Source organism: Paraplanobispora siamensis (assembly GCF_016863175.1).
Lineage (GTDB): Bacteria > Actinomycetota > Actinomycetes > Streptosporangiales > Streptosporangiaceae > Planobispora > Planobispora siamensis.
The window spans coordinates 1-113,082 of record NZ_BOOJ01000002.1; the positions used below are offsets into that span (position 1 = coordinate 1).

Genomic DNA, 113,082 nt, shown 5'->3' on the forward strand with positions numbered 1-113,082 from the left:
GGCGGGATCGGCGGAATCGGGGCGTCGTGCTGGGGCGCGGCCACGTGGCCCTGCGGCGGAATCAGGGCGTCGTGCTGGGGCGGCGCCGGGAGCGTCGAGGGCGTACCTGCCTGTACGGCGTGCGCGGTCCCCGGATCCTGCACGGGCGCGGTGCCCCGCGACTCAGGGCCGACCGACGTCGCCGGGCCGGTGGCCCGGACCCCGGGACCGGTGGAGGGAAGCGGGAGATCCGAGGCGTGCGGCCCGGGCCCCTGGCCGTACCCGTGCCCCGGGACCTGCTCGTGCCCATGTCCCTGCTCGGGCCCGTGGGCGTGGCCGGAGGCCGAGGGATCGGCGGGTGCGGAGGGCCGGGCGTCGGGAGGGAGGGGGACGCGGACCTTGACGGTGTCGACGTCGGTGTCGGCGTCATCGCCGGAATGCTGGGCGACGACATGCGGCGGCCAGACGGGGACGTCACCGGGCTCGCCGGGACGGAACGGCTCGTCATGGTCGGGCCACGAGGGCTCCCCGACCGGCTCACCCGTGGCGGCGGGCCACGGCGCGGCACCCGGCACACCCGAGGCGGGAGAAGGCCACACGTGCATGCCCGCGGCCGCGGCGGTGAAAGCCGGAGGCGGCTGCCAGGAAGGCTCCTCCGGGGCGGCGCCGGACCCGGGAAGCCCGTCGTCTTCTGCGATGCCGTCCGTCCGCGGCCCGTCCTGCGGTACGGAGACGGACGGGGCCGGGGCGGCACCGGGACCCGGCTCCGACGAAGAGGGGGCGGAGAGCGGCACGGTGCCGGAGTCCGGCGCCGGGAAGGAGCCGTGGTCCGGTGCGGGCGGCATGGGGCCGGGGCCCGGCATGTCGGACGGTGCGGCGCCGTAGTGCGGTGCCGGGGGCGGCACGGTGCCGGAGTCCGGTGACACGGGCGGCATGGGGGCGAGCAGGGGGTCGGGGTCGAGGAGGTCGCCCGGGGCGGCCAGCCAGTCGTAGGGGGCTTCGCCGTTGTCGGGGACCGTCCAGGGCTGCTCGGCCGTGGGCTGCGGCTGCGCCGCGGGGACGGAGGGCTGCTCGTCTGCTGTCTGATCGGTCCGTGAAGCGTGCGGCGAAGGCCTGCCGAAACTCGGCGGCGGCGTCGCCGGCATGGTCGAACCGTCGGTTTCGTGCTCGGACTCGGACCCGGATTCCTGGCCACGCATACCCGGAAGCGTAGCGACAGCTGGAGATCGCTACGTAGGTATGGGCTTTCCCGACGCTATCACCCACGGATTTTCCGGCGAAAACCGGCTGAAAAATCTTCGTTACGGAGCCCCGGAAAGGCTCACGGACGCCTGCCGGTCAGCGCCCGCGACTCCAGCGCGGGGGTGACGGTGGCGTCGGCGATGGCGAAGGCGGCGCCGTTGAGCTTCTTGGCCTCGCTCTTGCTCGGCTTGTGGCCGTCCTTGTACCTGAAGTAGACGAGGATCGCGTAGTGCCCGTGCCGCCATCCGCCGGCGACCGCCTCGCCCTGCACGCCGAGCCACTTGGTGATCTCGTCCTTGCCGGTGAGCACCTTGAGATAGTTGTCCAGCTGCTTGCCCCTGGTGGCCTTGACGACCTTCGCCGCCGACGAGGTGGTGTTCAGGTTGGCGACCCCCAGCGTCCCGATGATCTTCCCGGAGGCGTCCTTGAAGCTGGCGCGCAGCAGCTGGGTGCACTTGCCGGAGGCGAGCGCCTTCTGCAGGGTGCCGCCCACCGCGGCGTCCTTGCACTTCTTGTCGCTCCGCCGGACGGTCATCTGGTAGGTCTGGCCGCCGGCCCGGAACTTCTTCTTCTTGAACAGCTCGTTCAGCGTCAGCGCGTGCGGGTCGGTGGTGCGGGACTCGGTGAAGCCGTACTCGCCGCCGGGGTCGACCGGGGCGGCGTTGCTCGGCGCCGCGCTGGGGGAGCTCGCCGCGGCGGAGGGGGAATCCTCGGAGTTGGCGAGCATCGCCAGCCCGACGCCCCCGGCGACCAGGACGGCGAGCCCGCCGGCGGCGATGATGAGCGGGCGGCGCGAGCGGGGGCCCTCGTCGTAGGGGCTCCACATCTCCGTCCGGGGGCGTTCCGTGGGCGTGGGGAGCCCGGAGGCGACCGTGGGCTCCGCGCCCCGCTCGCCCGTGGACCGGGGATCCTGGCCGGGCGCCGGTGACTGCGGGGGCCTGCCGTACGGGGGCTCGGCGCCCCGGGCGGGCTGCTGCGGGTGGGGGGACCGGCCGTATCCCGGTTGCGGTGATTGGCCGTGTCCCGGCTGCGGGGCCTGGCCGTAACCCGGCGGCGGGGCGCCCCGGCCGTACCCGGGCGGCGGGGAGGCCTGACCCTGTGCCGAGGGGTTGAACCAGTTCTCGCCCTGGTCACCGCGGTTTCCGGCGGGCGGCGCGGACGACGCGTCAGGCTGGCCGTACGGCTGGCGGCGAGGGGAGTCCCCAGGAAAACCCATGCGCTGAGAGTAGCTCCGTCCTGAGGGCGGTCCGCTCACGAATATCCGAAATCCTGCGTCCACCACGGCCCGGCGGGGCCGTCGACGACGCCGACGCCCGTGACCGTCAGCGCACAGTTCAGGATGTTGCGCCGGTGGCCGCTGCTGGCCATCCAGCTCTGCACGGCGTCGGCGGCCGTGGTCGAGCCCCGGCCGATGTTCTCGGCGCCCCCGTCGCGGTAGCCGGCCGCCTCCATCCGGTCCCAGGGGGAGGAGCCGTCGGGGGACTCGTGCGACAGCCGGCCGGTGGCCGCCATCTCGGCCGAGTGGGTCCGGGCGGCCTGGACCAGCCGCGCGTCGACCCGGAAGGGCGCGCACCCGGCCCGCTTGCGCGCGGCGTTGATGAGCCGGACGGCCTCGCTCTCCAGCCCGCTCAGTGCCGGCGGGCCGGAGTCCTCATCGCCCTCCCCGCGCAGGATGTAGCGGGGCTCCTCGTCGCCGTTGGAGCCGTCGATGCTGTTGCGGGGGCTGACGGAGGGGCGCGGGGTGCGGCGGACCTGCGGCGTCCGGACGATCTCGCTCGGCCGGGCGACCCGTCCCAGCGGGACGCGCTGGTCGACGGATCCGGCGCGGCCGGCCTTGGGCGGCGCGGTGGGCGACGGGCTGCCGGGGGCGTCGTTCAGGAAGATCTGGTCGGCCACCTCCTGGCCGCGGCTCCCCCTGCCGAGGACGAATCCGATCAGCAGAACCGCCATCAGGCATGCAAACGCTCCCATACGGCGCAATCGGGCCCGCTGGGTATGCCTGGGGTAAGGGGAGTGCCACATACCGCTAACAAAGATAGAGATGTTGAGATAGTTGAAGAAGAGAATGTCGGGAACAATCTATGGAACGCGGGACGCCTCACCGGCGGAGCATCCTCTCTGCGCTCCCTCTCTGCGCCCCGGCGAACTCTCTGCGCCCCGGCGAAGCGCTCTCTCCGACGGCCGGGCCGAGCACTCACCCCTGCCGGTAGACTTGCGCCGGAGGCAGGCGGGAGACGTGTCTTTTTGACCCTCGTTCTCTCAGGCCTGTATCCTGCTTCGTTGTGTGCGAGTCGTTCTGCTGAAGAACGATGCGCGGCGCGTCCGGCGTCATCTCCTTCGACTTGGGAGACGGGAGGTCCGGGCTGTCGTGTGCCCGCACCTACCGACCAAGTCGCTGCCGCTCCCGGCAGCCCCGAAGACGCGAACAAAGAAGGCATACGACCGTGCGCACGTACACACCCAAGCCTGCTGAAGTCGAGCGTCAGTGGTATGTCATCGACGCCACCGACATCGTGCTCGGCCGGCTGGCCAGCCACGTCGCGATCCTGCTTCGCGGTAAGCACAAGCCGATCTTCGCCAACCACGTCGACACCGGTGACTTCGTGATCGTCATCAACGCCGACAAGATCGCGCTGACCGGCAACAAGCTCGAGCAGAAGAAGGCTTACCGCCACTCGGGTTACCCCGGCGGTCTGCGCTCCGTGACCTACGCCGAGCTCATGGACAAGCGTCCCGACCGCGCAGTCGAGAAGGCCGTGAAGGGCATGCTGCCCAAGAACGCCCTCGGCCGGAAGATGATCAAGAAGCTCAAGGTCTACTCCGGGTCCGAGCACCCGCACCAGGCGCAGCAGCCGGTGCCGTTCGAGATCACCCAGATCGCCCAGTAGTCGCCCGAGCTGCTGTCGCCAGCAGCGTTGGCCGATGGCCGACGCCGAGTAGGAAAGTTAGAGGAGAACCGTGGCTGAGCCCACCGGTGTCGAGACGCCCGTCGAGGGCGAGCTGGACGACTTCAACGCGGAGGAGTTCCCCTCCGAGTACACCAGCGAGTCCGCTGTCGGCGGCGAGGCCGCCGTCCGCAAGCCCATCACCCTGGGCAACTCGTACGGCACCGGCCGCCGCAAGGAGGCCGTCGCCCGCGTGCGCATCGTGCCGGGCACCGGCAAGTGGACGATCAACGGTCGCCCGCTTGACGTCTACTTCCCGAACAAGGTCCACCAGCAGATCGTCAACGAGCCCTTCGTGACGCTCGGCGCCGAGGACCAGTTCGACGTCATCGCCCGCATCGACGGCGGCGGCGTCACCGGCCAGGCCGGTGCCCTGCGCATGGGCCTGTCCCGCGCGCTGGCCGTCCTGGACGTCGAGGTCAACCGCCCGCCGCTGAAGAAGGCCGGCTTCCTGACCCGTGACGCCCGTGCCACCGAGCGCAAGAAGTACGGCCTCAAGAAGGCCCGTAAGGCCCCGCAGTACAGCAAGCGTTAAGTTGGGGCGCCTTTTCGGCACCGACGGGGTACGTGGGGTCGCTGGTCGCGACCTCACGGCCGAGCTCGCCATGGACCTGTCCGTGGCGGCGGCTCATGTCCTCGGCGATGCCGGGGCGTTCCATGCCAGCGGCGGGCGGCCCGGTTCACCGGACCGCCCGATCGCCGTCGTAGGCCGGGATCCCCGCGCTTCAGGAGAATTCCTGGAGGCCGCGGTGGTCGCCGGCCTTGCGTCGTCTGGCGTGGATGTGCTCCGGCTCGGCGTGCTGCCCACCCCGGCGGTCGCATATCTGACCACGGCTCTCGGAGCCGACATGGGCGTGATGATCTCCGCCTCCCACAACCCGGCCCCGGACAACGGGATCAAGTTCTTCCTGAAGGGCGGCTACAAGCTGCCCGACGCGGTGGAGGACGAGATCGAGCAGCGGCTCGGCGAGAAGTGGGACCGCCCGGTCGGATCCGCGGTCGGCCGCGTACGCGACGCGTACGGCGAGGCCGATCGTTACGTGTCCCACGTGCTGTCCACCGTGACGGGCCGCCTCGACGGCCTGAGCGTGGTCGTCGACTGCGCGCACGGCGCGGCCCACATCGTGGCGCCCGAGGCGCTGCTGCGGGCCGGCGCGAAGGTCGAGACCATCGGCGCGCGCCCGGACGGCCTGAACATCAACGCCGGAGTCGGCTCGACCCACCTGGACAAGCTCCAGCAGGTCGTGGTCTCCCGCGGCGCGGACGTCGGGATCGCCTACGACGGCGACGCCGACCGCTGCCTGGCGGTCGCGCACACCGGCGAGGTGATCGACGGCGACCAGATCATGGCCGTGCTGGCCATGGCCATGCACGCCGAGGGGAAGCTGGCCGGTGACACCGTGGTCGCCACGGTGATGTCCAACCTCGGCTTCAAGCTGGCGATGCAGAACGCCGGGATCAACGTGATCGAGACGGCGGTGGGCGACCGCTACGTCCTGGAGGCGATGAAGGCCGGCGGTCACAACCTCGGCGGCGAGCAGTCGGGACACGTCCTGATGCTCGACCACGCCACCACCGGGGACGGCCTGCTGACCTCGCTCCACCTGCTGTCGGCGGTGGTCCGCGAGGGCCGGTCGCTGGCCGAGCTCGCCTCGGTGATGACCCGGCTCCCGCAGGTCCTGATCAACGTCAAGGGCGTCGACCGGGCGAAGGCCTCGGTTCCGGAGTTGGCGGCGGCGGTCGCCGAGGCCGAGGCGGAGCTCGGCGAGACCGGCCGGGTGCTGCTGCGGCCGAGCGGCACCGAGCCCATGATCCGGGTGATGGTCGAGGCCGCCTCGGCGGAACAGGCCGAGCGGCTGGCCAACCGGCTGGCGGACGTCGTCCGCGAAGTCTGCGTCTGATTCGCCCGCGGTAGTTTGATTCGCCCGCCGTACGGCCCCGGCATCCTCCGCGGGCCGTACGGCCTGGGCATTCACCCGGGAGACCTTGCGGAACAGCGGTTTCCGGATATCCGGTCGGGATTCTTATCACATTGACGTTTCCAAGGGACATTCGAGATATTTACGAAATGATCTCTTTACGTCCCCTCGCGGGAGCGGCCGCCGCTTCCGCCCTCGCTTCCGCACTTCTCGTCGGCCCCGCCGTCGCGCCGGCCGCCGCCTCGACCCAGGAGACCGCAGTCTCCTGGGCCGACGCGGCCGCGCGGCCGGGCAACGGCCGGATCCTCTACGACCGCATCAGCGGTGGAAAAGGCGTCCTGAAGATCAAGAACGGCAACAGGACCGACGCCGTCATCACCATCGTCCGCGGCAAGACCAAGGCGATCAGCATCTACGTCCGGGCCCGGTCGACCGCCAAGATCAATGACGTCCGGGACGGCACCTACCGGATCTACTTCACCAGCGGCTACCGCTTCAGCGTCTCCAAGGGCCGCTTCACCAAGAGCGCGGTCTACCAGCGCTTCGACGACAAGCTGCGGTTCACCACGACCTCGACCAGCGCGACCATCTGGACGCTGACCCTCAACCGCGTCGTCGGCGGCAACGCCAAGACCAGCGGCGTCAACCCCAAGGACTTCCCCGCCTGACTCCGGCGCTCCCTCACCGGCTACTCGTCGCCGGTGAGGGAGAAGCTCCGCAGGCGCAGGCCCGCCCAGACCACGGCGCCCACGGTGACGACGAACAGCGCGGTGGCGGCGAAGCCCAGCGCGATCTCGGTCGACAGGAAGAACGACGAGGACACCTGGTCGGCGACGGTCTGGGCCCACTGCTGGACGGAGAAGCGCCGGGCGCCGGGCACGAGGTTGCCCACCAGCCCCTCCCAGATCACCGCGTAGGCGATGCCGATCGTGACCGCGTGCCGGGTGACCACGCCCAGCAGCATGAACACCGCCGCGTACGCGACGCCGCCGACCAGCGCGGCCAGGGCGAACCCGGAGGCGACCCCGGATTCGAGGCCGATCAGCAGGTAGGCCGCCAGGAAGGTCGGCACCGTGGCGAAGAGCGCGACGACCGAGGCGGCGACCAGGAACTTGGTCTGCGCGATCACCGGCCGGGAGATCGGCTTGGCCAGCAGGTGGATGACGGTCCCGTCGTCGATCTCGGGCGCGATCACCCCGGTCCCGGCGATCAGGCCCAGCAGCGGCAGCATGATGCCGATGGCGAAGGTCCGCATGAGCTCCACCGTGGCCCGTTCGCCGTCGGCGCCGATCACGCGGAGCAGGACGGCCAGGGCCAGCAGCACCACCGGCAGCAGGACGAGAAGCCAGATCCGCCGCCGGCCGAGCAGCGCCCGGTAGGAGATCCCGGCGATGACACCGTTCATGATCAGCCGCTCCTGTTGATCAGGTAGGAGAAGACGCTCTCCAGGTCTTCGTCGGCGGGGGAGACCTGCCAGACCCGCACGCCGGCGTCCCTGGCCACGCGGGGCAGCAGCCAGGTGAAGCGCCGGAAGTCCACCGCGCGCACCTCCAGTCCCGCCTCGGTGAGGGAGACCGAGCCCGAGGATGCGTCGGCGATCAGCGCCGAGGCCAGGCGGCGGTCGTCGCTGGAGCGGACCCGGAACAGGTGCGGCCGGTCGGTCATCCGGCGGCGGATCTCGCGGAAGTCGCCGGAGGCGGCGTGCCGGCCGGCGACCAGGACCTCGATCTGCTGGGCGACGCGCTCGACCTCCTCCAGGATGTGCGAGCTGAACAGGATGGTCTTGCCCGCCGTGCCCATCTCGCGGATGAGCTCCATCAGGTGCAGGCGCTGACGCGGGTCCATGCCGTTGAACGGCTCGTCCAGCAGCAGGACCTGCGGGTCGTGCACGAGGGCCGCGGCGACCTTCACCCGCTGGCGCATGCCCTTGGAGTAGGTCTCGATCCTGCGGTCCTTGGCGCCCTCCATCTCGACCATGGCCAGCGCCTTGCGGGCGGCGTCGTCGGGATTGGGCAGGCGGTGCAGGCGCGCGCTGGACAGCACGAACTGCCAGCCGGTGAGGAAGCCGTAGACGGCCTCGCGCTCGGGGACCAGGCCGATCGAGCGGTAGATCTCGTGGTTCTGCCAGATCCGGGTGCCGTCCAGGGTGACGGTCCCGCCCGAGGGCGCCAGGAAGCCGGCCATCATGTGCAGCAGCGTCGACTTGCCCGCCCCGTTGGGGCCGAGCAGTCCGGTGACGCCGGGACCGATGGTCATGGTGACGTCGTTGACGGCCACCACGTTGCCGTACCAGCGGGAGACCTGGGCCAGTTCGATGTTCATCGGGAGGCCGCCTTCCGGTAGCGCGCGATCAGGGCGATCACCGAGAGCGCGATCAGCGCGAGCATCAGCACGATGGCGGCGGCGACGCCGATCCCCGTCGGGTAGGCGCCGGGGGCGGCGGGCTCCGTGCCGAAGAGCCCGACCGGGATGGCCGCGTCCACCAGGAAGAACGGGTTGATCAGCCAGGCCCATCCGGCGGCGGTGTAGTCGTTGACCGACTCCATCACCGCGGCCACGACGGTCGAGACGCCCGAGGCCAGGAGATAGAGCGCGATGACCGAGGCCACGCCCAGCCCGCGCCGCGGGGTGAAGGAGGCGATCGCCACCCCCAGCGAGGCCAGCAGGACCGCGAGGCCGACCGCGCCGGCCATGGCCGCCAGGTACTCGGAGGTCTGCGGGGATCCGGGCATGTCGACGAGGAGCTCGCCGATGTACAGCACGGTCAGCGGGACCGCCAGCAGCGTGAACATCGCGACCGTCATCGCCGCGAGCTTGGCCCCCACGTAGTCCCACAGGCCCACCGGGCGCGACAGGTACAGCGGCAGCACCCGGAAGCGCAGGTCCGGCGCGACGGCGTACGGCGACTGCGAGGCCAGGAAGATCGCCAGCACGGGCTGCATGATGGTGGCGTACGGGGTGTACTCCATCGCCCGCTGCTGGACCATCGCCATGACCGCGATGGAGACCACGGCCGGGAGCATCATGATCCCGAAGAGCGCGAACGGGATGATCTTCGAGCGGGCCGGGCGGCCGAGCCCGAAGACGCCGCGCAGGGTGTGCACGGCCAGGGCGACGGTCGCGGAACCGCGGCCGAGCCGGGGCCCGTCGTAGTGGCGGTAGCCGATGTCGTGGATGACGCCCACCGGCCCGGCCGGGCCCTGCGGGCCGCCGTGCGGAACTGGAGGCACCGGGCCGTGCGGGCCGCCGGGAGGGGATGCGGGGATGTCAGACATCGGCGGGCTCCTTGAAGACGTCCTCGATGCGCTGGCGGCCCTGCTCGACGCGGATGAGGCACAGGTCCAGGTCGCACACGGCGTCGCGCAGGACGTCGTAGGTCTCCGGGGCGCGCACCCGCAGCAGGAGCGCCCTGCCCTCGGCGGTGACGGTCTCGCCCAGTTCGGTCAGGCGGGCCGCCAGCAGGTCCCGGCCGTCCTCGACCTCGACCGTGACGGTCTGGGTGGCCTGGGTGAACTCGCCGATGGCCGACGAGCGCAGCAGCCGGCCGCTGTCGATCACGATCACGTGGTCGCAGATCCGCTCCAGCTCGCCGAGCAGGTGCGAGGTGACCAGCACGCTGATCCCGAACTCGGTGCCGATCCTGCGGATCAGCGCGAGCATCTCGTCGCGGCCCTGCGGGTCGAGCCCGTTGGTGGGCTCGTCCAGGAAGACGACCCGGGGGTCGTGCACGAGAGCCTGCGCCAGCTTGACCCGCTGCTTCATGCCGGTGGAGTAGCCGCCCATCGGGCGGTAGCGCTCCTCGTAGAGCCCGACGTGGCGCAGCACGTCGGCGGCGCGCTCGCGGGCGGCGGTGCGCGGCAGGCCGGACATCCGGGCCATGTGCACCGTGAACTCGGTGGCTGAGAGGTCGGGCGGGAGGCAGTCGTGCTCGGGCATGTAGCCGACGACCCGGCGGATCTCGGCGCCCTGGGCCGTCACGTCCATGCCGAGCACCCGCGCGCCTCCGCCGGAGGGCGGCAGCAGGCCGAGCAGGATCTTGATCAGCGTGGACTTGCCCGCGCCGTTGGCGCCGACCAGGCCCGTCACGCCGGGCCCGACGGTGACGGTGAGCCGGTCGAGCGCCGTTACCCGGGGAAAGCTCCTGCTGAGCTCCTCGGTGGCGAGGATAGTCATGATCGGAGACTATCCACCGCAGGTCGCGCGCGCCTCCCTCACGGGAAGGACTCGCCCCTCATCCGATCGGGCAGGCGGCGCCCGCCCGCCTCGGCCGTTCGGACGGGATCACGGCGGCCGTGATCAGATGCGGCGCAGCCGTACGCGCTTGATCGAGTGGTCGGGGCCCTTGAGCAGGACCAGACCGGCGCGGCCCCGGGTCGGGGCGATGTTCTCGATGAGGTTGCGCTCGTTGATGTCGCGCCAGACGTCCTTGGCGAAGGCGGTGGCCTCCTCCTCCGACAGCTCGGTCAGGCGCCGGAAGTAGGACTTGGGATCCTCGAAGGCGGTACGGCGGAGCTTGTGGAAGCGGTCCACGTACCACTCGCGGATGTGCTCGGTCTTGGCGTCCACGTAGATGGAGAAGTCGAAGTAGTCGTTGACGGCCAGCGCCGCGGGCGGGGCCGGCTGCAGGACGTTGAGGCCCTCGACGATGAGGATGTCGGGCCGGCGCACGGTCTGCACCGCCCCGGGCACGATGTCGTACTCCAGGTGGCTGTAGACCGGGGCGCTCACCTCGGGCAGCCCGGCCTTGACGCCGGCCACGAACCTGACCAGGGCCCGCCGGTCGTAGCTCTCGGGGAAGCCCTTGCGGTGCATGATGTCGCGCTCGGTCAGGACCTCGTTCGGGTACAGGAAGCTGTCGGTGGTGATCAGATCCACCCGCGGGTGCTCGGGCCAGCGGGCCAGCAGCGTGTGCAGCAGCCGGGCCGTGGTGGACTTGCCGACCGCGACGCTGCCGGCGATGCCCAGGATGTACGGCGCAGGCCGCCCGTCGGTGCCGAGGAAGGTGGTGACCGCGGCGTTGCGCTGCCTGGCCCCGGTGAAGTGCAGGTTGAGCAGCCGGGTCAGCGGCAGGTAGACGTCGGTGACCTCGGCCAGGTCGATCGGGTCGTCGACGCCGCGCAGCTCCTCCAGTTCCTCCTCGGTGAGGGTGAGCGGAGTGTTCTTGCGCAGCTCGCTCCACTGGGACCTGTTCAGCTCGACGTACGGCGTCGCCGCCTCGTCCCACCCGTTGGCCATAGCCCGCAAGCCTACTGACCGGTCACCGGCGCGCCGGTGACGGGGTTCCCCTGCGGTTCCCCGGGCCGGGCGGGGTTCCGGACTCATTGATTGGCGATATATGCCATATAGCGGATTGGTGACCGCGGATTAACGTGTCGTGAACCCATCAGATCCCAGGGAGTGCACCATGGATCGTCGTCGTTTTCTCGCCGGGACCACGACACTGGCGGCCGTAGGGGTGGCCGGGCCGTTCGCCGGCGTCGCCAGCGCGGGGCGCAACGGGGAACTGCGGCCGGGGGGCGGGTACGGCCCCCTGGTCCCGATCGCCGACGAGCGGGACGGGGTCGTCCGGCTGCATCTGCCGAAGGGGTTCAGGTACCGCTCGTTCAACCCCGCCGGCGAGGCGTTCACCGACGGGAGCACCACCCCCGGCAGGCATGACGGGATGGCGGCGTTCCGGGGACCGCGCGGGAACGCGATCCTGGTGCGCAACCACGAGGTCAACGGCCCCGTCGGCGCGTTCGGGGACCCGGCCAAGGCCTACGACCCGGCGGCGGGCGGCGGTACGGCCACGCTCGAGGTCACCCGCTACGGCCGGGTCGTCAGGTCCGGGCCCAGCCTGAACGGCACCCAGATGAACTGCTCCGGCGGGCCGATGCCCTGGGGGTCATGGGTGACGTGCGAGGAGACCGTCAACGGGCCGGACGTCGGCAACGACTTCACCGGCCAGGACAACACCAAGCTCAAGGAGAAGCACGGCTACATCTTCGAGGTGCCGATCGACGGCCGGCCGAGCGGGCCGATCAGGAGCGCCGGGCGCTTCGCCCACGAGTCGGCCGCGTTCGACCCGATGAGCGGGGCGATCTATCTGACCGAGGACAACTTCGCCTTCCCCTCGGGCTTCTACCGCTACATACCGCCGAAGAACCCGCTCAAGGCGGGCCGGATCCTGGACGGCGGCAAGCTGCAGATGCTGGCCGTACGCGACCAGCCGGGCAAGGACCTGTCGGCAGGCCAGCCCGCCGGGGCCTCCTACCGCGTCACCTGGGTGGACATCGACGACCCCGACCCCGCCTTCACCGGCACGCCGAGCAACGACACGGCGATCCAGGCCGTCGGCAAGCAGGGACGGGACAAGGGCGCGGCGCTCTTCTCCCGCCTGGAGGGGGCGATCCACCACCACGGAACCGTCTACTTCGTCTCCACCCAGGGCGGCGCGACCGCCGCCGGCGACACCCCGCCCAGCGGTTTCGGCAAGGGACGCGGCCAGGTGTGGGCCTACGAGTCGTGGAGCGGCCGGCTGAAGCTCGTCTACGAGTCGCCCGGCGCGGTCACCCTCGACCTGCCCGACAACGTCACCACCAGCCCCCGCGGCACCCTCGTGCTGTGCGAGGACGGCGGCGGCGACAACTACCTGCGCGGTCTCACCCGGCGCGGCGAGATCTTCGACTTCTCCCGCCTGGTCCCCGTCGCCGGCGACTCCGGCGCCGAGTTCGCCGGCTCCACCTTCGGCCCCGGCGGCCACACCCTGTACGTCAACGTCCAGTCCAGCCAGGGGCTGAGCTTCGCGATCTGGGGACCCTGGCAGCGCGGGGGTTTCTAGCCGCGCCCGGCTCGGCCGTCGTCGGGGCGACCGCCGCGCGGCCGGCCGGGCGGCGGTCATAGGCGCCAGGCGCCGGGTTCCATGTTCCACGCACGGACGCCGGGCACCCGTTGTGGATTCCGGGTGCCCGCCGTCAACCTCGCACGGACTCCGCGGAGTGTCAGGGATGACTTCCACTGACGAGAGGAGGGCCGGGTGGACAGGGATTTCGTGGAGTTCGTACGGCGCCGCGGAGATCACCATCTGAGGACGGCGGTCCTGCTCACCGGGGACTGGCACGCGGCGGAGGACCTGACGCAGGCCAGCCTGGGCAAGCTGTACCGGGTGTGGCACCGGCTGGACACCAGCAGCGATCCGGACGCCTATCTGCGCCGCATCCTCGTCAACACCCACCGGTCCTGGTGGCGTTCCCGGTGGCGCCGCGAGGTCCCCCACGCCGACCTGCCCAGCCTGCCCGGCCCCGACGACATGGGGGAGACCCGGGCGGTGGCCGAGGACGTCCGCGCGGCGCTGGCGAAACTGCCGTCCAGGCAGCGCACGGCGCTGGTGCTGCGATTCTTCGCGGACCTGCCGGAGGCGCAGGTCGCCGGCCTGATGGGCTGCTCGGTGGGAGCGGTCAAGAGCCACACGCACCGCGGCCTGCGGGCGATGCGGCGGCTGCTCCCGTCCGACGCGCCGGTCGGCCGGGCCCGGGAGAGGACAACGCAGGAGACCACGCGGGAGACCCCGGACAGAAGGAGCGTGATCCGGTGAGCCACCGACACGAGGAACCGTCCATGAACGAGCACGAGATCCGCGCCCTGCTCGCCGTGGCGACCCTGGACCGGCCGGCGGGCATCGATCTGCTGCCGGTGCGGCCGCCGAAGCGCCGCCTGGCCGCGGTCCTGGTCCCGATCGCCTCACTGGGAGCCGCGGCCGCGCTGGGGGCGGTCCTGGTGATGTCGCCCGTCGGCCAGCCCTCGGCGCAGGCCCAGGTGGTGGCCGCGGTGGAGAACGTCAGCCAGGAGAGCCACCGCCTGCACTCCGTCTCAGGAACCAGGCGGTTCGACGGCGCCTTCGACCCCGTCCGGCGGGTGGGCGTCATCAGGGAGATCCCGCAGGGCGTCGAGACCCGTTTCGTCGGCGACCAGATGTACGTCAGGCCGCAGCCCGGCGCGAAGTGGCTGGTCTCCCCGCGCAACCAGGTCGAGCTGGAGAGCGCGCCGCAGGCCGTCGCCCTGGTCAAGCTCGCCCCGCTGGACCCGCAGGCGGCCCTGCAGCGGCTCCGTTCGGCCACCGACGTCCGCGAGGAGGGCGGCGCCTCGGGGCCGGGCTGGACGGGCAGGCGGTTCGCGTTCTCGCTGGAGGACGCGGGCGCGGGCGAGCCCGGCGGCGGGCAGAAGGCGCCGGTGAAGGCCGCGGGGACCGTGGACGTGGACGACCAGGAGAGGGTCCGGCGCCTGGAGGTCGTCTTCGGCGACGGTCACCGGGTCGTCATGACCATCGGCGACTTCGGCGCCCCGGTCTCCGTCGAGACCCCGCCCGCCGACCAGGTGGAGCCGCTCCCGTCCTCCGACAAGCCCGGGAAGTCAGGGGAGACGCCGGAGAAGACCGACAGGCTCGGAGACTCCGGCAGGACGGCCGCCCCCACCTCCTGACCGTCTTCGGGGACACCCTCGGCACGGCCGCCGTTCCCCCTCCGGCCGTCTTCGGGGCGGCACCCCGGCGCGGCCCGGACCGGACGGAACTCCGGTCCGGGCCTTTCAGCCGGCCGTCAGTCGTCCTGGCGGGCGGACAGGGTGTTGAGGGCTTCCTTGGGGTCGGGGATGCCGAAGGTCAGGTCCTTGTCGTCGATGACCTGATCGGCGGGCGGGGCGATGATGGACATCGGGGCGCCCCAGTTGGTGTAGCGGGTGTCGGTCGTGGTGACCTCCGACGACTTGCCCGCGCGCGTGGTCTCGGTGGTCCTCAGGCGCTGGGGCAGGCCCTTGTCGTCGGTCCAGAGCCGCCAGGAGACCGTCCTCTGGGCGAACTGCTTGCCGAGCTTGGGCAGGAGGGCGGCCTCGCCCCTGGCCTTCAGCAGTTCCGCGTAGGTCACGACGCCCTGGTACTGGGGGCCCCCGGCGGAGGGCTTGCCCGTGGAGGTCTTCAGCACCGTCTTCAGGACGGCCGGGTTGAAGACGTCGATTCCCTGGCTGCTGAGGTTGGGGGTCGGGACCTTCTCCTTGAGGCGCACCCAGGCCTTCCCCTCGGGGAGCCGGCCGTTGTAGGCCTCACCGGAGAAATACGCACGCTTGTCGGCGATCACCACCCGCTGGGGCGCGAACACGGCGGCCGTGAACGACTCGCCGTCCGTGCTCAGCTTGTCCAGCTGCTTCCTGGTCTTCGGGTCGAGGACCCAGGTCAGGGCGTAATCGGAGGCGACCGGGCCGGTGGAGCCGAACTGCAGGTCGCCGTTGAGCCGGATCCCCAGCGAGCTGTCCTTGTCGGTCAGGCGGGAGACCTCGTGGATCTCGACGCCGTGCCCGGCCTTGAACTGCCGCTTGACCGCCTGCACCGGGTCGGCGGCGGGAGCGGCCTGTGCGGCGGCGGGCAGCGCGATCGCGGCTGCGGACGCGACCACGGTCGTGGCCGCGAGGGCGAGCCATCGTTTCATGAAATATCTGTCCTTGGAGGAGAGGTGATCATGCGGAGAAGGATCATCTCAGACAAAGGTCAATATTTCGCCTCGATATGGTGCGTCACGTGGGGAGAATCACCGCCGATAACAAACCTAACGGCGGATCCGGGCGTCGATGATGTCGGCGGGCAGGACGGGCCTGCCGTCCACCGGTGGGGTGGGGCCGTCCGGGGTGGGCTGGATGCCGCCGGCGGCGATGCGGTCCAGGGCGGCGAGGCCGGCGGCGTCGACCGTACCGAAGATCGTGTAATTGGGGGCCAGTCCGGAGTCGCCGTAGACCATGAAGAACTGACTGCCGTTGGTGTCGGGGCCGGCGTTGGCCATGGCCAGCACGCCGCGCGCGTACGTCTTGCGCACGCCGGTGGGGTCGCCCGGCCACGGCGGCAGGTCGGCGGGCAGCTCGTCCCTGTACCGGTAGCCCGGACCGCCCTCGCCGGTGAAGCTCGGATCGCCGCACTGCAGCACCTTGAGCCGGTCGTAGGCGGTCAGCCGGTGGCAGGAGGTGGCGTCGTAGAACCCGTGCCGGATCAGGTGCAGGAAGCTCTGAACCGTGCAGGGCGCCTTGTCCGGGTGGAGGGTGAGCCCGATGCGGCCGTGGTTGGTCTTCAGGACCGCGGACACCGGCCGGGTGGGGGTGCGGCGCGGGTCCGGGGGCAGCGGGACCTTGCGCACGGCCGGCTCGTCCGGGGTCTCGGTGTAGCGGCACGGGCCCTTCGTCGTCCTGGGCGGCCTGTCCCCGGCCGGCTTCCCGGCCGCTTCCCCGATCGCCTCTCCGGCCGTCTTCGCGGCCGCCCCGGTCGACTCCGCGGCCGCCGGAGCGGGCACGACTCCGAAGGCGGCCAGCGAACCCGCCGTCACCGCGGCCATCGCGGCGTGCCGTACCAGTGTTCTGCCGGACATGACATCCTCCCCAGAAAATGATCGACGGGCTCTCTGCGGTCCTAACCGATCAAGCCGACGCCGTCAAGGGCGAGGAGTCAAGGGCGCGGTACGGCGGGCGGGTTCACCGGCCGCCCGGAGGGAACGCGGCCGGGTCAGACCCGGATCACTTGATCACTCCGCAGGCCACCCGTCCGCCGGCGTCGCCGGTCTTCAGGGTCATCTCGTCGGGGTCCGGGTCGTACCGCTCGGGGATGTTGGCCAGGTTGTCGGGCAGTGCGTGGATGATGACGGCGCTGCCGTCGTCGTCGGACAGGTGGCGCACCCGGAACCTGTCGGTGATCACGGAGGCCGTGGCGGTGCCGTCCTTGGCGGCCAGCAGCGGGGGCAGGTCGCCCGAGTGGTCGCCGTGGGCGCCCTTGCCCAGGTTGAAGTGGCCGCCCGCGGAGAAGAACGGCGTGACCTTGCCGGTGGCGGGGTCGACGGCCTTCGGGTCGCACGTGCCGGTGGCGTGGATGTGGAAGCCGTGGAAGCCCGGATCCAGGCCCTTCACCGTGACCGTCACTCTGGCCTTGCCGTACCCCGCGCGTTCGATGGTGAGCCGGCCGACGGCTTTGCCCTTGGTGTCGCGGATGGTGGCCGCCGCGGAGTCCTTGCCCTTTGCGGGCACGACGTCGGCCGCGGCGGAGACGGCGACGGCCCCGACCCCCGTGGCGAGTGTCGCTGCGATGGCCAGATGCGTCCAGCGGAGAATCATGGGTTGCCCTTCCCGGGAATCGATCATTCTGCCGAGAGGGTAAATCGGCACGCTTTCCCGGCGCTGAACACTCGCTGAATGATTTTCCCGGGCCCGCGCTGGCCTGGCGTTATGTCGCATTCCTTTGGATGTTCGGAGAATACCGGCCGCCCGGTAAACGCAGTTCGGGCCGTCCCCGATACCGGAGCGCCCGGCCGTACTCCACCGGGCGCCATCCGGAATTATCTGAAATCAGGGATTTTTCGCACTCATTTGTTCTCGCCGGACTTAACCGTGTAGTACAGGTGGGTCACGCCGGTCCCCTCGATCACCCGCGGGCCCTCCAGCTCGACCGGGGCGCAGGTGAGGCCCTCGAAGAAGGGGACGCCCCCGCCCAGGAGCACGGGCACCAGGTCCACCCGGATCTCGTCCAGCAGCCCCGCGTTGAGGCACTGCGAGGCGATCTTGGATCCGACGCCGATCCAGCCGTCGCCGGCGACCTTCTCGGCCTGGGCGACCGCGCTCTCGACTCCGTCGGTGACGAAGGTGAAGGGGGCGTCCTCGCGGGGCCAGCCGTCCGGGACGCTGTGGGTGACCACGAACACCGGCACGTCCATCGGGTGACGGCCGCCCCAGCCGCCGGTCATGTCGAACAGGCGGCGGCCGACGATCAGGGCCCCGACGTTGGCCATCCCGTCGCGCAGGTGGGCCGCGCTGGCCTCGGACACCTGGAAGGTCAGCTCCGGGACGGCGGTCGGGATGGCGACGTCGCCGTTCTCGTACCAGCCGAACAGGTGCTCCACCCCGTCGGAGGGGTCGGCGACGAAACCGTCGAGGGACATCGACATGTTGGCGATCACCTTGGCCATGGGAGTGCTCCGTTCTCGAAGTTCTCGAAGTTCTCGAGTGCTGCGGCCCGCGCGGGTGTTCCGTGCGGCGTCATCTGTTGAGACGCGCCCGGGCCGGAGAACTCATCGCTCCGCCGTACGGTCCCCGGCGGAACGCGGCGGGGACCTCACAACTTCAAGGGCAGGCCGAACGCGGGGAACAGGTGGGGCTCGAACGCCGTGATCTCCACGATCTTCCCGTCCTGGACGCGCAGCACGTCCAGCACCTGCGCCCGGTAGACCGCGGTGCCGGGCCGCCGCACGTATCCCGCGGCGGCCGGCTGGCCGTTCGCCCGAGTGGGCAGGTGCCGCCAGTCGCCGAAGTAGCTCGGGGAGGCCGGGTCGAGGGACGGCCTCAGGAACCCCACCATCGCCTCGCGGCCGACGAACCAGAACGGGTTCGGCGGCATGGTCAGCCGGATGTCCTCGCTGAGCAGGGCGGACACGGCGGCGATGTCGCAACGGTCGGTGGCCTCCATGTAGCGCCGCAGGATCTCGCGCTCCTCCTCGGTGGGCCCGGCCGGGCCCGTCCACTCCGTGCGCCGCTCCGGGAGATGTCCGCGCAGGGCGGGCCGGGCCCGCTGGAGCGCGCTGTTGACCGAGGCGAGGCTCATGTCCAGCAACGTCGCCGTCTCGGCGGCCGGCAGCCCGAGCGCGTCCCGCAGGATCAGCACCGCCCGCTGCCGGGGCGGCAGGTGCTGGATCGCCGTCAGATAGACCAGCTCCACCGTCTCCCTGGACACCGCCGCGGCCTCCGGCGAGGCCTCGCCCGAGGCCGTGCCCTCCAGGTCCTCCAGCAGGTGGTCGGGGTACGGCTGGAGCCAGGTGATCCGCGGCGGGGGATCCTGGCTGCCGTGGTCCATCCCCTCGACGGGCTCGTAGCGTGTCACCCGCCGGGTGGTGCGCCGCAGGAAGTCCAGGCAGGCGTTGGTGGCGATCCGGTACAGCCAGGCGCGCAGCGGGGAGCGCCCCTGGAACCCGTCCCGGCTGCGCCAGGCCCGCAGCAGGGTCTCCTGGACCAGGTCCTCGGAGTCGTCGTAGGAGCCGACCATCCGGTAGCAGTGCACCTGCAGCTCCCGCCGGTACGGCTCCACCAGCCCGGCGAAGGTCCACTCGTCCCCCGACCGCACGGCGTCCACGAGCGCGGCGTCCACGAGCGCGGCGTCCTGCCCGTCGCCCGCCCCGGAATCGGCCGGAATCTCCGCCCCGGGTTCCGTCCCGTGCCCGGTCGTCGATCTCGTCACCGGCGCCGGTGTGACGTTTTCCTCAACGTCCCGTGATTCCGCGGAATCGGGGGAGTCCGCGGTGACCTGGGCGGCGTCCAGGGCGGTGCGGGCCACGCGGCGCAACCTGCCGACCGAGGACGACAGGGCCGTCACGTCCTGGTAGAACACGCTGGGCCGCTGCGGGACCAGCCGCCTCACCCGGTGCTCGATGTCGGCGATCAGCTCGGTCACCACCTCGCCCGGCACCGGGTCGTGCCGGGACCGGTAGGCCTTCTGCCGGCACGCGGCCGAGCAGTAGACCGACGACCGTCCCCGCCTCCCCGTACGCCCCGGCAGAGCCCGGCCGCACACTTGGCAGCTGTCCTCCGGCATGGTCACGCCACCTCCAGAAAGACTTCCGGAAAAACGACACGCGGCACCCGCGTTACGCATTAAGCCACGCCTGCGCCGTCGTCCTCCACCCGATCGACGGGAGGATCCAGGGAGACGGTCACCTCCAGGCCGCCGTCCGGGAGCGCGCGGGCCTCCAGCTGGCCGTGGTGCGCCGAGACGACGGCAGCGACGATCGACAGCCCCAGGCCCAGCCCGTCGCCGACGGCCTTCCTGCCGGTCTCCAGACGCCGGAAGGGTTGCAGGAGTTCGGGGACCTGCTCGGGCGGGATCACCGGGCCGCTGTTGGCGACCCTGAGCGTCGGGCGGCCGGACCGCACGGCGGTCTCCACCTCCACCCAGCCGCCGGGCACGTTGTGCCGCGAGGCGTTGTCCAGCAGGTTCACGACCAGGCGTTCCAGCAGAGCGCGGTCGCCGGAGGCGGGCGCCGGACGGAGCGCGGAGGTGAGGCGGACCTCCGCCTCCCCCCGCCGGTCGAGGATCTGACCGGTGATCCCGGCCAGGTCGAGGGGCCGCCGGTGGTGCAGGCCCTGCTGGCTGCGGGCCAGGGTGAGCAGGGCCTCGATCAGCCGCTCCTGGTGCCGTCCGGCGGCCACCAGGCGTTCCAGCACGGCCCGCAGAGACGCGGCGTCGGCCTCCGGGTCGGCGAGCGCGACCTCGGCCATGGCCTGCTGCAGCGTCAGCGGGGTGCGCAGCTCGTGGGAGACGTTGGCGGCGAACCGCCGCTGCGCGGTGAACGCGGCCTCCAGCCGGTCCAGCAGCTCGTCGAAGGTGTCGGCCAGCTCCTTGAGCTCGTCGTCCGGCCCGGAGGAGGCCAGCCGCCGGTCGAGCCGGTCGGCCGTGATACGCCGTACGGTGGCCGTCATCTCACCCAGCGGGCGCAGCACGCGCCCCGCCATGAGCCAGCCCAGCGCCATCGAGGCGAATGCCATGAAGACCAGCGCGATCAGGGAGTTGACCAGCAACCGGCGCAGGTTCCCGTTCTGCTCCGGCGCTGCCGAGGGGGGCGTGACCGGCGGTTCGGGCCCGGCGGGCGGCGCGGGGGCGGCCGACGGCGCGGGGGCGGCCGACGGCGTGGAGGCGTCCGGCGGCGTCGGGGCGTCCGGCGGCGTGGGGAAGGGCGAGTGCTCGACCAGGAAATAGATGAGGGTCACCAGCAGCACCCCGGCCACCAGGAACAGGCCGCTGTAGAACAGGGTCAGGCGCAGCCGTACCGTCCACCTCATAACCGGTACCCGGCCTGCGGGACCGTCTCGATCAGCGGCGGGTCGCCGAGCTTGCGGCGCAACCGGCTGACCGTCACCTTCACGGTCTGCGTGAACGGGTCGGCGAACTCGTCCCAGCAGCGCTCCAGGAGCTGCTCGGCGGAGACCACGGCGCCCCCGGCGGTCATCAGCAGCTCCAGTACCGCGAACTCCTTGGGGCTCAGCGGCAGCCGCCGCCCGTCGCGGGTGGCGATCCGGGTGGCCGGGTCCAGGCGCAGGTCACTGTGGACGAGCACCGTCGGCAGGGCCTGGCCCGACCGCCTGGTCAGCGCGCGGATCCGGGCGACCAGCTCGGCGAAGGCGAACGGCTTGGGCAGGTAGTCGTCGGCGCCGATGCCCAGCCCGGTCACCCGGTCGTCGATCGTCCCGGCGGCGGTGAGCATCAGCACCCGCGCCGGGTGGCCCGAGCCGGCCAGCGCCCGGCACACCTCGTCACCGTGCAGGCCGGGCAGGTCGCGGTCGAGGACGACGACGTCGTAGTGGTTGACCGAAGTGCGATCGAGCGCCGCGACGCCGTCCAGCACCACGTCGACGGCCATCCCCTCGCGGCGCAGCCCCACGGCCACCGTCTGGGCCAGCTCTTCATGATCTTCGACGATCAGCACTCTCATGATCGGCCCAGGATGCCCCACCCCCGGTTACAACGGGGTAACCGCCGCCGTTCCCGCCCGGTAACCGCCCCTCGGCTTGGCTGATCCCACCGACGGACAACGGAGGAACCATCATGAACGGCGTAAAGATCAGGAACGTGCTCCTCGTCGCGGCTCTCGTCGTGGGAGGGGGAGGAATGGCCGCCTCGGCCGCGGCGGCCGGCGAGGACGACGGCAAGGCGTTCGCCGCGTGCATGCGCTCACACGGGCTGCCCGAGTTCCCCGAGGTCGCGTTCTCCTCGGATGGGACTGTCAACCTCACCGTCAAGGGCGAGCGCGTCGACCTGCTCTCCGCGGAGTACGGCTCGGCGGTGAGGGCATGCGAGTCGCTGCTGCCCGCCGGGACCCACCTCCCCGCCCCGCCGCAGGCCCCGAAGGCCCCGGAGCTGTCCACCGTGCCGGCGGCACTGATCACCGTACCCGTCGCGCCCGCCGCGCCCACCGCGCCCGTACCGCCCATCCCTCCTCTCGCGCCCGCCGTACTCGCCGTGCTCGGCGTACTCGTCGCGCTCGCCGCGCTCACCAGGGCGGGTTCGCAGCGGCAGCGGAACACTACGCTGGGCGGATGATCGTGGGGATCGGCGTGGACGTGGTGGACGTGGCCAGGTTCGAGGAGACGCTGGCCCGGAGGCCCGGGCTGCGGACGCGGCTGTTCACCGAGGCGGAGCGCGACCTGCGGGTGGAGTCCCTGGCCGCGCGCTTCGCGGCCAAGGAGGCCGTGGCCAAGGCGCTGGGGGCGCCGCCCGGTCTGCTCCACGTGGAGGCCGAGGTGGTGACCGGCGAGCACGGCCGTCCCGGACTGCGGGTCACCGGCCGGGCCGCCGAGGTGGCCGCCGCGCTGGGGGTGACCCGCTGGCACGTCTCCCTGTCCCACGACGGGGGCGTCGCCGTCGCCTATGTGATCGCCGAGAGCTAGACGAGCTGTCGCCCGTACGCGTCCGACCAGGCAGGCCGCCCGTTTCCATGTCGGCGAGGCGGGCAGTCGCAGGTCATGGATCATTCGCAGGCACCGATACTCGAGGCCCTGGCGGCCTATCACGATAGTGATCAGCTTCCGTTCACCCCGCCCGGGCACAAGCAGGCGCGCGGCGCCGATCCCCGGGTCACCGCGGTGCTGGGCGAGGCGGTGTTCCGCTCCGACGTGCTGGCCGTCAGCGGCCTGGACGACCGCACCTCCTCGGACGGGCTGCTGGAGAAGGCCGAGCAGTTGATGGCCGACGCGGTCGACGCCGATCACACGTTCTTCTCCACCTGCGGAAGCTCCCTGTCGGTCAAGGCGGCCATGTTGTCGGTGGCCGGCCCGCACGAGCGGCTGGTGATCGGGAGGGACGCGCACAAGTCGGTGGTGGCGGGCCTGATCCTGTCCGGGATCTGCCCGGTGTGGGTGGACCCGCAGTGGGACGCGGAACGGCATTTCGCCCACCCGCCCGCCCCGGAGTCGTTCGAGAAGGCGCTGGAGGAGCATCCGGACGCCAAGGGGGTGCTGGTGGTCACCCCGACCCCGTACGGCACCTGCACCGACCTGGCCGCTCTCGCCGAGGTGTGCCACAGCCGGGGAAAGCCGCTGATCGTCGACGAGGCGTGGGGCGCGCACCTGCCCTTCCACCCCGACCTGCCCTCCTGGGCGATGGACGCGGGGGCGGACGTGTGCGTCACCTCCATCCACAAGATGGGATCGGGCCTGGAACAGAGCTCGGTCTTCCATCTCCAGGGCGATCTCATCGCACCCGAGCTGCTGAAGGAGCGCGCCGACCTGTTCAGCACCACCAGCCCGTCGGTGCTGATCTACGCCGCCCTGGACGGCTGGCGCCGGCAGATGGTCGAGCACGGCCGCGCCGTCTACGACCGGCTCCTCCCGCTGGTCGCCGACGTGCGCTCGCGCATCGCGGAGATCGAGGGGCTGCACGTGTACGGCCGCGACGACCTCTGCGGGCCCGGGCTGGCCTTCGACTTCGACCCGCTACATGTGATCATCGACCTCACCGGCCTGGGCAAGGCCGGCTACCAGGTCGCCGACTGGCTGCGGGAACACCACCGCATCAACGTGGGCCTGTCCGACCACCGCAGGATCGGCGTCCAGCTGACCCACGCCGACGACGAGCACACCGTCGGCAGGCTGCTGACGGCGCTGCGCGACCTCGGCGACCGCGCCGGCGAGCTGCCCTCCCCGTCCCGGGTGGAGATCCCGCCGCCGGGGGAGCTGCGGCTGGAACAGGCCATGCTGCCCAGGGACGCGTTCTTCGGCCCGGCCGAACACGTGCCCTGGCAGAAGGCCGCGGGGCGGATCAGCGCGGAACTGCTGACCCCGTACCCGCCCGGCATCCCCGCGGCCCTGCCGGGCGAGCGGCTGAACGAGGAGGTCATCGGCTACCTGCGCAGCGGCGTCGAGGCGGGCATGGTCGTGCCGGACGCGGCCGACTCGAACGTGGAGACCGTCCGCGTCGTGGTCGAGGAAGGCTGAGCCGAGAAGGCCGGGTCGAGGAAGGGACGGCCGGGCCGGTGCGCCCGCCTATCGGGAGGGGCGCTCCGCGTGCCGGTCCGGCCGGGCGACATCCTGCGCACGCCAGCTGCCCAGCAGCCGCAGCGAGGTCTCCGAGGGAGAGTCGGCCTCGGCGGTGTAGACGACGAGGACCTGGTCGGGGTCGTCGGGCAGGCGCAACGACTCGTAGTCCAGCACGAGCTCGCCGACCAGCGGGTTGTGCACCACCTTGCGGCCGTTGATCTTGTCCTTGACGTTGTGATCGGCCCACCAGCGGCGGAAGTCCTCGCTCTTGACCGACAGCTCGCCGACCAGCGCGGCCAGCTGCGGGTCGTCGGGGTGGGCCCCGGCGCGCAGACGCAGGTAGGCCACCGTCTCCTGCGCCTTGAGCCGCCAGTTGGCGAACAGCGCCCGGACGTCCTCGTTCAGGAAGATCATCCGTGCCCAGTTGCGCTCGGCCGGCGGCAGCGCGCCGAAGTCGACGAACACCGCCGCGGCCATCCGGTTCCAGGCGAGTATGTCGCTGCGGCGTCCGATGACGTAGGCGGGGATGCCCTCGGCCATGTCCAGCAGACGCTGCAGCCCCGGGCGCACCCGCTCCGGGCGGGGTGCGGGCCGGCGTCGCGCGGGCGCCGGGCGGGCGAGGTTGCGCAGGTGCGCGTGCTCGGTCTCGTCCAGCTGCAGCGCGCGTGCGACCGCCTGCAGGATCTCCTCGGAGACGTTGTTCGTACGGCCCTGCTCCAGCCGTACGTAGTAGTCCACGCTCACCCCGGCGAGCTGGGCCAGCTCCTCCCTGCGCAGTCCGGGGACGCGGCGGCGGGACCCGCCGAACGGCTGCAGGCCCACGTCCTCGGGCCGCAGCCGGGCCCGGCGGGTCCGCAGGAACTCGGCCAGCTCCGCGCGCTTGTTCACGGCGTCCAGTATGAGGGCCCGCGCCGTTCTCATCCTGGTTCTGTCAGACCCAGGCTCCCCGGACCCCGGCCGGACAGCACCCTGGGTCACATCCGGCGGCCCCCGCAGCATGGTCTCCGAGAACACCCGATGTCCGAAGGGAACTGGACGCGATGACCGTCACCGCCGTACAGAACACTGCCGCCACCCTGCCGCTCACCGGCCGCATCGCCGTCGTGACCGGCGCGTCGAGCGGGATCGGCGCCGCCACCGCCCGGGCGCTGGCCGCCCAGGGCGCCCGGGTCGCGCTGCTGGCCCGCCGTACCGACCGGCTCGACGGCCTGGCCGCCGAGCTGGGGGAGGCGGCGCTGCCCGTCCAGGTCGACATCACCGACCCCGCCTCGGTGCGGGCGGGCGCGGCCCGCGTCACCGAGGAGCTCGGCCGGGCCGACCTGGTGGTCAACAACGCCGGCGTGATGCTGGCCGCGCCATTCGCCGACGGCCGCACCGGCGAATGGCAGCGCATGATCGACACCAACCTCACCGGCGCGCTGCGCGTGGTCGACGCCTTCCTGCCCGACCTGCTGGCCGCCGCGGCCGACGGCCGTACCGCCGACCTGGTCAACATCTCCTCGATCGCGGCCAGTGCGGCCTTCCCGAACTTCGCGGTCTACTGCGCGACGAAGGCCGCGGTGACCCACTTCTCCCGCAACCTGCGCACCGAGCTCGGCCCGCGCAGGGTCCGGGTGACCAACATCGAGCCCGGCCTGGTGGCCACCGAACTGCAGGGGCACGTCGACCACCCGGACGCGAACTCGATGCTCGAGGACTGGCGCCGGGCCTTCGACTGGCTGTCGGACGCCGACCTGGCGGAGCTGATCGCCTTCACCGTCGGGCGTCCCCGGCACGTCAACCTCCCGCAGATCGTGGCCATGCCCACCGAGCAGGTGTGACGCGGGACCGCTCGACGCGTCGGCGGGATCGAGGGCCGTGTCTCCGCCGTGGGCGGCTGTGATCGCTGCCGTACTCTCGGACCATGGGAGGACGACCCCGCGAACCACGCGCCCGTCACGGCCTCACGCGACCGGCGTACACCTCCGACCAGATCAGGGCGGCCGAGGCGGCCCTGATGGCGACGCTGCCCGAGGGCACGCTGATGGAACGGGCGGCCACCGGGCTCGCCGTGCACTGCGCCGCGACGCTGGGGAGGGTGTACGGCTCCCGCGTCGCGCTGCTGATCGGCAGCGGCGACAACGGCGGCGACGCCCTCTACGCCGGGGCCCGGCTGGCGGCCAGGGGAACCCGGGTGCACGCGGTGCTGGCCGGGTCGCGGGTGCACCGGGACGGTCTCGCGGCCCTGCGCCGGTCCGGCGGCCGGGTCCTGGACCTGCGCGACGGCGGAGGCGGTACGGAGGCGGCCCGGCGGGTGATCGAGGACGCCGACCTCGTCGTGGACGGGCTGGTCGGGATCGGCGGGAGCGGGGCCCTGCGGGAGCCGTACGCGACGCTGGCGGCGATCGCCGGTGAGGCCCCCGGCGCCGTGGTCGCGGTGGACGTGCCGAGCGGGGTGGACGCGAGCAGCGGGCGGGTCGACGGGGAGGCGGTCCGGGCGGATGTCACCGTCACGTTCGGAGCGCTCAAGACCGGGCTGCTGGTCGATCCGGGAGGCGAGTACGCGGGCCGGGTGGAGTTCGTCGACATCGGGCTGGGGCCGTACCTGCCGGATCCCGATGTGACCGAGCTCACCGGCGAGGGCGTCGCCGCGCTGCTGCCCAGGCCCGACGCCCGCTCCGACAAGTACCGCCGGGGCGTCGTCGGCATCGCGGCCGGCAGCCACCGCTACACCGGCGCCGCGGTGCTGGCCGTGGGGGGCGCGATCCGGGCCGGGGCGGGCATGGTGCGTTACGCGGGCGTCGCCGAGCCGGTGGCCCAGGTGCGGGCCCGCTGGCCGGAGGCGGTCGTCACCGAGCTGGCCCCGGCGCGGGACGACGGCCGCACGGGCCCGGAGACGGGCACCCGGTACGCGAGCCCGGAGGCCGGCGGGGTGGACCTCGGCAAGCGGATCGAGGACGTCGGCCGGGTGCAGGCGTGGGTGCTGGGACCCGGGCTCGGCACCGGGACCGAGGCGCACGCCGTCGCCCGTGCGATCCTGGCCGGTGACGTCCCCGTGCTGGTGGACGCCGACGGCCTGACGCTCATCGCGCACGACAGGTCGCTGCTCCGCAGGGACGCGCCCGTGCTGATCACCCCGCACGCCGGTGAGCTGTCGCGGCTGCTGCAGGTGTCCCGGGGGAAGATCGAGGCCCGGCGGCTGGAGTACGCCCGGCTGGCGGCCGCCGAGCTGGGCGTGACCGTGCTGCTGAAGGGCTCGACCACGGTGGTCGCGCGGGAGGGCGACCCGGTCAGGGTCAACCCGACCGGCAGCCCCTGGCTGGCCACCGGCGGCACCGGGGACGTGCTGGCCGGGCTGGCGGGGACGCTGCTGGCGGCCGGGCTCGACTGTTACGACGCGGCCTCGTGCGCGGCGTACCTCCACGGGATCGCCGGAAGGTACGGCCCGCTGGCCGCCGGGGACGTGGCCGAGGCGCTCCCCGAGGTCATGAGGTCGGTCACGAATCGGCCTCGGCACCGGGGGCGAGCTGCCAGACTGGAAATATGAGCTTCCCGATGACTCCTGCCGAGGCGCGGGTGGACCTGTCCGCGATCCGGGAGAACGTCGCGCTGCTGCGCGAGCACGCCCCGGGGGCTCTGACCATGGTCGCGGTCAAGGCCGACGCCTACGGGCACGGGCTCGTCGCCGGCGCGCGGGCGTGCCTGGAAGGCGGGGCCGAGCGGCTCGGCACCGCCTACATACGCGAGGCCCTGGAACTGCGGGCCGCCGGGGTCACCGCGCCGATCCTGTCGTGGATCCTCCCGCCGGGCGAGCCGCTGGACGACGCGCTGGCCGCGGACGTGGAGCTGTCGGCGGGCGCGCCGTGGCTGGTGGACGCCATCGCCGAGGCGGCGGGCCGTACCGGAAGGGCGGCGCGGCTGCACCTGAAGGTCGACACCGGCAACGGGCGCGGCGGCGCGGCGGCGGCGGACTGGCCCGTGCTGCTGGACCGGGCGCTGGCCCGGCAGGCGGAGGGCACGGTCGAGATCGTCGGGCTCTGGTCGCACTTCGCGTGCGCCGACATCCCGGGGCACCCGTCGATCGACGTCCAGCTCGACGCCTTCGACGAGGCGCTGGGCGTCGCCGAGAAGGCGGGCGCGGGGGGATCCCATGTGATCCGCCACATCGCCAACTCCGCGGCGAACCTGACGCTCCCGCGGGCGCGCTATGACATGGTGCGGCCGGGCATCGCGGCCTACGGGCTGAGCCCCATCCCCGAGCTGGGCGACTTCGGTCTCCGCCCGGCGATGACGCTCGCGGCGCGGATCGCCCTGGTGAAGCGGGTGCCCGCCGATTCAGGTGTGTCCTATGGGCACCTATATGTTACGGATCGCGAAACAACGCTTGGTCTGGTCCCGCTCGGGTATGCGGACGGCGTCCTGCGGCACGCCACCAACAGGGCGGAGGTGCTGGCGGGCGGCCGGCGACGGCGGATCGCCGGGCGGGTCTGCATGGACCAGTTCGTGATCGATGTGGGAGAAGACCCGCTGGCCGAGGGGGATGAGGTGATTCTGTTCGGTGACGGTTCGCAGGGCGAGCCGACCGCGCAGGAATGGGCGGATTCCCTCGGCACGATCACTCATGAGATCGTGACCAGGATCGGTTCGCGCGTGCCACGCGTCTACCGGTGAAGGGGGTCTGAATGACGACTACGCGACGACGTAAGGTCGGTATCGCCGGTGCGATCGTCGGTGCGGCGTCCGCCGGTGTGGCGGCCGGAGCCTTCGCCAAGCGATACGCCATCGGCCGGATCAGGCTCCGCCCCGACCCCGAGGCCAGCGAGCCGCTCGGCGAGCTGCGCGGGCGGCAGGTCACGGTCGTCACCTCCGACGGCGCCGCCCTGCACGCGGAGGTGGACGGTCCCGAGGAGAGCCCGCTGACCGTGGTGCTGTGCCACGGCTACACCCTCAACCTGGACTCCTGGCACTACCAGCGGCGCGACCTGCGCGACTATCACCGTCTGGTGCTGTGGGACCAGCGTTCCCACGGGCGGTCGTCCCGCACCGGCGCGGACAACTCGACGATCGACCGGCTCGGCGAGGACCTGTACGAGGTCCTGCAGGAGCTGGTGCCCGGCCCGTGCGTGCTCATCGGGCACTCCATGGGCGGGATGACCATCATGGCGCTCGCCGACCGGCACCCCGAGCTCTTCGGCGACAGGGTCAAGGGCGTGGCGCTCATCTCCACCTCCGCCGGCAAGCTGGCCGAGGTCTCCCTGGGCCTGCCCGCGCTGCTGTCCAAGGCGGTGCACAAGGTCACGCCCGGGACGGTGTCGATGCTGGGCCGCCGGGGCTCCCTGGTGGACAAGGGCCGCCACGCGGCCAACGACGTCGCCTTCCTGGTCCTGCGCTACCTGGGCTTCGGCGACTCCAAGAACGTCAGCCCCACGGTGGTGGACTTCGTCGAGTCGATGATCCGCTCCACCCCCTTCGAGGTCATCGCGAACTTCTACCCGGCGCTGATGTCGCATGACAAGCTGAGCGCGCTGGACGTGCTGGACGACGTGCCCACCTCCATCGTGGTCGGTGACGACGACTGGCTGACGCCCGTCGAGCACAGCAAGGCGATCGCTGCGGCGCTGCCGCGCGCCCGGCTGACGGAGGTTCCCGACAGCTCGCACCTGGTCCAGCTGGAGCGGCCGGGGGCGGTCAACGACGCACTGCGCGACCTGCTGAAGCGGGTGGCGGTGGACATACAGGAGTGAGCGAACGGTGAGAATCATGGCGACCGCCGAGGAGATGCGGGAGCTGGGCGCGGAGCTGGCCGGCCTGCTGCGGCCGGGGGACCTGGCGGTGCTGTCCGGCCCGCTGGGCGCGGGCAAGACGACCCTGGTGCAGGGCGTCGCCGAGGGGCTCAAGGTCCGCGGGCCGATCACCTCCCCGACCTTCGTGATCGCCCGGGTGCACCCCTCGCTCGTGGACGGTCCCGCGCTGGTGCACGTGGACGCCTACCGGCTCGGCGGGGACCTGGAGGTCGACGACCTGGACCTGGACGCCTCCCTGCAGGAGTCGGTGACGGTCGTCGAGTGGGGCGAGGGCCTGGTCGAGGGGCTGGCCGAGGACCGGCTGGAGATCATGATCGACCGGGGCGAGGCGGACGACGAGCGCACGGTGCGGTTGCGCGGCGTCGGCCCCCGCTGGGCGGGCGTCGTCTGAACCCCGGCGTCTGAATCCCTGCGAACCCCGGCCGGGTACGGCCGCGCGGCGCAGGTCCCGGGCGAGCGGTCCGGTCCCGTACGGCGCGCGGCACCGGCCCCATCGGCGTCGCCCAGTCCGGGGAGACCGCCGGGCCCCACGACATTCCATAATTCTCTGATGTCGCCTGATTCGCCCGCGTAATGGCGTCAAGCCTGGCAACCTGGCACTACGTCCCACTTGGTCTAGATCATTACGGATGATGATCGACTTCTCTGGGTTTGCCCATGTTTAATGGGGAGCAGGTGGGAAGTCGTGCCGGGCGAGGGTCGTCGGCCGGAGTGCGAAGTGGAGAGCGACAGTGCCAAGGGTCAAGCTTGTCGCGGTTCTCGGGGCCATCGCCCTGACCGGAATAACCGGATGCACGGCCGAAGCGAACTCGGGTAACCCCACGGGAACACCCACTCCCGCGGCGACCACGACGGGAGCTCCCCGCGCGGACATCGAGGTCCAGCTCCAGCCCTCCAGCGCGCGCGCCGGCGGCAAGGTGTGGGTGCTGGCGAACTGCCCGATCCCCCAGGGCGGTCCCGCGCACCAGGGCACCGCGGCGTCGGAGATCTTCGAGACCGCGATCACGCTCGACCCGATCCTGGTGACGCCCACGCCGGCCACTCCCGGCACGAGCACGCCCACGCCGCGGCCGTGGGTGCGGGGCCAGGCCACGATCGTCGAGGACGCCGATCCCGGCGAGTACGAGGTCACCGTCAGGTGTGAGGGGACCAACGACACCGGCAGCGCCACTCTGCGGATCCTGCAGACCAGCTCGCCGACCCCCCAGCCGACCACCACCCGCACCATCATCGCCACCAAGGCTCCGGGCACCGGAGGCGGCGGCACCGCGGCCGGCGGACCCGAGGACTCCGGCACGTCGATCGGCCTGACCGCCGCGCTGGTGGCGGCGGCCGTGGCGGGCGGCGCCGGTGTGGTCGTCGCGCGGCGGCGCCGTCTGTAGACCGCGATGGGAGAGTCCCGCTGGTCACGGATCATCGTGGCCGGAGTCATCACCGGAGCCGTCCTGGTCGCCTTCAACAGGGGTGGCGGCCAGGAGCGCGCGGAGGTTTCCACAGTCGTGCCCAGCCGCATCGAGATCCCCTCCCTGGGCATCAAGGCGCCGCTGATGAAGCTCGGGGTCGAGGACGGGGAGATCGAGCTGCCGCCGTACGAGAAACCGGACCACGCCGGGTGGGTGAAGGACAGCGTGGTCCCGGGCGACCCGGGGCCGGCGGTGATCCTCGGGCACGTCGACACCAAGACGGACCCGGCGGTCTTCTACCGGCTCAAGGAGATGCGGGAGGGGCAGGCCATCAAGGTCGTGCGGAGCGACGGCAAGGTCGCCCAGTACCGGGTGGACTCCATCGAGCAGGTGTCCAAGCACGACTTCCCCGCCGACAAGGTCTATCTGGAGGACGGCCTGCGCCTGATCACCTGCGGCGGGAAGTTCGACTGGGACGAGGACGAGTACGACGACAACGTGATCGTCTACGCCACCCTGGTGAAGCCGGCCGAGCCCAAGGCCTGACCTGGGACTTTATCGGGCCGACGAAAGCCGCATAGCCCGCGAAATCCCCGAAAACACCGAGAAAAGCAAGACGAAATCCACCGTTCCTAATCTCACAGCCATAGATCGAACAGCAGGTCACGGCAGTGAGAGAGAACGGCATGGTAATGCTCGACAGCGGGAAACGTGCCGAGCGCACGGAGTCACCCGCGAGTCCCGACCAGAAACCCGCGATCGAGATCAGCGGCCTGGTGAAGGCCTACGGTGGGCATCGCGCCGTCAACGGCCTCAGCCTGGCCATCGCCCCCGGCGAGGTCTTCGGACTGCTCGGCCCCAACGGCGCGGGCAAGACGACGACGGTGGAGTGCCTGGTCGGCCTCCGCGAGCCCACCGAGGGCGGCATCGAGGTCCTGGGCCTCGACCCGCTGCGCGACCGCGGGGAGTTCGTCCGGCAGGTGAGCGTGCAGCCCCAGGAGGCGTCGCTGTTCCCCACCCTCACGGTGGAGGAGACGCTGCGGCTGTGGGCCTCCCTGCACGCCCGGCCCCGCGCGGTCGCCGACACGCTCGACCGCATCGGGCTGCGGGAGCAGGCCGCGGTCAAGGCCAAGGCGTTGTCCGGGGGCCAGCGCCGGCGGCTGCTGCTGGGCGTCGCGGTCATCGCCAACCCGAAGGTGCTCGTCCTGGACGAGCCCGCGGCCGGGCTGGACCCGCAGGCGCGCCAGCAGCTCTGGGACCTGATCAGGGCCGAGCGCGTCGAGGGCACCACGGTGCTGCTGACCACGCACGACATGACCGAGGCCACCGAGCTGTGCGACCGGGTCGGCATCGTCGTGGGCGGCCGGCTGGTCGCCCTGGGCACGCCCCGCGAGCTGGTCCACCGGCTCGGCGTCGCGCACGAGGTGTCCTTCGAGACCGGGGCCGACCTGGCGGAGATCGAGGCGCTGGACTGCGTGAGCGGCGTCAGCGTCGACGGCTCCCGGGTGACCGTCACCACCTCCGACACCGACGAGGTGGTCCGCGCGGTGGCGGGCCTGTCCGCCCGGCACATCGAGGTCCGCACCGGCCGGCTGGAGGACGTCTTCCTCAAACTGGCCGCCGAGCACCACGGGAGCACCGCCGCCGAACGGAACGGAGCGGGCCGATGACCGCACTGACCGCGGTCCCGGACACCGGCCGCAGACCCGGCGCGTTCGCCGAGCTGACCAGGGCCAACGCCCGCGAGCTGATCCGGGACCCCCGCAGCTTCTTCTTCGTCCTGGTCTTCCCGCTCGTCTTCATGGCGATGTTCCTGTTCATGGGCACGCTCAACCCCGCAGACGGTGGGGGCGGCTTCGACCCCATGCGGGCGGGCATCCCGGCGGTGCTGATGATGGCGTTCATGTCGCTGGCCTTCTTCGGCACCGCGACCCCGCTGATCTCGCTGCGCCAGAAGGGCACCCTGCGGATGCTGGGCACGACTCCGCTGAGCAGGACGACCTTCATCCTGGCCCAGGCGCCGGTGCGCTTCGCGATCGCCATCGGCCAGCTCGCCGCCCTGTCGGCGGCGGCCCTGGCCACCGGGTTCCTGGAGCCGTCCGCGATCGGCAGGCTGCTGGTCACCTGCGCCCTCGGACTGGCCATGCTCTTCGCGGTGGGCTATCTCGTCGCGGCCCGGATGCGCAACGCCGAACTCGCCAACGGCGTGCTGGCGCTGGCCATGCCGGTGCTGCTGATGCTCTCGGGGGTCTTCCTCCCGCTGGACATCCTGCCCGGGACGGTGCGCGCCGTCGCCGAGCACCTGCCCACCACCTACTTCGCCGACGCGCTCCGGCAGGACCTGGTCGGCGTGGCCGGCGGGCCGATCGTCATCGCCTGGCTGGTGATGGCCGGGGTGGCCGTCGCCGCCTCGGCCGCGGCCGTCGCCCTCTTCAGCTGGACGGACGGTGAGAAGCGATGACCATCGAGACCCCCTCCGCGGCGGGAGAACAGCGGGCCTCGACCGGCGAGCCCCCCGGCAAGCCGACCTCGACGGGTGAGCCCGTGGGCAAGCCGACCTCGACGGGCGAGCCCCTGGGCAAGCTGACCGACCTCGACGACCTCGTCGGCTCCTACGGGCTGGCCAGCCGCGTGCAGCAGCTGCCCAACCACCCGGGCGAGCCCCGATTCTCGATCTTCACCGCCTCCATGGGCGACCTGACCGCCGTCTCGGCCAACATCGCCGAGTCCGCCGCGGGATCCGACATCCGCGGCGGCATGGACGGGGCGGGCGGCGCCCTCGGCACCGAACGGGCCGGCCGGCTCTGCGTCGCCGAGTCCCTGGAGCGCTACTCCAGCTGCGTCTTCGACGAGTCGGCCCTGCGCTGGGCCACCGCGGAGGAGCTCGGCGAGGAGGCTCTCGACCTGGGCACCGTCCCCCGCTGCACCCCGGAGGAGCTGGCCCACCCCAAGAGCATCGTCACCGCCCCCGACCCCTCGGGGCCGATGCGCTGGACCCGGGGCTGGTCGCTCACCGGCAACCGGCCGGTCTGGGTGCCGGCGGTGATGGTCTGGATGCACATCAGGGCCAAGTCGGCCGCGGAGCGGTTCACCATGCCGATCTCGACCGGCTGCGCGGCGCACTCCGACCTGTCGGCGGCGCTGGTCGGCGCGATCTGCGAGGTGGTGGAGCGCGACTCGATCTCCCTGACCTGGCTGCAGCGCATCCCCTGGCCGCGCATCGAGCTGGATGAGATCCCCGAACGGCTGGCGCCGTACGCCGAGCGGCACCGGGCCAGCCACGTGCGGACCCTGTTCTACGACGCGACCACCGACCTGGGCATCCCGACGATCTACTCGATCGACGTGACCCCGGACAACGAGGTCCTGGGCCAGCTGGTGATGTGCAACACCGACCTCGACCCGGTCACCTCGATCGGGAAGATCATGCGGGAGTCGGCGTCGTCCAGGATCGCGATGCAGGTGCCGCGGCCCCGGCCGGAGGACCCCGACGAGTTCCTCCACGTCTTCCACGGCGCCTCCTACATGGGCGCGCCGGAGCGGGCCGGCGACTTCGCCTTCCTGCTCGACGGGCGGGAGCGCAGGACGCTGTCGTCCATGCCGAACCTGTCCACCGGGACGGCCGCGGGAGACCTGCGCCTGCTGGTGGAGCGGCTCAAGGCCGCCGGGTGCGACGTGATCGCCGTCGAGGTGACCACGGACGAGGCCAGGGACGTCGGCTTCCGGGTGGTCCGGGTGATCATCCCGCAGCTGATGCCGCTGTCCTTCGTGCACACCGCCCGCTACACGGCCCACCCCCGCCTCTACGAGGCGCCGGCCCGCCTGGGCTACCCGGTGCACGCCGAGGCCGACCTCAACCCCCTCCCCCAGCCCTTCGCCTAGAAAGGAGGACACCGCGATGCGCGAGCTCCACATCATCACCCTCGGGGACTTCGGCGCCGACGTGGCCGAGCGGGTGCGCGAGCGCTCCGGCGACGTGGCCGTCACCCCGGCCGACGAGCACGGCTACCTCGACCCCTCGCTCTGGCCGAACGCCAGGGTCCGCGTGCTGGCCTCCTTCCGGCCCGCCCCGCGGCTGGAGGAGACCCTCGACGGCGCCTCCTTCGCCTACCGGACCCCCTGGTTCCCGGTCGTGCTGGAGCACCCCAGGCTGCGGGTCGGGCCGGTCGCGGCCCCCGGGCACGGCGCCTGCGCCGGCTGCTTCCAGACCCGCCGCCGCCAGCACGACCCGACCCACCGGCTCGGCGCGGTGCTGGCCGAGGCCTACGACCCGGACCCCGCGCTCGGGCCCCGGGGATATCTGCCCCACCACGCCGAGCTGGCGGCCCTGCTGACCGTGCAGCTGGCCGGCTCGCTGCTGACCGACGGGGGAGCGGCCGAGGCCGGGCACGTGCGCCACGTCCACCTGCTCGACGGGACGCTCGGCCGGTCCGCGGTCGTCGGGGTGCACGGGTGCCGGCGCTGCCGTACCACCCCCGACCAGCGGGAGTCGACCTGGCGCGACCTCGCCGACGAACTGCCGGGCATCCTCGCCCCGGCCGGCCACTAGTGATGGGACGAAGCATGGCCAAGCCCAGCCTGGTCCCCGCGGAGGCGATGAGCCACGCGGTGGCCACCGACCCCCAGTTCCGGATGCCCGGGCGTCCCCGCCTGGTCCCCGGCCTGGTGACCCTCCCGCTCCCCGACGGCCTGCTCGTCGAGGGCACCCCGACCCGGCAGGCGCTGCGCGGCACCGCCGCCAGGGAGCTCATCCCCCGGCTCCTGCCCGAGCTGGACGGCCGCAGGCGGCTGCCGGAGCTGGCCGCCGACCTGGACCTGCCGCCGGGCCACCTCCACCAGGCGATCTCCCTGCTGTACACCTGCGGGATGCTGGAGGACGCCGACGGCCCCGAGATCCCCGAGGGGACCCCGGAGCACATCGCGACCTTCCTGACCCGCTCGATCGACTCCAGCCGGGTCAACATCTCCGGAGGCGACGCCGTACGGCGGCTGGCCCGCTCCGGGGTCGCCCTGGCGATCGACGACCCGGCGCTGGCCGGGGCCGTACGGCGGCTCCTGCTGGCCGCGGGCGTGGGCAGGGTGGAGCCGTGGGGCGGCGGCGACGGGGTGGACCTCGTCCTGTCGTCGGGCGGGCGGGCGGCCGACGCCGGCGTCCCGGTGCTCCCGATCCACCTGGACGGCGACATCGCCTGGCTGGGGCCGTACGTCGACACCTCCTTCACCGCCTGCGCCGACTGCGTGACCGCGCAGCGGGAGGCGGCGCGGGAGGAGGGACCGGCCACGCTCGACCCCGGGCACGCCGCCGACACCGCCGCCGCGCTCATCGCGGCCGACGTGGTGGCGCTGCTGTCCCGGGTCGGCTCCACCCACGTCCTGCACGGGCTGGTCCGGGTCGACCTCGGCACCTGGCTCCAGCGGTCCTATCCGCTGGCCGCGCTGCCCGGCTGTCCCCGCTGCACCGGCGGAGGCGATCCGGAGCCCGGGGTTCCGGTGGCCCTGGCCTACGAGGAGTCGGTCAGCTTCCCGCCCCGCCGTCTCACCAACCCGCGCGACCACCAGATCCACTACCGCCCGGGCAACCTGGCGCTGCAGGTGGAGTGCAAACGCTGGCCCTCCGCCCGGTACGTGGAGCTGCCCGACGAGCCCGACACCGTCTTCGGCCCCGTCCCGGCCGGCACGCACGTGCCGGACCCGCGCCGGATCGACGCGGTCACGCTGGGGGCGCTGCTGCGGCGGGCCGGCGGCCTGCGCGACGACGGCCCGGACGCCGCGCGGAAGGTGCAGCGCTGGGCCCCCACCGGCGGCAACCTCGGCTCGGCCCAGCTCCACGTGATCGCCCGCGACGTCTCCGGCCTCGACCCCGCGGTGTACGGCTACCGCATCGACACCCACCGGCTGGCCGACCTGTCCTGGGCCGACCCGCACGCGCCGATCGCCGGCCTGCCCGACGCCGAGGCCGTCATCGTGATCACCGGGGCGCTGGCCCGGGTGGGGTCGAAGTACTCCACCTTCGCCTGGCGGGTGCTCCACCTCGACGCCGGCGTCGCCCTCACCCAGCTCCGGCTGGTCGCGGCGGACCGGGGCCTGGCCACCCGCGTGGTGCAGGCGTGGGACGACGCCGCGCTGACCCGCCTGCTCTCCGTCGACCCGGACGAGGAACCGATCACCGCGGTCCTCGCGATCAACCCGCAGGAGCCCCGATGACCGCGCTGCGCGACCACACCACGCTCTTCAGCGACCTCAGGCAGGAGAGCAGGCTCACCGCCGAGGACGTGCTGGCCGGCCCGCGCCGGGCCGGGCGCCCGGTGCCGCCGGTCGGCCCCCGCGGGTCCGCGCCCGCCGGGGTGCCCGAGGTCCGCCCGGTCGCGGCCCCGCCGACGGACCGGCCGCTGGAGGAGATCCTGCGCCGGCGCGTGTCGATCCGCGACTACGCCGAGCGGCCGGTCCCCGTCGAAGTGATCGCCGCCGCCCTGGCGACGGCGTTCCGGATGGACCGGGAGGCCTGGCCGCAGGACTGGGAGGACGGCAACGGCCTGGGCGTCCTGGTCGCCGCCCGCCGGGTCGCCGGCCTGGAGCCCGCCCTCTACCGGGCCGACGAGGACGGCGCCCGCCTGGTGCCGCTGGCCGGGCTCGCCGACGGCCGGGCGGCCGAGGAGATGGTGCTGCAGATCGAGTACGCCGCCAGCCCCGTCATCCTCGCCATCACCGGCTCCCTGTCGACCGCGCTCGCCCGGCACGGCACCCACGGCCACCGCACCCTGCTGGCCAGGGCCTCGGGTCTGGCGTACGCGGCCCTGGTGCGCAGCGCCGCCCACGGGCTGGTCGGCAGCGTGTTCGCCGGGTTCCTCCAGTCGGGCATGCGCCCGCTGGTCGACCTGGACGGATACCGGCAGCGGCAGCTGTTCGCGGTGTCGCTGGGCTATCCCGTCCCCGAGCCGGCCGCCCCCTGACGGGACGGCCGCCCCCGCAGAGACTTCCGTGCGGCGCCCGCCGTACGGAGAACCGGAAACACCTCGTGAAAGGAACGACGACATGGCTGACGACATCAAGAAGAAGGACGACGCCGTCGACCTCTACGCCGAGGACCTGAGCGGCCTGGCGGCCGAGGACCTCCCCGGGGAGGCCGCCCTCGCCTCGCTGAGCTCCCTCACCACCGCCGGCTCGGCCTCCTGCCCCGCCAGCTCCGCGAGCTCGCTGACCACCACGGGCACCTGGGGCTGATCGGGCCCGGCTGATCCCATAGACCGCTGAGGAGAGTCGGAAGTGGACATGGATCTTTTCGCCGAGGAGATCAGCGACGACGAGCTCTATCTCTACCAGCTCGACGAGACCGCGCTGCTGGCGTCCATGAGCACCGCGAGCACGCTGTCCTGAACGTCGTCCTGCCGCTGCCCGCGAAGGGCGCTGCGGGGTGGACCACCACCCGGCATTCCTCGGCAGACCGGAAAACCCATCGAAGAAGGAAGAAGGATCATGGAAGAGCAGAACATCGACCTGTTCGCCGAAGAGCCGGACCTCTCGGTCGAGGAGCTCGCCGACGCGAACCTGCTGGGCACCTGGAGCAGCGCCGGCTGCGCCGGCTCGGCCTCCTGCCCCGCCTCCACCGCATCCAGCGCCTCCAGCGGCTCGTCTTTCGGCTGATCGGACAGGGGAACGCAGATGAGTGACGACAAGACCCCCAAGGACCAGATCGACCTGGCGGCCGAGGACCTGGGCGCCGAGGAACTGGACGAGGTGACCTCGGCGGGTTTCACCACCGCCAACACCGCCTTCACCGCCGGTTCGGCCAGTTGCCCGGCCTCCTCGGCCAGCACCGGGTCGTCGTTCTCCAGCACCGGCAACTAGGACCACCGGACGCTCCCCGCGGGTGTCCCGGGAACGAAGGCAGCGCTCCCGTGGCACCCGCGCCACCCGGATTCACACCTCCATGGAAGGAACACCGATGAGCGAGATCAACAAGGACCAGATCGACCTGGCGGCCGAGGACCTGGGCGCCGAGGAACTGGACGAGGTGACCTCGGCGGGCTTCACCACCGCCAACACCGCGTTCACCGGCGGCACCGCCAGCTGCCCCGGCTCCTCGGCCTCCACCGCCTCCACCTTCTCCAGCAGCGGCGGCTGATCGGCCCGGTGACACAGGCCAAGTAAACAGGCCCAGTAACGCAGCAGTGCCGGGACCTCACCACAGGTCCCGGCACATGCGACGCAAGGCGGCCCGGCTGTAGTCCCAAACCTGTCGAGCGTGAAGGCAGCACTCTCGACACGAGACCAGAAAGGCGCATTATGCGATCCGCCACCCAGGATACCTCCGCCGACCCGGCGCAGGCAGGCCGAACCGCAGCGCAGGGCTCGGCCGCCGCGGAAGCCGACTGGATGACGTCCGTCCCGCTCCAGCTCAGGCCGGACGTCGAGGTCATCACCGGAATCGACGACAGACCCCTGCTCTACAACAACACCACCGGGCGCTATCTCGCGCTCACCCCCTCCGGCGTCCGCCTGCTCGACCTGCTCGACGGCAGCCGGACCGGCGAGACCATCGTCAGCCAGCTCTCCGACCACCGCCCCGACCCCGAGACGGCCCGCGACCGGGTCGGCGCCTTCCTCGGCGACCTCCGGCAGGCGGGCGTGCTCACCGTCGAGCCCCCCGCCCAGGACCGCGGGTCCCGCATCATGCGCTTCTCGCTGCGCGAGCACATGCCCCGCCTCAAGCTGACCGGCCGCGTCGAGCACGTCATGGAACCGGTCGCCGCGCTGCTGCGCAAGGTCCCCGCCCGGACGCTGAGCGCCGCGGTCGTGGCGATCGTGCTGGCGAGCATGGGCGTCGGCCTCTACGCGCTGCTGAACCCCGCCGGCCACTCCTACCCCTCGCTGTGGTGGGTGGCCATGCCGATCCTGATCCTGCAGGTGGTCGTCCACGAGGCCGCGCACGCCCTGGTCTGCCAGTATCTGCGCGCCCCCATCAGGGAGGCGGGCGTCGGCCTGATGCTCTACTTCATGCCGGTGGCCTACGTCGACAGGACCGACGCCTACCGCATCAGGAGCCGCGGCGGCCGGGTGATGATCGCCCTGGCCGGCCCCTTCAGCGACCAGATCTGGTACGGCGTCACCGGAGTCGTGGCGCTGACCGCCGGGGGACAGGTCGGTGACATCGCCTACGTGCTGCTGGTGCTGCAGACCCTGCTGACCGTGGTCAACCTCAACCCGCTGCTGCCCTCCGACGGCTACCACGCCATCGCGGCGGCGACCGGGGCGGTCAACCTCCGCGGCCGGGCCTTCGCCTACCTGGCCCACGTGGCGCTGCGCTCGCCGCTGCCCTCCAGCATGCACACGCTGACCGGCTGGAAGCGGGCCGGGTACCTGCTGTTCGGCGCCCTGTGCTTCCTGTATGCCGCGGGCCTGGCCGTACTGGTCCTGAAGAACCTGTGGGGCATGGTGGGGGGTCTGTTCTGATGACGGCGATCCTGCCCTTCTCCGGATCCCTCCCGGAGCTCTCCCCGATCCTGCCGGACATCGAGATCTCGGACATGCGGATCGACCGGGTGGGCGGCCTGCCCGCGGACGCGGCCGACCTCGACCTGACGGAGACCGGCCGCCTGCTGGACGCCGTGGCCACCTCCGAGGCGTTCCTGACCGAGCTGGCCGACCCGGTCAGCGACATCCTCTACCGGCTGGTCCCGGCCCTGGACCACGACCCCGCGCTCCGCCGCCTGGTGCTGAAGGTCCGGCGCTCCACCCACAGCGACAAGCCGCTGCGGGTGGCCGGGGAGGACCTCGACCGCATCGCCGGCGCGCTGCAGGACGAGGAGGCCCGGACCTTCCGCCGCTGGAGCTCGGCCGCCCTGACCCGGACCACGCTGCTGGAGCGGCTGCCCGCCGGATACGCGGAGGAGACGGAGGAGACCGGGCGGCGGCTGGGCGCGCTGCTGGCCGAGCCCGCCCTCGCGACCGGTATCGCGCACGCCAGCGCCGACCTGCTCAAGCACGTCGACGTCGGCGGCCTGCACCCCGGCGGCAAGGCGGCCCGCTCGATCCTGTCCTACGCCGCCAGGGCCGCGCGCAAGACCAGCCCCTTCTCCACCTTCACCGGCATCGGCCTGTACGGCAGACCCAGCGGCGGCCGGAGCAACACCGCCCTGTCCCAGACCCACGTCTTCGCCTGGCTGCAGGCCCTGGTCCGCGACGAGCGGCTGGTCACCGCCTTCGAGCTGGAACCGCTGAACGCGGTCCGGACGATCGACGGCGAGCCGCGGGGCCTGGCCTCGGCCTACCGGATGGGCGACGGCTTCGCCTGGCGGACCGACGAGCTGGTGGACGTCACCGTCTACCGCTCCATCCTCCAGTCGCTGGCCGGGATCGGCCGGGCGGGCGCCGCCGAGTACATGATCAGGCTGGGCGGGGAGGACCCCTTCGCCGCGCTGCAGCGGCTGCTGGACGCCGGCATGCTGCGCGTGGTCGCCCCCTGGTCGCGCGGTGACCGGGCCCCGCTGCTGGCCCTGGCCGAGAGCGTGCGCCGGGTGGGCACCGAGTACGCCGCGGCCACCGCCCGCACCCTGCGGGAGCTGCACGCCGACGCCGTCGCGCTGGCCGACCAGGACGGCGGGCGGCGGGTGCGGACGCTGGAGTCGATGACGGAGCGGGCCGCCGCCGGCCTGGAGAGGCTCGGCGTCGCCAAGGACCGGACGGGCTTCGCCGTCTACGACGACGCCGAGGCGATCACCGACGTCCCCGCGCTGGGCGAGCACGTCTCCGACGACCTGCGCGAGCTGGCGGGGCGGATGCGGCCCATGGTCTTCCGCAGCCACCTGTACGACATGCTCGTCGAGATCTTCGTCGAGCGGTACGGCGCCGGCGGCCGCTGCCCGGACGCCCTGCGCTTCTGCATGGAGGTCTCCAACACCCCGGACCTGACGCGGCGGCTGTTCGCGGCGATCCGCGCCGACGCGCAGACCCGGGGCCGGGCCACCGAGCGGGCCTGGCTGCCGGTCAGCGCGAGCTCGGCGCCGCCCACCGTCGCGGTCGCCTACCAGGTCGCGGCCCGCTCGCTCGGCGCCGTCCGCGAGGGCGACCACCTGCTGGTGGTCAACCAGTTCAACGCCGGGTCCGGCGGGCTGGTCTCGCGCTTCCGCAACGTGCTCGACGGCCCCGACGGGCTGGAGGGCCGGCTGCGGGCCTGGGTGGGCGGCAACTTCCCCGAGGCGCAGCCCCGCGAGCTGGTCATCTCCTCCGACGTCAACGGCCTGCAGTACTCCTGCACCGGCGCGATCCCCGCGCTCACCTGGCCGAACGAGCTGCCGCTGGCCGACGCGGGCGACGCGGTCGCGGTCAGCGAGCTGTCGGTGGTCCACGACGCCGCGAGCGGCACGCTCAGCCTGCTCGACGCGCACGGCACCCCGGTCGCCCCGGTCTATCTCGGCGTGGTGCCCGCCCACATGGTGCTCGGCCCGGCGCGCTACCTGATGGTGCTCGGCGACCCGTGGGTGCTCGGCGCGCGCATGGCCTGCACCCGCGGCCCCTCCGAGCCGGTCACCGAGCCGGTGGCCGAGGTCGACGAGGTCGAGCGGCTGGGGTTCGGGCGGGTCGTCACCCGCAGGGCCGCCTGGCGGCTGCGGCCCGGGGACTTCCCGCGCCCGGAGCGGGGCGAGTCGCCCGCGGACTACTTCCTGCGGGCCGACCGGTGGCGGCGCCGGCACGGCATCCCCGAGGAGGTCTTCGTCTCCCTGGAGACGCCGGGCATCTCGCTGGAGCACGGCAAGCGCAAGCCCACCCTGCTCAGCTTCCGCAACCCGCACTCGCTGCACGCCGCGGCGGGCCTGCCGGTGGAGGGCGTGGTGGCGATGTCGCTGGCCGAGTCCCTGCCCGGGCGCGACGGCCACTGGCTGGCCGGGCCCGGCGGGCGGGCCCACGCGGTGGAGCACGTGTCGTTCATCCGGTGGTCCCGCCCCCGGCCCGAGGAGGAGTGAGCCGGTGCTCGACGTTCCCGAGTGGTGGTTCGTCCGCCTGTACACCGGCGGGTTCAGTGCGAGCGATCTGCTGGTCACCGAGGTGCTCCCGCCGCTGGTGGCCGAGGCGCGCGCGCACGGCGCGTTCCGCTGGTTCTTCATCCGCTACACCGACCCCTCGGGCCCGCACCTGCGGGTGCGGGTGTTCGGTCCCCGGGAGACCGTCGACCGCATGCACCGTTCCCTGGCCCGGGTACAGCGCCACGCCGACGCGGTGGTGGCAGGGGCCGGGGACGACCCGGTCTGGCTGGCGCCGATCCCCATGCGGCGCATGCTCGGCGACTCCGGCACGGGCCTGTCCTCGGCGCTGTACGAGCCCGAGTACGGCAAGTACGGCGGGCCGTCCGGCGTGGAGCTGGCGGAGCGGGTCTTCGAGTTCTCCAGCGACCTGGCCATCTGGGCCACCGCGAGGTTCGGCAAGATCCCCGAACGGGCTGCGCTGGCGGCGCTGCTGCTGTGCGAGGCGACCCGGGCGATGCTGGAGGGCCGGCCCGAGGACCTCAGCCCCGAGCCGGTGATGCCGCCCGCCGACCGGCGCAGGCTCAACGTGAGCTGGGCCCGCTACTGGGACAGGCACCTCGCCTGGTGGACGGCCGACCTCGCCAAACACGCGCCGGAGCTGCAGGCCCAGCTGCGCGAGCACGCCGAGCGGGACCCGCACCGGGTCCGCTCGATCGCCCGCGAGCTGCGCGCCGACAGCTCGGTCGACCCCTGGCTGCGCCGCTGGGGACAGGTGATCGACGACTCGCTCGTCCGGGCCCACCGGATGCGGATCGGGCTCACCCCGCAACACCTCGTCTTCCACCAGGCCCACATGATGATGAACCGGCTGGGCTTCCTGCCCCGTGAGGAGGCCCTCCTCGGTGTCATCGCGTCCGGGCTGCCGGTGGAGGTTCCCGTCGGCTAGTCGAAGGAGAGAGCAATGACGAACGCAGTACACCGGGGGAACGCCGCCCCGGTCCGCACCGGCCTGCTCGTCGCCGCCGCGGGCGCGCTGGCGATGGGCATCGGGCTCACCGTGGTCAGCGGCGCCGCCTGGATCCTCGGGATGGGGGTGGCCGCGCTGGTGGCGGGCTCCGTCCAGGCGGCCATGGCCTCGCGCAGGAGGACGGGCCGCCGGCCGGGCGTCTCGCCCGCCTACATCGGGGGGAGCGCGGTCGCCTTCGGGGCCGTCATGATCGGCGCCGTGCGGGTCGCGGCCGCCGGTCACTGGTGGATATGGAGCGTGGTCGGCGCACTCGCGGCCGCCGTCCTGGTGGTCCTGGCGCTGCGGCAGGGGCGGGTCTGAACGGGGGACTCCCGCCGCTCGAGCCGGGTGGAGGCCCGCGTCCCGGTTCCCGGGGCGCGGGCCTCCGTGTTCTCCATGGCCTCCGCGTTTCCGCGGCGGGGAGGTCCGGGACGGGAGCGGGAGAAGTGAGAAGACAGACTGACGAAATTGCGGAGAAATCACTCGCTCCTACTGTCGGAGACACCAAGGTGCCGCGGAACAGAGGAGACCGAGATGATGCGCAAGACCAAGCTGGTACTGGCCATGGTGACCTGCGGACTGATCTTCGGTTCCGCGGTCGTCGAGATCGGCGTGGGCGACGGGGGCGTCCAGGTCGGCGGGGGGAACGGACACGGGGGCGTCACGCTCTCGTGCGACGTCAAGGCCGACCCGCTGAGGTGCGCGCTGCGGCTCCCGGACGGCGGCGACATGTGGGGGTGATCGCTTCTCCGCTCCTCCTACGCGCGAAGGGCTCCAGGACGACGTCCCGGAGCCCTTCGGCGTTTCCGGCGTTTCCGGCTGTGCCGGTGTGTCCGGCGGTTCCGCGTTCTCCGGCGCGGGCGGTCCGGGAGCGGAGGAGATCAGGGACGGCTCAGGGGCTGTTCAGGGGCAGGAGAAGCCCGTGATGGGATCCCCGGACAGCCCCTCCAGGGCGGCCTGGGCCCGCTTCTCCCAGATGGGCGCGGCGCCGTCCCCGGAGACGCTGATGGCCTCGCGCAGCAGCTCCTCCGCCCACGCCGGCTCGCCGAGGGCGGTCACGGCCCGGGCCAGCGACAGGCAGGCGCGGGCGTAGGCGACCGCCTGCCCGGCGTCCCCGGCGGTGCGCCGGGCCTCGACGAGGGTGTCGCGCGCGTCGGCGAGCCTGCCCTGCAGGATCCGCGTCTCGCCCAGCCCGCACAGGATGTACGCCTCGCCGAGCGTGTCGCGGCGCTGACGCACCAGTTCGAGGGCCTCGGTGAAGGCCTCGGCGGCCCGGGTGGTGTCGCCGCGGTGCGCGTGGAGTTCGCCGAGCCGCCACAGCGCCTGGGCCTGGCCGCGCTGGTAGCCGACGCCCTTGCAGATGGCCAGAGCCTCCTGCAGCCGGGCGTCGGCGGTCTCGAACTCCTCCCGCAGGATCGCGATCTGCGCCATGCAGCCCAGGACGTGCGCCTCCGCCGCCCGGTCGCCGGCCTCGCGCAGCGGGGGCAGGGCGGCCTCGTACAGGGCCAGGGCCTCGTCGTGGCGGCCCCGGAAGTGCTCGGACAGGCCGATGTAGCGCAGTGCCAGCGCCCGGCCGTGCGCGTTGCCCACCTCGTCGAACACCTGCAGCGCCGTGTCGAGCAGGGCGGAGGACTTGGCCCCGTAGTACAGCTCCAGGCCGCCGAGGCTGTAGGCCATGGTCGCCTCGCCCAGCCGCGTGCCGCCGCGCCGTACCGCCGCCAGGGCCTGCTCGTGGGTGTGCCGCCAGTCGTCCAGATAGCCCCGTGCCTCGAACAGCGTGACCCCGGCCAGCGCCAGCTCCCAGGCCAGCTCGTCGAGGCCGGCCTCGGCCGCCAGCGTGACCCCGGCCACCAGGACGTGCCGCTCCGCCTCCAGCCAGTCCAGCGGTACGGCGAGCAACTGGTCGTCGAGCCCTCCGGGAGGCCGCCAGTAGGCGCTCTCCCCGCGGATGATGGTGAAGTCGCCGCCGCGCTCCCGCCGGTTGGCCTCGTGCGCCAGCGTCAGCAGGCAGCCGAGCACGCGGCGCAGCGCCTCCCGGCGGCAGGACTCCGGCTCCTCGGCCAGGGCCTGCTCCCGGGCGTAGAGCCGGACCAGGTCGTGCATGCGATAGCGCAGGCGGCCCGCCGAGTCCCGGCCCACGGTCGACACCAGCTGGGCGTCGAGCAGTTCCTCCAGGTGGTTCTGGGCCTCGGCCAGGTCGGTGTCGAGCAGCGCCGCGGTGATCCAGTCGGCGAAGTCGGGGGTGTTGAGCAGGCCGAGCCGGCGGAACAGCTCGGCGGCCGGCCGGCTCAGGCCCTGGTAGCTGAGGGAGAAGTTGGCGCGCAGGCCGACCTCGCCGTGGTTGAACTCGGCGAGCCGGCGCTGCTCGTCGCCGAGCCGGGCGGCCAGGGTGGCCGGCGTCCAGTGCGGCCGGGCCAGCAGCCGGGCCCCCGCGATGCGCAGGGCCAGCGGCAGGCCGTCGCACAGCTCGGCGAGCCTGGCCGTCGCCTCGCGCTCGCCGTCCATCCGCTCCGCGCCCACGATGGCGCCCAGGAGCGCCGCGGACTCCTCGGCGTTCAGGTTGGGCAGCCGCAGCGGGTGGGCGCCCTCGCGCACCACCAGGTCGGTGAGCTGGTCGCGGGTGGTGATGACGACGGCGCAGCCGGGGGCGCCGGGCAGCAGCGGGCGCACCTGCGCCGAGGTGCGCGCGTTGTCCAGCAGGAACAGCACCCGGCGCCCGGCCAGCATGCTGCGCAGCAGCGCCTCGCGGTCGTCCAGGCCGGGGGGCACCCGTTCACCCGGGACGCCCAGCGTGCGCAGGAACCGGTCGAGGGCGGCCTCGGGGGTCAGCGGCGCGGCCTGCTCGGTGTATCCGTGCAGATCGATGAAGAGCTGCCCGTCCGGGAAGTGCTCGGCCACCCGGTGCGCCCAGCGCACGGCCAGGCCCGTCTTGCCCACGCCGCCCATGCTGGTCACCACGATGCAGGTCGGCACCCCGGCGTCGCGGCACTCGGCGAAGATGCGGTCCATCTCGGCCAGCTCGCGCTCGCGGGCGACGAACCCGGCGATGTTGGACGGCAGCTGGGCGACGGCCACTGGGGTGGTCGCCGGGACGGGCGCGGGGGCGGTCTCGCGCGGGGCGGGCGCGGGGGCCGAGTCCAGCTCGCCGTGGAGGATCGCGTCGTGGGTGGCCTGGAGCTCGGGTCCGGGGTCGACGCCCAGCTCGTCGGCGAGGATCCGGCGGCCCTGGCGGTAGACCTCCAGGGCCTCGGCCTGACGGCCCCCGGCGTACAGGGCCCGCATCAGCGTGGCCCGCAGCGTCTCGCGGAAGGGGTGGAGGTCGACCAGAGTGGCCAGCTCGGTGACCACCTCGCCGCCCAGGCCGCGGGCCAGCTTCAGGTCGAGGTACTCCTCGGTGACGGTGAGCCGCCACTCCTCCAGCCGGGCCGCCTCGGCGGCCATCGTGTCGCTGGACAGCCCGCTCAGCGTCTCCCCGCGCCACAGGTCCAGCGCCGCCCGCAGGTGCGCGGCCGCGGCCTCGGGGTCGTCGTCCTCCCGGGCCCGGCGCCCGGCCCTGACCAGCTCCTCGGCCAGGCTCAGGTCGACGGTCACGGCGTTGGGCCGCAGCTGGTAGCCCGGCGGCACGGCGGCGATGAGCTCCTCACCGGAGGCGCGCAGGACGCGGCGCAGCTGCGTCACGCAGATGGCTATCTGGTTGCGGGCGGAGGCCGGGGGGTCCTCTCCCCACACGGCGTCGATGATCAGGTCGAGCGGGACCACACGACCGGCGTTCAATGCCAGGAGCGCCATGACGACGCGCTGGCGCCGACCGGAAATCGTCAGGAGAGTGCCGTCCACCACGACCTCAACCGGCCCGAGGACCCGCACTTCACGACAGGTGCCCAAATGGCCTCCTGTGAGGTAATGAAACCTGACATGCACCTTCTACAGGTATGTCTGGTTATCTGGCAATCATGAGCAGTTGTCAGCCGTATTTGATGTTTCTCCCGACCGTTTTGTTGCGGGAGATTGTCGGAGAAGCTAGGCGATCTTGATGTTTTGCCCGCTTCACCAGGGTGAACGCATCGGTAAGAACCGGGGACGCTCCGGGTTTGTGTGCCGCTCGTGTCACTTGACGGACTAGGCTTGACGACCGTGCTGGTCCTGGCCTTTGACACCGCCACCCCCGCCGTCACCGCAGCGCTGCACGACGGCCGGAGGGTCCTCGCCGAGTCGACCACGGTGGACGCGCGCCGCCACGGCGAGCTTCTCGCGCCCACGATCGAGCGCGTCCTGGCCGAGTCCGGAGCGGCGCTCCGCGACGTCACCGCGATCGCCGTCGGCTCCGGCCCCGGCCCCTACACCGGGCTGCGGGTCGGCCTGATGACCGCCCAGGCTCTGTCCACCACCCTGGGCGTGCCCGCCTACGGCGTGTGCACCCTCGACGCCCTCGCCTACGGCACCGGGCTGTCCGAGCCGTTCCTGGTCGCCACCGACGCGCGGCGCAAGGAGGTCTTCTGGGGTCACTACGCCGACGCGCGCACCCGCCTGTCGGGGCCCGCGGTGGACAAACCCCAGGACCTGCCCGCCGACCTGCCGCTGGCCGGCGCCGGCGCCCGGATGTACGCCGAGATCGTCGGCGCCTCCCGCCTGCTGGACGTGCCGGAGCTGCCCTCCGCCGGAGCGCTGGCCGCGCTGGCCGCCTCGCGGCTGGACGACGCCGACCTCCGGGAGGTCGTGGAGAGCGGCGCCCACCCGGTGCTGGGCCTGCCCCGCCCCATCTATCTGCGCCGCCCCGACGCCCAGGTGCCCGCGCCGCCCAAGAAGGTCTCCCGGTGAGCCCGCGTCCCGACGTCCGCACGACCGGTGAGGGCGGCCGCGTGGGCGTGACGCTGCGCCAGATGACCGCCGGCGACCTGCCCACGGTGATGACGATCGAGCGGGAGACCTTCCCCGCCGACGCGTGGAGCGAGGCCATGCTCCGCGGCGAGCTGGACGACCAGCCCAGGACCCGCCACTACGTCGTCGCCCTGCTCGGCGGGGAGATCGTCGGCTACGCCGGTCTCGCCGCGGCGGGCGACCAGGCCGACGTGCAGACCATCGCGGTCTCGGGCGGTCACCGGCGGGCCGGGATCGGCGGCGCCATGCTGACCGAGCTGCTGGCGGAGGCCGTACGGCGCGGCGCCCGGGAGATCTTCCTGGAGGTGCGCGCCGACAACCCCTCCGCCCAGGCCATGTACGACCGGTTCGGATTCGAGGCCATCGGCGTGCGGCGGCGCTACTACGAGGACGGCACCGACGCGATCATGATGAAGAAGGATCTCCATGCGTGACGAACCCCTGGTCCTGGGAATCGAGACCTCCTGCGACGAGACCGGGGTGGGCATCGTCCGCGGTCACACCCTGCTGGCCAACACCATCGCCTCCAGCGTCGAGGAGCACGCCCGCTTCGGCGGGGTCGTCCCCGAGGTGGCCTCCCGGGCGCACCTGGAGGCGATGACCCCGACCGTCGAGCGCGCGCTGCAGCAGGCGGGGCTGAGCTTCACCGACATCGACGCCGTCGCCGTGACGGCCGGTCCCGGCCTGGCCGGTGCGCTGCTCGTCGGCGTGGCGGCGGCCAAGGCCTACGCCCTCGGGCTCGGCGTGCCGCTCTACGGGGTCAACCACCTGGCCGCCCACGTGGCCGTCGACCAGCTCGAACACGGTGCCCTGCCCAAGCCCTGCATCGCCATGCTCGTCTCGGGCGGGCACTCGTCCCTGCTGCTGGTCCCCGACGTGGCCAGGGAGGTCGTCTCGCTCGGCTCCACCGTCGACGACGCGGCGGGCGAGGCCTTCGACAAGGTGGCCCGGGTCCTGGGGCTGCCCTTCCCCGGCGGGCCGCACATCGACAGGGTCGCGCGCGAGGGCTCGGGCACCGCCGTCTCCTTCCCCCGGGGCAAGCTGGACGACGGGACCCTCGACTTCTCCTTCTCCGGGCTGAAGACGGCCGTGGCCCGCTGGGTCGAGGCGCGGGAGAAGGCCGGTGAGACGATCCACGTGCCCGACGTGGCGGCCTCGTTCCAGGAGGCCGTGGTCGACGTGCTGACCCGCAAGGCCCTGCAGGCGTGCAAGCAGTACGGCGTCCAGGACCTGCTGATCGGCGGCGGGGTGGCCGCCAACTCCCGGCTGCGGGCGCTGGCCCAGGAGCGCTGCGAGGCCGCGGGGGTCCGCGTGCGCGTCCCCCGTCCCGGCCTGTGCACCGACAACGGCGCGATGGTCGCCGCCCTGGGCTCCGACCTCGTCGCGGCCGGGGTGACTCCCTCGCTCCTGGACATCCCGGCCGACTCCTCCATGCCCATCACCACCGTCCACGTCTGAGCCCCCGTCGTCAGGCCCGGACTCGGGCGGGCGTTTCGGCTCAGGCGGGCTCGCCGGCCGGGTGCAGGGCGAGCGCGGGATAGTCGGTGTAGCCGCGGTGGTCGCCGCCGAAGGCCGTGCTGAGGTCCGGCTCGTTGAGCGGGGCGCCCAGTCGCAGGCGCAGCGGCAGGTCGGGGTTGGCCAGGAAGTACTGCCCCAGGGAGACCAGATCGGCGCCCCGGTCCAGCCACCGGTCGAGCGCCTCGGCGGGCTGCCCGGCCGACGGGTCGTTGGCGATGAGCGTGTTCGGCCACAGCTCGCGGATCCGCCGGTTCAGCTCGTCCGAAGGGCTCGCCACGAGGTGCAGGTAGGCCAGGTCGAGCCCGGCCAGCGCGGAGACCAGCGCCGGGTAGACCTCGTGCGCGTCGTCCTCGACCAGGTCCTGGACGCCGGTGGCGGGGGAGATCCGGATGCCGGTCCGGGAGGAGCCGATCGCCTCGGCGACGGCCTCGGCGGTCTCCACGGCGAACCGGATGCGGTTCTCGACGGACCCGCCGAAGCGGTCGTCGCGCAGGTTGGCGTTCTGCGACAGGAACTGGTGGATGAGATAGCCGTTGGCGCCGTGCAGCTCGACCCCGTCGAACCCGGCCTCGATCGCCCTCCTGGCTGCGTTCACGAAGTCCTGGACGGTCGCCTCCACCTCGGCGGTGGACAGCTCGACCGGCTCCGGGACGTCCAGCAGGCCGTTCGGCGTGAAGATCTGCGCCGCGGGCCGTACGGCCGAGGGCGCGACGGGCAGGTGGCCGGTGTTGTCGGGGTGACCGATCCGGCCGGAGTGCATGATCTGGGCGAAGATCCGCCCGCCCGCGGCGTGGACGGCGTCGGTCACCTCGCGCCAGCCCGCCACCTGCTCGTCGGTGTGCAGGCCCGGCGTGTTCATGTATCCCTTGCCGGCGTCGCTCGGCTGGATGCCCTCGGTGACGATCAGACCGGCGGAGGCGCGCTGGGCGTAGTAGAGGGCGGTCAGCGAGGAGGGGATCCCGTCCACGTAGGCCCGTGAGCGTGTCATGGGAGCCATGACGAGGCGGTTGGGCAGACGCAGGCCACCGAGGTCGAACGTATTGAACGGCATGGCTGTCATCCTTTCTTGGGTGGCCAACTTGGCCGACCAATGGTTAGTTCTACAACTTGGTTGGCCAATATGCAAGAGGTAGTCTGTCTCCCGAGGATGGAGGTCGACATGGCTGATGCGTTGACACTCGAGGAGACCGACTGCGCGAGGCCGTACGGGGAGGACCCCGACGGGCTCCCCTGCCTCATGGCCCAGACGTCACGGGGCCACCGCGTGCTGCTCGCCTCTCTCCTGGCCGAGATCGACCTCTATCCGGGCCAGGACCGCACGCTGTTCACCCTGTGGGAGAACGGCCCGCAGTCCCAGAACGCGCTGGCGCGGCGGCTCGGCATCGACGTGTCCACGATGACGAAGACCCTGCAGCGCCTCGAACGCAGCGGCTTCATCAGCCGCAGCCCGTCCCCCTCCAACCGCCGGATCAGCATCGTGAGCACCACCCCGAAGGGCGACGCGCTCCGCCCCGAGCTCTACCGCATCCAGGAAGAACTCCACCGCCGCCTGACCGACGGCCTGACCCCCGACCAGGTCGAGACCCTCATCTCCCTGCTCGCCGTGATCCGCAACAACGTCTGCCGCGAAGCCGGCGCCTGCCCCACCTGACCCCCTCCCACCCCGCCGCCTCTGCGCACCCCGCTTCGGTCGCCCGCCCGGTCCTGCCACCACGTCCTTCGCTGATGCCTGCGCGCACGCCCTTCACAGCACCGGTACGGCCCCACCCCGCGGCTTAGCCCCGGTCCCGCCGCCCCGCCGCTGCTGCACCCGGTGTCGGGTTCACCCTTCATGGCGCCGGTATGGCGGGGTGGGGGGCGGTGGTGGTCGGCGCCGTTGTATGGCGGGCGGGTCGGGGTGGGCGGGGCCGGTCTGTCGAGGCTGGGGTGGGGGGCATGGTCGTGCTGTGCGGGCGGGTGTTCCGGCCGGCCGTCTCAGCGGGGCTCTGGTGCGTTCAGGCCTTCGGCCTGCCCGGGCGCGGGGGGTGCGGTCCTTTTTCTACGCCGGCCTGCACACCCGCCCGCGCCGCACTCCTTGTGGCCCGCCGTACCCATGCGGGCCGTATGGTGCGGTCCTTTCCCGGACGACCGGTGTTCTGCAGGTGGCTGAAGCGCGGGTGCGGGTCCGTTGAGGGTGGGCCGCCGTGGCTGAAGCCCGCCGTGCGGAAAGGAGCTCAGGGCCGGGCGCCGTAGCTGCGCCCAAGGCGGGAGATACATGGCCGACGTATTCAGGGTGAGGGCCTGAGGAGGTGAGGGCCTGAAATAGATGAAGGTCTGAGGAGGTGAGGGCTTGGGCGGGGGAGAGGGGCGTCGGGTTGGGCTGTTAGGGGGATTCAGTCCTTGTGTTCCATGCACACCAGTTGGGGACGGGGGTCCCATGAGTCGACCACGGTGAAGCCGGCCCGTTCGTACAGGGAGATGGCGTTCGTGCGCCATTCCCACACCGATAAGCGGACGGTTCGGGCGCCGGTTCCTCCGGCGTGCTTCAGTGCCGCTTCGAGCAAGGAGGACGCGATGCCTCGGCCCCGCATCTCCGGGCTCACCCACAACCGCTTGATCTCAGCCCAGCCCTCGGCGGGTGCCAGGACCACGCAGCCCACCGTGTCGTCACCGATCGAAGCCACCAGCACGACGTCGGAGGCGAACGCGGACCGTGGGTCCGCGACCTCCGCCCGGTACCGCTCCGGCAGTCCGGCCGCCTCGGCGACGGGCTTGCCCTTCTCCTTCTCAGTCTGCAGGTGGTAGGCCGCCAGAAGCCCGGCCAGCCCGTCATCGGCCGGAGGGTTCCGGAACGGCCAGCGCGTGATGACGACTTCGTGATGATCAGCCATGCCGGTCAGCATGGCATCCGGACGGGGTGGCGGCCCAGCGGGATCCATCCTGAGCGGCCGGGGACTCGTCGTCCTCGGGGGATCGCGGCGACGGCGGTGATCTCGACGAGCTGACCGGCGCATCCCAGGCAGGAGACGCCCAGCAAGGTCGAGGTATGCGGCCCGGCGGAGAGTCCGGACTGGCGCAAGACTTCCCACACCCGGCCGGGATCCGCGGGGGTGTCCGCGACCACGTGGACGGTGCTGGACAGCACCCGGCTCAGCTCGCTGCCGACCGCGTGCAACGCGGTCTGCGGGTTGGCCAGGACCTGCCGGGTCTGAGCAACGGGATCGCCGTATCCGGCCTCTGGATCATCCGGATTTTCTCGGGGTACGGTGCTCCGTCGCGCCGATGACCGGCGCCTTGCCGCCGTCCGACGGTGACCCGGTACAGTCGGGCACCGACTTTGATCGAAGGAGACCTCAGCGATGTCCCCGTCGCCTCGCACCCCGCAGCAACGCAAGCAGGACACCCTCGACCGGCTCACTCACGACGTCGACGCCTGGGTGGCCACCGCCGACGGGGAGAGCGGGACGCCCTACATGGTGCCGCTGTCCTTCCTGTGGGACGGCTCCACGCTGCTGTTCTCCACCCCGGCCTCCAGCCCGACCAGCCGCAACCTGCAAGCCACCGGCAAGGTCCGCGTCGGCGTCGGCCCGACCCGCGATGTCGTCCTCATCGAGGGAACCGTCCAGACGCTGAAGCCCGACGAGCTCCCCGGCGACATCGGCGACGTCTTCGCCATCAAGACCGGTTTCGACCCGCGCAGCCTCAGCAGCCCCTACCTCTACTTCCGCGTCCACCCCCAGCGCATCCAGGCCTGGCGCGAAGCCAACGAGCTCGACGGCCGCGACCTCATGCGCGACGGCCGCTGGACCACCCCCGACCTCTAGAGCGCATCTCCCGCCCTGCTTTGCTGCCCGTTGCCTTGGGCGCAGCTACGGCGCCCGGCCCTGAGCTCCTTTCCGCACGGCGGGCTTCAGCTACGGCGGCCCACCCTCAACGGACCCGCACCCGCGCTTCAGCCACCTGCAGAACACCGGTCGTCCGGGAAAGGACCGCACCATACGGCCCGCATGGGTACGGCGGGCCACAAGGAGTGCGGCGCGGGCGGGTGTGCAGGCCGGCGTAGAAAAAGGACCGCACCCCCCGCGCCCGGGCAGGCCGAAGGCCTGAACGCACCAGAGCCCCGCTGAGACGGCCGGCCGGAACACCCGCCCGCACAGCACGACCATGCCCCCCCACCCCAGCCCCGACAGACCGGCCCCGCCCACCCCGACCCGCCCGCCGTACAACGGCGCCGACCACCACCGCCCCCCACCCCGCCGTACCGGCGCCATGAAGGGGGCACGTGCAGGCGTCGGCGGAAGGGGCGGCGGTGCGAGATGGGCGGGGCTCCGGAGGGGAGAGGGCGGAGGGGGTGGGTCCTGGGCGGAGGGTGCGGGAGACCGGGGCGCGGAAGGGGAGTGGTCCCGGTCTCCGGCGCCCCCAGGCCAGGGTCCGGGTCAGTCCTTGGAGCGGGTTGGGCGCAGAAGGGCCTCGGCGAGGGCGAGCATGGTCTCTTCGAGGGCGTTGAGGCGGCGGGTGAGGTCTGTGCGGGCGGGTTCGACGATCTCGCCGAGGGCCTCGACGAGCTGCTCGCGGTCGGGCTGGGCGCGGAGCATGTCGGCCAGAGGGGCGAGGGCGGCCTCGGCCTGGGCGAGGCGGTCTTCCAGGGTGTCGAAGCGCTCGGTCTGGCCGTCGGTCTGGGCGGAGATGAGCTCGCCGATGTTGCGGTGGACGTCACCGATGTTGAGGGTGGCGGGCAGCTGGCCGATGCGCTGGTTGACGGCCTCGATGTGGTCGTCGACGGCTTCGAGCTGCTCGCCGGTCTTCTCGGCGTGGCCGTGCAGTGCGGACAGGCGGGAGTCGACGACGTCGATCCGGCCGGTGATCCGGCCCTCGATGTCGTCGAGGCGCTCGTCCAGGGTGTCGAAGCGGCCGTCGTGACGGGTGGCGACGTCACCGGCGCGGGTGTCGGCGGAGCCCAGGCGGGTGTCCACGGAACTCAGGCGGGTGTCCACGGAGCCCAGGTGGGAGTCCATCGAGCCGAGGTGGTTGTCTACGGAGTCGAGGCGCGCGGTGGCGGTGCCGAGGTTGGCGTCCACGGAGCCGAGGTGCGTGTCCACGGAGCCGAGGTGCGTGTCCACGGAACCGATGTGGGTCTCCAGTTCGCTCATCCGGGTGTCGATGTCGGCCAGGCAGCAGTCGGTGGTCTCGATGCGGCCGTCGATCGAGGTCAGGCGGGTGTTGACGCCGATCAGGTGGCCGTCCACGCGGTCGATGCGGCTCTCGATGCCGTCGATGCGGTCGTCCATCCGGGTCACCGTGAGATCGGCCTTGGCCATCACCTGGTCGACCGCCGCCAGCATGCGGACGGCGGTGGCGTCGACGATGTCCTGCACGTCCGCGGGCAGGGCGGACAGGCCGTTCTCCAGGCCTTCGGCGCGTTCGGACAGCTCGGTCAGCGCCTTGTCCAGACGGGTGAACCGGCCCGAGGCGGCCTCCATGCTGGCCTGGAGCTGGCCGAGGCGCTTGTCGAGCTCGTCCATCCGATCGCCGACGCCCTGGCCGACCGAGCCGACGTGCACGTCGACGGTGTCGACGTGGTCACGGACGACCTCGACGTGCTGGGCGAGGCTCTCGGCCCAGGAGGGGGGCCGGATGGCGATGTCGTCCAAGCGCCCGTGGACGGACTCCAGCGTGCCGTTCAACCCGCCCAGCTCGCGCTCTCTGACCTCGCGCAGCAGCCATTCCATGCCCTCCAGCCGCTGGCGGATCTCGTCGAGCACGGCGCCCTGGGTGCGCTGCTCGTAGACGTGGTCCTGGGCCGCGCGGGCCAGGAGCTCGCGCATGCGGTCGGGAATCACGGACGGGCTGCCTGCCTGAAGCAGGGCGGTGTGGTTGGAATGATCCACCGAAAGCTCCTTCACTCGCCGACGGTCAGCCGCGCGGTGGGGTTGGTCCGGTCTGCTGGTGAACGCGGTCGAACCGCAGGCGGGAAGAATTCCCGCCCGGCAACCCTAGCCTCTGGATCAAGGTTTTCCGGGGTCGAATTTGAAAGATCGTGATTGTCGAGATCACCCGGGATTGGCCGGTCAAGCAGGCTGTTTGGTGGAGCAAACAAGGGCGAACGGTTTTTCTCCGATGCGGGTGAGAATGACCGTTGCCGATTTGTCCCCGGAAAGCCGCAGATCTTTCCTGAGCCGCTCGATGTCGACCGCGGAACCGCGTTTCTTGATCGTCACATTTCCCGCCCCGCGGTCCCTGAGCGCCGCCCGCAGCCGCTTGAGCGAGAACGGCAGCATCTCCTCGACCTCGTAGCGGGAGGCCCACGGGGTGTCGACGCGATCGTCGGAGGTGATGTAGGCGATCTGCGGGTCGAGCAGGCGCCCGCCGACCAGCGCGGCGACCTCCGCGACCAGGTGCGCCCGGATGGCCGCGCCGTCGGGCTCGTAGACGTGACGGCCGACGGGGCCGGTCTCGGCCGGGCCGAGGCCGGGATCGGGGGTCAGCGTCTCACCCGACGGCAGCATCGTGGCCCTGCGCCCGCCCTCTCCGGCCAGGCCGCCGCACCAGATCACCGCCTCCTTGACCTCTCCCCGGTGGGAGACCCATTCGGCCTCGGCGCCGGAGGGGATGAACTCGTACGGGATGCCGGGGGCGACCTTCAGGCAGGCCGACCCGGCCTTGGCGACCATCTCCAGCACCTCGGGCCAGGCGGGGGAGTAGGCCATGGGGTCGAAGGTCCTGCCCCGGGAGGTACGGCGGGCGGGGTCGGCGAACAGCACGTCGAAGGCGGCGGGGTCGACCGTGGCGGCGTCGGCCGTACCGACCGAGACGCGGTCGCCGAATCCGAGGGCGTCGGCGTTGGCCCGGGCGACGGCGGCGGTGAGCGGGTCGGCGTCCACCGCGTGCACGGTGCATCCGGCCCTGGCCAGGGCCAGCAGGTCGCCGCCGATGCCGCAGCAGACGTCGGCGACCCGGGAGCCGGGGGCGATGCGCCGGGCGCGGTGGTCGGCGACCTCGCGGCGGGTGGCCTGCTCCAGGCCGTCCGGGGTGAAGTACATCAGGTCGGCGTCGGCGCCGAACTTCTCCCTGGCGCGCCTGCGGAGTCCGGCCTGGGTGAGCGCGGCGGAGGTGAGGCCGGCGTCGAAGGTCTTCCTGAGCCTGGTCACCGCCGCCACCGGGTCGTCCCCGGCGGTCTGCGCCGCGGCGTGCAGAGCCTCCTGGCCGTGCGGGGTCAGCAGCTGCCGGAACGCGTCGAGGTCCACGGCACCTGACGCTACCTCCTCCGGTTCAGGGCGCGGTGTCGCCCAGGGTGTACAGGAGCTTGCACAGCAGGCCGGCCAGCTGGGCCCGCTCGTCGGGGGTGAGACCCTCCAGGAGGCGGTTCTCGTTGGCGACGTGGCCGTCGAGGAGGCCGGAGGCCAGCCGGCGTCCCTCCTCGGTGAGGCTGACCAGGACGAGGCGGCGGTTGTCCTCCGAGGTGGCGCGGGTGACCAGGCCCTTGGCCACGAGGCGGTCGATGCGGTTGGTGAGCGCGCCGGAGCTGACCATGGCGGCTCCCGCCAGGTCGCTCATGCACAGGGTCCGGTCGGCGCGCAGCAGGGTCGCGAGGACGTCGAACTCCCAGGCTTCGAGGCCGTGCTCGTCGAAGTAGGCCTTGAGGCCGCGTTCCAGCAGCCGGGAGGCGCGGGAGACGCGGCCGACCACGCCCATGGCGGAGACGTCCAGGCCGGGGCGGACGGCGCCCCACTGATCGAGGATCTTGTCCACGGCGTCGTTCACGGCTCCAGGATATCAACGTTTCAACGTCGAACAGTTTGACATCTCTTGATCTCCATGTCTAACGTTTTGCCATCAGACATTTCACCATCAAAACTTTCGAGGTGGAGACGATGAAGGTACTCGTGACGGGTGCGACCGGGTACATCGGATCGGCGGTGGCCGGGCGGCTCGCCGAGCGCGGGCACGAGGTGGTGGCGCTCGTCCGGCCGAAGCAGGGCGAATCCAGGGAGGTCCCGGGGGCGGCGCAGGTCCGTTACGGCGACGTGACCGACCCCGCCTCCCTCGCCGTCGGAGACGTGGACGCGGTGGTGCACGCCACCGCTCCGACCGGCGACGAAGCGGTGGAGCTCGCGGCGGTCGACGCCCTGCTCGCCGGTGGGGCGAAGGTCGTCTACACCAGCGGCGTCTGGGTGCTGGGGCCCGGTGACGCGGACGAGACCAGCCCGGTGAACCCCATCCCGTTCGTCGCCTTCCGCGCCGCGGTGGAGCGGCGGGTGCTCGACGGCGGCGGCGTCGTGCTCAGGCCCGGCATCGTGTACGGCGCGGGCCGCGGCATCCCCGCCCTCCTGGTGGCCAAGGCCGCCGAGCACGGCCGGGGCCGTTACGTCGCGGCGGACGGCCGGGAGCCCACCTGGTCCACCGTCCACATCGACGACCTGGCCGAGCTGTTCGTCGACGTGGTGGAGCGGGGCGAGAGCGGCTCGATCTACCACGGCGTGGCCGAGGAGGCGGTCCCGCTGACCGCGGTGGCGAAGGCGGCGGCGCGGGCCGCGGGCCTGGGGGACGCACCGGTGGAGGCGTGGCCGGTGCAGGAGGCGGCAGGGGATCTCGGCCCGGGCTTCGCCGGGGCGCTGGCCATGGGCCAGACCGTACGGGCCGACCGGACCCGCAAGGAACTGGGGTGGACCCCGAGCCGGCCGGGCCTCGTCGCCGACCTCGGGGCCGAGGCCCGCGGAGAGGTCCGTGAGGCCGGCGCCCGCTGACGGTTCCGACCCCTCGCAAGCGGCCTCCGGCGGCGGATCCGGCCCGGCGCGGAGGCCGGATCCGGCGGCCGGTGTCCGCCCTCCTCGACGTGGTGGACGTGGCTTGACCGTTCGCGGGGAGCGCACAGGGGCGGTTCGTGTTGACTGTCAAGGCCTCCTTGCATACTGTTCCGTATTGGCACTCTCCCGGTGAGAGTGCCAATACATGCGACGAGGCAGGTCTGACACCCGCGACGGCAGACCGCTGGTCGCCTCTTCTGATCATTCAAATCTGAAGGGGAGGTCCGACGTGACGACCGCCACCAAGGTTCCCGTTAAGCCGCTCGGCGACCGCATCGTGGTCCAGCCGCTTGAGGCCGAGCAGACCACCGCCTCCGGCCTGGTCATCCCGGACACCGCCAAGGAGAAGCCCCAGGAGGGCAAGGTCCTCGCGGTGGGTCCCGGCAACTGGGACGAGAGCGGCACCAAGCGTGTCCCGCTCGACGTCAACGAGGGCGACGTCGTCCTCTACAGCAAGTACGGCGGCACCGAGGTGAAGTACGGCGGCGAGGAGTACCTCGTGCTCTCCGCCCGTGACGTGCTCGCCATCATCGAGAAGTAACCGACGCTTCGCAGAGATGACGCACTGAGCCCCGGGCTGCTGTGGCACCCGGGGCTTTGATGCGCCGACGTACTTTCAGAGAGGATTGTCATGCCGAAGATCCTGTCGTTCGAGGAGGACGCGCGCCGCGCTCTCGAGCGTGGTGTCAACGCCCTCGCCGACGCGGTGAAGGTGACCCTCGGCCCGCGCGGCCGCAACGTCGTCATCGACAAGAAGTTCGGTGCGCCGACCATCACCAACGACGGCGTCACCATCGCCCGCGAGGTGGAGCTGGAGGGCGCCTACGAGAACCTCGGCGCCCAGCTGGCCAAGGAAGTCGCCACCAAGACCAACGACATCGCCGGTGACGGCACGACCACCGCGACGGTCCTCGCCCAGGCGATGGTCCGCGAGGGTCTGCGCAACGTCGCCGCCGGCGCCCAGCCGCTCTCGCTCAAGCGCGGCATCGACCTCGCGGCCAGGGCCGTCAGCGACAAGCTGATCGAGTCCGCCCGCCCGGTCGCCGACAAGAAGGAGATCGCGAACGTCGCGACGATCTCGGCGCAGGACGCCAAGATCGGCGACCTGATCGCCGAGGCCTTCGACAAGGTCGGCAAGGACGGTGTCATCACCGTCGAAGAGTCCAACTCCATGGGTCTGGAGCTGGAGTTCACCGAGGGTCTGCAGTTCGACAAGGGCTACCTGTCGCCCTACATGGTGACCGACCAGGAGCGGATGGAGGCGGTCCTGGAGGACCCCTACATCCTGATCCACCAGGGCAAGATCTCCTCCGTGGCGGACTTCCTGCCGCTGCTGGAGAAGGTCGCCCAGACCAAGAAGGCGCTGTTCGTCATCGCCGAGGACGTCGAGGGCGAGGCCCTGGCCGTCCTGGTCACCAACAAGATCCGCGGCACCTTCACCTCCGTCGCCGTCAAGGCGCCGGGCTTCGGTGACCGCCGCAAGGCCATGCTCCAGGACATCGCGATCCTCACCGGCGGCCAGGTCGTCAGCGAGGAGGTCGGCCTCAAGCTGGAGCACGTGGGCACCGAGGTGCTCGGCTCGGCCCGCCGCGTCGTGGTCACCAAGGACGCCACCACCGTCGTGGACGGCGCCGGTGACGCGCAGGCGATCGCCGACCGCGTCAAGGAGATCAAGCTCGCCATCGAGCAGTCCGACTCCGACTGGGACCGCGAGAAGCTCCAGGAGCGCCTGGCCAAGCTCTCCGGCGGTGTCTGCGTGCTGAAGGTCGGCGCGGCCACCGAGGTGGAGCTCAAGGAGAAGAAGCACCGTCTCGAGGACGCCATCTCCGCCACCCGCGCCGCGATCGAGGAGGGCATCGTCTCCGGCGGTGGCTCCGCGCTCGTGCACGTCTCCAAGGCCCTGGACGACCTGGGCCTGACGGGTGACGAGGCCACCGGTGTCTCCGTGGTCCGCAGGGCCCTCGTCGAGCCGGCCCGCTGGATCGCCGAGAACGCCGGCCTGGAGGGCTACGTGGTGACCTTCAAGGTCTCCGAGCTGCCCGTCGGCCACGGTCTCAACGCCGCCACCGGCGAGTACGGCGACCTGATCGCCCAGGGCGTCATCGACCCGGTCAAGGTCACCCGCTCGGCCGTCCAGAACGCCGCCTCCATCGCCGGCATGCTGCTGACGACCGAGGCCCTCGTGGTGGACAAGCCCGAGGAGGAGGCCCCGGCCGCCGCCGGCCACGGCCACGGTCACGGCCACGGTCACTGATCCGCTGAGCCCGCGCGGGCGACAGGGCCCCGGCCCCGCCCGCGCCGGCTCCACCGGACGGGTACGGCCCGCACCTCGGAAAGAGGGGCGGGCCGTTCTTGTTTTGCGGTAAACCGAAAGAGACTCCGAAGCGTCATCGACCGGTCATCCGGAACGGCGCGAGATATAACAAATAGCCGACATATATGGCGATCCCGTGAAATATTCGGGCATATTAAAAATCCCAGGGTCGCCAATCGATCACACTCTGCTATCTCCACCCCAATGTGACCAATCCGTAGCCGTTCGCCATGACGACACGCCGGATCAGTGTGGGCATCATGCCTATCGTGACCGAGGGATGCGTCGCCGACGCCAAAACTGGGGTAAGGCTTGCGACGAGATCTGACGGGGCTGCCCACGGGGATGACCTCAAGGATCTGACGAGCCTCGCCGTTCAGGGGGATCGCACCGCGATCGAATCCCTGCTTGGGCAGTTGCGCCCGATGGTGGTGCGTTATTGCCGTGCTCGTCTCGGCAGGGTTTCCGGCCAGTACCACATCGCCGACGATGTGGCTCAGGAAGTGTGCATCGCGGTGCTGTCCGCGCTGCCCCGTTACCGTGACATGGGGCGTCCCTTCGCGTCCTTCGTCTTCGGCATCGCCTCGCACAAGGTGGCTGACGCGCTGCGCAGCTCCGTGCGCTCCGCCGTGCCGACCCAGGATCTCCCCGACGGGCCCGACGAGGGCCCGGGGCCGGAGGAGACCGTGGTCCGCTACATCGAGGCCGAGCACGCGCGCAGGCTGCTGTCCAGGCTCCCCGACAATCAGCGGGAACTGCTGATGCTCAGGGTGGTGTCGGGTCTTTCCGCCGAGGAGACCGGTAATGTACTGGGCATGTCACCAGGTGCGGTTCGCGTCGCCCAGCATCGGGCGCTCGCCCGGCTGCGGGCGATGGCTGAGCTGGAGTCGATAGCTTGACCACGGTCCACCCACGGCGCCCGGTCCGGCGGTACGGGCCGCAGGAGGATCCTGCCGTAGCCGAGACCGAGGCGATCGTGCAGGCGCTCTCCCGCAGGGAGCCCGTCGAGCTGACCGACGACGCGCTCAGGCTGCTCGCGGCGCTGATCGACGACGTCGATCAGCGCTGCTCCTCGGTGTCGATCACACCGTCCGCGTAGCCCTGGGCGTAGTCCCAGCTCACGTAGTTCGTGGGGTTGGGCTGGTAGGCGGGTTCGTGCACCTGCGGCTGACCGTTCTCGATCATCTGACGCAGGTTGCCGCGCAGCAGGTCCCAGTCGAAATAGTGCTGCTCGCCGCATTCGGGGCAGTCGAGGACCAGGCCGGCGACACCCTGAGGTTCGAGGAGGGAGCGGAAAACCTCCACGTCGGCGAGGTCGGTGATGGCCTCGTCGCGTTCGGCCGGCGTCAGGGGTTCGGAGTCGTCGGGCTCACCCAGCGCCGCCGCCGGGTCGTCGGGGTCGTCCGCGAACGGGTCGCGTGGGACGTCTTCCAGCACCATCCCACTTTATGGCCTGGATGCAACAGACATACCCCGAACCCCCCGAGCTTCGTACGGGATCGCCTCCGCCGCAGGTCATCCAGGTCGTCACGGAGGAGTCTTTTCCCGCGGACCACCCCGCCCGCCGCGCGGGCCGTACCGCTCCAGGCCGCATCGCCCTAGTCGAACCACCCGCGCCGCGCCGCCTCCACGCCGGCCTGGAACCGTGACTGCGCGCCGAGCTCGGCCATCGCCTCGGCGAAACGGGTGCGGACGGTCCGTACGGAGATCCCGAGCTGCCGGGCGATCGACTCGTCGCTGACCCCCTGGGCGGCCAGCCTGAGCACCCGCGCCGCGCTCTGGCCGGAACGCGACCACGGCAGCGGTGTGGCGTGGGCCCACAGCTCCTCGAAGAGGGTGCGCAGCGCGGCCACCACGATGGAGGCCCGGACCAGGTGGAAGTTGTAGGCGTTCTCGGCCAGGGTCCCGCCCCACTGGGCGGGCATGCCGGCGGTGTCGGTCCCGGCGACGAGGAACCAGCTCGGCACCGAGGTGAGGGTCCGCACGCGCGCCCCGGCCTCCTCGAACTTCACGAGCTTGTCCTGCAGTCCCGGCAGCTCCAGCGTGCCCACCGGGAGGAGCACCCGGCAGGACAGCAGGCCGCGGCGCTGGGCGCCGATCCACTGGTCGGCGTAGCGGTGGGTGAAGTCGCCCACCGTCCGCCGGTCGGGGATCGCCGAGAGCAGCTCCAGGGGCGGGTCCTGGACCGCCATCCCGATCACGCTCTCGTAGAGCTCGTCGGCCCCGCCGACCAGCTCGACCGGGAACTGCCCGCTCTGGTAGTCGCGCCCGGCGTCGTACTGGTGGATGAAGCCGCGGATCGAGCCGAGCACCGTGTCGATCCTGCGGCTCTCCTCGGCCAGGCGGTCCAGCCGTTCGGCGATCAGGTGGCCGAGGGCGGCGGCGGGGTGCCGGGCGATGTACTCACCGGCCTGCTCGTCGACCACTCCCAGGTTCACGAGGGTCCTCAGCTCGCGGTCCAGCAGGTCGGGAGATCCGCCGGCGGCCTGGACGAGATCGGCGAAAGTGGCGCGATGGAGGCGCAGCACCGCGTTGTAGAGGGAGGTCTGGGTCGGCGTGAGGCCCAATGTCGCCAAGGGGTCGGTTGTGTCGGTACGCATCGGCGAGAGGCTCCTGAAGTAACACGACTGTCGTGAGGATAACCCGGGGAATCCTCGTTGTCCCCGGCCTTGGCCGGACTGGACGCTCATTGCGTGCAACTTTGTGCAGTTGCACGTTTGCACATTGCGTCCGAACGCATCGTGACGCAGTCTTGACACAGCGTCGGCACCGTGAGCGAACGGCGTCACCGCTCGGGCGCGGAGGGGGGTCCAGCGGTGTGAGAGGACGTCTCGCTGGTGTTGCCGGTGCCGGAGGACCGAGCGGGTCACCGACCGCTCGGTCCTCCGGGCTTTCCCCCTGGCGTCAGGGCGTCGCGCGCCAGACCCTAAACTGTGCCCCGGGGACCGGCGCCTCTCCCCACCCATAGCGCGCCGTGGCAGGAGGGTTGCAGATGGCCAAGTTCACCGGGCAGGGGCTCACGTTCGACGACGTGCTCCTGGTCCCCGCCTATTCGGACCTGCAGCCCGGAGAGGCCGACACCACCACCCGCCTGTCCCGCAACATCACCCTGCGGATCCCGCTCATCTCGGCGGCGATGGACACGGTGACCGAGGCGCGCATGGCGGTGGCCATGGCCCGCCAGGGCGGCATCGGCATCCTGCACCGCAACCTGTCCATCGAGGACCAGGCCCAGCAGGCCGACCTCGTCAAGCGCTCCGAGGCCGGGATGGTCACCAACCCGGTCACCTGCTCCCCGGACGACACCCTCGCCGACGTCGAGCGGCTGTGCGCCACCTACCGGATCTCCGGTGTCCCGGTGACCGACGCGAACGGCGTGCTGGTCGGCATCGTCACCAACCGCGACATGCGCTTCGAGAGCGACCACGGCCGCCCCGTGCGCGAGGTCATGACCGCGATGCCGCTGGTCACCGCGCCGGTCGGGGTCTCCAGGGACGAGGCGTTCGACCTGCTGCGGAAGAACAAGATCGAGAAGCTCCCGCTGGTCGACGTGGACGGCAGGCTCCGCGGCCTGATCACGGTCAAGGACTTCACCAAGAGCGAGCAGTATCCGCTCGCCACCAAAGACGCCGACGGCCGGCTGATCGTGGGGGCGGCCATCGGCGTCGGCGGTGACGCCGAGCAGCGGGCGGCGGCCCTGATCGAGGCCGGGGTCGACGTGATCGTGGTGGACGTGGCGCACGGCCACTCCAAGGGCCTGGCCGACATGATCGCCAAGATCAAGGCCAACAGCCGGGTCGACGTGATCGGCGGCAACATCGCCACCCGGGCCGGCGCCCAGATGCTGATCGACGCCGGCGCCGACGCGGTCAAGGTCGGCGTCGGGCCCGGTTCCATCTGCACCACCCGCGTGGTCGCCGGTGTCGGCGCCCCGCAGGTGACGGCCATCCACGAGGCCGCGCTGGCGTGCGGCCCGGCCGGGGTTCCGGTGATCGGCGACGGCGGCCTGCAGTACTCCGGCGACATCGTCAAGGCCATCGCGGCCGGCGCCGACACCGTGATGCTCGGCTCGCTGCTGGCCGGCTGCGAGGAGTCGCCGGGTGAGCTGATCTTCATCAACGGCAAGCAGTTCAAGTCCTACCGCGGCATGGGCTCGCTCGGCGCGGTCCGCAACCGCGAGCGCGGCGGCGCCTCCTTCAGCAAGGACCGCTACGCCCAGGCCGACGTCGGCGGCGAGGACAAGTACATCCCCGAGGGCATCGAGGGCCAGGTCCCCTACCGTGGCCCGGTCGCCGCGGTCGCCCACCAGCTGGTCGGCGGCCTGCGCCAGGGCATGTGGTACGCCGGATGCCGCACCGTCGAGGAGATGCACGCCAACTGCGAGCTCATGCCGATCACGGCGGCGGGTCTCAAGGAGAGCCACCCGCACGACATCCAGATGACGGTCGAGGCCCCGAACTACCACCGTCGCTAGGTTTCCGGTACGGCTCCCGCACATGGCGGGAGCCGTACTCGCATGAAATGGGAAAGATGAGCATATGACTCAGGTGGAGATCGGCCGCGGCAAGAACGGCCGCCGTGCATACGCGCTCGACGAGATCGGCATCGTCCCGTCCCGGCGGACCCGTGACCCGGAGGAGGTCTCGATCGCCTGGCAGATCGACGCCTACCGGTTCGACCTGCCCCTGGTGGTGAGTCCCATGGACAGCGTCGTGTCGCCGAAGACCGCGATCGAGGTGGGCCGGCTCGGCGGTCTGGCGGCGCTGGACCTCGAAGGGCTGTGGACGCGCTACGAGGACCCGACGTCGCTGCTGGCCGAGGTGGCCGAGCTGCAGGGCGACGCGGCGACGCGGCGGCTCCAGGAGATCTACAGCGCGCCGATCAAGGAGGAGCTGATCGGCCGCCGGATCGAGGAGATCCGCGCGGCGGGGGTGACCACGGCGGTCCGCCTGTCCCCCCAGCGCACGGTCCAGTACCACAAGGCCGTCATCGACGCCGGTGTGGACATCTTCGTGATCCGCGGCACCACGGTCTCCGCCGAGCACGTCTCGGGCCGGGCCGAGCCGCTGAACCTCAAGCAGTTCATCTACGAGCTCGACGTCCCGGTCATCGTCGGCGGCTGCGCCACCTACACCGCGGCGCTGCACCTGATGCGGACCGGCGCGGCCGGCGTGCTCGTCGGCTTCGGCGGCGGCGCCTCGCACACCACCCGCACCGTGCTGGGCGTGGTGGTGCCGATGGCCACCGCGATCTCCGACGTGGCCGCGGCCCGCCGCGACTACATGGACGAGTCGGGCGGCCGCTACGTCCACGTCATCGCCGACGGCGGCATGGGCACCTCCGGCGACATCGCCAAGGCCATCGCCTGCGGCGCCGACGCGGTCATGGTCGGCTCGCCGCTGGCCCGCGCGGTCGAGGCGCCCGGCCACGGCTTCCACTGGGGCTCGGAGGCCCACCACCCGGAGCTGCCGCGCGGCAAGCGGGTCCAGTTCGGCACGGTGGGCACGCTGGAGCAGATCCTGCACGGCCCGTCCTCGGTCGCCGACGGCTCGATGAACCTGATGGGCTCCCTGCGCCGCACGATGGCCACCGCGGGCTACTCCGACCTGAAGGAGTTCCAGCGGGTCGAGGTCGTCGTCGCCCCGCAGCAGCCCTGACCCGGGGCCGCCGGGCGGCGGTCAGCCCCGCAGGACGCGCAGGAGGCGGGCGACTTCGTCCGCCACCGCCGTACGGCCCGCATTGACGTACTTGCGGGGGTCGACGACCTTCTCGTCGGCCGCCAGGCGGTCGCGGATCGCGCGGGTGAACGCCTTGTTCAGGTGCGTGGCGATGTTGATCTTCTTCATGCCGTGCCGTACGGCCGCGCGCAGCGTGTCGTCCGGCACGCCCGAGGAGCCGTGGAGCACCAGCGGGACCGGGAGCGCCGCGTGCAGCTCGGCGATCAGCGCGAGGTCGAGGACGGCGTCGCGGGTGGTCATGGCGTGGGAGCTGCCGACGGCCACGGCCAGGGCGTCGACGCCGGTGCGGGCCACGTAGTCCACCGCCTCGTGCGGCCTGGTCCGCACGCCGGGGGCGTGCACGCCGTCCTTGCCGCCGATCTCGCCCAGTTCGGCCTCCACCCACACGCCCCGCCCGTGACACCGGGCGGCGACCTCGGCGGTGAGCGCCGCGTTCTCCTCGTCGGGCAGCGCCGAGGCGTCGAACATCACCGACCCGATCCCCAGCTCCACCGCCTCCTCCACGAGCGCGCGGTCGGTGGCGTGGTCGAGGTGGACGGCCACCGGCACCGAGGCCGCCCGGGCCACGGCGAGCGAGGCGGCCGCGATCGGGGCCAGGGCGCCGTGGTAGCGCACGCAGTTCTCGCTGATCTGCAGCACGACCGGGACGCCCGCGGCCTCGGCCCCGGCGACGATCGCCTCGGCGTGCTCCAGCTGGATGACGTTGAACGCGCCGACGCCCGCCGGGGCGTCGCGGATGATGTCGCCGATGCCGGTCAGAGGCATGATGGGGGCCTTTCACTCGCGATGGGACCGGGTCTCCGGGGTGCGGGGTGCGGGGCGCTCATCGGCGTACGGGCTCGATCCGGATCCCGGGTTCGACCTCGCGCAGCACGTCCGCGTCGATGTCCCCGGCGACCGGGGCGGCCACCGCCGCCGCGCCCAGGGCCGCTGCCCGGCGCAGCCGGTCCGGCCAGGGGTCGCCCTCCACCAGGCCCAGCGCCAGCCCCGCGACCAGGGCGTCCCCGGCCCCGGTCGGGTTGCCCTCCACCCGGTACGGCATGGCGGCCCGCCAGGCGCCCTCGGGGGTCACGGCCAGCAGCCCGTCCGCCCCGAGGGAGACGACGACCGATCCGGCGCCGGCGTCCATGAGCGCCTCGGCGCCCCGGAGCGCCTGCCCGGGATCGTTCGTCTCCGCGGGAGCGGACGCTCCCCGGGAGCCGTCCGGCCCGGCGGGACCGGTCGCGGGACCGGGCGTCGGTGCCGCCGACAGGGCGCGGGTGAGCTCCTCGGCGTTGGGCTTGACGATCGCGGGGCGGCCGGCGGGCGCGTGCCGCAGGGCCTCGCCGTCGGCGTCCACGATCACCGGGACCCCGCGCTCGCCGACCCGGCGGGCGAGGACGGCGTAGAAGCCCGCGGGCACGCCGCGCGGCAGGCTTCCCGAGATCACCACGGCCGCGGCCCCCTCGAGCCGCGCCTCGAAGTCGCCGAGGAAGCGGTCCAGCTCCTCCGCCGAGACGACCGGGCCCGGCTCGTTGAACAGGGCCGTGCGTTGCGGGCGGCCCGGCGCGGCCTCGCCGGGGGAGAGATCGGAGACGGCGAGGGTGGTGCGGGACTCGCCGGTGATGGGGGTGAGGGCGGCGGGCAGGCCGCAGGCGGCCAGGTCGGCCCGGGCGGCGTCGCCGACGGCGCCGCCCGCCAGGCCGGTGACGAGGACCTCCCGGCCCAGGGCCGAGAGCACGCGGGCGACGTTGACGCCCTTGCCGCCCGCCCGGCGGTGCACCGCCCGCACCCGGTTGACGCCGTTCCAGTCGACGTCGTGGGCCCGGTAGGTGACGTCGAGGGCCAGGTTCAGGGTGACGGTGAGGATCGTCCCCGCGGAGGCGGGCGGTGGGAGGGCCATCAGGGTTCGGGGCTCCGGGTCGTGCGCATCACGGCTCCGTGATCCAGCTTCCGCGCCTCATGACACCGGCGACCTCCAGGTCGTCGGTGAGGATCACCAGGTCGGCCTGCTTGCCGACGGAGAGCGAGCCGATGCGGTCGGCCAGGCCGAGGACCCGGGCGGGGGTGAGGCTCGCGGCCTCGGCGGCCTCGGGCAGGGACAGGCCGAGCTCCCGGACGGCGCGCCGGAAGGAGACGTCCATGGTCAGGGTGGATCCCGCGATGGAACCGGCCCCGGGGCCGTCGGCCAGCCGGGCCACGCCGTCCACCACGCTGACCTTCAGCGGGCCGAGGCCGTAGCTCCCGTCGCCCACGCCGGCCGCCGCCATCGCGTCGGTGATGAGCGCCGTACGGCCCGCGCCCGCGGCCCGGAGGGCGAGGCGGAGCATCGCCGGGTGCACGTGCACGCCGTCGTTGACCAGCTCGACCGTCACCCGCTCGTCCTCCAGCAGCGCGGCGATCGGGCCGGGGTCGCGGTGCCCGAGCTGCGGCATCGCGTTGTAGAGGTGGGTCGCGACGCGGGCGCCGGCCTCGATGCCCGCGATGGTCTGCCCGTAGTCGGCGTCGCTGTGCCCGAGCGCGGCGATCACGCCGTTGTCCGCCGCCTCCCGGATGGCGTCCAGCGCCCCGGGCAGTTCGGGGGCGATGGTCAGCATCCGCACGTGGCCGCGGCCAGCCGCCAGCAGTTTGCGCAGTTCCCCGGCCGAGGGCTCGCGCAGCAGGGCCGGGTTGTGCGCGCCGCAGCGGGCCTTGGAGATGTAGGGACCCTCGAAGTGGATGCCCGCCAGCAGGCCCTCCTCGCACAGGTCCGCGAGGGCGGCGGTGGCCCTGGCGATGTCGTCCAGGGCGGCGGTGACGAGGCTGGCGACGACGGTGGTGGTGCCGTGCCGGGCGTGCAGGGCGGCGATCCGGCTCGCCTCGTCCGGATCGCCCGTCGGGAAGGAACCGCCCGCTCCGCCGTGGTTGTGGATGTCGACGAAGCCCGGTGCGACGTACCGGCCGCCGAGGCTGTGGCCCGGCCCCGGGGCGGTTCCCCGGCCGACGTGGGTGATGCGGCCGTCTTCGATGGTCAGCCAGCCGTCGTGGACGCCTTCGGGGGTGACGACGCGGGCGTCGGCGAGTGTGATGGTCATGGCGTCATCCTCTCCTCTCCCGGAGGTCACCGGGCGGGGAGGATCACCGAGCGGGTCAGGTGCAGCGGCTCGTCCGGGTTGAGGCCCTGCCGCAGCGCCCGGGCCACGGCCACCCGCTGGATCGTCACCAGCTCCGCCATCGGGTCCAGGCCGCTCTCCAGGAACGTGCCGCCGGTGGCCTCGACCTCGCCGCGCAGCCCGGCGGGGGACTCGCCGAGCATCCAGGTGACCCGGCCGGGGCCGGCGATGCTGATCGGGCCGTGCCGGTACTCCATCGCGGGATAGGCCTCGGTCCAGGCCCGGCAGGCCTCGCGCATCTTCAGGCCCGCCTCCAGCGCCAGGCCGTACGACCAGCCGCGGCCCAGGAAGGTGAACTGCTCGGCGGAGACCGGCTCGGGGGCGAGCGGTACGGCGAGCGCGCGCTCGGCGTCGGCGATCGCGCCGGTCAGGTCCTCACCGAGGTGGGCGCGGAGCAGCGCGAGCTGGGTGGTCGCGAAGCGGGTCTGCACGACCGACCTCTCGTCGGCGAAGTCGAGGACGATCACCTCGTCGGCCAGCGTCATGACCGGGGTGTCCGGGTCGGCGGTGATCGCGGTGGTCCTGGTGCCGGTGCCCTTGAGCAGCTCCAGCACCTCGGTGGTGGTGCCGGACCGGGTCAGCGCGAGCACCCGGTCGTAGGAGCGGCCGGTCGGCGCCTCGGAGGCGGCGAAGGCGTCGGTCTCGCCGTGACCCGCGCGCTCGCGGAGCACGGCGTAGGCCTGGGCGATGAACCACGAGGTGCCGCAGCCGACCACGGCCACCCGCTCGCCCGGCCGGGGGAGGGCGTCGGCCGGGACCTCCTCGACGGCGCGGCGCCAGCAGGCGGGCTGGGACGCGATCTCTGCTTCGGTGTGGGTGGTCACGGCCTGCCTCCCCAGTGGGATTGTTTCTGATTGATTTATAGCAGAAACGAGCATGATTGCGCACCAGTGGGTTTTGATCGCTCGTTTGTGCCACCCTGTTCTCCGTGAGCCGATACGAGCGCTGGAATTCGATCCTCGAACTGCTCGCCCGGGAGGGCCGCCTGACGGTCGAGCAGGCGGCCGAGGCGCTGGAGGTCTCCACCGCGACGATCCGGCGCGACTTCGACCAGCTCGCCCAGCAGCAGATGCTGATGCGCACCCGCGGCGGGGCCGTGGCCCAGAGCGTGAGCTACGACCTGCCCCTGCGCTACAAGACCGCCCGGCACGCGGGGGAGAAGCAGCGCATCGCCGAGGCCGCCGCCGCGCTGGTGGCGCCGGGCGCGATCGTCGGCATGAACGGCGGCACGACCACCTCGGAGGTCGCGCGGGCCCTGGCGCTGCGGGCCGACCCCGAACCGGGCTTCACGATCGTCACCAACGCTCTGAACATCGCCGCCGAGCTGACGGTCCGCCGGCACGTGAAGATCGTGCTGACGGGAGGCGTGGCCAGGCCGCAGTCCTACGAGCTGATCGGCCCGCTGGCCTCGGGGGTGCTGGAGCAGGTCACGCTGGACGTCGCCTTCCTGGGCGTGGACGCCATCGACGCGGAGGCCGGGGCCTTCGCCCACCACGAGGGCGAGGCGAGCGTCAACAACCTGCTGATCAGCCGGGCGGCGGAGGTCATCGTGGTGGCCGACGCCTCCAAGATCGGCCGTCGCGCCTTCGCCCGCATCTGCCCGCTCGGCGCCGTGAGCACCCTGATCACCGACGAGAGCCTGTCCGACGAGGCCGCGGCCCGATTCGGCGACGCGGGGGTCAAGGTGGTGCGCGCCTGACGGCCGGGATTGGGTGGAAGGTGATGAATCGTTCACCGGAGTGTGGCCGGAATCTCGCCGGGGTTTGCTACTGGTGGGTAATGATGGATGGGGTGAAAGGGTAGATACCCCAGGGGCTGGTCCCGGAGTCCCACCCGGGCACAGACTCTGAACAGGACGATCGGCGTACCTCGGGGAGATGCAGCATGACGGCGCGAATGGGCACCGCACGGCTCGGCCCTGCCGAAAGAACCACCGCACTGGAGCAGATGGCCTCCGCGGAGCTCGACATGGTGGTGATCGGCGGCGGCATCGTCGGGGCCGGGGTCGCGCTCGACGCGGCGACGCGCGGGCTGAGCGTCGGGCTGCTGGAGGCGCGCGACTTCGCCTCCGGCACCTCCTCACGCTCCTCCAAACTGATCCACGGCGGGCTGCGCTATCTGGAGCAGCTCAACTTCGACCTGGTCAGGGAGGCGTTGCAGGAGCGCGCCCTGCTGCTGCAGCGCATCGCCCCCCATCTCGTACGGCCGGTGCCGTTCCTGTTCCCGCTGACCCACTTCGGCTGGGAACGGCCGTACGTCGGCGCCGGGCTGATGATGTACGACTCGCTCGGCTTCTCCTTCGGCTTCACCCGGGGCGTGCCCGGCCACCGGCACCTGTCGCGCAAGCGGGCGCTGCGGCTGGCCCCGGCGCTGCGCCGTACGGCCTTCTCCGGCGCGGTGCAGTACTGGGACGCGCAGGTCGACGACGCCCGCTACGTGATGACCGTGCTGCGGACCGCCGCGACCTACGGGGCGCACGTCGCCTCCCGGGCGCAGGTGGTCGGCTTCCTGCGCGAGGGCGAGCGGGTCACCGGGGTGCGGGTGCGCGACCTGGAGACCGGCACCGATGTCGAGGTGCGGGCGCGGCAGGTGGTCAACGCCACCGGGGTGTGGACCGACGACATCCAGGAGCTGGTCGGCGGGCGCGGCCAGATCCACGTGCGGGCCTCCAAGGGCGTGCACCTGGTGGTGCCGCGCGACCGCATCCACTCCCTGACCGGGGTCATCCTGCGCACGGAGAAGTCGGTGCTGTTCGTGATCCCCTGGGGCCGTCACTGGATCATCGGGACCACCGACACGCGCTGGGAGCTGGACCGGGCGCACCCGGCGGCCTCCCGCTCCGACATCGACTACGTCCTGGAGCACGTGAACGCGGTGCTGTCGGTCCCGCTCACCCGCGACGACGTCGAGGGCGTCTACGCCGGGCTCCGGCCGCTGCTGGCCGGGGAGTCGGAGGAGACCTCCAAGCTCTCCCGCGAGCACGTGGTCGCCCACCCGGTGCCCGGCCTGGTCATGGTCGCAGGGGGCAAGTACACCACCTACCGCGTCATGGCGCGCGACGCGGTGGACGCCGTGGCGCACGGACTGGACCAGCGGGTCCCGCCCTCGTGCACCGACCGGATCCCGCTCGTCGGGGCGGAGGGGTACCAGGCGCTGTGGAACTCCCGCCAGCGGCTGGCCCAGTCCTCCGGGCTGCACGTGGCGCGGATCGAGCACCTCCTCCAGCGGTACGGTTCCATGATCGACGAGGTGCTGGCGCTCATCGAGGACGACCCCTCGCTCGCCCGCCCGCTGACCGGGGCCGACGACTACCTGCGGGCCGAGATCGTCTACGCCGCCACCCACGAGGGCGCCCGCCACCTCAACGACGCGCTGGTCCGGCGCACCCACGTCTCCATCGAGACCTTCCACCGCGGCCTGGGCGTGGCCGAGGAGGCCGCCGAGCTGATGGCCGGGCCGCTGGGGTGGGACGCCGAGCAGGTCAAGCGCGAGGTGGAGTACTACACCAAGCGCATCGAGGCCGAGCGCCTGTCCCAGGAGCAGGACACCGACCACGAGGCCGACGCCATCCGCCTGGGCGCCCCCGAGATCGTCCCCGTCGCCACCCCCGACCACGTCTGACCTGAGACGCGGCCACCCCTCACAAGATCGGCTTAGTATGATCGCCGATCATGTGAGAGGGGGATGGGGAGACGGGCCCATACGATGAGGGCGACGTACCCCGACTGCCGATGGAACATCGTCACCTCGGCCGGAGCGGCCTGATGGTCAGCGAGGTCACCTACGGAAACTGGCTCACCCACGGTGAACTGGTGGACCGCGACCAGGCCGTGGCCTGCGTCCGGGCCGCTCTCGACGCGGGTATCACCACCTTCGACACCGCCGACGTCTACGCGCGGGGAGCGGCCGAGGAAGTGCTGGGCGCCGCGCTCAGCGGTGAGAGGCGGTCGTCCCTGGTCATCGCCTCGAAGGTCTGCCTGCCCACCGGCGACGGCCCGAACGACCGCGGTCTGAGCCGCAAGCACATCCGGGAGTCCTGCGAGGCCTCCCTGCGCCGGCTGCGCACCGACTACATCGACCTGTACCAGGCGCACCGCTTCGACGAGACGACCCCTCTGGAGGAGACCCTGGTCGCCCTCGACGACCTGGTGCGCCAGGGCAAGGTGCTCTACATCGGCGTCTCCGAGTGGACGGCCCCGCAGATCGAGTCCGCCCTGGCCGTCATCCGCGACCTCGGTCTGCGCAGCCGCATCGTCTCCAACCAGCCGCAGTACAACATGTTGTGGCGGATCATCGAACCGGAGATCGCCCCGTTGTGCCTCCGCGAGGGCATCGGCCAGCTGGCCTTCCAGCCGCTCGCGCAGGGCGTGCTGACCGGGAAGTACCGGCCCGGCCAGGAACCGCCGGACGGGTCGAGGGGGAAGGCCGGCGGGCGGGCTCCCGCGTTCGTCGGCAGGGTGCTCGGCCCGCAGCTTCTCGAACGTGTGCAGGACCTGCTTCCCGTCGCGGCGGATTGCGGCCTGTCGGCCGCCCAGCTCGCGATCGCCTGGGTGCTCCGGCAGCCGGGGGTCTCCTCGGTGGTCGCCGGCGCCACCAGGCCCGAGCAGGTGGCCGAGAACGCCGCGGCGTCCGGCAAGGAGATCGACGATGCCGTCCTGGCGCGGGTGGACGAGATACTCGGGGACCTCATCGACCGGGATCCCGGGAAGACCGCCCAGATGATGGCGGTCAGACCGGAGTGGAGGAGAACCGCGTCGTCTGAAGGCTGAGTCCTCCGGGATCGCGCCGGATGTCCTCGGGGAAGGGGACCGCGATGTCGTCGCGGAGAACACGTCCCTGCACACGGGACGGCTCCCGCCCCGGGAGAGGGACGGGAGCCGTACGGGACGGGCCGGGGGACCGTCAGTGGGCGAACGCCTGGAACTCGGCGGCGCGGACCTGGTCGCGGGCCGGGCTGGCGGTGGCGCAGTCGGTTGCGGAGTTGGGGTCGTTGTCCTGCTCACCGGCGTAGAGCGGGTTGCCGGTGCACTGGGTGGAGACGACGCGCAGGGCCAGGTGGGTGGCCGTGGTCGTCGGGATCCTGAAGGACTCGATGATCAGATCCGCCCCGCGCGGGCGCGGCAGGCGGGTCTGGAAGGCGTCGGCCGGGCTGGTGTAGGCGACCGAGAAGTTCGCCGGGGATGAGCAGTCCTTCTTGGTGGCGTCGCAGGCCAGGACCTCGAAGGCGCGCAGGGCGCTGAAGCGGTTCTGGCCGCCCGGGTCGGCGGGGTCGTTGACGTTCGGCCGCAGCAGGGCGCTGACCTGCACCCGGCGGACCTTCACCGGGTCGGACCCGGCCAGGTCCACGGTGACCGCCTTGCCGGCGACCGCGCCGGTGAGCGAGGCCCAGTTCGTCGCCTCGGTCTCGTCGATCAGCATGGCGTGGTTGACGCCGTCGCCGGTCGCCGTGGCGCCCAGCGCCGAGGAGGCGAGGTTCCGGCCCAGCGGGAGCGGGAGCGGCAGCTTCACGCCGGGCAGGACCGCGAACTTCACCCGGGTGTGGCCGTAGCCGTTGCCGACGACCAGGAAGTCGTACAGGCCCGGGGTCATCTCCACGGTGTCGCCCAGCTCGGTGGCGGGGTCGGTGTCGGCCACCGGCACCGCGCGGCCCTCGTAGTGGCCGACGTAGAGCCGCAGCGCGGCGCCCTTGGCGTCGGCCAGCGGCTTGAGCTGGATCCGGCCGTTCTTGCCGGCCGGGTCGACGAAGCTCGGGGTCGGGTCGGGGTCGTTCTGGTTCAGGCTCGCGGCGCCCTCGCCGAGGCCGTGCTCGGCGAACGCCCGCCACATGATGTCCTGATTTTTCCCGCCAAAGCGGATGGCGTCGGCCGCGAGCAGCGCGTCCCGGTGATCGACGTAGCTGACCGCGCCGGAGGCCATCAGCAGCAGCGCGTCGAAGGACAGCTGTGCCCAGCGCCGGTTGCCGGGACACTTGTCGACGGGGGTCCTGCCGTCGGCGCAGGCCCGCTGCGTGGCCGGGGTGCCCTTGCCGTACCGCTTGAGGAAGGCCTCGCGCACGTCGAACTGGGTGGCCGACCAGATCTCGCCGTCGGCGTGGACCTGCTGGCCGACGATGTCGTAGGCGATGTCGCTGTAGTTCAGCGGCGACTTGGACATGTCGTAGTTGCGGATGCCCGCCTTCTTGTCGCCGGTGACGTAGCCGCCGGTGATGTACGGCGTGTCGCCCGCGGGGCGGAAACCGTACTCGTACAGGTACTCCATGGCGAACAGGTCGGAGGTGCTCTCGTTCATGGCGCCCGGCTGGGCCCCGCTCCACCCGGCGTTCGGTCCGGCGATCATGCGGCCGGAGATCGCGTGGGTGTACTCGTGCCCGATCACCGACATGTCGAAGTCGCCGTCCACGCAGGGCGCGTAGAAGGCGCCCGCGATCGGCTGCCAGAGGTACATGTTCGTGATCGGCGCGACCCCGTCGGGGCCGGTGATCTGGTTGGCGTTGTCACGCACGCTCAGCACCCGCGCGCCCGCCTGGGCGTTGCCCTGCTCGGGGTCGTCGCCCAGGCCGCCGCGGTCGCCGTTCTCGTCCTGCATGTTCCAGGCCGTCTCGGTGAAGCCGAGACGGTAGGACCAGTCGTGCATGCGGTTGTGCATGGCGTGCAGGTTGGCGATGGCGGCTTCCAGGTCGGCCTCGCCCGGCTGGTCGAAGACGGCCGGGTCGCACTTGGCCGTGTACCACTTGTTGGTCCACGGGTAGACGTAGTTCCGGCTCGGGGTGAGCACGTTGCTGCGGGTGCCGACGGTGAACGGGTCGCCGCTGGCGCGGTTCTCGAACGTCCTGGCCGCGTTGCCGATGCTGGTGTTGGTCGGCGTGTTCGTGGCGTGGTCGACGTCCCAGGCCCTGCCGGTCGCCGGGTCGCCGCCCACCACGTAGTCGCAGCCGGGCCCGGCGGTGAAGCACCAGCGGGCGCGGGTGTCGGTGGAGGAGTAGTCGGCCGGCGGGTTGGCCGGGAAGACCTCCCACTGCGGGTTGTCCGGCTCGGCCCGTCGATCCGAATGGTGGTCCACCAGGTTTTCGCGGGTCAGGATCGCGCCGCTGACCGCGTCGACGTGGGTGGTGTAGGCGGCGGGCTCGTCACCGCCGCCGATGAGGACCACCTGGTAGGCGCTGCGCGGCCCGTCGGCCGTGGGCACGGCCACCGCGGCTGCCTGCTTGACGGTCGCCGTCGCCAGGTCGATCCCGCCGTCGCGGGCGGCGGTCTCCAGCGCCTGCTGTTCGGTGAGTACGGCGGCCGCGGGAGCCTCCGTGGAGCGTGACAGGGTGGAGGTGACGTGCAGGACCTTGCCGTCCCGCACGCCGATCGCCACCTGCCCGTCCACACCCGCGGGCAGGTCGCCGAACTTCTGGCGGAGCAGTACGGCGTGGCCGCCGCCGATCGGGTTGACCGCGACCTTCTCCAGCGCGTCGACGGCCTCGGCGTTCAGCCCGAACAGGCCCTCGCTGGCCTTGAGATAGGCGCGCGCGGCCTGCTCGGGGTCGGAGCCGAGCCCTTCGGCCAGCGGCGCCGTACCGGTGACGACGGCCGGGGTGCCGAGAGCGTTCCACCGGATCGTCGCGCCCCCCGCCGCCCTGGCGAGCGCGGGCGGCGCGACGGAGCCGCTCCGGTTGTCCACATCCGGCTTGCCGTGCTCCTCGGCCTGGAAGTCGTGGACGGGGGTCTTGCCGGCGGGCCCGCTCTGGGCCACGCCGGGGACTGCGAGTGCGGGGAGTGCGAGGGATGCCGTCGCGGCGGCGATGAGGCTGATGCGTAACCAGGGTTTGCTCGACACCGGTCCTCCTGCGGAGAGGTGGCCGCCATTGGCCACTGAGCGCGTGGATCACGCCTGCTGCGCAAGAAGTAACATCGGTCTGATCTCATGACAAGATCTTGTAAAGTCCGATATGTAGATGTAATACGGGCCTACCCCGCCGGGAAAGCCGCGTCCTCAGGCCTTCAGGGCGTCGTCGAGCGCGTCGGTGCGGGCCGTACTGCCCCAGAACCACTGCACGTGGGCGCGCCGGCGCTGCTCGCGCAGCCAGCCGTCGAAGAGCCGGTGCTCGACGATTCTCCTCGTCGCCGGATTCGGCGTCGCCGGCTCCACGGCGAGCACGACGGTGACGTCGAATCCCCCGTCACCCGTCGGGCGGGGGCCGAGGACCGCGCCGGCCCGCGCGTCGTGTGCGTCGGCGCCGTGCAGAGCGGCGAGGTCCTCCCGGGGGTTCCCCTCGATCCGGCAGGTTCCCAGACCGGTGAGCGCGGCCTCCGTCGCCAGGCCGGTCGCCAGGGCGCCCAGCTCCTCCGGCGTGGCATCCCCGGACCGCTCCCGCAGCCGGGCCGCCGCGGCGTCGGCGTCGGGGCGGGCGCCGTAGCGCAGGCGGACCACGCGCAGCACGTCCAGCCCGGCGCCGTGCTCGGCGAGGAAATCCTCGACCCGTCCGGCGGTCACCCGGCGGCGCAGCTGCGCCACCTTCGCCTCGAAGGTGACGATCTGCTCCAGGCGTGCCAGGCCGAGGCCGCGCTCGGCCATCCACTCCTCGGTCGCGCGGGCGGTGAGCAGTCCCCGGGCGCGGCGGAAGGCGTCCATGGCGGCCTGCAGCTCCCCGTCCGCCAGGTCGGCGGAGGCGGCCACCTCCTGCTCGACCAGGCAGGCGTTGACCAGGCGGACGGCCAGGCCGGTGTCCTCCCACAGCACGTCGAGCAGGGAGACGACCTGCTCGATCTGCACGTCGACGCCGTTGACGCGCAGGACGACCTGCTCGCCGGAGCGCTGGCTGCCCCGCAGCGGCCAGGGGATCGCCCGGTCCGGGGCGAAGGCCAGGGACACCGTGCCGCCGGTGGACGGCAGGAGCAGGTCGTAGTGGTGGTCGCCGGTGGCGGCCTCGCGCTGCCACACCAGCCGCATGTCCGCACCGGGGTGCCGGGACCGCAGCTCGCCGAGCCGCCCGCGGGCCTCCTCGGGGCCGATCCCGTCCAGCCCGCGCAACCAGGTCAGGGCGTCGCCGAGAAGACCGGGGGACACGGTCCCGGACGGTGTCACGGTCTCCGGGAGGGCGGGGGCGTCCGGGCTCGTCACGGTCTCCGGGCTCATGCTCGGGGTCCTTCCAGCAACAGGTCGCAGACGGCCCGGCTGATCGGCAGGCCGGTCAGATCCTCGATCCACAGCCACTGGCCGTTGGGGTTGATCTCCATGAACACGTACTCCTCCTCGGGCGTGAGGATCAGGTCGAAGGCGCCGTACAGCAGGCCGAGGCGGTCCATCATGGCCAGGCAGCGCCGGCCGACCTCGTCGGGGAGCCGGTGGACGCGGTGCGGGGTGACGTCGGTGTTGTAGCGGCGCCAGTCCAGCCGGGACCGGTTGGACGCCTGGGAGTGGATCTCGGCGGCGAAGATCTGGCCGCCCACGACGGTGACCCGCAGTTCCAGGCGTTTGGGCACGTACCGCTGCACGATGACCGGGCAGAACCGCAGCGCGTCCGCGTAGGCCAGGTCGCGCGGGGAGACCGGCTCGCAGAAGCGGGAGACCGTGTCACCGCTCCGGAGGTTCTCCACCCACGGCCTGCCGAACGGCTTGGTGACGATCTGACCGTCGTGGCGGTCGTGGAAGTCCCACAGTTCCCGGGCCTGCGTGGTGATCAGAGTGTCCGGCACGGTGAAGCCCAGCTCGGCCGCGATGATCAGCTGGGAGGACTTCCGCCTGGTCCGCTGCAGCACCGACTCGGCCGCGGGCACCTTGCGGCACGGCAGGTGCTCCCACAGGTCCGACACCAGGCTCGCGCTCTCCTGCGCGGCGTACGCCGCGATGGCGGGGTCGGTCAGCCCGGGATGGGCCTCCGGCGGCGTCGGGCGCCGCCACCACAGTGCGGTCAGCTCGTTCAGGTCCACCGTGCCGGTCCCGGTGCGCAGCAGGCGCCGGGTGAGGCCCCGGCCGGTGTAGGCCAGCTCGACGTGCGCCTGCGCCGGGTAGAGCCGGTGGTCGAAGACCGTGACGCGGGCGCCGCGTCCGGTCAGCAGGCCGGTGACCCGGGAGGCGTGGGGGTCCTCGTCACCGGTGAGGACGAGGACGTGCGGGGTGGACACGGGATTCCTCCGGGATACGGGGCCGGGCGTCGGGCGGAGGACGCCCGGCCTCTTCTACGCGGTCAGTCCTGGACGCAGACACCCGGGGGGTCGATCTGGGTGCCCCCTACGTCGATGACGAGGATCCGCGGCCGGCCGCCGCTGATGCCGTGCAGGGCGCTCTCGTCGAGTTCGTCGCCGACGGGTGCGAGGTCGTTCAGTTCGGTCCGGTTCATGACGCTGTTCCTCTCTCTGGAAAGGGCCGGCTCTCTCGGCCGCGGTTCAGTCCATCGCGCAGTAACCCGGCGGATCGACCTGGGTCAGCGCGATGAGCCTCGGCCGGCCGCCGTTGATGCCGTGCAGGGCGCTCTCGTCGAGTTCCTCGCCCACCGGCGTGATGTCCTCGATCCGGCTGCGTGCGTCGTCCTTCATGGTCACCTCCCTTCGCTTCGGGATTTCCTTGATCGAGAGGCTGTCAGGGCCGTCTTGGAAGCGACTTGTGAAGGGGTGCAAAGCCGCTGACCTCGCCACCGGCCTGCCTCCGGGCGAGCCGCGCGTAGTGGCCGCCCAGCCGGAGCAGCTCCTCGCGGGTACCGGTCTCGGTGATCCGGCCGCCGTCGAGCACGACGATCAGGTCCGCGTCGCGGACGGTGCTCAACCGGTGGGCGATCACGATGCGGGTCTGGGTGAGCGTGCCGAGGTTCGCGTCGATGGCCGCCTCGGTGTCGGCGTCGAGATGGCTGGTCGCCTCGTCCAGGAGGAGGATGTCCGGCCGGGTGAGCAGGGCCCTGGCCAGGGCGATGCGCTGCCGCTGCCCGCCGGACACGCCGCCCCCCTCCGTCAGGTGGGTGTGGTAGCCCATGGGCATGGCGGCGATGTCGTCGTGGACGTGGGCGAGCCGCGCCGCCTCGTGCACCCGGGCGGGGGACGCGTCGGGGTCCCCCAGGGTGATGTTGTCCAGGATCGTCCCGGTGAACAGGGCCGGTTCCTGCGTCACCACTCCGAACCGGCGGCGCAGCCGGCCCGCGTCCGCCCCGGACAGGAGGGCGCCGCCGTAGCGGATCTCCCCCTCGGCCGGCTCCAGCAGCCCCAGCAGCACCCTGGCCAGGGTGCTCTTGCCGGAGCCGGACCGGCCGACCAGGGCGACCTTCCGTCCGGGAGGGATCGTCAGGTCGATGCCGCGCAGGATCCACGGGCTCTCGGGCGTGTAGCGGAACCCGACCCCGCGCAGCCCGATCTCCGCCGGGCCGGTGGGGCGGGGAGCGGCGGAGGCGTCGGGTGAGGGCCCGGAGAGGTCGTCCCGCACGCCGGGTGAGGACCCGGAGAGATCGTCGTGGGAGCCGGGTTCCGGCCGGGTGTTCCACAGATCGGCCAGCCGTTCACCGTGCACCCGGGCGAGCTGCGCGCTGCGCAGGCCGCCGGTAAGCGCCGCCAGCGGGGCCAGGGAGGCCGCCGCCAGGGCCTGCAGGCCGAGCATGGCGCCCAGGCTGAGCTGATCGGTCGTGACCTGCCAGGCCCCTGCCCAGAGCAGGGCCAGGGGGGTGGCGAACCGCAACGCCGCCAGAGCGGAGTCCTGCAGGCCCTGAGCCGTCCCGTTGCGCCGCGCCCGCCGCATCTGCGTCGCGAGCAGCCGCGACCAGCGGCCGAGGACGCGTTCCTCGGCACCCACTGCTTTGATCGTCTCGATGCCGCGGACGCTCTCGATCAGCTGCCCCTGGGCCTCGTTGCGGGCCTCCATCTCCCGGTGGGTCAGGTCGGCGAGCCGGCGGTGGGTCGTGGTCAGCAGGATGACCTGCGCCGCCGCGAAGACCAGCAGGATCGCGCCCAGCAGCGGCGACCGTACGGTGACCACGAGGAGGTACCCGGCGGCGAGCGGTCCGTCCAGCAGGGCGGTCAGCGCCTGGCCGGTGAGGAGTTCGCGCAGCAGGGTCACCCCGGAGATCCGGGAGACCAGGTCGGCGGAGCCCCGGTGGGCGAAGAAGCGGAAGGGCACCGAGAGCAGGCGCCGGGCCAGCTCGTCCAGCAGGGTGGTGTCCGCGCGGGTCCGCAGCGTGATCAGCGCCCAGGACCGCGCCGCGCCGACGGCGAACTGGGCGGCGGCCGTCACCGCCATGCCCAGCCCGAGCAGGGTCGGCAGGTCCGTCTCGCCCGCGGTGAGCACCCGGTCCACGACCGTCTCGGTCACGGCGGGCAGCACCAGGCCCAGGGCCTGCAGGGCCAGGCTGAGCAGGATCAGCAGCGCCAGCAGGCCGCGATGGCGGCTGACGATCACCCGGAGATACCGGGACCACCAGCCAGCCCGGTCGCCGACGCGGCCCCTGCGGAAGTCCGCTCCCGGGCTGAAGGTGAGCGCCACCCCGCTGTAGCTCTCGGCGAAGTCGCGCGGGGCGAGGCCCACACGTCCCAGCGCGGGGTCGATGATCCCGATTCGGCCGGAGGAGACCCGCTCGACCACGACGAAGTGGCTGTGCCGCCAGTACACCACCGCCGGCAGCGGAAGCTCGGCGATCCGCTCCGCGGGCACGGAGGCCGCCCGGGTGGTCAGGCCGTGCGCCCGGGCGGTGCGGACCAGGGTCAGCGCGCTGACCCCGTCCCGGCCGATGCCCATCTCCTCGGAGAGGGCGTAGACGGGGACGCGCCGCCCGTGCGTGGCGAGGATCATCGCCAGGCAGGCGGCGCCGCATTCCACCATGCTGTGCTGGAGTACGACCGGAACCTTCATGGACCGGCAGTCTCCGGCAGTCGTCTTGGATCCGGCTTGCGACTGACTCGATCATGCCGCGCCCCCGGGGGTGGGGTCCGGGGGCGCGGGGGCCGGGGTCGTACGGCGGGGCCGTACGGGGGTGGGTCAGTCGAACGGGATCCAGGCCTGCTCGGCGAGGTCGGACATGGAGTTGATCTTGAGACCGAGGTCGGAGACCGTCCAGAGGCTGTCACCGATCACGACCGAGCGGCGGATGCCCGGGTCGTAGGGGGCGATGCGGGTGTTCTCCACCGGCTTGGGCGCGGGGTGCAGGATGGTGCCGGTCTTGTCGATGGCGGAGTCGCCGATCTTCAGGACCAGGGCGGCGCCGTTGGTCTGCTCGGTGCCGGTCCAGGTGCTCAGCGGCAGGACGGCCGTGCCGGTCTTGGCCCAGTACAGGAAGGCGTGCGGGTCCCACTCGGCCTCGGAGCCGGAGTCCTTCTGGAACAGCTGCGACAGGCGGCGCGGAGCGGCCGGGTCGCTGACGTCGAACAGGGAGACCTGGGTGCCGAGCGTGCGGCCCTGCTCGCTGGCCTCCTGGCCGATGCCGATCAGCCGCCCCTCACCGGCCGGGTGCAGGTAGGCGGAGTATCCGGTGATCTTCAGCTCGCCGGTCTTCCGCGGCGCGGCGGGGTCGCGCAGGTCGAGCACGTAGAGCGGGTCCACCTGCTTGAACGTCACCACGTAGCCGACCGGGCCGATGAACCGGACCGAGTAGATCCGCTCGCCCTCGCCCAGCCCGCCGATCTCGCCGACCTTGGCCAGCGTGCCGGCGTTGAGCACGTACACCGCGCTGGAGCTGCTCTTCTCGGTCTCCGAGGTGGTCGCGACCCGCAGGTTCCCCTCGTGCTCGGACAGGGAGTACTGGTTGAGCAGCCTGCCGGGCACCTTGCCCGAGGTGACGTAGCGGGGCGCGCCCGGCGCGGTGATGTCGAACCGGTGCACCTCGGTCTCCTCCGGAGGCTTCACCGGGGTCTCGGCGGGCTCGGACGTGGCGGAGGGGACCGGGTCGGGGACGCCGGTGGTCTCGTTGTCCGGCTCGGGGTTCCGGGTGGAGGTCGGGTCGTCCGGCGAGGTGGCGGTGGCGGTCGGGTCCTGCGGCTGCGGGGTGACGCTCTCCTCGGCCGGGGTCGGCTCAACCTTCGGCGGCACCGCCTCACCGGAGGAACTCCCCGAGGAGCTCGCGGTGGGCGTGGCGGCCGGCTCCTCCTCCAGGATGACGTCGACCGGCATCGCCCACCCCGAGCGCGGGTTGCTGGTCACGTACAGGCTGGAGCCGGTGCCGTAGACCGTGTCCCCGTCGGCGGCCACGCTGATCGGCGCGCTGGCCGACAGGGCCTGGGCGCCCTGGGCCAGGTCGAGGGTGTGCACCGTCACCATCGAGGTGCCGGTGTACTCCTGCGGGTGGCTGACCTGCTCGCAGGCGACGGTGTTCTTCACCGTCGTGCCCGCGGCGTCGGCGACCTCGAACTTCGGCAGCCACGCCTCCAGCGGCGCCGCCTTGACGACCTCGACGTTCTTGCGGGTCCGCTCGGTCTCGGTGGCGTCGGGACCGGCGTCTGGGAAGGTGATCTGGGGCTGGCTGCGCACCACCAGCCGCACCGTCGAGCCGACCATCCTGGCGTCCACGTGCGAGCCCTCGGGGGTGATCGAGCCGAGCACCTTCGGCTCACCCGACAGATCGACGAGCACGTAGCGCGGGCCCGGGCTCGGGGCGACCTTGGCGGTCGCGCCGTAGGGGATGATCCCGCCGCCGGAGAACAGCACCAGAGCCCGGTCCCCACTGACCAGCAGGTCCGCCGGGGCCCAGGCCTGTTCGGCGTCCACCAGCTTCAGCGCGCCGGTCACCTTCCTGGTCGCGGTGTCCACCACGCGCAGCACGCCCCGGTTCACGGTGATCACCCGGTTGCCGTCGGTCTTGACCAGGTCCGGCTCGTCCACCCCGGCCTCGTGCGTGTTCGTGGTGGAGTGCTCGGGGGCCTCGGCCCGCTTGCCGGCCGCCGCGGTGTCCTCCGCCCCGATCGCCGTGCGGTACATCAGCTGCGGCCCGCCGATGCCCCACGGTCCCACGTGCTTGGCCGTCGCCTCGCGCAACCCGGCCAGCATGTCGTCACACCCGCTGTAGGAGACCAGTTTCACATTCCCCAGATCCACCGGTGTCGTACGGCTCGCGCCGGGCTCCGTCCCGGCGGAACTGCACGCCGTGGCGAGCAGGGCGGTGGCAAGGGTGACGGCGCTCCCGTTGCGGACGGCCGTACGAATCGATGTCCTCATGCCCCCATGACGGATAGAGGTGCCGAGTGGTTCAGGTGGCTACCGGCCAGTAGCCGCAGGAGCGTTCGCCGAATATTCTTCGGGCATGGCTGCCACTCTCGGAGCGACCCGTACCCTCGACCCCCTCATGATCGAACGTGTCGTCCGGCACGTGACCTCCGGCGGCAAGACGCAGGTGGTCCTCGCCCCGTTCACCGGGGAGACCCTCGCCGAACTGCCCGTCTCCACCGCCGAGGACGTCCGCGCCGCCCACGCCGCGGCGCGCCGGGCGCAGCGGGAATGGGCCGCGCTGCCGGTCCGGGAGAGGGTCAAGCCCTTCCTGCGCCTGCACGACGCCCTGCTCGACCGCCGCGAGGAGATCCTCGACGTGGTGCAGTGGGAGACGGGCAAGGCCCGCAGGCACGCCTTCGAGGAGGTCCTCGACGTCGCGGGCTGCACGCTCTACTACGCGCGCCGGGCCCCGGGCCTGCTGGAGCCCAAGCGGCGCGGGGGCGTCTTCCCGCTGGCCACGAAGGTCGTCGAGACCCGCCACCCCAAGGGCGTGGTGGCGCTGATCTCCCCCTGGAACTACCCGCTGTCGCTCGGCGTGACGGACGTCGTCCCGGCGCTGCTGGCGGGCAACGCCGTGGTGCACAAGCCCGACACCCAGACCGCGCTGTCCACGCTGTGGACGATCGACCTGCTGGTCTCCCTCGGCATGCCCCGCGAGATCTGGCAGGTCGTGCTGGGCGAGCCGGCCGAGATCGGCGACCCGCTGCTCGACGACGCCGACTACGTGGCCTTCACCGGCTCCACCCGGGGCGGCAGGAAGATCGCCGAGGAGGCGGCCAAGCGGCTGATCGGCTGCTCGCTGGAGCTCGGCGGCAAGAACCCGATGATCGTGCTCGACGACGCCGACCTGGACGTGGCCGCACAGGGCGCGCTGCGCGCCTGCTTCACCAACGCCGGGCAGCTGTGCATCTCCATCGAGCGCCTCTACGTCCACGACTCCGTGCACGACGCGTTCGTGGACAAGTTCGTCCGGCAGGCCAGGAACATGAAGCTCGGCTCCGGCCTCGACTGGAACGTGCAGATGGGCTCGCTCACCTCGCGCCGCCAGCTGGAGGCGGTGAGCGCGCACGTGGACGACGCCGTGGCCAAGGGCGCCCGGGTGCTCGCGGGCGGGAAGGCCCGTCCCGACGTCGGGCCGCTGTTCTACGAGCCCACGATCCTGGCCGACGTGGACGAGACCATGGACCTGTGCCGCGAGGAGACCTTCGGCCCGGTCGTGTCGATCTACCGGTTCTCGGACGAGGACGAGGCGGTGGAGCGGGCCAACGACACCGTCTACGGCCTCAACGCCTCCGTCTGGACCCGCGACGTGGCGCGCGGGCGCGCGCTGGCCGCCCGGATCAAGGCCGGGACCGTCAACGTCAACGAGGGGTACGGCTCGGCCTACGCCTCCTACGACGCGCCCATGGGCGGCATGAAGTCCTCCGGGATCGGGCGCCGCCACGGGGCCGAGGGCCTGCTGAAGTACACCGAGTCGCAGAACATCGCCAGCCAGGCCCCCTGGCTGGGCTTCGAGCCGATCTTCGGCATGACCTACGACAAGTACGCCGACACGCTCGCCGGCCTGCTCAAGACCATGAAGAAGCTCCACCTGAAGTAAGCGGGGACGGCCGGAGGGAGGTCGCGGATGTTCAACTACGACGTGCTGGTGATCGGGTCCGGGTTCGGCGGGAGCGTGGCGGCGCTGCGGCTGACCGAGAAGGGCTACGAGGTCGGCGTGCTGGAGGCCGGCCGGCGCTTCGACGAGCGCACGCTGCCCAGGACCTCCTGGCGCCTGCGCGACTTCCTGTGGGCGCCCGGCCTCGGGCTCAAGGGCATCCAGCGCATCCACGTGCTGCGCGGCGGCAAGGGCTCGGGCGTGATGGTGCTGGCCGGCGCCGGGGTCGGCGGCGGCTCGCTGGTGTACGCCAACACCCTGTACGAGCCGCTGGACCCGTTCTTCGCCGATCCCCAGTGGGCGGGCATCACCGACTGGAAGGCCGAGCTGACGCCGTACTACGACCAGGCCAGGCGCATGCTGGGCGTGGTGGTCAACCCGACGCTGACCCGGGCCGACGAGGTCATGCAGAAGGTCGCCGCCCGGATGGGCGTGGCCGACACCTTCCACCGGGCCCCGGTCGGCGTGTTCTTCGGCACGCCGGGGGTGGAGGTCGACGACCCGTACTTCGGCGGGGCCGGGCCGCGCCGTACCGGCTGCACCGAGTGCGGCGAGTGCATGACCGGCTGCCGGCACGGCGCCAAGAACATGCTGATCAAGAACTATCTGTACCTCGCCGAGAAGGCCGGGGCCAGGGTGCACCCGGAGACCACGGCCGTCTCGGTCCGGCCCCTGCGCGCGGGCGGGTACGAGGTGGAGGTGGCCAGGACCGGGCAGCCCTGGCGGCGCCGTACGCTCACCGCCGGGCAGGTGGTCTTCGCCGCGGGGACGTACGGCACGCAGCGCCTGCTGCACCGGATGCGGGCCGGCGGGAGGCTGCCCCGGATCTCGGACCGGCTGGGGGCGCTGACCCGGACCAACTCCGAGGCGCTGCTCGGCTTCGAGCGCCTGTCCGTCAAGGGCGAGAAGCTCAACCACGGCGTGGCGATCACCTCCTCCATCCACCCCGACGCGCACACGCACATCGAGCCGGTCCGCTACGGGAACGGCTCCAACGCGATGGGCCTGCTGCGCAGCCTGCTGATCGACGGCGGGGGCGCCCCGCGCTGGCTGAAGTTCCTGGGCGAGGCCGCCCGACGCCCGCACCTGGTGCCGCGGCTGTTCAACCACCGCCGCTGGTCGGAGCGCACGATCATCGCGCTGGTCATGCAGGCCAAGGACAACTCCATCACCCTGTCGGCGCGCAGGGGCCTGCTCGGCTGGAGGCTGCGCTCGCGGCCGGGCCACGGCGAGCCCAACCCGACCTGGATCCCGGCCGGCCACGAGTTCGTCCGGTACGCGGCCGAGGAGATCGGCGGCATGCCCGGCGGCTCCTGGCTGGACCTGTTCGACATCCCGGCCACCGCGCACTTCCTGGGCGGCTGCGCCATCGGCGCCACGCCGTCGGAGGGGGTGATCGACGCCTACCACCGAGTGTACGGGCACGAGGGGCTGCACGTGGTGGACGGCTCGGCGATCTCGGCCAACCTCGGGGTCAACCCCTCGCTGACCATCACCGCCCAGGCCGAGCGGGCCATGGCGCTGTGGCCCAACAAGGGCGAGGCCGACGCCCGCCCGGCGCCGGGATCGCCCTACGTCCGGCTGGCCCCGGTGGCGCCGGGGAACCCGGCCGTCCCGGCCGCCGCCCCGGGCGCGCTCCGCCTGCCGATCGTCGAGGTGACCTGAGGGACGCACCCGCGGACCTGGGCGCCGGTCGCGCCGGGGCATCCGGCACAATCCCCGTGTGATCTGGAACGTCGAGGAGTTCACCCGCGCCGCGGGCGTGACCGTCGAGCGGCTGGCCGCCTACGTGGAGGAGAGCCAGCGGGGGCTGCCGCCCGTCATCGCCCGCCGCCCGCCGCGGGAGCTGGCCGAGCGGCTCGGCCTGACCCGGTGGATCCGCGAGGGCGGGATGACGCCGGAGGGGTACGCGGACTTCCTGGCCGGCTATCTGGCGGAGGGCACCCGGTTGCACCACCCGGCCTCCCTCGGCCATCAGGTCGCCTCGCCGGACTTCCCCGCGGCGCTGGCCGACTTCGTGCACGGCGCCGCCAACAACCCGATGGCGATCTACGAGATGGGCGCCTCCGCGGCCACCGTCGAGTTCGAGGTCCTGCGCTGGATGCTGGACAAGACCGGGTACGGCGAGGCGGGCGGCGGCGTGCTCACCCACGGGGGCTCGCTGGCCAACCTCACCGCCCTGCTGGCCGCGCGGGCGGCGGCGGCCCCGCGGGCGTGGACCGACGGGGTCCCCGGGGACCTGGCCGTGCTCGCGCCCGAGTCGGCGCACTACTCGCTCACCCGCGCCGCGGCGATCCTCGGCCTGGGGGAGCGGGCGGTCATGCCGCTGGACACCGACCCGCTGGGCAGGATCGAGGTGGCCCGGCTGCCCGAGGCGCTGGAGCGGGTACGGCGGGCCGGGCGGCGGCCGATGGCCCTGGTGGCGAACGCCTGCTCGACCGGGACCGGGCTCTACGACGACCTGCGCGGCATCGGCGAGTTCTGCGCCGCGCACGGCGTCTGGTTCCACGTGGACGGCGCGCACGGCGCCTCGGCGCTGCTGTCGGCCGGGCACCGGCGCCTGCTGGACGGGATCGGACTCGCCGACTCGATGATCTGGGACGCGCACAAGATGCTGCGCACCTCCAGCCTGGCGGCCGCCGTGCTGACCCGGCGGGAGAGCGACCTGGACGCGGCCTTCCGCCAGCGGGCCAGCTACCTGTTCTACGGCGACCAGGGCTTCGACCTGATCGGCAGGACGGTGGAGTGCAGCAAGGCCGAGCTGGGCCTGAAGGTGTTCCTCAACCTCGCCTGGCGGGGCGAGCGCGGCCTGGGCGACTACGTCGCGCGGCAGTACGCCGCCGCGCACCGCCTGTGGGAGCTGGGCCGGGAGCGGCCGGGCTTCGCCTTCCCCTACGAGCCGGAGAGCAACATCGTCTGCTTCCGGTACGGCACCGGCGACCAGGTGGAGATCCGCGAGCGCCTGATGGACGACGGCGCCTTCCACCTGACCTCGGCCGAGATCGGCGGGGTCCGGCACCTGCGGGCGACCGTCATGGCCCCGGCGACGGACGACAAGACGCTGGAGGCGCTGCTCGACCGGATCGCCGGGACGTCCTGAGGCGTCCCGAGGGGTCCCGAGGCGTCCCGAGGCGTCCCGAGGCGTCACAGCCAGTCGTCGATCGAGGTCATGAAGCCGTCGAACAGGTGCCGGTGCACGGTGTGCTCGGCGCCCGGCACGATCCGGACCTCGAAGCCCCGCTCCTTCAGCTCCGCGGCGAAGCCGGACGGGACGAGGAAGCTGGGGTCGGCGAGCTGGACCAGGGAGGGGACCACCGGCTCCGGGGTGAAGTCCCGGCCGGAGAACCCGCCCAGCGCGAGCGCGGTCACGACGTCCCAGGACTCCAGCATCTCCAGCTCGACCTCCACCTCCTCGGCGGGGAAGTCGGGATGGGCGGCGGCGATCTGCTCGCGGGTGGCGTTCTTGCCCTGGGCGAGCATCTCGGTCATCGGCACGCCGTCGACGACGGGCAGCCGGAACGCGGGATCGGAGTAGATCGCCCGGGCCGGCCGCAGCCGCTCCACCGCCAGGCCGAGCGTCAGCCCGCCCAGCGAGTGGCCGATCGCCAGCTCCGGCTCCGCGGGCACCGACTCCAGCACCGAGGCCGCCAGCGCCTCGGGCGCGTAGTCCGCGTGGTCCCCGCCGCGGGGGCTGCCGCCGTGCCCGGGCAGGTCCACCGCGATGACCCGGTAACCGCGCCCGGCCAGCGCGGGACCCACCCGCCACCAGCACCGGGAGTCGGCCATGATGCCGTGGACCAGCACGGCGACCCGGTCGCCCGATCCCCATTCGCGTGTGTTGAGCTTCATACCGGCCTTCTCCTCGATCTCTTCGACGAACCGATCTGACGGAGAGTACGGCGACCGCCCCGGCTCAGGTCAGGGAGTGCCGGATCCAGACGTTGGGCTCGACGTAGACGGCGTGATCGTGATCGAGGTCGCAGTGGACCGGGACGAGGGCTCCCGGCACCTCGACCTCGCCGCTCGCGTCGAAGGGCAGGCCGGTCCACCCGCGCCACTCGGCGAGCGTGCCGGAGATCGTCATCGAGCGGGGCGCCACCTTCACGATCTCGCCGCCGGCGCGGACGTGCACGCGCAGCCACGGGTCGGTCGGCAGGCCGTCGGGCCGGGTCCGCACGGCGTACTCCGCCATCGGGGCGCGCGGCTCAAGGTGCTTGGCGTTCGGCCGCACCGGGGCCAGCAGCTCGGTGAACCCGAGCCGGGCGGCGTTGTCCCGCAGCGCGCCGAGCATGACCGGCGACAGGCCCTTGCCCTGCAGGTCGGTATTGACGGTGATCTCCAGGGCGGTGACCCTGCCGGGGGTCTCACCGGTCCGCCGGGTGTGCCAGGCCCGCAGGATCGCGTCGTCCCAGCCGCCGTCCGGCAGCTCGTCGCGCGTCCAGACGAACGGGACGCTGAACGCCCTGGCCACCACGCGCCCGGGATCGGCGTCGTCGTCGGCGACCAGGACGAACTCCGGATAGGCGGTCTCGCAGACGTCGTAGAAGAGATTCGCCATCGGGTCGTGGAGCATGAACTCCGGCCAGGGGGTGTCCATCGCCCAGATCGCCCCGGCGAGTTCCGGGCGTTCGGCGAGAGTGGTGATTCTCAAGGCCATACGGGCATCCTCGCAGCCCCCGGATCCGAGGTCACCGGCCGCGGTCAGGGTGACCCTTTCAGGACATCTCGGTCAGGGCGCCTCGGTCAGGGTGAAGGGGGCGCTCGCCCGGACCGTGCCGTTGACGACGATCTCCAGCACGCGGGGTCCCGGGGGCTCGGTGCGGGTGGTCACCGGGCGGAACGAGTGGGACTTCGTGACCGTGACCGCCTCGTCCGCGGCCTCGGCCCGGCGCTCGCCGAGATGGAAGACGCGCCGCGAGCCGTCGCGCCGGATCGCGTATTTGAGCACGAGCGGCCCGGGGGAGCCGGCCGTGAGCGTGACCGTGAACCGCAGGCGCTCCCCGACGGCCACCCGGTCGGCGTCGAGCACCAGGTCCCGCACCGACCCGCCGCCCGGGGCGGCGCCCACCAGCTCCAGGCCGCCGGGATGCCCCGCGCGCAGCAGGCCGCGCACGGCGTGGCGCAGGACCCTCTCGACGTGGGAACCGCCCTCGGAACGCCAGCGGCCGAGCAGCTCGACCGCGACGCCGGGGTGGTCCTTGGCGATGTCGTTGACGTGGTTGGCCACCGATCGCCGGACGTATTCGCTGGGGTCGTCGCGGAGCCGGTCGAGGATGGGCAGGGTCGGGCCGGGCTCCATCAGCCACCGGACCCGCGTCGCCCAGGGCAGCCGGGGGCGCGACCCCTCCGAGGCCAGGCGCCGCAGGTGCTCGTCGGGCGACTCGGCCCAGCCGTACATGATCTTCAGGGCGTCCTCGCCGTGCCGGTCGAGGTAGGGCCGGACGGCGAACTCTCCCGTGGCGTACGGCGTGAGCGCGGCGAGCGTGGTCATCGCCTCGTCGAGGTGGTCCAGGCCGTGCCCGGCGACGTGGTCGGTGGCGGGCCAGCCGCTCCACATGTCCAGCCGGACGCGGGCGGCGGCCTCGCGGAGGATCCCGGCGGCGTGCGGGAACGCCGGGGGCAGCGCCCCGCCCAGGGCCCGGGCGACGTGCCGGACGCGGTCCTTCAGCTCCAGGCCGGCCAGCCCGGCGGTCGCCTCGGCGACGAACCGGTCGCGGGGGAACGGCGCCCAGGCCGCCGTCACGCCGTCGGCGAGCAGCCCCACGGAGGCGGTGCCGATCATCTCTTTGAGGGGTTGCGCCATGGCGGGTACGGTGCCACACCGCCCCGACATTTCCGGCGGCGGCTCCCGGTCGAGGACCGGGAGCCGCTGGGATAGCGTCGGCCGCATGACCGAACTCGACTCCCGCCTGCGGGCGGTGTGCGACCTGAGTGTCGCGGGATCCCGGGAGATGGCCGGACGCCACGAGTACGACGGGACGATCCAGGACCTGTCGCCGGAGGGAGTGCGCGCCGGGCTGGCCGCGCTGGGCCGCGGGCCGTCGCCGGACGATCCCTACGACGCCGCCCACCTTGAGGTCTTCGAGGAGTCCTTCCGGGTCAGGTACGGCGAGCTGGAGCTGTACCGGCGCAGCCCGATGGACCACCTGGAGGGCATGGACCTGGCCACCTACGACCGGGAGTACGCCCCGGAGGCCGAGCGGGACGCCGCCCGGCTGGCCCACCTGGCCCGCTGGCCCGAGGCGGTGGACAACGCGATCGCCGCGCTCGACCGGCTCAGCGCGCCGGTCGCCGCGTCCCTGCTGGGGGCGGCGCGCGGCCTGGCCGCCGGGGTGCCGCGGGAGGCGGACGACGCGGTGCGCAAGGCGGCGCTGAAGGCCCACGCCCGCCTGGTCGAGCACATCGAGGAGGCCTCGCGGTCCGGCGACCCCGACGCGTCCCTGGGCGCGGCGGGCCTGACCAGGCTGATGAGCGCGGACGAGGGGATCCCGGTCGACCTGGGGCGGCTCGCCGAGCGGGCCGACGCCGAGCGCGACCGGCTCATGGAGCGGCTGACCGAGTCGTGCGCGAAGCTGGGGCACGGAGGCCGGCCGCCGCTGGAGGTCTGCCGCGAGCTGGTCCGCGACCACCCCGGCATCGACGGCGTGATCGACGCCGCCCGGGAGGGCACCGAGCGGGCGATCGCCTTCACCCGGGAGCGGGACCTGGTCCCCTACCACGACGGCGAGTGCCTGGTCGGCATCGCGCCCGAGTCGCGCCGGTGGGCCATGGCGATGATCAGCTGGGCCGCCCCGGGCGAGCCGGAGGCCCCGTCGTGGTACCACATCACCCCGCCCGACCCCGCCTGGCCGGAGAACGAGATCGAGGAGTGGCTGGAGGTCTTCAGCGCCACCACGCTTCCGGCGATCAACGTCCACGAGGTGGCCCCGGGGCACTTCTCCCACAGCCGCGCCCTGCGCCACGCCCGCTCCGACGTGCGCCGGACGCTGATGTCGCTGGCGTTCGCGGAGGGCTGGGCGCACTACGCCGAGGAGCTCTGCGTCGAGGAGGGCTTCGCCCCCGACGACCCGCGCTTCGAGATCGGGGTGTGGCTGGAGGCGCTGATCCGGGTCACCCGGATGGCCTGCGCGATCGGCGTGCACACCGGGGCGATGACGGTCGAGGAGGGCGCCCGCCGCTTCGAGGCCGACACCCACATCACCGGCCCGGCCGCGCTGTCGGAGGCCCGCCGCGCCACCTTCGATCCGACCTACGGCCGCTACACCTGGGGCAAGCTGGAGATCCTCGATCTGCGCGAGCGGGCCAGGGCCGAGTGGGGCGCGTCCTTCACGCTCAAGCGCTTCCACACCGCCATGCTGGAGCTCGGCTCCCCGCCCCTGGGCCTGCTGCCGCGGGCGCTGTGACATCGCGGGTGCCGTGACATCGCGGAGGCTGTGACCCCGCGGGGGCCGTGACACCCGTTCCCGCCGGCCCTTCTCACCCACGCCGGGTGATCCCGGGCCCCGGCCCCGCCGGGAGCCTGGGAGGGCCGTGGCGACGGCCGGTTGCCGCCGCGTCCGGCGGCGGGAGGCGGTCACGGCGACCGTGTCCGGTGGCGGGAGGCGGTCATGGCGACCACAGACGAGAAGCGGCAGTTCACGATCTTCCAGGCCGCGTTCATCGGCCTGGGGGCGATGGTCGGCGCGGGGATCTTCGCCCTCCTCGGGGCGGCGGGCGAGGTCGCCGGCGCGGCGGTGTGGCTGTCGTTCCTGCTGGCGGGCGGGATCGCGGCCCTGCACGGATACTCCTTCGCCAAGCTCGGCGCGAAGCATCCCTCGGCCGGCGGGATGCTCGAGTACATGGCGCGGGGCTTCGGGAACGGGCACGTCACGGCCGTCACCGCCTGGCTCGTCTACGCGGCCAACGCGATCGTCACCGCCATGGTGGCGGTGACCTTCGGCAGCTACGCGAGCGCGGTCGTGGCAGGTCAGGACCAGACGTGGGCCAAGGTGTTCTCCTGCCTGCTCGTCGTCGCGATGACGGCGCTGAACGTCGCGGGCTCGACGGCCGTCGCCCGGGTCCAGTCGGTGATCGTCAAGGTGGTCATCTCCATCCTCGTGGTCTTCGCGGTCGTCACGATCGCGAACATGGAGCCCTCGCTGCTGGCCCCGTCCGGCTATCCCGGCGTGCGGGAGATCGTCTCGAGCGTCGCGCTGACGTTCTTCGCCTTCCTCGGGTTCGGCGTCATCACCTTCACCGCCAAGGACCTCCCCGACCCCTCCCGCCAGCTGCCCCGGGCCATGTACCTGGCGCTGGGGATCGCCACCGCGGTGTACGTCGCCGTCGCGCTGGGGGTCTTCGGCACGCTCACCGTGGACGAGGTGGTCGCTTCGGGCGGGACGGCGCTCGCGGAGGCGGCGAAGCCGACCCTGGGCCAGTTCGGCTACGTCCTGATGGTCGTCACGGCGCTGTTCTCCACCTCCGGCGCGGTGAACTCGGGGCTGTACCCCTCCATCGGCCTGGCCGGATATCTCGCCTCGACCGGTCAGTTCCCGCCGGTGTTCGGGCGGTTCGTCGGGCGGCGCAAGGCGTCGGTGGGACTGCTGGTCATGGCGGGCGCGACCCTGCTCCTGGTGATCTTCTTCAACCTCAACAGCATCGCGTCGCTGGGCAGCGCCGTCGCCCTGCTGGTCTTCTCCACGGTCACGTTCGCGCACTTCAGGGTCCGGCGGGAGACCGGCGCGAGCCTGATCGTCCTGGTCGTCGCGGTGGTGTGCACGCTCGGGACGTTCGTGGTGTTCTGCGTCACGACGCTCGCCGAGGAGCCGGTCACGGCCCTCACGCTCGTCGCGATCGTCCTGCTGTCCGTCGTCATGGACCTGCTGTGGAAGCGGACCCTCAGATCACGGGGCGCTTCACCCGGGGCAGGCCGTTGACCTCCAGATAGTCGTTGAAGTTGTCGAAGAGCCCGCCGATGTGGTCGAAGAAGTCGTCGTAGCCGATCAGCGACCTGATCTCCCCGACGCCCATGTCCCGGACGGTCTCGACGGGTACGGCGGGCAGGTGCAGGAAGTCCGTCAGCTCCCGCGTCCTGGCGTCGTGGGTCAGCCACAGGGCCGGCCTGCCGCTGAGGACCGACGCCATGTTGACGTGGAACCTGGTGCCGTAGGTGAAGGAGACCGACTCACGGTTGAACTGGTACCAGGACTTCGTGTCCCGGAAGAGCCGGTATCTACGCTGGTAGTAGCTCTCCAGCTGGTCGCGGTTCCGTCGCGCGCGGCGGAGGCGGCGGGCGCGGTAGTCCTTGAGGAAGGACGGGATCCGGCCCTCCCCGCGGCCGCGGGTGACGTCGACGTAGAACTGGTGGCTGCGCCGGTTCGACGGCTCGACCAGGAACGTGTCGTTGCGGATGGCGTCGTGCAGCAGCCGCGTCTCGGTCTCCTCCTTGAACTTGGTTCCCGAGAACGCCGGACGGCCCTCGCCGTTCGAGAGGTTCCTGAGGTTCTTGCGGAGCCGGGCCAGCTGGTCCGGGCGGGAGAACAGCGACGGGCAGCCGACGACCTTGGTGTTGGTCACCCCGCATATCTGCTCCAGCGCCCTCCTGGTCGTCTCCCCCCGGACCCCGATGACCGCGCACCGGTCCTGCAGGTCGCGCAGCACGCCGGTCGCCTCGGCGGGCAGCGTCGCCCCGGTCAGGTCGTCGCTCTCGGCCTGGACGCCGAGACCGAAGATGACGATGGGCCTGTCGATCCGGTCCAGCAGTTCACGCAGCCGGAGGTAGGGGCTCGCATCGTCGGAGCCGAGCCTGAGGGTGTTCGCCATGGTGAACACCAGGTGGCTGCAGTGCCGGTTGACGAAGTCGGCGAACGAGGTCGCGCCGGTCAGCGACCGCCACTGACGGTCCAGGCGGTAGACGCAGTCGTCGAACATCTCGAAGGGCGCGTTGGCGTGGATCATGTTGCCGGAGTTCTCGGGATGCTCCAGAGGAAACTCCGGGGGCAGTTCGCGCCGGCAGCCCGCTACGGCGATGGCCATGCTTGTTCTTCCGTTCCCCCGTGGACGATGTCGCCCACTGTAACGATGTCGATACGGAGGGGATGCGGCTTTTTCCGGATCAGCGGTCGACGGCGGTGGCGCCGCCGTCGACGACCAGGTGGGCGCCGGTGATGAAGGACGCCTCGTCGCTCATCAGGAACCGCACGGCCGCGGCGACCTCCTCGGGGCGGCCGAGGCGGCCGGCGATCGCCTTCTTCCTGAACGCCTCCATGAAGCCCGGGTCGCCGCCGGTGGCGCCGACCAGCATCGGGGTGTCGATGTAGCCGGGGCAGACCGCGTTCACCCTGATCGGGGCCAGTTCGTGGGCCATGGAGCGGGTCAGGCCGAGCAGGCCGGCCTTGGAGGAGCAGTACGCCGGGACGAAGGCCTGGCCGACCAGGCCCTCGATGGAGGAGATGCCCACGATCGCCGAGCCCTCGTTGCCCCGCAGGTCCTCCAGGAGGACCTTGACCAGCAGGGCCTGGGCGCGCAGGTTGACGTTGAGCACCCGGTCCCAGGACGCCTCGTCGAGATCGCTGATCGCCGCGGGCCCGGCGATCCCGGCCGCGTGGACCAGGCCGCCGACCGAGCCGAGGGCGTCGCGGGTGGCGGCGAGCGCGTCGGGGAAGGCGGAACCGTCGGTGACGTCGACGGTCAGCCCGACGGCGGTGGCGCCGTTCATCGCGGCGAAGGAGGCCGTCTCCTTGGCGCCCGGGGTGTCCACGTCCCAGATGGCGACCGGCCGTCCCGTCTCGGCGAGCGCCAGCGCGCAGGCCCGCCCGATCCCGGACGCGCCTCCCGTGACGATGACTCCGGTCTGCGGCATGGGGCCTCCTCGACGCGTGATGATCCTCACGTTAGCTTGGGAACCAACCTAGCGATAGGTACGAGGCGACGGAGGCCGGGATGCGTGAACTGTCGGGCAGGGTCGCGGTCGTCACCGGAGCCGGCGGCGGCATCGGCCGGGCGCTCGCCTCGCGGCTGGCCGCCGAGGGCATGGCGCTGATGCTCGCCGACGTGGATCCCGGACCGCTGGCCGCGACCGCCTCCGAGGTGGAGGCCGCCACCGGCGCCACGGTCCTGACCCAGGTCACCGACGTCTCCGACGCGGCGGCCGTACGGCACCTGGCCGACCGCTCCTTCGGCGAGCTCGGCGCCGTCCACGTGCTGTGCAACAACGCCGGGGTCTTCCAGGGCGGACGGATGTGGACCCGCGAGCCGGAGGACTTCGCCTGGCTGCTCGGGGTGAACCTGTGGGGCACGCTGCACGGCATCCACGCCTTCGTACCCCGGATGATCGAGCAGGACACCGAGGGGCACATCCTCAACACGGTCTCGGTGGCGGGACTGTTCGCCGCGCCGCTGAGCGGGGGCTACTCGGTCTCGAAGTACGCCGCCCTGGCCGCCTCGCAGTCCCTGGCCCAGGACCTGCTGCTGGCCGGCGCCAAGCTCCGGGTGACCGCCCTGTGCCCGGGCGGGGTGCGCACGGACATCAACCGGTCGGAGCGGGTGCGGCCGGAGAACCTGCTCGTGGCCGGGCGCACCGAGGACGAGCGGCTCTCGGCGGACATCATCGACGGCCTGGTGGACAAGGGCATCGACCCGGCCGAGGTGGCCGAGGCCGCGGTGGCGGCCATCCGCGAGGAGCGCTTCCTGGTCCTCACCCATCCCCGTTACGCCGACGGCCTGCGCGACCAGACGGAGGCGCTGCTCTCGGGCGGTCTGCCCGATCTGCCGGTCTACGAGTAGACACCCGGGCGAGCGCCGGAACGGTCGCCGATACACTGACCCCACCGCTGCGCTTTTTCCCTGGGGGGTCTTGGTGTCAAAGTTCGACCCGTCGTCCGACCCGACGTTCGACACGGTCCTGGTCGTCGACTTCGGTGCGCAGTACGCGCAGCTGATCGCCAGGCGGGTCCGCGAGTGCCACGTCTACTCCGAGATCGTCCCCTCGACGATGCCGGTCGAGGAGATGATGGCCAAGAACCCCAAGGCCATCATCCTGTCCGGCGGCCCCTCCTCGGTCTACGCCGAGGGCGCCCCGCCGGTGCCGCACGGCCTGTTCGACACCGGGGTGCCGACCTTCGGCATCTGCTACGGCTTCCAGGCCATGGCCCAGGCGCTCGGCGGCACGGTGGCCAGGACCGGCGGCGCCGAGTACGGTGGCACCCGGCTCGACGTCTCCCGGGAGGGCGTGCTCTTCGCCGGTCTGCCGGCCCGGCAGGCGGTCTGGATGTCGCACGGCGACAGCGTCTCGGCCGCCCCGGAGGGCTTCGACGTCACCGCCTCCACCGCCGACACCCCGGTCGCCGCCTTCGAGAACCCCGGCCGGGGCCTGTACGGCGTGCAGTTCCACCCCGAGGTCCTGCACTCCGAGCACGGCCAGGCCGTGCTCAGGCACTTCCTGGAGGCCGCGGGCTGCCGCCCCTCCTGGACGATGCTCAACATCGTCGAGGAGGCCGTGGAGGCGGTCCGCGCCCAGATCGGCCCGGAGGGCCGGGCCATCTGCGGCCTGTCCGGCGGCGTGGACTCCGCGGTGGCCGCGGCCATCGTGCAGCGGGCCATCGGCGACCGGCTGACCTGCGTGTTCGTCGACCACGGCCTGCTGCGCAAGGGCGAGGCCGAGCAGGTCGAGCGCGACTTCGTCGAGGCCACCGGGGTCAAGCTCCGCGTGGTGGACGCCCAGGAGCGCTTCCTGAAGGCGCTGGACGGCGTGACCGACCCGGAGGAGAAGCGCAAGATCATCGGCCGCGAGTTCATCCGGGTCTTCGAGGACGAGGAGCGCGCCATCATGGCCGACGGCCCCGTCGGCTTCCTGGTCCAGGGCACCCTCTACCCGGACGTGGTCGAGTCCGGCGGCGGCACCGGCACCGCCAACATCAAGTCCCACCACAACGTCGGCGGCCTGCCGGAGGACCTGCAGTTCGAGCTGGTCGAGCCGCTGCGCGCGCTGTTCAAGGACGAGGTCCGCCGCGCCGGAGAGGAGCTCGGCCTGCCCTCCGCCATGGTCTGGCGCCAGCCGTTCCCCGGCCCGGGCCTGGGCATCCGCATCGTCGGCGCCGTCAGCCGCGAGCGTCTGGAGATCCTGCGCGAGGCCGACGCCATCGCCCGCGAGGAGCTGTCCCGGGCGGGGCTGGACCGCGAGATCTGGCAGTGCCCGGTGGTGCTGCTCGCCGACGTCCGCTCGGTGGGCGTGCAGGGCGACGGCCGCACCTACGGTCACCCGGTCGTGCTGCGTCCGGTCTCCAGCGAGGACGCGATGACCGCCGACTGGTCCCGCGTGCCGTACGACGTGCTGGCCCGCATCTCCACCCGGATCACCAACGAGGTCGCCGAGGTCAACCGGGTGGTGCTCGACGTGACGAGCAAGCCGCCGGGCACCATCGAGTGGGAGTGAGCCCCGGGATTCGACCGCGTATCCGATAGAGGATATGCGTTAGTCCTGTTTCGCGAAGTCAGGGCGGGTAAGTTGGGGTGGGTGTCTTCGACCGCCCTCGCCCGCCCCGGCCCGCCCCTGACCGTCACCCGCCTGGCGTGGTTGGACGCGCTGCGCGGCATCGGCGCGCTGGCGGTGCTGTTTGAGCACCTCCTGCCGTGGTTCATGCCGCAGCTGCGGCCGTACTGGTTCAACCTGGGCATGTACGGCGTGCTGGTGTTCTTCCTGGTCAGCGGCTACATCATCCCGGTCTCGCTGGAGGGCCGGGGGGACGTGCGGGCCTTCTGGGTCAGCCGGATCTTCCGCCTGTACCCGATCTATCTGCTGGTCGTGGTCTTCGTCCTGGTGACGGCCGTCTGGATGCCGGTCCGCGAGCACGTCCCGCGCGACCTCGCCTCGGTCTCGGCGCACCTGACGATGCTGCTGGACGTGGTGCACCTGGGCGGGCTGGCCGACACCATGTGGACGCTCTCCTACGAGATGGTGTTCTACCTGCTGGTCACCGCGCTGTTCGTGCACGGTCTGCACCGGCGCAGCGGGACCTTCGCGGTCGGCTTCGGCGCCGCGGCGGTCGGGGTCGGGCTGGTGCTGACGGCCCCGGTGCTGACCGGCTTCTGGCCCGCCTACGTGTCGGGCGCGGTGTTCGTGGCGGGCATGGCCTGCCTGCTGTCCGGCCGGTTCCGCACGGTGGCCGCCTCCGCCCTGGGCCTGATGGCCGTGACGCTGCTGCTGAGCAGCTTCACGCCGTGGTTCGCGGCGGCGATCCTGGCGGTGATGTTCACCGGGACCGCGATCCGCCGCTGGGAGCAGGGCACCGGGAGCCTGTGGCCGGTGGCCGCCGCGGCCGCGCTCGTGGCGCTGGCCCCGGTCTGGGCGGACCAGGCGCGCTGGTGGTGGGTGCAGCCGGACGTGTGGATCACCACGATGGTCCTGGCCGGGGCGACGTTCGCGCTCGCGATGGCCCTGCGGGAGCGCCGCCTGCCCCGCTTCCTGGTCTGGCTCGGCCTGATCAGCTACTCGCTCTATCTGCTGCACCATCCGCTGCTGCGGCTGACCTACGCCGTCCTCTACTCCGCCCTGGGCGACCTGCGCGTCCTGCCCGTGCCGGTGCAGGCGGCGCTGACGGCGGGCTTCATCGCGGCGATCCTGGGGCTGAGCTGGCTCACCTACCGCTACGTCGAGCTGCCCGCCCAGCGGTTCGGCAGGATCCTGGCCCACCGGGTGGCGCCGGCCGGGGAAGCTCCGGTCAAAGAGCGGGTATAGCCCTGGTCAATCGGCGCCGCCGCGCCGTACCCGCGTCAATAACGTGGGGCAATGCCAAGCCCTGAGACGCCATCTCCTCCCCTGCTGCCCGCTCCGCGGGACGGATCCCGGCCGATCCCCGGCAGCGGCCGCCACCGGGCCGGCGGGGCCGGTGCGCGGATGGGCTGGCTGGACGCGCTGCGCGGCATCGCCGCGACGGCCGTCCTGATCTCGCACATGCTCCCCTGGTTCGCCCCCGGGCTGACCCTGTCGTGGATCGCCCTGGGCACGGCGGGCGTCCTGGTGTTCTTCCTGGTCAGCGGCTACATCATCCCCGCCTCGCTGGAGCGCAGGGGATGCGTGCGGTCCTTCTGGACCAGCAGACTCTTCCGGCTCTACCCGCTGTACCTGGTGGCCATCCTCTTCGCTCTGGCCTGCGCGCCGCTCGTGCCGATCAACAAGGGCGTCGACCCGATCGCGCACATCACCATGCTGATGAGCACGGTGGGCTCGGCCAGGATCGTGGATCCGATGTGGACGCTGGCCTACGAGATGATCTTCTATCTGCTGGTGACCGCGCTGTTCGTGACCGGCACGCACCGCCGCAGCGGCCTGATCGCGATCCTGTGCATGGGGCTGGCGATCGCGGTGGGCGTGACGCTGGCCAACGGCCCGCTGGCAGGACCCCGCGGCCTGCTGTACGGCATGGCCCCGCTGGTCTCGCTGCTCCTGATCGTCGTGGGACTGGCGTGCGTGCTGTCGGGCCGGTCGCCCAGGATCGGCGCGCTGGTGCTGGGGGCGACCGCCCTCTGCCTGGTGGTCCTGGGGCCGGTGGACCCATGGCTGGGGCCCACCTTCCTGGCGGTGATGTTCGCCGGCACCGCGATCCACCGGTGGGAGCACGGCCGGCGAGCGGCGATCTGGGCCGTCCCCGTCGTGGCGGTCCTGGCGTGCCTGACCCCCTTCGTCTCCCACCCCGCGCCCAGCTGGACGGTGCCGCAGAAGTGGATCCCCACCCTGGCCGCCGCGGGCATCGTCTTCGCGATCGGCATGGCGCTGCGGCACCGCCGCGTCCCCGGGTTCCTCACCTGGCTGGGGCGGATCAGCTACTCGCTCTACCTGCTGCACTATCCGGTGCTGCTGCTGTTCGTGGCGGTCCTGGGGGACCCGAGGAAGTCCCCGGCGCTGTCGGCGGCGCTGGTCGCCGGCCTGTACCTCGCGGTGCTGTTCGGCCTGTGCGCCCTCACCTACCGCTACGTCGAGCTGCCGATGCAGCGCCTGGGACGTGTGCTGGCGGCTCAGCTGCCGTCGGTGGGCGACTCCGCGAAGTCCCCGGGGTCACCGGTGGGCGAGTCGGACGAGAGGTCCTTGTCCTCGGCGGCGCCCGCCGGGTAGATCGCGGCCGGCTTCAGGCTCTTGGCGCCGGGGAGCGAGGAGACCGCCACCAGGTGGTAGCCCTGCTTCTTCAGCGCGGCGACGAGCTTGGGCATCACCGTGACGGTCTGTTCGACCCAGTCGTGCATCAGGATGACGCCGTCGCGCTTGGCGTTCTTGAGCACCTCGTCGTAGATGGCCTTCTCGTTCTTGGTCGCCCAGTCGCGCGAGCCGCCGTTCCACAGGACGATCGGCAGCTTCATCTCGGCGGCGACCGTCTTGACGTCGTCGTCCAGCAGGCCGTACGGCGGGCGGATCGTCGTGGGGGCCTTGCCGGTGACCTTCTTGACGAGGTCCTGGGTCTTCTTCAGCTCCTCGCGGATCGTCTCCAGCGAGACCTGGGTGAAGTTCGGGTGGCTGTAGCTGTGGTTGCCGATGTCGTGGCCCTCGGTGACCATCCGCTTGGCGAACGCCGGGCGCGCCTTCACGTACTGGCCCTCGAGGAAGAACGTGGCCTTGGCGTCGTACTTCTTGAGGGTGTCGAGCAGCTTGTCGGCGTACTTGCCCGGACCGTCGTCGAAGGTGAGCGCGATGCACTTGACCTTGGCGCAGTCCACGGGCTTGGCCTTGGGGGCGGGTTTCGCCGTGGGCTTGGGGGTGGGCTTCGGCGTCTCCGCGCTCCAGGCGGCGGTCGGCATGGACAGCAGGCCGATGGCGCAACCCGCGGCGAGGATCATTCGGGCGGGGGACTTCATGAGGGGAACTCCGGTCAAATCGACGTCGGTCAAGTGGGCATCCTATCGAGACGCCTGTGGCCTTCCGGGGCGGAAGCGTCACGATGTGCTGTGAAAGACGCGTGGGACCACGCGGCGGGGCTCACTGATCCCCGCGGGTCAGGAGCGCGTAAAGGATCTTCAAGAGTTGGTCGCCACGCCCGGTCCGCGGTCCGGGTTTCATCAGACTTGCACGCATGACTGCGGCTCCACCTGTCGGTGATCCCGTATCCCGCCCACTCGGGTCACCGGGATACGTCCGGCTGGACGTGCCCGTGCAGGGCGGAGCGCACGCCGTCCGGGGACGCCGGAGGCGCGGCACCGCCGCGGTGCGGTGGCTCCCGGCGCTCGCCACAGCCGTCCTCGTCGTGCTCGTGCTGGGGTTCTACGACGTCTCCGCCGCGGACGCGGCCGCCTTCGCCGCGTATTTCGCGCTGGCGATCGCGCTGCCGGGCACGCTCGTCGCCCGCGCCCTGCGGCGCGGCGGCGGGCGCACGCTGGCCGAGGAGATCGCGGTCGGGACGGCGCTGGGATACGCGATCGAGGTGGGGGCCTACATCGCCGCCCGCGCCGCCGGGCAGCCGCTGCTCGTGGCGGTCTGGCCGGTCGCCACGTACGCGGCCTTCCTGGCCGTCCCCCGGCTGCGCCGGCACTGGAGGAGGGCGCCCGGTCCCCTGGCGCCCGTCTGGTGGTCGTGGTCCATCGCGCTGCTCCTGGCCTATCTGGTCGTCTGGAGCGCGACGGTCTTCCGGTTGCACGACGTGGCCCGGCCGGGGATCTGGGCGGCCGACCCCGACCTGATGTACCACCTGGCGCTCATCGGGGAAGTCAGACACCACATGCCCCCCACGATGCCCGCGGTCGCGGGGGAGCCGCTGCACTACCACTGGTTCGCCTACGCGCACTTCGCGTCGGCGAGCTGGCTGACCGGGATAGAGCCGCTGATCCTGGAGACGCGCCTGGCGATCATGCCGCTCATGATCGGGCTCGTCGTCCTGGTGGGGGTGGCCGGGCGGCGCATCACCGGGTCGTGGGCGGGAGGGGCGCTCGCCGCCGCGGGCACGGTCCTGGTCAAGACACCGAACCTGTACCTGGGGCTGAACCGGATGTTCACCTTCGGGAGCCTCGACACCACCTGGGCCAGCGCCACCCAGGCGTTCGGGGCGTTCCTGTTCGTCCCCGTGGTCCTCCTCCTGTTCGACCTGCTCGGACGGGGCCGCGGCGGCGCCGGACGCTGGCTGCTGTGGGGGATCCTCATGGTGGTGCTCTCCGGGGCGAAGGCCGCCTATCTTCCCCTGCTCGGCGGGGGACTGGCGGCGGTGATCGCCGCGGAGCTGGTCAGGAGGCGCCGGATTCACCTGCCCGCCGCGGCGGCGCTCGCGACGACCGGCGCGTGCTTCCTGTTCACGCAGTTCGTGATGTTCGGCGGCAGGCGGATGGGGATGGTGATCGATCCGCTCTACCACACGAGCCTGGCCTGGCGGGCCCTGACCGGTACGGGGCCCAGTTTCGAGGACTCCTTCACCGGGGTCCTGAACATGACGGTGATCTACCTGCTGTGCTGGGCGGTGGCCCTGTGCGGGGTCTTCGTGCTCCTGAGCCGGGCGCGCCCGCACCGGGAGCCCGGACTGCCCCTGATCCTGGGGATCGGCGCGGTGGGCATCGGCGGGACGCTCCTGTTCGCCTACCCCGGGATCGGCCAGGTCTATTTCGTCATGGGGGCGCATCCGTACCTGATGACGGCGGCGGCGTGCGGGATCGTCGTGGCGGTACGGCGGGCGCGGCCCTCATACCGGGCGGTGGCCGCCGCGGCCGCGGCCGGGGTGGCCGCGGCGTATGCGATACCCGTCCTGTGCGACGTCCGGGTGCCGCTGGAGCGGGGACAGGACGAGACGGTCCTGTACCGGCCGTACCTCGCGCTGCTGCTCGCCGCCGCGGTCGTGGCCGTCGCCCTGGTCGCCCTGGTGGGAAGGGCGCGGGCCGCGGCCCTGGTGGTCGTCATGCTCTCGGCCGTCAGCCTCCCCACGGATCTGCACACGCGCGTCCTGCCCGCGGTGAAGACGGTCGTGGAGCACGGCCCGCGCCGGATGAACGTGCCGGTGAGCGAACAGATGATGCCGCCGCGCGCGCTGACCGCGCTGCGGTGGCTGCGGGACCACTCGCACCCGGACGACCTGGTGGCCACCGACGTCCACTGCGAGTCGGAACGCGTGTTCATGTGCGAGAGCCTCAGTTTCTGGACCTCGGCCTACGCCGAGAGGCGGGTGCTCCTGGAGGGCTGGGCGTTCACGGCCAGGAACATGGAGCACTGGCGGCCGGGCAGGCCGGTGAGCGCGCCGTACTGGGACCGGGAGCGGCTCCTCGCCAACCGGAGGGTCTTCGAGGACCCCTCGCCGTCCGCGGTCCGGCACCTGGCGGAGCGGTACGGCGTGCGCTGGCTCTTCGTCGACGAGCGGTGGTCGAGGGCGGCGGCGCGCCTGGACGAGGTCGCGGTGCCCCGGTTCCGCTCCGGGAACTTCTCCCTCTATGCACTGCCCTCCGCCGCAGGGCAATGAATTCCTAAAGGAATGGACGACGGACGGACGCTGGAAGGGCGCCCGCTGTTCACTGCACGCGTGAACTCCAACGACCTGAAGACGATCCCCTTCAACCGCACGCATCTGTCGCCGAACGAGCTGGGCTACCTGACCGAGGCGGTGGGGCAGGGCTCCACCTCCGGCGACGGCCCGTTCACCGGCCGGGCGAGCGCGCTCCTGGGGGCGATGGTCGGCGGGGGCAGGGCGCTGCTGACCACCTCCTGCACGCACGCGCTGGAGATGTCGGCGATCCTGCTGGACCTGCGGCCCGGGGACGAAGTCATCATGCCGTCGTTCACGTTCGTCTCGACGGCGAACGCGTTCGCCATGCGCGGGGCGGTCCCGGTGTTCGTCGACTGCCGGCCCGACACCCTGAACCTGGACGAGCGGCTGATCGAGGCCGAGATCACCTCGCGGACGAAGGCCGTCGTGGTCGTGCACTACGCGGGCGTCGCCTGCGAGATGGAGGAGATCGGCCGGATCGCGCGGCGGCACGGCCTGGCGGTGATCGAGGACAACGCCCACGGCCTGGGCGGTCTGTACCGGGGCCGGCCGCTGGGCTCGTTCGGCTGCATGGCGACGCAGAGCTTCCACGCGACGAAGAACGTGCAGTGCGGCGAGGGCGGCGCGCTGATCCTCAACGACGCGGGCCTGGTCGCCCGCGCCGAGGTGATCCGCGAGAAGGGCACCAACCGCAGCCAGTTCTTCCGCGGGCAGGTCGACAAGTACCGGTGGGTCGACATCGGCTCCAGCTATCTGCCCTCCGACGTCCTGGCCGCGCAGCTGACCGCGCAGCTGGAGGCCTTCGGCGCGATCCAGGCCCGGCGCCAGGCGGTGTGGAGCGCCTATCACGAGGGGCTGGCGGACTGGGCGACGGCCGGCGAGGTCTCCCAGCCGGTGATCCCGGACGGCTGCGTCCATCCCGCGCACCTGTACTACCTGCTCCTGCCCGACCTGGACAACCGGCAGGCCCTGATCGCCCACCTCGCGGACCGGGGGGTGCAGGCGACCTTCCACTACCAGCCGCTGCACGCCGCCCCGGCGGGGGAGCGGTACGGCCGCGCGGCCGCGCAGGGCTGCCCCGTCACCGAGCGGATCGCCGACCGGCTGGTCCGACTGCCGCTCTTCGCCGACCTGGACGCGGCGGACGCGGCGCGCGTGATCGACGCGGTCCGCTCCTACGAGGTGGTGTGATGGAGATCCGGCAGTCCCCGCTGGAGTCGGCGCGGTTCGGGCGCCCGGTGGAGCGGCTGACCGTCCCCGCCGGCGAGCGTCCCGGGTTCTCCCGGGTCAGGGAGGCGCTGCTCGAATCGGCCGCGGACGTCGTGGTGCTGCGCTATCCGGCCGAGTACGTCGACTGGTTCGCGATGTTGTCCCTGCCGGGACGGATCCCGCTGTTCGCCGGTTCCCTGACCTACTGGAACCTGGCCGCCGGCCGGGGCCGCGGCCCGCAGGCCGAGGAGGGGCTGTGGACGGCGGAGCTGGACGACCCGGCCGCGGTCTCCGCGCTGGTCGCCGAGATCTTCGCCGAGTACGGCAACCACTACGCCGCCAACCCGCTGTTCGACGACTCGCGGGCGCTGGCGGGCTATCAGGAGTGGGCGGGCGCCAGCGCCGCCGGGGGCCGGTGCCTGGCCCTGTGGGGCCGCGGTCCGGGCGGGGAGCCCGAGGTCCTCGGCCTGGCCACGGTGGACGACGGTCCCGGCACGGAGATCCTGCTCGCCGGGGTCGTCCCCGCGGCGCGCGGCCGGGGCCGCTACGCCCACCTGCTGCGGGCGGTGGAGGAGCGGGCGCTCGGCCGGGGCTCGGCCGAGGTGGTCATCTCCACCCAGGAGCACAACACCCGGGTGCAGCGGGCGTGGGCCCGTTACGGCTTCCGGCCCTCACACGCCGTGCTCACCGTTCACCTTGTCCGGAGCGGGCTGCTGTGAAGGCCAGGGCGCCCGAGCCGTCCTGACGGGCGAGGCCGGCGGCGCCCGCCGCCCCCGTGTGCTCGCGGATCACGTAGGTCGGCCGCCCCAGCCCTCCGCCGTGGATGCGGCCGATGTACTCGCCGAGCACCCCGATGGAGATCAGCTGCGCCGAGGAGAAGATGGCGACCATCGAGGCGACGGTGGTGAACCCGGCCACGGTGGTGTCGCCGGTGACGAACCGCCACAGCACCAGGCCGCCCAGGACCAGCCCGATGACGCCGGTGACGAATCCCAGATAGCTGGCCACCCGCAGGGGGGCGCTGCTGTAGCCCAGGAGCATGTTCACCGCGTGCCGTACCAGCAGGCGGGGGGTGTAGTTGGAGCGCCCGTGCTCCCGCTCGTTCATGTGCACCCCGACCGAGCCGACCTGCGTGGTGCCCCATGACAGGGCCACGTCGATGGAGGCGTGCGGTCCCGACAGCCCCTCGAACCCGTCGCGCAGGCAGGTGCGGAAGGCGCGGAAGGCACTGATCTTCTGCGCGTTCCTGACGCCGAGGGCGCGGGACATGCCCGTCTTCACCGACCGGGACGCGAGGCTGCGCAGCAGCCCGTGCTCCTCCTGGTGCGGGATGCCGTACACCAGGTCAAGCCGGTCGCCCTCCAGCGCGGCCAGCAGCAGGGGGATCTGCTCCGGCGGGTGCTGGAGGTCGTCGTCCATCGTGACGACCACGTCGAAGGCCGCCGCCCTGATGCCCGCCACGAGGGCGTTGTGCTGCCCGTAGTTGCGTGACAGGCGGATCGCGCGCACGCCCGGCACCCGCCGGGCCAGCGACGAGGCCACGCTCCAGGTGTCGTCCGGGCTGCCGTCGACGACGAGGATCACCTCGTGGCGGGCCGCGACCTCCGGCAGCACGGAGACGAGCCGGTCCACCAGTGCGGGAAGGGTCCTCGCCGAGCGGTAACAGGGGACGACCACTGATACGGACATCTATATTCTCCCGACCATCGACTTTTAATCTTGATGGGCCTGTACGATTCTCAGGTCCCATTCGGAATAGTCATCACGATCACCGCGGGAGATGTCGAAGAATGACTGAAGTAGATGTGCGGCCCACTTCCCGGAACGGTTCTCCCGCTCGAATGCACGGTTTACCGCCGGTTCTCCGTGGACAGCGCATCACATACTTGGCGGGAGGCGTGATGACGGTCGCCTCCTATTTCAGTCTTCTTACTCTGGGATTACTCATATTTGAAGGAGGGGTCCCGTATCTTTTCCTGGTCGTGGTCAGCCACCTCTGCACGGTGGTGATCGTCTACCCGTGGTACCGGGTGGTCGTCTTCCGGGTCACCGAAGGGTCGTGGATCGCCGGATACCTGCGGTTCTACGTGGTCTGCCTGGGATTCCTGGCCACCTCGCTCGCGGGCCTGCCGATCCTGGTGGAACTGGCCGGCCTGCCGGTCCTCGTCGCGCAGTTCCTGATCATGGGCGCGGGCGCCCTGCTGGGTTACGCGGTCAACCGGTCGTGGACTTTCCGGGAGCGCGCCAAGGTATAGCGTTGGCAATGGAGGGTTCGCCGACTCGCAAAACCGGCGGAGCGTTCCCTCGCCCCCCTCGGAGAATCTGAGTGCACGGCGGTCGCCACGGCTGATCGCGTTCTCGGATAAAGGGGATTTCACAGGGTGAAAGCACTTGTCCTGGCGGGTGGCAGAGGCACGAGATTGCGGCCGCTGACCCACACCTCCGCCAAGCAGCTGGTCCCCGTCGCCAACAAACCGGTCCTCTATTACGGACTTGAGGCGATACGCGAAGCGGGGATCACCAGTGTCGGGATCATCATCGGCGACACCGGCGCGGAGGTCCGCGAGGCCGTGGGAGACGGTTCGCGGTTCGGGCTGGAAGTCACCTACATCCCGCAGCAGGCCCCCCTCGGGCTGGCCCACTGCGTGCTGATCGCACAGGAGTTCCTGGGCGACGAGCCGTTCGTGATGTACCTCGGCGACAACTTCCTGATCGGCGGGATCTCCGACCTCGTCGGGGCGTTCCGGCAGGGCGGCTACGACGCCCAGGTCCTGCTGACGAGGGTCGCCGAGCCGCAGTTCTACGGGGTGGCCGAGCTCGGCGGGACCGGCGAGATCGTCGGCCTGCAGGAGAAGCCGGCCGCGCCGCGCAGCGACCTGGCCATCGTGGGGGTCTACTCCTTCTCCCCGGCCATCCACGAGGCGGTGCGGGCGATCAGGCCCTCCGCACGCGGAGAGCTGGAGATCACCGACGCGATCCAGTGGCTGATCGACAACGGCCGGGCCGTGCACTCGCACATGGTGACCGGCTACTGGAAGGACACCGGCCGGCTGCAGGACCTGCTGGAGTGCAACCGCATGGTCCTGGAGTCGATCGAGCCGGACAACCGGGGCACGGTCGACGGGCTGAGCGAGATCACCGGCCGGGTCGTCATCGAGCCCGGCGCGGTGGTGGAGAACTCCGTGCTGCGCGGGCCGATCGTGGTGGGGGCCGACGCGAAGATCCAGTCCTCCTACGTCGGGCCGTTCACGTCGATCGGGCCGCGCTGCGTCGTGCAGGACACCGAGGTCGAGTACTCCATCGTGCTCGACGACTCCTCCGTGCACGGGGTCTCGCGGCTGGCCCACTCCCTCATCGGCCGCAACGTCGAGGTGACCCGCGCCGAGGGCACCCCCAACACCTACGGGCTGATGGTCGGCGACCACAGCAGGATCCAGGTGCGCGCATGAGAATCCTCGTCACCGGCGGGGCCGGGTTCATCGGCTCCCACTACGTGCGGTCGCTGCTGCGGGGCGCCTACCCGGGCTTCGAGGACGCCCGCGTCACGGTCCTGGACAAGCTCACCTACGCCGGCAACCTCGCCAACCTGGCCCCCGTCGCCGAGCACCGCAACCTCCGCTTCGTGCGGGGGGACATCACCGACCTGCAGCTCCTGGCGGAGCTGGTCCCCGGCCACGACGTGATCGTGAACTTCGCCGCGGAGTCCCACGTCGACCGCTCCATCACCGGGGCGGGCGACTTCGTGACCACCAACGTCCTGGGGACGCAGCGGCTGCTGCAGGCGGCCCTGGAGAGCGAGGTCCGCACGTTCGTGCAGGTCTCCACGGACGAGGTGTACGGCTCGATCGCCACGGGTTCCTGGGACGAGACGCGGCCGCTGATGCCGAACTCGCCCTACTCGGCGGCCAAGGCGTCGGCGGACCTGTTCTGCCGGGCCTACAGCCGCACCCACGGCCTCGACGTGCGCATCACCCGATGCTCCAACAACTACGGGCCCCACCAGTACCCAGAGAAGATCATCCCGCTCTTCGTCACCAACCTGATCGACGGGCGCCGGGTCCCCCTGTACGGCGTGGGCCGCAACGTGCGCGAGTGGCTGCACGTCGACGACCACTGCCGGGGCATCCAGCTCGTCCTGGAGAAGGGCTGCCCCGGCGAGATCTACAACATCGGCGGCGGCGTGGAGCTGACCAACCTGGAGCTCACCGAGCGGCTGCTGGCCGCCTTCGGCGCAGGCTGGGACATGGTCGTGCGCGTCCCCGACCGGCCGGGCCACGACCTGCGCTACTCGGTGGACAGCGGCAAGATCCGGGCCATCGGCTACGAGCCCCGGGTGCCCTTCGAGGAGGGGCTGGCCGAGGTCGTGCGCTGGTACCGGGAGAACCCGTCGTGGTGGCGGCCGCTGGCGGAGCGGACCCGATGACGGCGGATCCGACGACGAGGACGGGGGCGCCGGCGCGCCACCCGGTCGACCGGCTGGCGGGCCTGCTGGTCTGCCCGTCCTGCCGGTTCTCCCTCGACGACTCGCTGACCTGCGCGGGCTGCGGCGGCGGCGGTCAGCGGCGGGGCGACAGGCTGCACTTCGGCGGGTTCGAGGAGACCGAGCTGCGGGACGACCCGCTCAACCGGGTCAAGGAGACCGTGAAGCGCCGCTTCGGCCGGGCCTACCCGATGGCCATCCAGATGGTCTCCCCGGTCCTGCTGCGGCGCTTCGTCCGCCCCTTCCTGGCCGGGTTCGACCTCGACCGGCAGCTGGTGGCCGACCTCGGGTCGGGGACCAACCGCTACGACCGGCGGATCCTGTGCGTGGACGGGGGCGTCTACGACAACGTCGACCTGGTGGGCGACCTGCGGACGCTGCCGCTGGCCGACGCCTCCCTCGACGGGATCATCAGCGTCGCCGTGCTGGAGCACGTCCCCGACCCCCAGGCGCACGTGCGGGAGATGTGGCGGGTCCTGAAGCCCGGCGGCCGTCTGCTGTGCTTCGTGCCGTTCATGCAGCCCTTCCACGCCTCGCCGTACGACTAC

Annotated in this window: 105 protein-coding genes and 1 pseudogene (1 of these 106 only partly in view); 63 read left to right on the top strand and 43 right to left on the bottom strand. The window is 72.1% G+C overall.

Annotation, left to right across the window (positions count from 1 at the left end):
* The 3 genes and pseudogenes from Psi01_RS00205 to Psi01_RS00215 all read right to left on the bottom strand — a co-directional run.
* Positions 1-1,178 (bottom strand): annotated as a pseudogene (locus tag Psi01_RS00205) (hypothetical protein); the annotation flags it as partial.
* Positions 1,179-1,300: 122 nt separating this feature from the next.
* Complete coding sequence (locus tag Psi01_RS00210; protein WP_204061828.1) at positions 1,301-2,437, bottom strand: hypothetical protein; 1,137 nt, start codon at positions 2,435-2,437, stop codon at positions 1,301-1,303.
* Positions 2,438-2,472: 35 nt separating this feature from the next.
* Positions 2,473-3,171: a CAP domain-containing protein gene (locus Psi01_RS00215; protein WP_204061829.1), complete on the bottom strand. Its 699-nt coding sequence runs from the start codon at positions 3,169-3,171 to the stop codon at positions 2,473-2,475.
* A 494-nt stretch (positions 3,172-3,665) separates the two neighbouring features.
* Between Psi01_RS00215 and rplM the strand changes: the two genes are divergently transcribed.
* From rplM to Psi01_RS00235, 4 genes are all read left to right on the top strand, one after another.
* Positions 3,666-4,109 carry a 50S ribosomal protein L13 gene (gene rplM / locus Psi01_RS00220; protein ID WP_204061830.1) on the top strand — a complete coding sequence of 148 codons (444 nt, stop codon included), beginning with the start codon at positions 3,666-3,668 and terminating at the stop codon, positions 4,107-4,109.
* Positions 4,110-4,179: 70 nt separating this feature from the next.
* On the top strand, positions 4,180-4,701 hold the full coding sequence (gene rpsI, locus Psi01_RS00225) for a 30S ribosomal protein S9 (RefSeq protein WP_204061831.1): 522 nt from the start codon (positions 4,180-4,182) through the stop codon (positions 4,699-4,701).
* Position 4,702: 1 nt separating this feature from the next.
* Positions 4,703-6,067, top strand: coding sequence for a phosphoglucosamine mutase (gene glmM, locus Psi01_RS00230; RefSeq protein WP_204061832.1), 1,365 nt, complete (start codon positions 4,703-4,705; stop codon positions 6,065-6,067).
* A 167-nt stretch (positions 6,068-6,234) separates the two neighbouring features.
* Positions 6,235-6,753 (top strand): hypothetical protein, encoded by a 519-nt coding sequence (locus tag Psi01_RS00235; protein ID WP_204061833.1) that lies wholly within the window; start codon positions 6,235-6,237, stop codon positions 6,751-6,753.
* Between the two features lie 20 nt (positions 6,754-6,773).
* On the opposite strand, the gene Psi01_RS00240 is transcribed toward Psi01_RS00235, so the two are convergent.
* The 5 genes from Psi01_RS00240 to coaA form a co-directional block, all read right to left on the bottom strand.
* Positions 6,774-7,490 carry an ABC transporter permease gene (locus tag Psi01_RS00240; protein WP_204061834.1) on the bottom strand — a complete coding sequence of 239 codons (717 nt, stop codon included), beginning with the start codon at positions 7,488-7,490 and terminating at the stop codon, positions 6,774-6,776.
* A gap of 2 nt (positions 7,491-7,492) precedes the next feature.
* Entirely contained in the window at positions 7,493-8,407 is a 915-nt protein-coding gene (locus Psi01_RS00245) for an ABC transporter ATP-binding protein (RefSeq protein ID WP_204061835.1), read from the bottom strand.
* Positions 8,404-9,360, bottom strand: coding sequence for an ABC transporter permease (locus tag Psi01_RS00250; protein ID WP_239126857.1), 957 nt, complete (start codon positions 9,358-9,360; stop codon positions 8,404-8,406). Before Psi01_RS00250 ends, Psi01_RS00245 begins: the two co-directional genes overlap by 4 nt.
* The gene (locus tag Psi01_RS00255) at positions 9,353-10,258 is read right to left on the bottom strand and encodes an ABC transporter ATP-binding protein (RefSeq protein ID WP_204061836.1); all 906 of its coding nucleotides are present in this window, start codon (positions 10,256-10,258) and stop codon (positions 9,353-9,355) included. Before Psi01_RS00255 ends, Psi01_RS00250 begins: the two co-directional genes overlap by 8 nt.
* Positions 10,259-10,381: 123 nt before the next feature.
* Positions 10,382-11,320: a type I pantothenate kinase gene (gene coaA, locus Psi01_RS00260; protein WP_204061837.1), complete on the bottom strand. Its 939-nt coding sequence runs from the start codon at positions 11,318-11,320 to the stop codon at positions 10,382-10,384.
* Between the two features lie 169 nt (positions 11,321-11,489).
* Between coaA and Psi01_RS00265 the strand changes: the two genes are divergently transcribed.
* From Psi01_RS00265 to Psi01_RS00275, 3 genes are all read left to right on the top strand, one after another.
* Complete coding sequence (locus Psi01_RS00265; protein WP_204061838.1) at positions 11,490-12,905, top strand: PhoX family protein; 1,416 nt, start codon at positions 11,490-11,492, stop codon at positions 12,903-12,905.
* Positions 12,906-13,100: 195 nt separating this feature from the next.
* Positions 13,101-13,658, top strand: coding sequence for a SigE family RNA polymerase sigma factor (locus tag Psi01_RS00270; RefSeq protein WP_204061839.1), 558 nt, complete (start codon positions 13,101-13,103; stop codon positions 13,656-13,658).
* 23 nt (positions 13,659-13,681) lie between these two features.
* Positions 13,682-14,542 (top strand): hypothetical protein, encoded by an 861-nt coding sequence (locus Psi01_RS00275; RefSeq protein WP_204061840.1) that lies wholly within the window; start codon positions 13,682-13,684, stop codon positions 14,540-14,542.
* A gap of 116 nt (positions 14,543-14,658) precedes the next feature.
* On the opposite strand, the gene Psi01_RS00280 is transcribed toward Psi01_RS00275, so the two are convergent.
* From Psi01_RS00280 to Psi01_RS00310, 7 genes are all read right to left on the bottom strand, one after another.
* Positions 14,659-15,540, bottom strand: coding sequence for a hypothetical protein (locus tag Psi01_RS00280; protein ID WP_204061841.1), 882 nt, complete (start codon positions 15,538-15,540; stop codon positions 14,659-14,661).
* A 117-nt stretch (positions 15,541-15,657) separates the two neighbouring features.
* On the bottom strand, positions 15,658-16,464 hold the full coding sequence (locus tag Psi01_RS00285; protein ID WP_204061842.1) for a peptidylprolyl isomerase: 807 nt from the start codon (positions 16,462-16,464) through the stop codon (positions 15,658-15,660).
* 145 nt (positions 16,465-16,609) lie between these two features.
* On the bottom strand, positions 16,610-17,200 hold the full coding sequence (locus Psi01_RS00290; RefSeq protein ID WP_204061843.1) for a superoxide dismutase family protein: 591 nt from the start codon (positions 17,198-17,200) through the stop codon (positions 16,610-16,612).
* A 248-nt stretch (positions 17,201-17,448) separates the two neighbouring features.
* Positions 17,449-18,048, bottom strand: a complete 600-nt coding sequence (locus Psi01_RS00295) for a dihydrofolate reductase family protein (RefSeq protein WP_204061844.1) — start codon at positions 18,046-18,048, stop codon at positions 17,449-17,451.
* A gap of 146 nt (positions 18,049-18,194) precedes the next feature.
* The gene (locus Psi01_RS00300; RefSeq protein ID WP_204061985.1) at positions 18,195-19,664 is read right to left on the bottom strand and encodes a sigma-70 family RNA polymerase sigma factor; all 1,470 of its coding nucleotides are present in this window, start codon (positions 19,662-19,664) and stop codon (positions 18,195-18,197) included.
* Between the two features lie 59 nt (positions 19,665-19,723).
* Entirely contained in the window at positions 19,724-20,908 is a 1,185-nt protein-coding gene (locus Psi01_RS00305) for a sensor histidine kinase (protein ID WP_204061845.1), read from the bottom strand.
* Positions 20,905-21,558, bottom strand: coding sequence for a response regulator transcription factor (locus Psi01_RS00310; protein WP_204061846.1), 654 nt, complete (start codon positions 21,556-21,558; stop codon positions 20,905-20,907). The genes Psi01_RS00305 and Psi01_RS00310 overlap by 4 nt, the downstream gene beginning before the upstream one ends.
* A gap of 113 nt (positions 21,559-21,671) precedes the next feature.
* Between Psi01_RS00310 and Psi01_RS00315 the strand changes: the two genes are divergently transcribed.
* The 3 genes from Psi01_RS00315 (at position 21,672) to Psi01_RS00325 (ending at position 24,058) form a co-directional block, all read left to right on the top strand.
* Positions 21,672-22,166 (top strand): hypothetical protein, encoded by a 495-nt coding sequence (locus tag Psi01_RS00315; RefSeq protein ID WP_204061847.1) that lies wholly within the window; start codon positions 21,672-21,674, stop codon positions 22,164-22,166.
* The gene (locus Psi01_RS00320; protein WP_204061848.1) at positions 22,163-22,513 is read left to right on the top strand and encodes a holo-ACP synthase; all 351 of its coding nucleotides are present in this window, start codon (positions 22,163-22,165) and stop codon (positions 22,511-22,513) included. Before Psi01_RS00315 ends, Psi01_RS00320 begins: the two co-directional genes overlap by 4 nt.
* Before the next feature lie 75 nt (positions 22,514-22,588).
* Entirely contained in the window at positions 22,589-24,058 is a 1,470-nt protein-coding gene (locus Psi01_RS00325) for an aminotransferase class I/II-fold pyridoxal phosphate-dependent enzyme (RefSeq protein WP_204061849.1), read from the top strand.
* Between the two features lie 48 nt (positions 24,059-24,106).
* Here Psi01_RS00325 and Psi01_RS00330 read toward each other — a convergent pair whose 3' ends face one another.
* A complete protein-coding gene (locus tag Psi01_RS00330) occupies positions 24,107-24,988 on the bottom strand; it encodes a helix-turn-helix transcriptional regulator (protein WP_444980712.1) in 882 nt (293 codons plus the stop codon).
* A gap of 152 nt (positions 24,989-25,140) precedes the next feature.
* Here Psi01_RS00330 and Psi01_RS00335 point away from each other — a divergent pair, with 152 nt between their 5' ends.
* The 22 genes from Psi01_RS00335 to Psi01_RS00440 all read left to right on the top strand — a co-directional run bounded on the left by Psi01_RS00335 (position 25,141) and on the right by Psi01_RS00440 (position 44,993).
* Entirely contained in the window at positions 25,141-25,920 is a 780-nt protein-coding gene (locus Psi01_RS00335) for an SDR family oxidoreductase (RefSeq protein WP_204061851.1), read from the top strand.
* An 83-nt stretch (positions 25,921-26,003) separates the two neighbouring features.
* Positions 26,004-27,626 carry an NAD(P)H-hydrate dehydratase gene (locus tag Psi01_RS00340; protein ID WP_204061852.1) on the top strand — a complete coding sequence of 541 codons (1,623 nt, stop codon included), beginning with the start codon at positions 26,004-26,006 and terminating at the stop codon, positions 27,624-27,626.
* Positions 27,623-28,750: an alanine racemase gene (alr, locus tag Psi01_RS00345; RefSeq protein WP_239126858.1), complete on the top strand. Its 1,128-nt coding sequence runs from the start codon at positions 27,623-27,625 to the stop codon at positions 28,748-28,750. Before Psi01_RS00340 ends, alr begins: the two co-directional genes overlap by 4 nt.
* Before the next feature lie 11 nt (positions 28,751-28,761).
* Positions 28,762-29,823, top strand: a complete 1,062-nt coding sequence (locus Psi01_RS00350; protein ID WP_204061853.1) for an alpha/beta fold hydrolase — start codon at positions 28,762-28,764, stop codon at positions 29,821-29,823.
* A gap of 16 nt (positions 29,824-29,839) precedes the next feature.
* Complete coding sequence (tsaE, locus tag Psi01_RS00355) at positions 29,840-30,274, top strand: tRNA (adenosine(37)-N6)-threonylcarbamoyltransferase complex ATPase subunit type 1 TsaE (protein ID WP_204061987.1); 435 nt, start codon at positions 29,840-29,842, stop codon at positions 30,272-30,274.
* A gap of 340 nt (positions 30,275-30,614) precedes the next feature.
* Positions 30,615-31,265 carry a hypothetical protein gene (locus Psi01_RS00360; protein WP_204061854.1) on the top strand — a complete coding sequence of 217 codons (651 nt, stop codon included), beginning with the start codon at positions 30,615-30,617 and terminating at the stop codon, positions 31,263-31,265.
* A 6-nt stretch (positions 31,266-31,271) separates the two neighbouring features.
* Positions 31,272-31,832 (top strand): class F sortase, encoded by a 561-nt coding sequence (locus Psi01_RS00365; RefSeq protein WP_204061855.1) that lies wholly within the window; start codon positions 31,272-31,274, stop codon positions 31,830-31,832.
* A 140-nt stretch (positions 31,833-31,972) separates the two neighbouring features.
* The gene (locus Psi01_RS00370) at positions 31,973-32,956 is read left to right on the top strand and encodes an ABC transporter ATP-binding protein (RefSeq protein ID WP_239126859.1); all 984 of its coding nucleotides are present in this window, start codon (positions 31,973-31,975) and stop codon (positions 32,954-32,956) included.
* Positions 32,953-33,747 carry an ABC transporter permease gene (locus tag Psi01_RS00375; protein WP_204061856.1) on the top strand — a complete coding sequence of 265 codons (795 nt, stop codon included), beginning with the start codon at positions 32,953-32,955 and terminating at the stop codon, positions 33,745-33,747. Before Psi01_RS00370 ends, Psi01_RS00375 begins: the two co-directional genes overlap by 4 nt.
* Entirely contained in the window at positions 33,744-35,168 is a 1,425-nt protein-coding gene (locus Psi01_RS00380) for a YcaO-like family protein (protein WP_204061857.1), read from the top strand. The genes Psi01_RS00375 and Psi01_RS00380 overlap by 4 nt, the downstream gene beginning before the upstream one ends.
* 16 nt (positions 35,169-35,184) lie before the next feature.
* Entirely contained in the window at positions 35,185-35,835 is a 651-nt protein-coding gene (locus Psi01_RS00385) for a TOMM precursor leader peptide-binding protein (protein ID WP_204061858.1), read from the top strand.
* A 14-nt stretch (positions 35,836-35,849) separates the two neighbouring features.
* A complete protein-coding gene (locus Psi01_RS00390; protein ID WP_204061859.1) occupies positions 35,850-37,490 on the top strand; it encodes a TOMM precursor leader peptide-binding protein in 1,641 nt (546 codons plus the stop codon).
* Positions 37,487-38,236: a nitroreductase family protein gene (locus tag Psi01_RS00395; protein WP_204061860.1), complete on the top strand. Its 750-nt coding sequence runs from the start codon at positions 37,487-37,489 to the stop codon at positions 38,234-38,236. Before Psi01_RS00390 ends, Psi01_RS00395 begins: the two co-directional genes overlap by 4 nt.
* A gap of 82 nt (positions 38,237-38,318) precedes the next feature.
* Positions 38,319-38,507, top strand: a complete 189-nt coding sequence (locus Psi01_RS00400; RefSeq protein WP_204061861.1) for a thiocillin family RiPP — start codon at positions 38,319-38,321, stop codon at positions 38,505-38,507.
* A 252-nt stretch (positions 38,508-38,759) separates the two neighbouring features.
* Positions 38,760-38,927 carry a thiocillin family RiPP gene (locus Psi01_RS00405; RefSeq protein ID WP_203877475.1) on the top strand — a complete coding sequence of 56 codons (168 nt, stop codon included), beginning with the start codon at positions 38,760-38,762 and terminating at the stop codon, positions 38,925-38,927.
* Positions 38,928-38,945: 18 nt separating this feature from the next.
* Positions 38,946-39,131, top strand: a complete 186-nt coding sequence (locus Psi01_RS00410) for a thiocillin family RiPP (RefSeq protein ID WP_204061862.1) — start codon at positions 38,946-38,948, stop codon at positions 39,129-39,131.
* A gap of 97 nt (positions 39,132-39,228) precedes the next feature.
* Positions 39,229-39,408, top strand: coding sequence for a thiocillin family RiPP (locus tag Psi01_RS00415; protein WP_204061863.1), 180 nt, complete (start codon positions 39,229-39,231; stop codon positions 39,406-39,408).
* A 251-nt stretch (positions 39,409-39,659) separates the two neighbouring features.
* Complete coding sequence (locus Psi01_RS00420) at positions 39,660-40,736, top strand: PqqD family protein (protein WP_204061864.1); 1,077 nt, start codon at positions 39,660-39,662, stop codon at positions 40,734-40,736.
* A complete protein-coding gene (locus Psi01_RS00425; RefSeq protein WP_204061865.1) occupies positions 40,736-43,246 on the top strand; it encodes a lantibiotic dehydratase family protein in 2,511 nt (836 codons plus the stop codon). Before Psi01_RS00420 ends, Psi01_RS00425 begins: the two co-directional genes overlap by 1 nt.
* Before the next feature lie 4 nt (positions 43,247-43,250).
* On the top strand, positions 43,251-44,192 hold the full coding sequence (locus tag Psi01_RS00430) for a thiopeptide-type bacteriocin biosynthesis protein (protein ID WP_204061866.1): 942 nt from the start codon (positions 43,251-43,253) through the stop codon (positions 44,190-44,192).
* 15 nt (positions 44,193-44,207) lie between these two features.
* The gene (locus tag Psi01_RS00435) at positions 44,208-44,573 is read left to right on the top strand and encodes a hypothetical protein (RefSeq protein WP_204061867.1); all 366 of its coding nucleotides are present in this window, start codon (positions 44,208-44,210) and stop codon (positions 44,571-44,573) included.
* A gap of 213 nt (positions 44,574-44,786) precedes the next feature.
* Positions 44,787-44,993 carry a hypothetical protein gene (locus tag Psi01_RS00440; RefSeq protein ID WP_204061868.1) on the top strand — a complete coding sequence of 69 codons (207 nt, stop codon included), beginning with the start codon at positions 44,787-44,789 and terminating at the stop codon, positions 44,991-44,993.
* 162 nt (positions 44,994-45,155) lie between these two features.
* Here the strand turns inward: Psi01_RS00440 and Psi01_RS00445 are convergent, their stop codons facing one another.
* Positions 45,156-48,137, bottom strand: a complete 2,982-nt coding sequence (locus Psi01_RS00445) for an AfsR/SARP family transcriptional regulator (RefSeq protein ID WP_204061869.1) — start codon at positions 48,135-48,137, stop codon at positions 45,156-45,158.
* Positions 48,138-48,386: 249 nt separating this feature from the next.
* On the opposite strand from Psi01_RS00445, the gene tsaB reads away from it, so the two are divergent.
* From tsaB to tsaD, 3 genes are all read left to right on the top strand, one after another.
* Positions 48,387-49,070 (top strand): tRNA (adenosine(37)-N6)-threonylcarbamoyltransferase complex dimerization subunit type 1 TsaB, encoded by a 684-nt coding sequence (tsaB, locus tag Psi01_RS00450; RefSeq protein WP_204061989.1) that lies wholly within the window; start codon positions 48,387-48,389, stop codon positions 49,068-49,070.
* Positions 49,071-49,132: 62 nt separating this feature from the next.
* Complete coding sequence (rimI, locus tag Psi01_RS00455; protein WP_204061990.1) at positions 49,133-49,564, top strand: ribosomal protein S18-alanine N-acetyltransferase; 432 nt, start codon at positions 49,133-49,135, stop codon at positions 49,562-49,564.
* Entirely contained in the window at positions 49,557-50,588 is a 1,032-nt protein-coding gene (tsaD, locus tag Psi01_RS00460) for a tRNA (adenosine(37)-N6)-threonylcarbamoyltransferase complex transferase subunit TsaD (RefSeq protein WP_204061870.1), read from the top strand. The genes rimI and tsaD overlap by 8 nt, the downstream gene beginning before the upstream one ends.
* A gap of 40 nt (positions 50,589-50,628) precedes the next feature.
* Here the strand turns inward: tsaD and Psi01_RS00465 are convergent, their stop codons facing one another.
* Complete coding sequence (locus tag Psi01_RS00465; RefSeq protein ID WP_204061871.1) at positions 50,629-51,708, bottom strand: alkene reductase; 1,080 nt, start codon at positions 51,706-51,708, stop codon at positions 50,629-50,631.
* Between the two features lie 99 nt (positions 51,709-51,807).
* On the opposite strand from Psi01_RS00465, the gene Psi01_RS00470 reads away from it, so the two are divergent.
* Positions 51,808-52,299, top strand: coding sequence for a MarR family winged helix-turn-helix transcriptional regulator (locus Psi01_RS00470; protein ID WP_204061872.1), 492 nt, complete (start codon positions 51,808-51,810; stop codon positions 52,297-52,299).
* 721 nt (positions 52,300-53,020) lie between these two features.
* On the opposite strand, the gene Psi01_RS00475 is transcribed toward Psi01_RS00470, so the two are convergent.
* A complete protein-coding gene (locus Psi01_RS00475) occupies positions 53,021-53,530 on the bottom strand; it encodes a GNAT family N-acetyltransferase (RefSeq protein WP_204061873.1) in 510 nt (169 codons plus the stop codon).
* Complete coding sequence (locus Psi01_RS44465; RefSeq protein WP_373872456.1) at positions 53,524-54,045, bottom strand: RidA family protein; 522 nt, start codon at positions 54,043-54,045, stop codon at positions 53,524-53,526. The genes Psi01_RS00475 and Psi01_RS44465 overlap by 7 nt, the downstream gene beginning before the upstream one ends.
* Here Psi01_RS44465 and Psi01_RS00485 point away from each other — a divergent pair.
* Positions 53,987-54,451, top strand: coding sequence for a pyridoxamine 5'-phosphate oxidase family protein (locus Psi01_RS00485; RefSeq protein WP_204061875.1), 465 nt, complete (start codon positions 53,987-53,989; stop codon positions 54,449-54,451). The two genes, Psi01_RS44465 and Psi01_RS00485, sit on opposite strands and share 59 nt — an antisense overlap.
* Positions 54,452-55,063: 612 nt before the next feature.
* Here the strand turns inward: Psi01_RS00485 and Psi01_RS00490 are convergent.
* From Psi01_RS00490 to Psi01_RS00500, 3 genes are all read right to left on the bottom strand, one after another.
* A complete protein-coding gene (locus Psi01_RS00490) occupies positions 55,064-56,515 on the bottom strand; it encodes a coiled-coil domain-containing protein (RefSeq protein ID WP_204061876.1) in 1,452 nt (483 codons plus the stop codon).
* Positions 56,516-56,695: 180 nt separating this feature from the next.
* Complete coding sequence (locus tag Psi01_RS00495; RefSeq protein ID WP_204061877.1) at positions 56,696-57,871, bottom strand: class I SAM-dependent methyltransferase; 1,176 nt, start codon at positions 57,869-57,871, stop codon at positions 56,696-56,698.
* A 25-nt stretch (positions 57,872-57,896) separates the two neighbouring features.
* Positions 57,897-58,388, bottom strand: a complete 492-nt coding sequence (locus Psi01_RS00500; protein WP_204061878.1) for a MarR family winged helix-turn-helix transcriptional regulator — start codon at positions 58,386-58,388, stop codon at positions 57,897-57,899.
* Between the two features lie 110 nt (positions 58,389-58,498).
* Between Psi01_RS00500 and Psi01_RS00505 the strand changes: the two genes are divergently transcribed.
* From Psi01_RS00505 to Psi01_RS00525, 5 genes are all read left to right on the top strand, one after another.
* Positions 58,499-59,371, top strand: a complete 873-nt coding sequence (locus Psi01_RS00505) for an NAD-dependent epimerase/dehydratase family protein (protein WP_204061879.1) — start codon at positions 58,499-58,501, stop codon at positions 59,369-59,371.
* 289 nt (positions 59,372-59,660) lie between these two features.
* Positions 59,661-59,972 (top strand): co-chaperone GroES, encoded by a 312-nt coding sequence (gene groES / locus Psi01_RS00510; protein ID WP_203877492.1) that lies wholly within the window; start codon positions 59,661-59,663, stop codon positions 59,970-59,972.
* Between the two features lie 90 nt (positions 59,973-60,062).
* The gene (gene groL, locus Psi01_RS00515) at positions 60,063-61,685 is read left to right on the top strand and encodes a chaperonin GroEL (protein ID WP_204061880.1); all 1,623 of its coding nucleotides are present in this window, start codon (positions 60,063-60,065) and stop codon (positions 61,683-61,685) included.
* A gap of 320 nt (positions 61,686-62,005) precedes the next feature.
* Positions 62,006-62,644 carry a sigma-70 family RNA polymerase sigma factor gene (locus tag Psi01_RS00520; protein WP_239126861.1) on the top strand — a complete coding sequence of 213 codons (639 nt, stop codon included), beginning with the start codon at positions 62,006-62,008 and terminating at the stop codon, positions 62,642-62,644.
* Positions 62,641-62,844, top strand: coding sequence for a hypothetical protein (locus tag Psi01_RS00525; RefSeq protein WP_204061881.1), 204 nt, complete (start codon positions 62,641-62,643; stop codon positions 62,842-62,844). The genes Psi01_RS00520 and Psi01_RS00525 overlap by 4 nt, the downstream gene beginning before the upstream one ends.
* Here Psi01_RS00525 and Psi01_RS00530 read toward each other — a convergent pair.
* Both Psi01_RS00530 and Psi01_RS00535 read right to left on the bottom strand, forming a co-directional pair.
* Entirely contained in the window at positions 62,805-63,182 is a 378-nt protein-coding gene (locus Psi01_RS00530) for a DUF5319 family protein (protein ID WP_203877496.1), read from the bottom strand. The two genes, Psi01_RS00525 and Psi01_RS00530, sit on opposite strands and share 40 nt — an antisense overlap.
* 161 nt (positions 63,183-63,343) lie before the next feature.
* Positions 63,344-64,345 carry a helix-turn-helix transcriptional regulator gene (locus tag Psi01_RS00535; RefSeq protein ID WP_204061882.1) on the bottom strand — a complete coding sequence of 334 codons (1,002 nt, stop codon included), beginning with the start codon at positions 64,343-64,345 and terminating at the stop codon, positions 63,344-63,346.
* 392 nt (positions 64,346-64,737) lie between these two features.
* On the opposite strand from Psi01_RS00535, the gene guaB reads away from it, so the two are divergent.
* Both guaB and Psi01_RS00545 read left to right on the top strand, forming a co-directional pair.
* Complete coding sequence (guaB, locus tag Psi01_RS00540) at positions 64,738-66,219, top strand: IMP dehydrogenase (protein WP_239126865.1); 1,482 nt, start codon at positions 64,738-64,740, stop codon at positions 66,217-66,219.
* Between the two features lie 64 nt (positions 66,220-66,283).
* A complete protein-coding gene (locus Psi01_RS00545) occupies positions 66,284-67,402 on the top strand; it encodes a GuaB3 family IMP dehydrogenase-related protein (RefSeq protein WP_204061884.1) in 1,119 nt (372 codons plus the stop codon).
* 21 nt (positions 67,403-67,423) lie between these two features.
* Here Psi01_RS00545 and Psi01_RS00550 read toward each other — a convergent pair whose 3' ends face one another.
* From Psi01_RS00550 to Psi01_RS00565, 4 genes are read right to left on the bottom strand one after another with little or no spacing between them, the layout of a single operon-like run.
* Positions 67,424-68,248, bottom strand: coding sequence for a class II fructose-bisphosphate aldolase (locus Psi01_RS00550; RefSeq protein WP_204061885.1), 825 nt, complete (start codon positions 68,246-68,248; stop codon positions 67,424-67,426).
* Between the two features lie 58 nt (positions 68,249-68,306).
* A complete protein-coding gene (locus Psi01_RS00555) occupies positions 68,307-69,365 on the bottom strand; it encodes a 1-phosphofructokinase family hexose kinase (protein ID WP_204061886.1) in 1,059 nt (352 codons plus the stop codon).
* A gap of 28 nt (positions 69,366-69,393) precedes the next feature.
* Positions 69,394-70,536 (bottom strand): N-acetylglucosamine-6-phosphate deacetylase, encoded by a 1,143-nt coding sequence (gene nagA, locus Psi01_RS00560; protein ID WP_204061887.1) that lies wholly within the window; start codon positions 70,534-70,536, stop codon positions 69,394-69,396.
* Between the two features lie 26 nt (positions 70,537-70,562).
* Positions 70,563-71,438: an SIS domain-containing protein gene (locus Psi01_RS00565; RefSeq protein WP_204061888.1), complete on the bottom strand. Its 876-nt coding sequence runs from the start codon at positions 71,436-71,438 to the stop codon at positions 70,563-70,565.
* A gap of 104 nt (positions 71,439-71,542) precedes the next feature.
* Between Psi01_RS00565 and Psi01_RS00570 the strand changes: the two genes are divergently transcribed.
* The 3 genes from Psi01_RS00570 (at position 71,543) to Psi01_RS00580 (ending at position 75,383) form a co-directional block, all read left to right on the top strand.
* On the top strand, positions 71,543-72,313 hold the full coding sequence (locus Psi01_RS00570) for a DeoR/GlpR family DNA-binding transcription regulator (RefSeq protein ID WP_204061889.1): 771 nt from the start codon (positions 71,543-71,545) through the stop codon (positions 72,311-72,313).
* A 185-nt stretch (positions 72,314-72,498) separates the two neighbouring features.
* Positions 72,499-74,235 carry a glycerol-3-phosphate dehydrogenase/oxidase gene (locus Psi01_RS00575; RefSeq protein ID WP_239126870.1) on the top strand — a complete coding sequence of 579 codons (1,737 nt, stop codon included), beginning with the start codon at positions 72,499-72,501 and terminating at the stop codon, positions 74,233-74,235.
* A gap of 110 nt (positions 74,236-74,345) precedes the next feature.
* Positions 74,346-75,383: an aldo/keto reductase family protein gene (locus tag Psi01_RS00580; protein ID WP_204061890.1), complete on the top strand. Its 1,038-nt coding sequence runs from the start codon at positions 74,346-74,348 to the stop codon at positions 75,381-75,383.
* Between the two features lie 133 nt (positions 75,384-75,516).
* On the opposite strand, the gene Psi01_RS00585 is transcribed toward Psi01_RS00580, so the two are convergent.
* The 7 genes from Psi01_RS00585 to Psi01_RS00615 all read right to left on the bottom strand — a co-directional run bounded on the left by Psi01_RS00585 (position 75,517) and on the right by Psi01_RS00615 (position 85,719).
* The gene (locus Psi01_RS00585) at positions 75,517-78,435 is read right to left on the bottom strand and encodes a M36 family metallopeptidase (RefSeq protein WP_239126873.1); all 2,919 of its coding nucleotides are present in this window, start codon (positions 78,433-78,435) and stop codon (positions 75,517-75,519) included.
* A 156-nt stretch (positions 78,436-78,591) separates the two neighbouring features.
* Positions 78,592-79,734 carry a TIGR04500 family putative peptide maturation system protein gene (locus Psi01_RS00590; protein WP_204061891.1) on the bottom strand — a complete coding sequence of 381 codons (1,143 nt, stop codon included), beginning with the start codon at positions 79,732-79,734 and terminating at the stop codon, positions 78,592-78,594.
* Positions 79,731-80,723, bottom strand: a complete 993-nt coding sequence (locus Psi01_RS00595) for an MvdC/MvdD family ATP grasp protein (protein ID WP_204061892.1) — start codon at positions 80,721-80,723, stop codon at positions 79,731-79,733. The genes Psi01_RS00590 and Psi01_RS00595 overlap by 4 nt, the downstream gene beginning before the upstream one ends.
* Positions 80,724-80,785: 62 nt before the next feature.
* Positions 80,786-80,938 carry a hypothetical protein gene (locus tag Psi01_RS00600; RefSeq protein WP_204061893.1) on the bottom strand — a complete coding sequence of 51 codons (153 nt, stop codon included), beginning with the start codon at positions 80,936-80,938 and terminating at the stop codon, positions 80,786-80,788.
* 46 nt (positions 80,939-80,984) lie between these two features.
* Positions 80,985-81,134 (bottom strand): hypothetical protein, encoded by a 150-nt coding sequence (locus tag Psi01_RS00605; RefSeq protein WP_204061894.1) that lies wholly within the window; start codon positions 81,132-81,134, stop codon positions 80,985-80,987.
* A 43-nt stretch (positions 81,135-81,177) separates the two neighbouring features.
* Positions 81,178-83,424 (bottom strand): peptidase domain-containing ABC transporter, encoded by a 2,247-nt coding sequence (locus tag Psi01_RS00610; RefSeq protein ID WP_204061895.1) that lies wholly within the window; start codon positions 83,422-83,424, stop codon positions 81,178-81,180.
* 126 nt (positions 83,425-83,550) lie between these two features.
* Positions 83,551-85,719, bottom strand: a complete 2,169-nt coding sequence (locus Psi01_RS00615) for a beta-propeller domain-containing protein (RefSeq protein ID WP_204061896.1) — start codon at positions 85,717-85,719, stop codon at positions 83,551-83,553.
* Between the two features lie 85 nt (positions 85,720-85,804).
* On the opposite strand from Psi01_RS00615, the gene Psi01_RS00620 reads away from it, so the two are divergent.
* The 3 genes from Psi01_RS00620 to Psi01_RS00630 are packed head-to-tail and all read left to right on the top strand — an operon-like array spanning position 85,805 to position 90,527.
* Positions 85,805-87,370, top strand: a complete 1,566-nt coding sequence (locus Psi01_RS00620; RefSeq protein WP_204061897.1) for a succinic semialdehyde dehydrogenase — start codon at positions 85,805-85,807, stop codon at positions 87,368-87,370.
* 27 nt (positions 87,371-87,397) lie between these two features.
* Entirely contained in the window at positions 87,398-89,092 is a 1,695-nt protein-coding gene (locus Psi01_RS00625) for a GMC oxidoreductase (protein ID WP_204061898.1), read from the top strand.
* Between the two features lie 58 nt (positions 89,093-89,150).
* Positions 89,151-90,527, top strand: coding sequence for a pyridoxal phosphate-dependent decarboxylase family protein (locus Psi01_RS00630; RefSeq protein WP_204061899.1), 1,377 nt, complete (start codon positions 89,151-89,153; stop codon positions 90,525-90,527).
* A gap of 44 nt (positions 90,528-90,571) precedes the next feature.
* Here the strand turns inward: Psi01_RS00630 and Psi01_RS00635 are convergent, their stop codons facing one another.
* From Psi01_RS00635 to Psi01_RS00645, 3 genes are all read right to left on the bottom strand, one after another.
* Positions 90,572-91,276, bottom strand: coding sequence for an alpha/beta fold hydrolase (locus tag Psi01_RS00635; protein WP_204061900.1), 705 nt, complete (start codon positions 91,274-91,276; stop codon positions 90,572-90,574).
* A 64-nt stretch (positions 91,277-91,340) separates the two neighbouring features.
* Positions 91,341-92,084 (bottom strand): N-acetyltransferase, encoded by a 744-nt coding sequence (locus Psi01_RS00640; RefSeq protein ID WP_204061901.1) that lies wholly within the window; start codon positions 92,082-92,084, stop codon positions 91,341-91,343.
* Positions 92,085-92,156: 72 nt separating this feature from the next.
* Positions 92,157-93,230 carry a DNA alkylation repair protein gene (locus tag Psi01_RS00645; protein WP_204061902.1) on the bottom strand — a complete coding sequence of 358 codons (1,074 nt, stop codon included), beginning with the start codon at positions 93,228-93,230 and terminating at the stop codon, positions 92,157-92,159.
* Between the two features lie 85 nt (positions 93,231-93,315).
* Here Psi01_RS00645 and Psi01_RS00650 point away from each other — a divergent pair, with 85 nt between their 5' ends.
* A complete protein-coding gene (locus Psi01_RS00650; protein WP_204061903.1) occupies positions 93,316-94,830 on the top strand; it encodes a DUF885 family protein in 1,515 nt (504 codons plus the stop codon).
* Positions 94,831-95,034: 204 nt separating this feature from the next.
* Positions 95,035-96,342 (top strand): APC family permease, encoded by a 1,308-nt coding sequence (locus tag Psi01_RS00655; RefSeq protein ID WP_204061904.1) that lies wholly within the window; start codon positions 95,035-95,037, stop codon positions 96,340-96,342.
* Here the strand turns inward: Psi01_RS00655 and Psi01_RS00660 are convergent.
* Together Psi01_RS00660 and Psi01_RS00665 are read right to left on the bottom strand one after the other, a co-directional pair.
* Positions 96,305-97,441, bottom strand: a complete 1,137-nt coding sequence (locus Psi01_RS00660; protein WP_204061905.1) for a polysaccharide pyruvyl transferase family protein — start codon at positions 97,439-97,441, stop codon at positions 96,305-96,307. The two genes, Psi01_RS00655 and Psi01_RS00660, sit on opposite strands and share 38 nt — an antisense overlap.
* 79 nt (positions 97,442-97,520) lie before the next feature.
* Positions 97,521-98,267: an SDR family NAD(P)-dependent oxidoreductase gene (locus Psi01_RS00665; RefSeq protein ID WP_204061906.1), complete on the bottom strand. Its 747-nt coding sequence runs from the start codon at positions 98,265-98,267 to the stop codon at positions 97,521-97,523.
* A gap of 80 nt (positions 98,268-98,347) precedes the next feature.
* Here Psi01_RS00665 and Psi01_RS00670 point away from each other — a divergent pair, with 80 nt between their 5' ends.
* The 4 genes from Psi01_RS00670 (at position 98,348) to Psi01_RS00685 (ending at position 103,514) form a co-directional block, all read left to right on the top strand.
* Positions 98,348-99,190 (top strand): SDR family NAD(P)-dependent oxidoreductase, encoded by an 843-nt coding sequence (locus Psi01_RS00670; RefSeq protein ID WP_204061907.1) that lies wholly within the window; start codon positions 98,348-98,350, stop codon positions 99,188-99,190.
* A 73-nt stretch (positions 99,191-99,263) separates the two neighbouring features.
* Positions 99,264-100,838 carry a glutamine-hydrolyzing GMP synthase gene (gene guaA, locus Psi01_RS00675; RefSeq protein ID WP_204061908.1) on the top strand — a complete coding sequence of 525 codons (1,575 nt, stop codon included), beginning with the start codon at positions 99,264-99,266 and terminating at the stop codon, positions 100,836-100,838.
* Positions 100,839-100,919: 81 nt separating this feature from the next.
* On the top strand, positions 100,920-102,140 hold the full coding sequence (locus Psi01_RS00680; RefSeq protein ID WP_239126874.1) for an acyltransferase family protein: 1,221 nt from the start codon (positions 100,920-100,922) through the stop codon (positions 102,138-102,140).
* A 51-nt stretch (positions 102,141-102,191) separates the two neighbouring features.
* Positions 102,192-103,514: an acyltransferase family protein gene (locus Psi01_RS00685; protein ID WP_204061909.1), complete on the top strand. Its 1,323-nt coding sequence runs from the start codon at positions 102,192-102,194 to the stop codon at positions 103,512-103,514.
* Here the strand turns inward: Psi01_RS00685 and Psi01_RS00690 are convergent.
* Positions 103,418-104,281 carry a polysaccharide deacetylase family protein gene (locus Psi01_RS00690; protein WP_239126876.1) on the bottom strand — a complete coding sequence of 288 codons (864 nt, stop codon included), beginning with the start codon at positions 104,279-104,281 and terminating at the stop codon, positions 103,418-103,420. The two genes, Psi01_RS00685 and Psi01_RS00690, sit on opposite strands and share 97 nt — an antisense overlap.
* Before the next feature lie 254 nt (positions 104,282-104,535).
* Here Psi01_RS00690 and Psi01_RS00695 point away from each other — a divergent pair, with 254 nt between their 5' ends.
* Genes Psi01_RS00695 through Psi01_RS00705 form a run of 3 tightly spaced genes read left to right on the top strand, consistent with a single transcriptional unit; the run spans position 104,536 to position 108,773 of the window.
* Positions 104,536-106,821: a hypothetical protein gene (locus Psi01_RS00695; RefSeq protein WP_204061910.1), complete on the top strand. Its 2,286-nt coding sequence runs from the start codon at positions 104,536-104,538 to the stop codon at positions 106,819-106,821.
* A 60-nt stretch (positions 106,822-106,881) separates the two neighbouring features.
* Positions 106,882-108,036: a dTDP-4-amino-4,6-dideoxygalactose transaminase gene (rffA, locus tag Psi01_RS00700; protein ID WP_239126878.1), complete on the top strand. Its 1,155-nt coding sequence runs from the start codon at positions 106,882-106,884 to the stop codon at positions 108,034-108,036.
* Entirely contained in the window at positions 108,036-108,773 is a 738-nt protein-coding gene (locus tag Psi01_RS00705) for a GNAT family N-acetyltransferase (RefSeq protein ID WP_204061912.1), read from the top strand. The genes rffA and Psi01_RS00705 overlap by 1 nt, the downstream gene beginning before the upstream one ends.
* Here Psi01_RS00705 and Psi01_RS00710 read toward each other — a convergent pair.
* Positions 108,739-109,743, bottom strand: coding sequence for a glycosyltransferase family 2 protein (locus Psi01_RS00710; protein ID WP_204061913.1), 1,005 nt, complete (start codon positions 109,741-109,743; stop codon positions 108,739-108,741). The two genes, Psi01_RS00705 and Psi01_RS00710, sit on opposite strands and share 35 nt — an antisense overlap.
* A gap of 152 nt (positions 109,744-109,895) precedes the next feature.
* On the opposite strand from Psi01_RS00710, the gene Psi01_RS00715 reads away from it, so the two are divergent.
* The 4 genes from Psi01_RS00715 to Psi01_RS00730 all read left to right on the top strand — a co-directional run.
* Positions 109,896-110,309: a GtrA family protein gene (locus Psi01_RS00715; RefSeq protein WP_275424476.1), complete on the top strand. Its 414-nt coding sequence runs from the start codon at positions 109,896-109,898 to the stop codon at positions 110,307-110,309.
* A 126-nt stretch (positions 110,310-110,435) separates the two neighbouring features.
* A complete protein-coding gene (locus Psi01_RS00720; protein ID WP_204061915.1) occupies positions 110,436-111,503 on the top strand; it encodes a glucose-1-phosphate thymidylyltransferase in 1,068 nt (355 codons plus the stop codon).
* On the top strand, positions 111,500-112,477 hold the full coding sequence (rfbB, locus tag Psi01_RS00725; RefSeq protein WP_204061916.1) for a dTDP-glucose 4,6-dehydratase: 978 nt from the start codon (positions 111,500-111,502) through the stop codon (positions 112,475-112,477). The genes Psi01_RS00720 and rfbB overlap by 4 nt, the downstream gene beginning before the upstream one ends.
* Positions 112,474-113,082, top strand: partial view of a methyltransferase domain-containing protein gene (locus Psi01_RS00730; protein WP_204061917.1) — the 5' portion only. Its footprint extends 279 nt past the window's final position; the window shows 609 of its 888 coding nt (coding positions 1-609); the start codon lies at positions 112,474-112,476; the stop codon falls past the right edge of the window. Before rfbB ends, Psi01_RS00730 begins: the two co-directional genes overlap by 4 nt.

Bases quoted from the DNA above. Each gene is read 5' to 3' on its own strand.
- Psi01_RS00210 (WP_204061828.1), bottom strand. From the start codon at position 2,437: ATGGGTTTTCCTGGGGACTCCCCTCGCCGCCAGCCGTACGGCCAGCCT.
- Psi01_RS00215 (WP_204061829.1), bottom strand. From the start codon at position 3,171: ATGGCGGTTCTGCTGATCGGATTCGTCCTCGGCAGGGGGAGCCGCGGC.
- Psi01_RS00235 (WP_204061833.1), top strand. From the start codon at position 6,235: ATGATCTCTTTACGTCCCCTCGCGGGAGCGGCCGCCGCTTCCGCCCTC.
- Psi01_RS00240 (WP_204061834.1), bottom strand. From the start codon at position 7,490: ATGAACGGTGTCATCGCCGGGATCTCCTACCGGGCGCTGCTCGGCCGG.
- Psi01_RS00245 (WP_204061835.1), bottom strand. From the start codon at position 8,407: ATGAACATCGAACTGGCCCAGGTCTCCCGCTGGTACGGCAACGTGGTG.
- Psi01_RS00250 (WP_239126857.1), bottom strand. From the start codon at position 9,360: ATGTCTGACATCCCCGCATCCCCTCCCGGCGGCCCGCACGGCCCGGTG.
- Psi01_RS00255 (WP_204061836.1), bottom strand. From the start codon at position 10,258: ATGACTATCCTCGCCACCGAGGAGCTCAGCAGGAGCTTTCCCCGGGTA.
- coaA (WP_204061837.1), bottom strand. From the start codon at position 11,320: ATGGCCAACGGGTGGGACGAGGCGGCGACGCCGTACGTCGAGCTGAAC.
- Psi01_RS00265 (WP_204061838.1), top strand. From the start codon at position 11,490: ATGGATCGTCGTCGTTTTCTCGCCGGGACCACGACACTGGCGGCCGTA.
- Psi01_RS00275 (WP_204061840.1), top strand. From the start codon at position 13,682: ATGAACGAGCACGAGATCCGCGCCCTGCTCGCCGTGGCGACCCTGGAC.
- Psi01_RS00280 (WP_204061841.1), bottom strand. From the start codon at position 15,540: ATGAAACGATGGCTCGCCCTCGCGGCCACGACCGTGGTCGCGTCCGCA.
- Psi01_RS00285 (WP_204061842.1), bottom strand. From the start codon at position 16,464: ATGTCCGGCAGAACACTGGTACGGCACGCCGCGATGGCCGCGGTGACG.
- Psi01_RS00290 (WP_204061843.1), bottom strand. From the start codon at position 17,200: ATGATTCTCCGCTGGACGCATCTGGCCATCGCAGCGACACTCGCCACG.
- Psi01_RS00295 (WP_204061844.1), bottom strand. From the start codon at position 18,048: ATGGCCAAGGTGATCGCCAACATGTCGATGTCCCTCGACGGTTTCGTC.
- Psi01_RS00300 (WP_204061985.1), bottom strand. From the start codon at position 19,664: ATGCCGGAGGACAGCTGCCAAGTGTGCGGCCGGGCTCTGCCGGGGCGT.
- Psi01_RS00305 (WP_204061845.1), bottom strand. From the start codon at position 20,908: ATGAGGTGGACGGTACGGCTGCGCCTGACCCTGTTCTACAGCGGCCTG.
- Psi01_RS00310 (WP_204061846.1), bottom strand. From the start codon at position 21,558: ATGAGAGTGCTGATCGTCGAAGATCATGAAGAGCTGGCCCAGACGGTG.
- Psi01_RS00315 (WP_204061847.1), top strand. From the start codon at position 21,672: ATGAACGGCGTAAAGATCAGGAACGTGCTCCTCGTCGCGGCTCTCGTC.
- Psi01_RS00320 (WP_204061848.1), top strand. From the start codon at position 22,163: ATGATCGTGGGGATCGGCGTGGACGTGGTGGACGTGGCCAGGTTCGAG.
- Psi01_RS00325 (WP_204061849.1), top strand. From the start codon at position 22,589: ATGGATCATTCGCAGGCACCGATACTCGAGGCCCTGGCGGCCTATCAC.
- Psi01_RS00335 (WP_204061851.1), top strand. From the start codon at position 25,141: ATGACCGTCACCGCCGTACAGAACACTGCCGCCACCCTGCCGCTCACC.
- Psi01_RS00340 (WP_204061852.1), top strand. From the start codon at position 26,004: ATGGGAGGACGACCCCGCGAACCACGCGCCCGTCACGGCCTCACGCGA.
- alr (WP_239126858.1), top strand. From the start codon at position 27,623: ATGAGCTTCCCGATGACTCCTGCCGAGGCGCGGGTGGACCTGTCCGCG.
- Psi01_RS00350 (WP_204061853.1), top strand. From the start codon at position 28,762: ATGACGACTACGCGACGACGTAAGGTCGGTATCGCCGGTGCGATCGTC.
- tsaE (WP_204061987.1), top strand. From the start codon at position 29,840: ATGGCGACCGCCGAGGAGATGCGGGAGCTGGGCGCGGAGCTGGCCGGC.
- Psi01_RS00365 (WP_204061855.1), top strand. From the start codon at position 31,272: ATGGGAGAGTCCCGCTGGTCACGGATCATCGTGGCCGGAGTCATCACC.
- Psi01_RS00370 (WP_239126859.1), top strand. From the start codon at position 31,973: ATGGTAATGCTCGACAGCGGGAAACGTGCCGAGCGCACGGAGTCACCC.
- Psi01_RS00375 (WP_204061856.1), top strand. From the start codon at position 32,953: ATGACCGCACTGACCGCGGTCCCGGACACCGGCCGCAGACCCGGCGCG.
- Psi01_RS00380 (WP_204061857.1), top strand. From the start codon at position 33,744: ATGACCATCGAGACCCCCTCCGCGGCGGGAGAACAGCGGGCCTCGACC.
- Psi01_RS00385 (WP_204061858.1), top strand. From the start codon at position 35,185: ATGCGCGAGCTCCACATCATCACCCTCGGGGACTTCGGCGCCGACGTG.
- Psi01_RS00390 (WP_204061859.1), top strand. From the start codon at position 35,850: ATGGCCAAGCCCAGCCTGGTCCCCGCGGAGGCGATGAGCCACGCGGTG.
- Psi01_RS00395 (WP_204061860.1), top strand. From the start codon at position 37,487: ATGACCGCGCTGCGCGACCACACCACGCTCTTCAGCGACCTCAGGCAG.
- Psi01_RS00400 (WP_204061861.1), top strand. From the start codon at position 38,319: ATGGCTGACGACATCAAGAAGAAGGACGACGCCGTCGACCTCTACGCC.
- Psi01_RS00405 (WP_203877475.1), top strand. From the start codon at position 38,760: ATGGAAGAGCAGAACATCGACCTGTTCGCCGAAGAGCCGGACCTCTCG.
- Psi01_RS00410 (WP_204061862.1), top strand. From the start codon at position 38,946: ATGAGTGACGACAAGACCCCCAAGGACCAGATCGACCTGGCGGCCGAG.
- Psi01_RS00415 (WP_204061863.1), top strand. From the start codon at position 39,229: ATGAGCGAGATCAACAAGGACCAGATCGACCTGGCGGCCGAGGACCTG.
- Psi01_RS00420 (WP_204061864.1), top strand. From the start codon at position 39,660: ATGACGTCCGTCCCGCTCCAGCTCAGGCCGGACGTCGAGGTCATCACC.
- Psi01_RS00425 (WP_204061865.1), top strand. From the start codon at position 40,736: ATGACGGCGATCCTGCCCTTCTCCGGATCCCTCCCGGAGCTCTCCCCG.
- Psi01_RS00435 (WP_204061867.1), top strand. From the start codon at position 44,208: ATGACGAACGCAGTACACCGGGGGAACGCCGCCCCGGTCCGCACCGGC.
- Psi01_RS00440 (WP_204061868.1), top strand. From the start codon at position 44,787: ATGATGCGCAAGACCAAGCTGGTACTGGCCATGGTGACCTGCGGACTG.
- rimI (WP_204061990.1), top strand. From the start codon at position 49,133: ATGACCGCCGGCGACCTGCCCACGGTGATGACGATCGAGCGGGAGACC.
- tsaD (WP_204061870.1), top strand. From the start codon at position 49,557: ATGCGTGACGAACCCCTGGTCCTGGGAATCGAGACCTCCTGCGACGAG.
- Psi01_RS00465 (WP_204061871.1), bottom strand. From the start codon at position 51,708: ATGACAGCCATGCCGTTCAATACGTTCGACCTCGGTGGCCTGCGTCTG.
- Psi01_RS00470 (WP_204061872.1), top strand. From the start codon at position 51,808: ATGGCTGATGCGTTGACACTCGAGGAGACCGACTGCGCGAGGCCGTAC.
- Psi01_RS00475 (WP_204061873.1), bottom strand. From the start codon at position 53,530: ATGCTGACCGGCATGGCTGATCATCACGAAGTCGTCATCACGCGCTGG.
- Psi01_RS00485 (WP_204061875.1), top strand. From the start codon at position 53,987: ATGTCCCCGTCGCCTCGCACCCCGCAGCAACGCAAGCAGGACACCCTC.
- Psi01_RS00505 (WP_204061879.1), top strand. From the start codon at position 58,499: ATGAAGGTACTCGTGACGGGTGCGACCGGGTACATCGGATCGGCGGTG.
- groL (WP_204061880.1), top strand. From the start codon at position 60,063: ATGCCGAAGATCCTGTCGTTCGAGGAGGACGCGCGCCGCGCTCTCGAG.
- Psi01_RS00520 (WP_239126861.1), top strand. From the start codon at position 62,006: ATGCCTATCGTGACCGAGGGATGCGTCGCCGACGCCAAAACTGGGGTA.
- Psi01_RS00535 (WP_204061882.1), bottom strand. From the start codon at position 64,345: ATGCGTACCGACACAACCGACCCCTTGGCGACATTGGGCCTCACGCCG.
- guaB (WP_239126865.1), top strand. From the start codon at position 64,738: ATGGCCAAGTTCACCGGGCAGGGGCTCACGTTCGACGACGTGCTCCTG.
- Psi01_RS00545 (WP_204061884.1), top strand. From the start codon at position 66,284: ATGACTCAGGTGGAGATCGGCCGCGGCAAGAACGGCCGCCGTGCATAC.
- Psi01_RS00550 (WP_204061885.1), bottom strand. From the start codon at position 68,248: ATGCCTCTGACCGGCATCGGCGACATCATCCGCGACGCCCCGGCGGGC.
- Psi01_RS00555 (WP_204061886.1), bottom strand. From the start codon at position 69,365: ATGGCCCTCCCACCGCCCGCCTCCGCGGGGACGATCCTCACCGTCACC.
- nagA (WP_204061887.1), bottom strand. From the start codon at position 70,536: ATGACCATCACACTCGCCGACGCCCGCGTCGTCACCCCCGAAGGCGTC.
- Psi01_RS00575 (WP_239126870.1), top strand. From the start codon at position 72,499: ATGACGGCGCGAATGGGCACCGCACGGCTCGGCCCTGCCGAAAGAACC.
- Psi01_RS00580 (WP_204061890.1), top strand. From the start codon at position 74,346: ATGGAACATCGTCACCTCGGCCGGAGCGGCCTGATGGTCAGCGAGGTC.
- Psi01_RS00590 (WP_204061891.1), bottom strand. From the start codon at position 79,734: ATGAGCCCGGAGACCGTGACGAGCCCGGACGCCCCCGCCCTCCCGGAG.
- Psi01_RS00600 (WP_204061893.1), bottom strand. From the start codon at position 80,938: ATGAACCGGACCGAACTGAACGACCTCGCACCCGTCGGCGACGAACTC.
- Psi01_RS00605 (WP_204061894.1), bottom strand. From the start codon at position 81,134: ATGAAGGACGACGCACGCAGCCGGATCGAGGACATCACGCCGGTGGGC.
- Psi01_RS00610 (WP_204061895.1), bottom strand. From the start codon at position 83,424: ATGAAGGTTCCGGTCGTACTCCAGCACAGCATGGTGGAATGCGGCGCC.
- Psi01_RS00615 (WP_204061896.1), bottom strand. From the start codon at position 85,719: ATGAGGACATCGATTCGTACGGCCGTCCGCAACGGGAGCGCCGTCACC.
- Psi01_RS00620 (WP_204061897.1), top strand. From the start codon at position 85,805: ATGGCTGCCACTCTCGGAGCGACCCGTACCCTCGACCCCCTCATGATC.
- Psi01_RS00625 (WP_204061898.1), top strand. From the start codon at position 87,398: ATGTTCAACTACGACGTGCTGGTGATCGGGTCCGGGTTCGGCGGGAGC.
- Psi01_RS00635 (WP_204061900.1), bottom strand. From the start codon at position 91,276: ATGAAGCTCAACACACGCGAATGGGGATCGGGCGACCGGGTCGCCGTG.
- Psi01_RS00640 (WP_204061901.1), bottom strand. From the start codon at position 92,084: ATGGCCTTGAGAATCACCACTCTCGCCGAACGCCCGGAACTCGCCGGG.
- Psi01_RS00645 (WP_204061902.1), bottom strand. From the start codon at position 93,230: ATGGCGCAACCCCTCAAAGAGATGATCGGCACCGCCTCCGTGGGGCTG.
- Psi01_RS00650 (WP_204061903.1), top strand. From the start codon at position 93,316: ATGACCGAACTCGACTCCCGCCTGCGGGCGGTGTGCGACCTGAGTGTC.
- Psi01_RS00655 (WP_204061904.1), top strand. From the start codon at position 95,035: ATGGCGACCACAGACGAGAAGCGGCAGTTCACGATCTTCCAGGCCGCG.
- Psi01_RS00660 (WP_204061905.1), bottom strand. From the start codon at position 97,441: ATGGCCATCGCCGTAGCGGGCTGCCGGCGCGAACTGCCCCCGGAGTTT.
- Psi01_RS00665 (WP_204061906.1), bottom strand. From the start codon at position 98,267: ATGCCGCAGACCGGAGTCATCGTCACGGGAGGCGCGTCCGGGATCGGG.
- Psi01_RS00670 (WP_204061907.1), top strand. From the start codon at position 98,348: ATGCGTGAACTGTCGGGCAGGGTCGCGGTCGTCACCGGAGCCGGCGGC.
- Psi01_RS00685 (WP_204061909.1), top strand. From the start codon at position 102,192: ATGCCAAGCCCTGAGACGCCATCTCCTCCCCTGCTGCCCGCTCCGCGG.
- Psi01_RS00705 (WP_204061912.1), top strand. From the start codon at position 108,036: ATGGAGATCCGGCAGTCCCCGCTGGAGTCGGCGCGGTTCGGGCGCCCG.
- Psi01_RS00710 (WP_204061913.1), bottom strand. From the start codon at position 109,743: ATGTCCGTATCAGTGGTCGTCCCCTGTTACCGCTCGGCGAGGACCCTT.
- Psi01_RS00715 (WP_275424476.1), top strand. From the start codon at position 109,896: ATGCACGGTTTACCGCCGGTTCTCCGTGGACAGCGCATCACATACTTG.
- rfbB (WP_204061916.1), top strand. From the start codon at position 111,500: ATGAGAATCCTCGTCACCGGCGGGGCCGGGTTCATCGGCTCCCACTAC.